We start from the raw sequence: 115,343 nt of genomic DNA, 5'->3' as shown, positions 1-115,343 counted from the left end.
CCGTACACGTCGAGGCACTTGCCGCTGTGCACGCTGACCACCGTCTGGTAGCCGCCGCCCGCGTCCTGGAACCGCCACCGCTGGTTGGGCTGGCCGTTCGCGGCCCACTGGACCACGTCGGCGCCGTCGGTGGTCGCGTTGTTCGACACGTCCAGCAGCTTTCCGCTGTGCCGAGCCGTGAGGGTGGACGTGGTCGGCACCGGCACCGTGGTCTCCGGCGCGAGCCGGTACAGCCCGGCGCCGTGGGCCGGGAGCGTACGGGTGAAGGTGCCGCTCGCCGTGCCGAGGGCCGCACCGGACCACAGGTCTGTCGCGCTGGCGGATCCGATGCCCAGGTCGGCCAGGTTGACCGACACGGGGGCCGCGCTGCTCTCCCGGTTGAAGAGGGCGACGTACCTGTGGTTGCTGCCTGGTACGTCGGCGGTCCACACCTGCCGGGTGCCGCCGGTGAGCTGACGGTTGTTCGTGCTGTTCTGGTCGACCGCCAGCACCGCCGCGTTGGTCATCAGCGCCAGTTCCGAGGCGCGGTTCTCGACCAGGTTGCCGCCCCACATCAACGGCGCCCGGTTGATCACCCACAGCGACATCAGGGTGCGCTGCTCGTCCGCCGTCAGGTTGGAGTAGCGCGGCGACCCGACCGGCCCGTACTTGGAGAGCCGACCGATCGGGATCATGTCCGGATCGGGCCAGGCGCCGGTGGCGCGGTACGGGGTCCAGTTGCGGAGTTGGTCGAAGAGGGCGTCCACGGACGACCAGTTGTCCCACAGGTCGTTGACGATGCGCCACATGTGCGCGTTGGTCTGCACGTGTCCGCCGCTGGCCAGCGGGGTCGCGCCGGGAGACAGGCTCAGCACCATCGGGCGGCCGCTGCGCTGGATGGCGGTGCGGTATCCCTCGACCTCCGCCTGCCGGTACGTCGGCGCGGCGATGTCGTCCACCTTGACGAAGTCGACGCCCCAGGACGCCAGCAGCTGGAACACCGAGTCCAGGTAGGTCTGCGCGCAGGGGTTGGACATGTTCAGGCCCCACATGAGGTTGAGCCAGGCCGCGGTGGTGGTGTTGTTGACCTGGTTGGCGCGGCAGGTGGTGCCGAGGATCGGGACGTTGTCGGCGACGGCCTGGCGGGGTATGCCGCGCATCAGGTGGACGCCGAACTTCAGCCCCTGCGCGTGGACGTAGTCGGCGAGGGGCTTGAACCCGTTGTCACCGGCGGCGGAGGGGAACCGGGTGGTGTCCGGTAGCAATCGCCCGTTGGCGTCCATCCGGAGCCGGGGTTGCAGGTTGGCGTCCTGGTTGGGGCTGTTGTTGTGTTGACCGGGGTAGTACCAGGCCCAGTCGATCACCACGTACTGCCAGCCGAACTGCCGCAGGTTGGTGGCCATGTAGTCGGCGTTGGCCCGTACGTCGGCTTCGGTGACCCTCCAGTTGAACGAGTCGTAGCTGTTCCATCCCATCGGTGGGGTGTCGGCCACGTCGTTGTCCCATGCGAGCGCCCGTTCGGGCGGGCTGACGAAGATGCCTCCCACGGCCACGAGAAGCATGATCAGCATGGCCGCGACGGGGCGGAACGACGGAGGTACCAGGACTGGTGACATCGAAGCCTCCGGCGAGAGCGCAGGGATGTTTCCATCGCAAGACGTCGATGTTAACGCTCACATGAAGTGGGCGTCAAGACGACGCGCGCACCCTCGCGGACGGTCAGCCGGCGCTTCCGAAGCGACGTTCCACGTCGGCGCGCGTGGGCATGGCGGTCGCGCCACCCGGTGACTCACAGACCAGGCCGGCGACCCGCAGCGCGAACCCGACCCGCTCGATCCACCCGTCCGAGGTGACCGGCTCCCCGGCGACGAGCAGATCGGCGATCAACGCGGCCATCACCGAGTCACCCGCGCCGGTGGCGTCGATCGCGTCGACCTTCGGGGCCGGCACCCGGACCGGGTCGGCGTCGGCGGCAGCCAGCACCGCACCGGCCGCGCCGAGCGTCACCACCACCGTTGAGGCACCCACCTCGCGCAGGTACGCCGCGACCCCCTCGACCGGTTCACCCGGATAGAGCAGCCTGGCGTCGGCGGCGCTCAGCTTGACCAGGTGCGCGCCGGCGGCGAACTCGGCCACCACCTCGCGCAGCCCCTCCAGCGCGGTCGGCCCGTCCAACAGCCGGGGACGCACATTCGGATCGAAGACCCGCAGACCGGTGGCGAGCGACCAGGCGCGTCGGGCGGCGGCGAGCACGTCGGGCTGCAAGAGCACGATCGAGCCGCAGTAGAGCACGTCCGCGCCCTCCATCAGCGCGAGATCCAGGTCGTCGGGGCCGAGCAACCCGTAGGAGGCCGGCTCGCCGTAGAAGCGGAAGTCCGGTTCCGGTCCGGCGTACGTCACCACGGCGAGCGTGGTCGGCGCCGGCACCGTGACCGCGCCGGCCACCCCGACGTCGACAGCGCTCAAGAAGGCGCGGATGCGACCACCCAGCACGTCGTCGCCGAGCGAGCCGACGAACTGTGCCGCGCCGCCGAGGCGGGCCACGCCGACGGCCACGTTGAGCGGTCCACCGCCGATCGCCTGCCGGTAGACCCGCTCACCGTCGCGCTCAGTGTCGAGCAGGTCGACCAGCGCCTCGCCGAGCACCACCGCGTATCCCATGCCGGTCCTCTCGTCCTCGCCACCCGCCGCCGACCCTCGTACGCCGAACCGATCGCCGTGGCACCAGGCTGGCACAACGGGCCGCTCAACGGGCACCGAAGCCGCCGCAACCGCTACCCCAGCTGGTGGATCGGCCCGTCGAGCGCCACCAGCGGGCGACCCGTGCCGCCCCAGCGGGCCGCGACGATCTGCGCGGCCACACTCACCGCGGTCTCTTCAGGGGTACGTCCACCGAGGTCCAGCCCGATCGGGGAGGCGAGCCGGGCGAGCTGCGCCGGGCTGACCCCCGCCTCGCGCAGCAGCTTGAGCCGTTCGTCATGGGTGCGTCGCGAGCCCATCGCGCCGACGTACGCCAGCGGGTGGCGCAGCGCCACCTCCAGCAACGGCACGTCGAACCTCGGGTCGTGGGTGAGGACGCACACCACCGTCCGCTCGTCGACCCGACCGGCGTCCACCTCCGTCCGCAGGTAGCGGTGCGGCCACTGCACCACCACCTCGTCCGCCTCGGGGAAGCGTCGCGTGGTGGTGAAGACCGGCCGGGCGTCGCAGACGGTGACCCGGTAGCCGAGGAACGCGCCGATCCGGGCCACGGCGGCGGCGAAGTCGATGGCCCCGAAGACGATCATCCGGGGCGGTGTGGCGTACGCGGTCACGAAGAGGCTCACGCCACAGCCGCGGCGCTGCCCGTGGTACCCGTACCGGAGCATTCCACTGTGTCCGGCGGCGAGCAGCCCGAGGGCGTCGGCGCTGGCGGCGGCGTCGAGGCGGTCGTCGCCGAGGGAGCCGGTCGGCTGCCGGCCGGTCAGCACGAGCCGTCGACCCAGCCGCCCGGCCGGGTCGGCCGGCACCGGCCCCGGCGGGTCACCGGCGTCCGCCGCCACGCAGGTGACCACCGCCGCCGGTCGGCCGTCCCGGCGGGCGGCGGCGATCGCGTCCAGCCCGGGCAGGGCGTGGGCGTCGACGCGCTCCACAAACACGTCGAGGACACCACCACAGGTCAGGCCCACGGCGTACGCGTCGTCGTCGCTGATCCCGTACCTGGTCAGCTCGGGTGCGCCGGTGTCCAGCACGCGGCGGGCCCGTTCGTAGAGGTCCGCCTCGACGCAGCCGCCGGAGACACTGCCGGTGACCGTGCCGTCGGCCGCGACGAGCATGGTCGCGCCGGGCGGCTGCGGCGCGGAGCGCCAGGTGGCCACGACGGTGGCGAGGGCGACCGGTTCGCCACCGCGGCAACGTCGGTGCGCCTCGTCGAACACGTCCGGCACCGACCGCCACCTCTCGGTTTCCTCACCTCTAGGCAGGATATGGCGTCCATCGGCGGTCGACGGGTCAATTGATGCATCGAGGAACGACTATTGCGTCGGGACCGTGCGGCATGGTGGGATGACGCGTACCGGGCGGTGCGAGGGCTGCCGTGCCGCCGGTTGCCGGGTTCGTTCGACGCGAGGGCACCGGTCCAGGGCTGGACCGACGATGGCGCGTGTCCACCGGCTGATTCTCCGCCGGGCACGTCGCCGTGATCGTCGCACCGCTCACCGAGGCGGGCGATCATGCCACATCCCACCCGATGTCAGCGGGGCGGCGCGGGCGGCGCGCCTCGCGAGTCAGGAGAACCTGTGAACCGTTCCCGTACGGCCGCGTTGCTCATCGCGTCCGTGACACTCGCACTGGGCGGCGTCGCCTTGGCGTCCAATCCGCAGCCTGCCGAGGCGCATGGCGCGGCGATGACGCCCGGCAGCCGCACCTACCTGTGCTGGCAGGACGGCCTCAGCCAGACCGGTGAGATCCGGCCGACCAACCCCGCGTGCTCCGCCGCCGTCGCGACGAGTGGCGCGAACTCGCTCTACAACTGGTTCAGCGTGCTCCGCTCCGACGCAGGGGGCCGGACCACCGGCTTCATCCCGGACGGCCAGCTGTGCAGCGGTGGTGCCACCGGCTTCCGCGGCTACGACCTGCCCCGCACGGACTGGCCGCTGACCCACCTGACCGCCGGCGCGCGGTTGGACTTCAAGTACAGCAACTGGGCACACCACCCGGGCACGTTCTACTTCTACATCACCAAGAACAGCTGGAGCCCGAACCGGGCGCTCGCCTGGAGTGACCTGGAGGAGCAGCCGTTCCTCCAGGTGACCAACCCGCCGCAGCGCGGCGGCGTCGGCACCAACGACGGTCACTACTACTTCAGCGGCAACCTGCCGTCGGGCAAGAGCGGCCAGCACATCATCTACTCGCGCTGGGTGCGGTCGGACTCGCAGGAGAACTTCTTCGGCTGCTCCGACGTGGTCTTCGACGGTGGCAACGGTCAGGTGACCGGCATCCGGGGCGGCACGACGTCGCCGACCCCCACGCCGACCACCCCGACGCCGGGTCCGACCGACCCGCCGCCGACCACCACCCCGCCGCCGGCCGGTGGCGCCTGCACGGCCAGCTACAAGGTGACCACCTCCTGGCAGGGTGGCTTCCAGGGCGAGGTCACGATCACGAACAACGGCAGTTCGGCGTTGTCCGGCTGGACCGCAAGCTGGACCTGGCCCAACGGGCAGTCGATCAGCCAGATCTGGGGTGCGACACAAACGTCGTCCGGATCGTCGGTGACAGCGACGAACGTCAACTACAACGGCACTCTCGCACCGTCGGCCAGCACCACGTTCGGCTTCCTGGGCAGCTCCACAGGAACCAACGGCGCCCCCACGGTGAGTTGCGCCGCCCGCTGAGCCCCTCGCCATGAATAGTTGATCAAGAGGTTTGCGTCATCCGGAGCCAATCCGGTGACGCAAACCTCTTGATCGACGGGCTAGGACCGGGTCAGCGGACCATGGAACCGACCACGGGCTTCGTCAGCAGGGCCGACTGGTTGCGCTGGATGCCCGGGTCGAGCGTCTTCGACACGAAGATGGCGTGCCAGATGCAGAAGATCAACACCGTCCACACCTTGCGGGAGTGGTCGGCCTCCTCCCGCTTGTGCTCGTCGAGCAGCCGCAGCGCGTACGACAGGTCGAGCAGGTCACCCGCACCCGAGGTGCTCAGCACGTGCCGGGCCCACTCGTACATCTCGCCGCGCAGCCAGACCCGGGTGGGGGTCGGGAAGCCCAGCTTCTTGCGGTTGACGATGGCCGGCGGCACGACACCCTGCAACGCCTGACGCATCGCGTACTTGGTGGCGTCGGACCGCGGCGGCAGCTTCAGGTCCACCGGGATCTTCGCCGCGACGTCGAACACCTCACGGTCGAGGAACGGCACCCGCACCTCCAGCGAGTGCGACATCGAGATCCGGTCGGCCTTGACCAGGATGTCGCCGCGCAGCCAGGTGTAGAGGTCGACGTACTGCATCTTGGTGACGTCGTCCAGCTCGGTGCACTCGGCGTAGATCGGGGCGGTGACGTCCGTGTAGCGCACCGAGGGGTCGTAGCGGCGCATCAGGTGCTGCTTCTCCTCCTCGGTGAACATCCGAGCGTTGCCGTAGTAACGCTCCTCGATCGGAGTCGTGCCGCGCTCCAGGAAGCTCTTGCCCTTGACCCCCTGCGGGATCGCCTTGGAGACCGCGCGCAGGCCCTTCTGCACCCCACCGGGCAGACCGTTGACGGTGCCCAACGACAGCGGCTCCCGGTAGATCGTGTAGCCGCCGAAGAACTCGTCCGCGCCCTCGCCGGACAGCACCACGGTGACGTGCTCGGCGGCCTTCTTCGCCACGAAGTACAGCGGCACCAGCGCCGGGTCGGCCACCGGGTCGTCCAGGTGCCAGACGATCTTCGGCAGCGCGTCGATCATGTCCTGTGGACCGATCTTGGTGGGGATCGTGGTGACGTCCAGGTGCCGCGCCGACTCCTGGGCGACGTCGATCTCCGAATAACCCGGCACGTCGTAGCCGACGGTGAAGGTGAGGATGTTCGGGTTGAACTCGCGGGCCAGCGCGACCACCGCCGTGGAGTCGATGCCGCTGGACAGGAACGAGCCGACCGGCACGTCGGAGCGCATGTGCATGCGCACGCTCTCCCGCAGCGTCTCCCGGATCTCGTGGTACAGCTTCTGCTCGTCGTCGACCGGCGCCGGCCGGAACACCGGCCGGTACCACCGGCGTACGTCGATCCGCCCGCCCGGGGTCCAGTTCAGGTACTCCCCCGACCCGATCCGGCTGATGCCCTTGTGCAGCGTGCCCGGCTCGGGGACGTACTGCAGGGTCAGGTAGTGGCTCAGGTTGGCCGTGTCGACGCCCGCGTCGCCCTGGTAGTTGCTGTGCGCGAACGGCAGCAACGCCTTCTTCTCCGACGCCAGGTAGAGACCGTCGGCGGTCTCCAGGTAGTGCATCGGCTTGATGCCGAAGTAGTCGCGGGCACCGAAGGCGCGCCGCTCCTGCCGGTCCCAGATGACGAAGGCGAACATGCCCCGCAGCCGGGTGAGCACCTGCTCGCCCCAGAAGTGGTAGCCCGCCACGATCACCTCGCCGTCGCCGGCGGTGGCGAACTGCGCGCCGAAGTTCCTGATCAACTCCTCGCGCAGCTCGATGTAGTTGTAGATCTCACCGTTGAAGGTGAGCAGGTAACGACCGTTCGCGTAGGGCAGCGGCTCGTGGCTCGACGCGACGTCGATGATGGCCAGCCGCTTGTGGGCGAACACGCCGTCCGCGTACCGGCCGGAAGCGTCGCCGACCACCTCGACCCCGGTCTCGTCGGGGCCGCGGTGGTGCAGGCATTCCAACGCTCCGGCGATGTGGTCGCGATGCGCTGCGGCGTTGCCGTTCGCGCTGAAGAAGGCCAGAAGTCCGCACATGGTGGCCATCTTTCCACGCGCGCTGTCGGCCCTTGCAGCCGTCCGTCGATCCACCCGACTCCCGGCGGGCGTCACCACGAACCGGACGCGCGGTACCGTCGGGACCAGCAACGAAGCGGAGGGAGCGGCGCAATGACCGAGGGACGCACCGACGGTACGCCGACGGACGGTACGGAATCGCACGATCCGGACTTCCCGGAGGCGTTCCTGTCCTTCATGCGGCAGGGCTGGCGCGACACCGCGCTGCCCGTGACGCCCCGCCCGGAGACACCGAACTACGCCAAGCGGCGGGCGGCCCTCTCGGCGGCCTTCCCCGGCGAGACGCTGGTGATCCCCACCGGCACCGAGAAGGTCCGGGCCAACGACACCGACTACCCGTTCCGGCCCGGCAGCGACTTCGCCTACCTGACCGGCGACCACGACGCGGACAGCGTGCTCGTGCTGCGCCCGAACGGCTCAGGGCACGACGCGACGCTGTACATGCGGCCCCGGTCCTCCCGGGAGACCGACGAGTTCTTCCGCAGCCGCAACGGTGAGCTGTGGGTGGGCCGGCGGCACACGCTCACCGAGAAGTCGACCGAGCTGGGCCTGCCCACCGCAGACCTGACCGGCCTGGAGGCGACGCTCGCCGACCTCGCGCCGGGGCGTACCCGGGTGTTGCGCGGTTTCGACGCCCAGGTGGACGCGGCCGTCCGCCCCTACGACGGCGTCCGCGCCGACGGGCAGCCCGCCCGCGACCGGGAGCTGGCGATCGCCATCTCGGAGATGAAGCTGGTCAAGGACGAGTGGGAGATCGGCCAGCTCCAGGACGCGATCGACGCCACCGTCCGCGGCTTCGAGGACGTGGCCCGGATCCTCCCGGCCGACCGCGCGGTCTCCGAGCGGCTCCTGGAAGGTGTCTTCGCGCTGCGGGCCCGTCACGACGGCAACGACGTCGGGTACAGCTCGATCGTCGGCGCCGGCGAACACGCCACGATCCTGCACTGGGTGCACAACCACGGCGCCACCCGGCCGGGTGACCTGCTGCTGATGGACATGGGCGTCGAGGGCCGCAACCTCTACACCGCCGACGTGACCCGGGTGCTCCCGGTGAACGGTCGGTTCACCGCCCTGCAACGCCAGGTCTACGACATCGTGTACGCCTCGCAGCAGGCCGGCATCGAGGCCATCCGCCCCGGCGTGAAGTTCAAGGACGTCCACCTGACCTGCATGCGGGTCCTCGCCGAGGGCCTGTCCGACCTCGGTCTGCTGCCGGTGAGCGTGGACGAGGCGATGGACGAGAAGTCGACGGTCTACCGGCGGTGGACGCTGCACGGCTTCGGCCACATGCTCGGCATCGACGTGCACGACTGCTCGAATGCCCGCAAGGAGACGTACCGCGACGGCGCGCTGGGCGAGGGCTACGTGCTCACCGTCGAGCCGGGGCTGTACTTCCAGCCCGAGGACGAGCTGGTCCCCGCCGAGCTGCGCGGCGTCGGCATCCGGATCGAGGACGACGTGCTGGTCACCGCGACCGGTGCGACGAACCTGTCGGCCGGGTTGCCGCGCACCTCCGACGAGGTGGAGACCTGGCTGGCCGAGCAGCGCGAGGCCGGCCCCCGCCTGCCCGGCTGACCGACACACACCAACACCTCACCCCGGGCCGCGACGACTGACCGTCGCGGCCCGACCCGTCTCCAGCCACCTCACTGCCTCCAGCCCGCCCCGCCGTCGTCGCCCCGCCAGCGCCCGGCGAGAGGCCCGGCGCGTGATCCACTCCATATCGCCGAAGTGGCGGTATCCGGCTGCGGGGACAGCGCGATATCGGCGATATGGAGTGGATCACTCCGCAGCCCGTGGGTCAGGCTGCGCTTTCCGTCGGCGTTGGCGCTGCTCACGCCCCCTTTCCACCACCCCGAACCGGTTGCCCGACCTCAACCGGCCTGAGCCGAATGCGGGGTTATCTCGGATACGTCCGCATCGCGAAGATGGTTCTCATACGGTGGGGATCAGAGGCTACAACCCATTTGTAGCTGGTCGTGGCGCCCCAGGCGGTGCGACCCCGTCTGGTAGCAGGAAAGGGCGGAAGGCTCTGATGTCCAACGACGTAACGAGTACCGACGGCGGGGCCTCGACAGCTCCGCCGACACGACGAAGGCGGGCGCTGTGGGTCGCCGGCGTGGCCGGGCTGACCGGTGTGGTCGGTCTGGCGGCCCTCGGCGGCGTGGCCGCCCGCGACGACAAGCCCAAATCCGACCAGGTCTCGGACGCGCAGCCGTCGACCAACCGGCAGAGCGTCAGTGACGCCGGCGGCGCGGACGAGGGCGGCTCGAAGAGCGACGGTCGGGACGACGAGTGGAGCGGCGACGACTGGAGCGGCTTCGACGACCGGGCCGGCAAGGACGACAAGCGCGACGAGAAGGACCGCACCAGGCAGGTGCCGTGCGACAGCGACAAGCTGATCCAGGCCATCACGTTCGCGAACAACGACGACGGCGGCGTGCTGGAGTTGGCGAAGGGCTGCACCTACACCCTGACCCGCAACCAGGACGGCAATGGCCTGCCGGTGATCACTCAGCCCATCACCCTCAAGGGCGAGCACACCACCATCGGCCGTGAGGCCACCGCTGACTACTTCCGCATTCTCAACGTCGGCGCCGGCGGGCACCTCACCCTCAAGGGCCTGAGCATCAGGGGTGGGCAGACCCTTCGGTCCGCGGTCACCGCCGACCCGGCGACGGTCTGGGCGCCGTACTCCGCCCTGGTCCGGTCGTCGACGGCAGCAGCCGCTGGGGCAGCCAAGCCGGCAGCAGCCGAGGCGGCCAAGCCGGCAGCAGCAGTCAAGGCAGCACCGGCAGCCAAGCCTGCGGCGGCGGCCAAGGCGGCGGCCAAGGCGGAGACGAAGGCGGAGGCCAAGGCGGCGGCCAAGGCGGCGGTCAAGCCGGTCAAGCCGGAAGCGAAGCCAGCGGCAGCAACCAAGGCGACAACGGCAGCGAAGCCGACGGCCAAGACCAAGGCCAAGCTGGCAGCCGAGGCCAAGCCGGCCACCGAGGCCAAGGCGGCAGCGGCCAAGGCAGTTCCGGTAGCCGCACCGGCGGTAACGCCGTTGGTCGAGGAGCCCGGGTTCACTGACGGCGCCGGGGTGCTGGTGCAGCCCGGTGGTCGCGCGGAGATCCTGGACAGCGAGTTGCTCTACAACCAGTCCGGTGGCAACGGCGGCGGGCTGGCCAACTTCGGCAGCACCAGGCTCAGCAAGACGACGGTGGCCCACAACACCGCGTTCTTCTTCGGCGGCGGCATCTTCAATGCCGGCGTGCTCCAGGTGGACGAGTCGAAGGTGAAGGACAACACCGGCATCATCGGCGGCGGTGGCATCTCCAACGGCGCTGCCCGGATCTTCACCGACGATGTCGACGGCGGCTCGGTCTGGGTCTACAAGAGCGAGGTCACCGACAACGAGACGCTCGGCTTCGGCGGCGGCGTCCTGGATGTCGAGGGCACCACGACCCTGCACGAGACGAAGGTCAGCGACAACACGGCGGTCCTCGCCGGTGGCGGCGTCGCGGTGGCCGACAGCCAGCTCACACTCAAGCACGCGACGGTGGCCAAGAACAGCACCGCCGGCGTGGGTGGCGGTGTGGCGGTTGCCTTCGACAGCGTCGCGACGATCGAGGACACCGCCATCAAGGACAACACCGCAGGGTTCTTCGGTGGCGGCCTCTTCAACGAGGACAGCGTCACAACGCTGCGCGACAGCGACGTGACGGGCAACCGGGCCATCGGCCCGGTGGCCAGCGGCGGCGGTATCTACAACACGGATGGCGGGGAGATCACGCTCCGTCGGACGAAGGTGACGCACAACTTCGCCACCCTTCCGCCCGGCGGGATCTCCAACGGCCTCGGCAGCTTTGTCCGGCTGGACGACGAGTCCGCGGTGTCCGCCAACCGCCCCACCAACTGCCTGAACGTTCCCGGCTGCTTCTGACCGGAACGGATGGCTGATCCACATAGAGGGTGCGCCCCTCCGAGCCGGTCCTCGGCGCGGAGGGGCGTACCCATTTGGGCAGCTCAGTGACCCTCCGGGGGGCGCGTGCCCAACCGGGGCCTCGCGGGCGGTCCGGGCCGGACATGAACCGAATGTGGGGTTCTCTCGGATAAGCCCGCGAGGCGAGGATCCTTCTCATACGGTGGTTTTGGGAGCTACAACCGATTTGTAGCAGGGGACGCCCGTCTGACGGCGGCGACCCTGTCTGGTACGAGGAGAGGGCAGAGAGCTCCGATGTCCAACTACCTAACGAACAACGAAGCCTCCGGGCGGGCGACGGCCAAGCGCCGCCGCAAGCTCTGGCTCGCCAGTGGCGTGGCCGGTTTGACGGGCGTGATCAGTCTCGCGGCGGTGGGCGTCGCGGGCAGCGCCGGAGCGGTCGGCCTGAACTGGAACACCGCACAGGTCAGCAAGGACGGTGACCAGCGGGGTGACGAGTCGCGCGACTGGGACAAGAACGAGGACCGGGACAAGGACAAGGACCGGGACAAGGACAAGGACAAGGACAAGGACCACGAGCGCGGGAAGGAGGTGCCCTGCGACACCGACAAGCTGATCCAGGCGATCGTCTTCGCCAACAGCAAGCACGGCGGTGTGCTGGAACTGGCCAAGGGCTGCACCTACAACCTGAGCCGCAACGACTACCAGGGCAACGGCCTGCCGGTGATCACCGAGCGGATCACGCTCAAGGGCGAGCACACCACGATCGCCCGGGAAGCCACGGCGGACTACTTCCGGATCCTCAACGTCGGCAGTGGTGGGCACCTCACCATCAAGGGGCTGACCATCAAGGGCGGTCAGACCCTCGAACTGTTCAACAGTGTCGAACCGGCGGCCGTCTGGGCGTCGTACTCGGACTCCGAGGCGATCGCGGCCCAGGTGAAGGCGGGCACGCCGCTGAACGAGGCGCTCTCCGCCCGGCAGGCCAACCCGAAGGCCGGCCTCAAGGCCGCGCCGAAGGTCACGGCCAAGGCCGCGCCGGCTGCCAAGGGGGGCGTCGTCACGCCGCTCGTCGAGTACCCGGAGGCGACCGACGGTGCCGGCATCCTGGTCCAGCCGGGTGGCACCGCCGAGATCCTGGAGTCCGAGGTCGTCCTGAACCAGTCGGGCGGCAACGGTGGTGGTGTGGCCAACTTCGGCACCACGAAGATCTGGCACAGCACCGTGACCCGTAACACCGCCTTCTTCTTCGGTGGTGGTGTCTTCAACGCCGGCCTGCTCAAGGTCGAGGAGTCGAAGATCAACGACAACACGGCCATCATCGGTGGTGGCGGTATCTCCAACGGTGCCGCTCGGATCTTCGCCGACGACGTCGACGGCGGAACGGTCGAGCTCAAGAAGGCCGAGATCAACGACAACGAGACGCTGGGCTTCGGCGGTGGCTACCTCGACATCGAGGGCAACACCACGGCGTACGAGACCAAGTTCGTCTCGAACACCGCGGTTCTCGCCGGTGGTGGTATCGCCGCGGCGGACAGCCAGCTGAACCTGCACCACGCCACCGTGGAGAAGAACAGCACCGCGGGCGTCGGTGGCGGTGTGGCCATCGCCTTCGACAGCGTGGCCACGTTCGAGAAGAGCAGCATCAAGGACAACACCGCCGGCTTCTTCGGCGGCGGGCTCTTCAACGCCTTCAGCGTCACCACGCTGCGTGACAGCGAGGTCGTCGGCAACCGGGCCATCGGCCCGATCGGGGTCGGCGGCGGCATCTTCAACATCTTCGGCGAGGTCAACCTGTCGAAGACGAAGGTCGCCCACAACTTCTCCACCTTCGCTCCGGGCGGTGTCTTCAGCTTCTTCGGGGAGGTGAACGTGGACGACAAGTCCGCGATCACCGCGAACCGCCCGACGAACTGCCTGGCCATCCCGGGCGGAACCATCGAGAACTGCTTCGCCTGATCACCCTCTGGTGACAACAGCACACAGACCGGCCCCCTTCCGCACCAGCGGGAGGGGGCCGGTTCGCGTCACCTCTGGACGAAGACCGCCACGCTGCGCGCCGGCACGGTGAACGTCCCGGCGGCCCGGTCGAACGAGGCGGTACGCAGCACCGGGTCGGCCGAGTCGACCAGCACCGGGTGCAACGCCACGTCCGCCCCGCGCAGGCCGGTCACCGTCTGCGTGGTCGTCTTCGGCGTGGCGTTGAAGACGACGGTCACCGACGTCCACTGTCCACCCAGCCCGCGGGCGTCCAGCGTCATGGTCAGTACTCCGGGCGTCTCCTGCGCCCCGGACAGCGGGAACGCCACCCGCCGCTGCACCTGCTCGGCGTTGGCCAGCCCGAACACCGGCGACGACGCCCGGATGCGCAGCAGTTCGGCGTACCGGGCGTCGGTGGTGTTGATCGCCGCGCAGTCGGGCACCAGTGCCGGGTCCGCCAGCAGCGGCTTCGCGTACGGCCACTTGTCCTCGTTGTCAGGCGCGGGCGGTAGGCCGGTGCCGAAACCGTTGCCCTGTTCGCAGCCCCACCGGATCTGGTTGAACCAGTCACCGGAGTTGTACGAGTTGCGGTCCAACGACTTCGACCGCAGCCGTTCGGTGCCGGCGGTGACGAACCCGGTGCCCTGGCCCAGTACCACGGTGCCGAGTGCCAGCACCTGCATCCGGGAACGGTCGGTCGCCGAGGTGGCCTGCGGCAGTTTGTACGCCAGGGCGTCGTACAGGATCTCGTTGTCGTGCGCGTCGACGTAGGTGACGGCCTCCCCCGGTGCGGCGGTGTAGCCGGCCGGGGAGCCGTTGTAGTCCACCTGCGCCCCGGTGACCTGCCGTCCGGTGGTGTCGGTGAAGCGGTAGTCGCGCAGGTTGCCGGTCAGCCCCACCTTGATCAGGTCGTGGGCGCGCAGCAGATCCGCCTTCTGCTCCGCCGGCGACCCGTTGACCTCGTCGCCGTTCGGGTCGGTGTGGAGCCCGGACGCGAAGCCCTGCGCGCGGGGGTTGGTGTCGAACGGTCCGCCGCCGCGCACCGCGTCACGGAGCCGGTCGTTGAAGGTGCCGATGCCGGTGCCGGCCATGTTGGCCTGGGTGGCCTGGACGAAACGGGCGTCGCCCGCGACCTCGCCGAAGTTCCAGCCCTCGCCGTACAGCAGGATCGATCTGCCGTCCACACCGTCGCGGGCGACAGTCAGCCGGTCCAGGGCCTGGCGGACGGCCAGGATGTTCGCCTTCGGGTGGTGACCCATCAGGTCGAACCGGAAACCGTCCACCTTGTACTGCCGGGCCCACGTGACGAGCGAGTCGACGACAAGTTTGCCCATCATGGCGTGCTCGGGGGCGGTGTTGGCGCAGCAGGTGGAGTTGGCCACCGTACCGTCGTCCAACAGCCGGTGGTAGTAGCCGGGCACCACCTGGTCGAGCACCGATTTCTCGTCCGTGCCGGCCGCCGCCGTGTGGTTGTAGACCACGTCCATGACCACCCGCAGACCGGCGCCGTTGACCCCGGCGACCATCCGCCGGAACTCGGTGGTCCGCGCCGCGCCGACCGGGTCGACGGCGTAGCCGCCCTCGGGCACCGTGTAGTGCAGCGGGTCGTACCCCCAGTTGTAGCCGTCGGTCTCGGCGACCGCTGCCACGCACTTCTGCTGTTCGGCGGAGTCCGGCGGGAGCGCCGCCAGGTCGCAGGCCGGCTGACGCTGGTCGGCCCGCTTCTCCGGGATCGTCGCGAAGTCGAAGGCCGGCAGCAGGTGCAGGTGGGTGACGCCGGCGTCGCCGAGCGCCTTCAGGTGGGTCATCCCGGCGGTTCTCGGGTCGGTGAAGGCGAGGAACGTCCCCCGCCGCTCGGCCGGTACGGTCTCGTCGGCGATGGAGAAGTCGCGCACCGACAGTTCGGAGACCTGCGCCTTCGCGGGTGGCACCGGCGAGGGTTTACGCAGCGTCCGCCAGCCCGCCGGGGCCAGCGCCGCGTCGTTCAGGTCGACCAGCAGGCTGTGCGTGGAGTCCGCGGCGAGGGCCACCGAGTACGGGTCGGTCACCGACGCGGTGACCATCTTCTGCGCCGCCGGCTGCCACGCCCGCACCTGGTAGCGGTAGTACCTACCGGTCCAGCTCTGGTCGCCGCGTGCCGACCAGACGCCGGTGCGGTCGTCGCGGCGCATCGGCACGGCCTTCGGCGTGGCGGTCGGTGAGTCGAACAACTGCAATGTCACCGTCCGCGCGGTCGGCGCCCACACCGCGAGGCTCGGCGTCCGTCCGGCGAAGGTCGGCCCGAGGGTGGCGTCGGTGGCACGGGAGTACACGTCGTCGAGCACGCCGGGGATCTGCACACCGGTCGCCGCGAGCAGGGCGCCCGACGCGTCGCGCTCGGTCACCAACACCTGCCCCCGCAGCGCCGCCGGGACCTTGGCCAGGTCGCGCCGATCCAGCGTGAAGCTGCGGTACGACCACAGGTGCGGAAACGCCGTGCGCTGGGCCTCGGTGAGCCCGTTGCGCTGCGCCCGCAACGGCAGGCTGGTGTACGCCCCGGTCAGCTCCCCGTCGGCAACTGCGACGCCGCCCTCCGGGGCGACGACCAGCGCGTACGTCCTGCCGTCGGTCGGCGGGGTCTGCCACGCCACTGTGGACCTGTCGATCCAGTGCGCCTTCTGCTTGGTGATGTCGGTGTCCCCGCTGGCGCTGGTCGCCGTCGACGGCAGCAACCGGCCAGGTGTGGCGGCGAGCAGCCACACCTCCCGGCCGACGCTGCCGAAGTCGAGCCGCTGGTCGTCGGGCAGGTCCTTGGTGTCGCCCTGGTGGATGATGTAGTTCAGCCCGGTCGCTCCGGCCGCCAGAGGCACCCGGAACACCGCTCCGAACGCGTCAGTCCTTATCGGCTTCAGCGGCGCGGACCACTCGGTCGGGTCGGCCGCACCGTCCCACACGTGCAGACCCCAACCGTCGTAGTTGCCGTCGGCCCTCCGGTAGTGGATCAGCGCGGTGTCCTCCTCGACCGGCGGGTCCGGTTCACCGGTGGCCGCCTGCCGAGTCGGGTAGACCACCGGGTCGCCCTGCTTGAGCCAGATCTCCCCCGTGGCGGTGACATCGATGCTGCGGTCCTGGGCGACATCCTTGTCACCGTCCTTGTCGACCACCACGAACCCGACCGACGTCGCACCCGGCTTGAGCTTCACCCAGGCGAACCGGCCGTAGGAGTCCTCCCCGGCGAACGGCTGCCCCTTGGGCCACTCGGTGACGTACCCCGGGTCGATGTCACCCCAGGCGTACAACCCCCAGTCGTCGTACCCACCGGCGGGACGCTGGTAGTGCACCACCGCCCACTCCCGGGACCCGCCCTGCGGCGGCGTGCCCACGGTGACGGCGGACCGGGCGGTCGCGGTGCGACCCCGGCCGTCGCGGACCACCGCCTTGTACTCGACCCGGGTGCCGCCGGCCAGGCCGGTCAGGTCGTGCTGCACCGTGTACGGCGCGCGGTCGGCGCTGCCCAGCAACGTCCACCGGCCGCCCGCGACCCGGGCGGCGACGGTGACCGTGGCGAGGGGATCACCGGTCACCTGGGCGGTCACCGCGGCCCGGGTGGCGACCGGAGCGTCCGGCATGGTGAGGGTGATGCGCGGCGCGGCGGCGGGACGCGCGACGGGGGTGCCGGCCCGGTGCACCACCGCCGACAGCGGCGGCACGGTGAGGGCCAGCTTGCCGTCGGCGTTCGCCGTGGCACGGCCGGTGTCGCCGTAGATGCCGGTGAAGGTGGCACCGGCCGACCAGGTGTCCACCGTGACAGTCTGCGCGGTGTCGGCGTTGTTCACCGCCACCACGTACTCGATCCGGTCCGCAGGGGCGACCCGGGAGGCGGCGAAGACGCCCGGGCCGTCGGCGGCGTACCGGGTGACCTGCACACCGTCGCGCAGCGCCGGGTGTGCCTGGCGAAGCCGACCCAGCTCGGCGATGGTCCGGTACAGCGGGTGGCCGGTGTCGAACTGGTCGCTGGCGTGGGTGCGGTCGGTGCCGAGCAGGTCGTCGTCGAGATAGTCGGGCACCTTCGACGCGAACATGTCCTGCCGGGCGTCCTTGTCCCCGCCGGGCCCGGTGAAGCCCTGCTCGTCACCGGAGTAGATCACCGGCTGGCCGCGCGTCAGGAACATCAACTGGTGCGCGAGCTGGTCACGGCGCAGGTGACTGGCCGGGTCGGTGCCACCACCGGCGACGAACGACCCGATCCGGCCCATGTCGTGGTTGCCGAGGAAGGTGGTCAGCCGGCCCGCGTCGGTGTTCCGGGCGGCGTAGAGGTCGTCGCGGGCGTACACGTCGGCGAGCGCCTTCGCCGACCCCGCGCCGGCGGTGTACCCGCGCGCGGCCTCCTGGAACGCGAAGTCGAGAGTCGCCGGTAGACCACCCTGCCGGACGTAGCGGGAACTGATCTCCGGGTCGGCGCTGTACACCTCACCGAACATGAAGAAGTCCTTCTTGCCGGCCTTCTCGGCGGCCCGTTCAATGCCCTGGCTGAACTGCGGCCAGAAGTCCATGTTGACGTGCTTCACGGTGTCCAGCCGGAACCCGTCGACGCCGGTGGCACCGATCCAGTCCCCGTACGCCTTCGTCATCCCCTGGACCACCTCGGGCCGCTCGGTCCACAGGTCGTCGAGACCGAAGAAGTCGCCGTACTCGCTGTTCTCACCCGCGAAGGTGGAGTCACCCCGGTTGTGGTACATGGTGACGTCGTTCAGCCAGGCCGGGACCTTGACAGTGGCGTCCTTCGGCTCGTCGAACTTCGGGGTGTACGGGAACGACTCCTTGTCGACCGGCGGAAACGCCCGGCTGCCGTCGGCGTAGTTCCGGTCCTCGAACGCCCGCCCCCGCGCGTCGGTGTACGGCGAGGCCGCCTTGTCCACGTACCCGTAGGAGCCCTCGGCGTACTTGATGACGTCGGCGGTGTGATTGACGATCACGTCGAGGTAGACCTTGATGCCGCGCTGGTGGGCGAGCTTCACCAGCCGCTTCATCTCCGCCATCGTGCCGAAGTGGGGGTCCACCTCGGTGAAGTCGGTGATCCAGTAACCGTGGTAACCGGCGGAGACGTCATTGCCGGACCTCTGTACCGGCCGGTTCTTGAAGATCGGGGCGAGCCAGATGGCGGTGGTGCCCATCCCTTGGATGTAGTCCAACTTGTCGATGACGCCCTTGAGGTCACCGCCGTGGTAGAAGCCCTTGTCGGTCGGGTCGAGCCCGGTCCGCAGCCGGTCACCGGCGAGGCCACCCCTGTCGTTGCGGGGGTCACCGTTGGCGAAGCGGTCCGGCAGGACGAAGTAGAACTGCTCGGCCCGCGCGGAGTTGCCGCCGGCCTTCGACAGCGCCTCGGCGGTCGGTTCGTTGCTCCATTGGGCGGCGGCGCCGGCGGTGACGACGGCAGCGCCGGACGGGCGCGGGGCTGCCGCTGCGGCCGGCACGGCGACCGAGGTGCCGACGAGCGTCACTGTGAGCAGGGAGACGAGGGCCAGGGCGGTGTGCGGTATCGGCGAGGGTTTCATCGACGCCTTCCTCTGGTCGCTGAATGGCCGCACGCTAACCCTTGCCGAAAGATTCTGCAATGACTTGCAAACATGGTCGCAACAGAGCAGCAACCTTGCGGAAGCGCGACTCAGAAGCCGCCGCAGCGCACCCCGTCGACAGTGCACAACCGCGGTGTGCTGGACGTCCGCTCCATGTGGAACCGCAACGACACCGACCCGCCGGGACGCACGTCCACCCCACTGACGTACGTGAAACCGTTGTCGAACTGCCGGACCGTCCCCTGTGGCACACCCTCCACCCAGGCGGTCACGAACCGCCCACCGGAGAACTCCAACCGCACCGTCCACCCACGGCTCTGCGCGGACACGTTGACCATCGCCACCTCGCCGATGAAGCCCCCGTCGAAGCTCTGCACCACCCGGTACCGCCCGCTGAACGTCGGCTGCCCCTGCGGAGCACGAGTCGGCGACCGCGTCACCACCGGCTGACCGGGCGGACTGACCGGCGGGGCGACCGACGGCGACGGTGAACCGGTCACGGCGCTCGGCGGCAACCCGCTCGCACGCCCGGACAACCCCGGCATCACCGGGACCGGCGACGCCACCGGCGTGGGTCGACTCGGCGTTGCCTCCGCCGACGGCAGCGGCAACGCCGGCGGCGCCGACGCCCCGTCCGGCGCCGGGCTACGCCCCCGGTACGCACCCAGGGTCATGACGAGCAGGACCACCATCACGACCACACCAGCGCCCACCACGACCCAGGGCGACGACACGATCGCGGCCGGACCGGGCGTCAGTCGCGGTGCGCGACGCATGCCGGACATGAACCTCCCTCAGCGGACCGTCCGGGCAGCGTAGCGATCAGCGGCCGGACCGGAAAGCGCCGGCACCGCTCAACGTCCACTCAGCCGAGCCGACAGGCGACCCCGTTGATGGTGCACCGCTGCGGCCGCTGCGCGGACTCACCCCACCCGACGCGTAGACGCACCGTCCGCGAAGCACCCGGCTCCAGCGACCGGGTCCCCCGCAACACGAACTCGCCGTTCCCACGTCCCCGCATCGAGATCCCCGAGTCGTCGCTGAGGCGCAACGCCCAGAGGTCCTCGTCGAACGTCAACTCCACCGACCAGTCCACCGACCGGCTCGTCTCGTTCGCGATCGACAACACCGCAGCGTCGCCGTCCCAGCCGTTCGAGCCGACCTGGTAGCGGGCGGTGACCGTGGCGCCCGCCGACGGCGTCGACACCAACGGAGCGGCCGTCCGCCCCGGCGTCGGAGAGCCGGTCACGGTAGCCCGTGGCGACGGCGTCCGACTGCTACGCGACGGCCGAGGCGACACCGAGCGCCGCTCCACGCCAGCCGGAGTCGGCCCACCCGTCGCCGACGCGGCAGCCGGCACTGTCGGCAGCAACACCGGAGGGGCCACCTGCGGTACGGACTCCCGCTCCCTGGTCCGGAACGACAGCAACGCGACAACCAGCAGCACCACCAGCGCACACACACCGAGCAGCACCACGATCCACGGCACCGACGCCAACATTCGAGCCGCCCGCGACCCTGTCGCACCATCCGGCCGCACCGCCATCAGGTCTCCCCTCGTCCCCACCGACGCGACAGCGTAGCCAGCACTGCCCCGCTCGGGAATCGGGCGGGTACGGATCGGGCCGACCAGCCGACGCGCTACGGAAAACGGCCCGACCTGGCGGACGGTCCCGCTCGATCAGCCCGTCCGGACGACGGTGCAGATGACCGGCCCCTCGTCCGAGATCCGCAGCAGGTAGCGGTACCGCTCCCCCGGCACCGCCTGCCCCTGGCTGTCCAGGAACTCCCACTCGACCGCGACCATCGTCAACAGCGCGGACACCGCCTGCACATCCTCGATTCGGGCATGCGCCGCGATCAACTCCCGGTCCTGGTAGTCCGGTGCGGCACCCACGAAGGACAACGCCACCGCCGCCGGTGACGTGAACGAGAAACTGTAGGTGTCGGCCACCACCAAACCCGGGAGGGCGTAGCAGCCCGCGATGGCCGGCAGGTCACCGGACGTCAGCGCCACGCCGTACCGGTCGAAGAAGTCGGCCAGCGTGTCAAGATCCGTGGAGGCGTTCACGGCCACAGCAATTGCCGGTCACCACCCAGGTCAAACCTCAACGAGGCGGCACCCGTACCTCGATCTCCGAACCCAGCCGGGCATCGGCGGCCAGACCCAGGTCGTCTCCACTCCAGAACCGCCCCGGGTCGTACCAGTTGGGACGCCGGCCCGCCGGCAGCAAACCCATCGCCTCATAGGTCACCGCAACCACCTCGGCGCAGTACGCCGTCTCCAGCGCCCGGTCCCGCTCCCCCGCCGAACCGGCCGGGCTGGCAGGCCTGGTGGAACCCGCAGAGCCGTTCGCGTCGGCGGAGTTGGTGGGGATCGGCCGGGGTGCCAGCGCCGGCCAGCCGGGGCGCGGCAGCGCGGGCAGCCTGATCGGGCGCGTCAGCGCGGACAGTCGGCCGGGGCGCGGCAGCGCCGGCACCCGACCCCGCACCCACCGCCACGCCAACTGGGCGGTAGACGGGAACGGGGTGCCGTCCAACCGGGCGATGGTTTGCAGCACCGCCCGCTCCATCTCCCCGTCGGCCGGCGGATCGAGCTGCCGCAGCCAGGCCCGCTGCCCGTACCTGTTGGCCCAGACGCAGACCGCGTCCCGCAGGTCGTGCAACTGGACGCCACGCTGGTGCGTACCCGACCACAGATCCGGCAACGACCTGCCCAACTCCGCATGCCACATCAACGGCGGCATGTCGTCCAGCACCACGGCCATGCCAACGTGGTTGACCGGGCTGTTGGTGGTGAACTGGATCGCCCGGTCCGGCACGCTGCGACCCCGGAACACCCACACGTCGCCGGTGCGGGTCAACTCGACGGCCTCATCCAGGCTGATGCTCATGAGGGTCTAGCCTAGGCCGATGGCGCAACGAATGCGGTGGTGGAAGGTTCTCGGGTTGGCCGGCCTCGCCGGCGTCGCAGCCTCCGGCGTGGTCATCGCACGGGCCGAACGACGCCGACGCGCGTACACCCCGGAGGAGATCCGGCAGCGACTCCTGGAACGGCACGCCCAGGCCAGCGACGCCGCGAAGCCCACCGACCCCGCCTGACCACTCGCCACGACGCTCCCGGGTGGACAGTGGCTACGGCGCCGCCCACCCCTGATCGTGCTCGAACGTTGTTGTAGTGGCCTCGCTCCCGGCCTGAAGCCCCTCTTTCCTGGTTCGAGCACGATCTTGGCTGCCAGCCCGCACGGCCGGGCCAGGTTGGGCCGGTCGGGTCGCGGGGCGGTGATCCCATAACGGACAGGTCGAACAGAACATCACACGCGGGGCGAGGGGTTCGCGACCGCCCGAGTCGCCCGGGGGCGTGCAGACCACACGTCGCCCGCGCGACGGGTTGATCCACTCGGCTTCGCCGAAGTCGGGGTATCCCCGGCACTCGGATACTGCGATATCGCCGAACCCGAGTGGATCAAGGCGGGTGCGCCGTCGCCGGCCGGGATGATCGCCCACTATGCGAGGTTTGTCCGGGTGGCTGGGGTCACCCGGGCGGCGGAATCCGGGCCGGCCCGGGGTCGTTATACCTGGCACGGCCGCGACGCTGGGCCGTGGTGAGCGGCAGCCGCCGGGAACACCCGGCAGCCCGCCCCGGTTACACCCCCGAAGCACAACAGGCCGGGAGCCCGGCGGAATGATCCGCCACCCCACCTGGCTACACCTCGTCCCGACGCCGGCCCCGCAGGGCCGCCGGGCACTGAACGTTCCCGCATGGCCGTCCCCCGTGAGTCGTGCGGTATCCCCCGATGAAGCAGAGGAGCACGCCATCATGCGTACCGATCTGATTCGTAAGACTGCTCTGACCGCTGCTGGTCTGGCGTTCACCGGTGGTGCGATCGCCGGTCCCGTGACGACCGCGTTCGCTGCCCCGAGCACCGCCAAGCCGACCACGCAAACCCAGACCGACCGTAAGAACCATGGTGAGCGGGAGTTGGGTGTGCGCTACGAGGCGCAGCCGAACTTCTACTACTGCGGTCCCGCCGCGACCCGTAACGCGTTGAGTGTGCAGGGTAAGGACATCAACGTGGACGCGATGGCCAAGGAGATGGGCACCACCGAGGCCGGTACGAACTCGATCAACGACATCACCCCGGTGCTGAACAAGGAGACCGGTAAGAACGACGCGTACCGGTCGGTGGAGATCCGTAACCCCGACGCTGATGCCAAGCAGACCGATCAGCTGCGCGCCGACATCGTCCGCACCGTCGACGACGGCCGGGCTGTGGTGGCGAACATCGCCGGCACCAGCACCGACACCGACGGCACCACGCACTCCTATGAGGGTGGGCACTACATCAGCGTGGTCGGCTACCGCGACAACGGCAACACCGTCACCATCGCCGACTCCGCCGACCCCAACCAGGCCTCCTACCAGATCACCGTCGAGCACCTCGCCGACTGGATCGCCACCCGCGGCTACGCCACCAGCTAAACCACACAGCACACGAACGACGAAGGGCCGGACCCCACCACGGGGCCCGGCCCTTCACCGTGTTCGGATCAGGTGTCCGCGCGAACTACCTCGGGGTCGGGCGTCGGCTCGACGGCCTCGATCCGGTGGGCTCGTCGGCGTAGCCACCAGGTGCTGGCGAGGCCGGCCAGGACCGCGAGGGCCAACCCGGCCCAGGAGATGTCCTTGAGCCAGTGCTCGGCCGCCCGACCCACGGTGAACAACAGGTACGTGGTGCCGAACGCCCAGACCAGCCCGCCGGCGGCGTTCGCCACCAGGAACCGTCGGTACGGCACGTGCAGCGCTCCGGCGAGCGGCCCGGCCAGGATCCGCAGGAGTGCCACGAACCTGCCGAAGAACACCGCCCAGACGCCGTACCGGGCGAAGCTCTGCTCGGCGCGGGCGAGTTGGGCGGGGCCGAGATGGCGGGGGAAGCGCCGGCCCAGTCGGGCGAGCAGTGGGCGCCCACCCCGGCGGCCGACCGCGTACCCGATGGAATCGCCCAGGATCGCGCCGGTGGCGGCGGCGGTGGCCACCCACTCGGGTTCCACCACTCCGGTGGCGGCGAGCAGGGCGGAGCTGACCAGGACGATCTCGCCAGGCAGTGGGACGCCCATGCTCTCCACGCCGATCACCCCGCCGACCAGCAGGTAGACGGCGATCGGCGGCAACGCCACGAGCCAGTGCTGGACATCGAACACGGTTGACCCCTTCTCCGGCCGGCCTCGAACCCTACCTGGGCGACTCGTCGGCCCGGTGCCACCGCAGCAGGGGCGTCGAGGACCGACGCACACCCCGTACCCGTCCTAGGAGGCTAGGGATGACGGTGGCGTCGCGGACGGGCGGCTGGGTTGCACAACTAGCAAGACGGACGTACGGTTTTGTTGAGCGCGGAATCGGCGGTAAGTGTCACCTAACCTCGGCGGCACCCCGACCGGTGCGACAGACTGCTCAGGACTACTCACGGTCGCTGGTGTGAAGGAGTACGACGTGGCGAGCCTCGACACCTTCGGTGCGAAGACCCAGCTACGCGTCGGAGACGCGAGCTACGAGATTTTCAAGATCGACAAGGTGGACGGCCACGCTCGGCTGCCGTACAGCCTGAAGATCCTGCTGGAGAACCTGCTGCGGACCGAGGACGGCGCGAACATCACCGCCGACCACATCCGTCAGCTCGGCGGGTGGGACTCCACCGCCGCCCCGAGTGTGGAGATCCAGTTCACCCCGGCGCGGGTGCTCATGCAGGACTTCACCGGCGTGCCCTGCGTGGTCGACCTGGCCACCATGCGCGAGGCCGTCCGCGACCTGGGCGGCGACGCCACCAAGGTCAACCCTCTCGCCCCGGCCGAGCTGGTCATCGACCACTCGGTGATCGCCGACCTGTTCGGCCGCGAGGACGCGTTCGCCCGCAACGTCGAGCTGGAGTACGAGCGCAACAAGGAGCGTTACCAGTTCCTGCGCTGGGGCCAGACCGCGTTCAACGAGTTCAAGGTCGTCCCGCCGGGCACCGGCATCGTGCACCAGGTCAACATCGAGTACCTGGCCCGCACGATCATGGAACGCAACGGGCAGGCGTACCCGGACACCGTGGTCGGCACCGACTCACACACCACGATGGTCAACGGCCTGGGCGTGCTGGGCTGGGGCGTCGGCGGCATCGAGGCCGAGGCCGCGATGCTCGGCCAGCCGGTCAGCATGCTGATCCCCCGCGTGGTGGGCTTCAAGCTCTCCGGTGAGATGCCGGCCGGCACCACCGCCACCGACCTGGTGCTGACCATCACCGAGATGCTGCGCAAGCACGGTGTGGTCGGCAAGTTCGTCGAGTTCTACGGCCCCGGCGTGAGCGCCGTGCCGCTGGCCAACCGGGCCACCATCGGCAACATGTCCCCCGAGTACGGCTCCACCGTGGCGATCTTCCCGATCGACGCGGAGACCATCCGCTACCTGGAGCTGACCGGCCGCGACGCCGCGCAGGTCGCGCTCGTCGAGGCGTACGCCAAGGAGCAGGGCCTCTGGCACGACCCAGAGGCCGAGCCGGAGTACTCGGAGCGCCTGGAGCTGGACCTCAGCACCATCGAGCCGTCGCTCGCCGGCCCGAAGCGCCCGCAGGACCGGGTGCCGCTGGGCAGCGCGAAGACGCTGTTCCGCTCCGCGTTGACCGACTACGTCGCCGACGACTCCACCGGTGAGCGTGACCTCAAGCCGAGCGTGGCCCGTGAGGAGCTGCCGCGCGGCGCGAACGGCCCGGCCGACGAGGCGAGCGCCGAGTCCTTCCCGGCCAGCGACCCGCCGGCCAACGAGTTCAGCGACCCGGCCGACGAGCCGCGCGACCTGGAGACGGCCGCCGCCGGAGCGGGCGGGCGGGCCACCAACCCGATCCGAGTCACCGGCAGCGACGGTGTCGAGTACGAGCTGGACCACGGCGCCGTGGTGATCGCCGCGATCACCTCCTGCACCAACACGTCCAACCCGCAGGTGATGATCGGTGCCGCGCTGCTGGCCCGCAACGCGGTGGAGAAGGGCCTGACCCGCAAGCCGTGGGTGAAGACCACCCTGGCGCCCGGCTCCAAGGTCGTCATGGACTACTACGAGCGGGCCGCCCTGACGCCGTACCTGAACAAGCTCGGCTTCAACCTGGTCGGCTACGGCTGCACCACCTGCATCGGCAACTCGGGCCCGCTGCCCGAGGAGGTGTCCGCCGCGGTCAACGAGCACGACCTGTCGGTCGTCTCGGTGCTCTCCGGCAACCGCAACTTCGAGGGCCGGATCAACCCGGACGTCAAGATGAACTACCTGGCGTCCCCGCCGCTGGTGGTCGCCTACGCCCTGGCCGGCACGATGGACATCGACCTGGCCAACGAGCCGATCGGTGAGGACACCGAGGGCAACCCGGTCTTCCTGCGCGAGATCTGGCCGAACAGCGCCGAGATCCAGGACGTCATCGCCCAGGCGATCGGCGCCACCGGGTTCAGCGCCGCGTACGCCGACGTCTTCGCGGGCGACGAGCGGTGGCAGTCGCTGCCGACCCCGACCGGCGACACCTTCGCCTGGGAGAACGACTCCACCTACGTGCGGAAGCCCCCGTACTTCGAGGGCATGCAGCAGGAGCCGAGCCCGGTCGTCGACATCGCCGGTGCCCGGGTGCTGGCCAAGCTGGGTGACTCGGTGACCACCGACCACATCTCGCCGGCCGGTGCGATCAAGGCGGACTCCCCGGCCGGCTCGTACCTGGCCGAGCACGGCGTGCCGCGCCACGAGTTCAACTCGTACGGCTCTCGCCGGGGCAACCACGAGGTGATGATCCGGGGCACCTTCGCCAACATCCGGCTGCGCAACCAGCTGGTGCCCGGGGTGGAGGGCGGCTTCACCGTCAACCACCTCACCGGCGAGCAGACCTCGATCTACGACGCGTCCGTGGCCTACCAGGAGGCCGGCATCCCGCTGGTCGTCCTGGCCGGCAAGGAGTACGGCTCGGGTTCGTCGCGGGACTGGGCGGCCAAGGGCACGATGCTGCTGGGCGTCCGCGCTGTCATCGCCGAGTCGTACGAGCGGATCCACCGCTCCAACCTGATCGGCATGGGCGTGCTGCCGCTGCAGTTCCCGGTGGACGTCACCGCCGAGTCGCTGGGGCTCACCGGCACCGAGACGTTCACCATCACCGGGGTGACCGCGCTCAACGACGGCGAGACCCCGCGCACCGTGCAGGTCAGCACCGACACCGGCGTCGAGTTCGACGCCGTGGTGCGGATCGACACCCCCGGTGAGGCGGACTACTACCGGCACGGCGGCATCCTGCAGTTCGTGCTGCGCCGCATGATCGCCAACTGATCGCGTACGGCTGGTCGAGGGCCGCTCCCGCTTCGGCGGGGGCGGCCTTCGCCGTCCGAGCCGAGGACGGCGTGCGGTCAGAGCGCCCGGAGTCGCGGCGCGCGTAACCCCGTGGCCCTCGCCGCAGGGTGGTCGGCCGAAGCGCGTGTCGCGCGGCAGCCTCAGCTGGTCACGCCGGTCCGCTCCGGGCGTCCGGGAGCGCGAGGGCAGCCAGCCGTTCGTCTATCGCCGCGTCCACCTGCCGCATCTCGTAACCACGTAGCCGCCGTCGCAGGCTGGCCGCTCGAAGCGCGTCCCGCGCGGCAGCCCGTGACACAGCGCTGTCGGTGGCCAGAGCTCCGTCGACTTCGGCAAAGAGACTCTCGACCTGACGCATGTCATAACCGCGCAGAGCAAGGTCGAACGGCAATGTCATGCGGCCACCGTATCGGTCGCCGGCTCGTGTCCAACGGGGATGCGCGACAGGGGTGGACGCGCAGTGCGACCGCGCGGGCCTCCTCGTCGGTGAGCGGCAGGAACCGGAGAAACGGCGAACGATGCGACCGGATCGGGTCCGCCCGGCTGGCCGCGCAGCTCCCGGATCGCCCGGCGGGTGATCCGGTTTCCGGCGCGGCCCAGGCCGCGCCGCCTTCAGAAGCTGAGATCTTGGACAGTTTCCGTTAGCTGAAGACGGAAAGTGTCCAAGATTCACCCCGTCAGCCCTCTCCGATGCCCCGACCGGCGTCTTCGGCACGGTCGGAACCATCAGACGCACAAGAGCAAACGCGCGTCTAGGGTGCGAGTTCGGCCGCCCGGTCCCGCAACGCCCGACGTTCGGAGGTCGAGCCCACCATCGCCGCCGCCTCCCGGAACAGTGCGGCGGCCCGACGTCGGTCACCCTGCCGGGCCACCAGGTCGGCCTCCACCGCCACGGCCAGCGGGTAGCCGTCCAGCCCTCCCCCGGCACGCGCCGTGTCGAGCAGCACCAACCCGACGGCCGGCCCGTGCGCGTACCCGTGCGCGACAGCGCGGTTGAGCGCGATCACCGGGGAGGGCCGGATGTCGGCCAGCGCGTCGTAGGCCCGCGCGATCGTCGGCCAGTCGGTGTCATCGGCGGAGGCCGAGGTGGCGTGGCAGGCGGCGATCCGAGCCTGCCACGCGTACGGCCCGTCGTGGCGTACCCGAAAAAGGGCGTCCAGTCCCTCGGCGATGGCCGCACGGTCCCACAGTGAGCGATCCTGTCGTTCCAGGGTGAGCAGGTTGCCGGCGGCGTCCCGGCGGGCGTCGCGGCGGGAGTGCTGGAACAGGACCAGCGCCAGCAGCGCGGCCACCTCGGACTGCTCCGGCATCAGCCGGTCGAGGAGCCGGGCCAGCCGCACCGCCTCGTCGGCGAAGGCCGGCTCGCCGTCGGCGACGTACCCTCGGGTGAACAGCAGGTACAGCACGGCGAGGACACCGGGCAGTCGCTCGGTCAACGCCGGCCCGTTCGGCACCCGGTACGGGATGCCGGCCTGCGCGATGCGGGTCCGGGCCCGGGTCAGCCGTCGGGTCATCGCCGACTCGGTGACCAGCAGGAGTCGAGCGATGTCAGCGGTGGGCACGCCGCAGACGGTGCGCAACGTCAGCGCCACCCGGGCCTCCATCGCGAGCGCCGGATGGCAGCAGGTGAAGATGAGCCGTAGTCGGTCGTCCACCACGTCCTCCCCCACCTCGGGCTCGGGCTGAGCGTCGGACGGCGTGAGCAACGCCAGGTCGTGCAGCTTGCGGCGTTCCACTGTGGCCCGACGCAGCACGTCGAGCGCCCGGTTGCGGGCCACCGTCATGAGCCAACCGCCCGGGTTGGCCGGCACACCGTCGGCGGGCCAACGCTCCAGCGCGACGGTCAGGGCCTCCTGGGCGCAGTCCTCGGCCAACGCCCAGTCCCCGGTCACCCTGATCAGGGTCGCGACGATCCGGGGGTACGCCTCGACGCCGGCCGCCGCGACGGCTTCCGCCGCCGCGCCGACCGGTGCGCCCGTGCGCATCGGCCGGCGCTGCGACATGGGCACCCGTCAGTCGGGCAGGTCCGCGAACGGACGCAGTTCCAGTCGCCCCTCACGGGCCATCGGGTGGGTGCGGGCCACCTCGATCGCCTCGTCCAGGTCAGCGCACTCGATCAGGTCGAAGCCCACGATCACCTCGGCGGTCTCCGCGAACGGCCCCTCGGAGACGAGCAGCTCACCGTCGCGTACTCGGACGGTGGTGGCCGCGCTGGTCGGCGCCAGCACGTCGCCGGTCAGGCGGCGGCCACGAGAGTCGTTCTCCGCCACCCACTTGTGAATGTCGGGTAGTTCGGTGGGGTCGGTGTCCGGCTCGCTGTCACTGCACACGAACATCATGTACTTCATCTGGTCGCTCCCTGGTCTCTCGGGGTGTCGCCAGCATGACGATCGGCCGACGGCGTTCCGGACACCCTCCCCCGAAAAACTTCGGTCAGTCTCCGCTGGCGGCGCGGCGACGGGCCTCGCGGGTCTTCATGGCGTGCTCCATCAGCGTGACGAGCACCTCCTTGCTGGACTCGCGCTCCCGGGCGTCGCAGAGCAGCACCGGCACCCCCGGGTCCAGGTTCAGCGCGGCCTGCACCTCGTCGAGCCGGTACTGCCGAGCGTCGGCGAAGCAGTTCACCGCCACCACGAACGGCGTGCCCCGGCCCTCGAAGTAGTCGATCGACGGGAAGCAGTCGGCGAGCCTGCGGGTGTCGGCCAACACCACGGCACCGATCGCGCCCAACGCCAGTTCGTCCCAGACGAACCAGAAGCGGTCCTGACCGGGCGTGCCGAACAGGTACAGCACCAGGTCGTCGCTGATGGTGATCCGGCCGAAGTCCATGGCCACTGTGGTCGTGGACTTGCCCTCCACCCCGGAGAGGTCGTCGATGCCGACGCCGGACTCGGTCAGCACCTCCTCGGTGCGCAGGGGCCGGGTCTCGCTGACCGCACCGACCATGGTCGTCTTGCCCACGCCGAAACCTCCGGCGACCAGGATCTTGATCGCGGTGGGCAGTGTCGTCGCTCCCGCCGGCCGGTCAGAGTGCCCGTAGTCCATTGATTACCGCCTCGAAGATGCTGTTGTCGGGAAGACCGGCCGTGGTCTGCGGCTCGCGGACCCGCACCAGGCTGCGGGCCGCCAGGTCACCGAGGAGCACCCGGATGGTGCCCACCGGCAGGTCGAGATGTGCGGCGATCTCGGCGACGGACTGAATGCGCTGGCACAGTCCGACGATCGCCACGTGCTCCGGACCGAGACCGATCTCCGGCGTGACCTCGGCTTGGGTCGCGGTGACCAGGGAGATCAGGTCGAAGGTGCCGGTCACCGGGCGGGCTCGCCCGCGCGTCACCGCGTACGGGCGTACGACCGGACCCGCGTGGTCATCCACCCATTGATGGTCTGCGGACTCCCCCTGCACCGTCATCGCCGCTACCTCTCGTCGACCGACTGCTCAGTTGCACGGGAAGGAGACGCGACGTACTTGCCGACGCGCGTGACCAGCATCGCCATCTCGTAGGCGATCAGGCCGACGTCGGCGTCCTCACTGGCCAGAACCGCCAGGCAGGCGTTGCGTCCGGCGGCCGTGACGAACAGGAACGACGACTGCATCTCGATGATGGTCTGCTGCACCTGCCCGCCGCCGAAGCGCTTTCCCGCTCCTCGGGCCAGGCTCTGGATGCCGGCGGCCATCGCCGCCAAGTGCTCGCCGTCGTCCCGGCTCATGCCTTGGGAGGAGGCCATCAACAGCCCGTCGCTGGAGAGCGCGACCGCATGTTCGGCCTGCTTCACCCGGCCCACCAGATCATCCAGCAACCACGTCAGGTCGGCACTCGAAGCCGTCTTCTGCGCCACTTCGTCGTCCTCTTCTCGCCCGGCTGTTGCGCCGTGTTCATCTAGGGCTGACCGTCACGCCATGCGGGGATTTCCGCACTTCGATGGTCGGTCAGGGGGCTTGGGGGTCCTCGTCGCTCGGTTCGGGCGTCGCCGCCGGCGGGGCGCCGGATGCGCCACCGAGCAGCCGCGCCGCGTCGGTGCGGCCGCGACGGGTGCCGGTCTGGTAGGAGCTCATCATCCGGCGTACCTGCTCCGGCGGACGCACCACATCCTCGTCGTCACTCTCCGACTCCGCAGGGTCGTCCCGTAGCTCGGGAACGATGTTCGCCTGTCGAACCCGGACCGGGAGACCGGAGTCGGTCCGCGCCGCCTCGGCGTGGTCGGGCGTCGGGGCGGTGCCACCAGTGGCGGCCGGAGGGCCGTCGTCGGCCGCGAGTGCTTTCACGCGCTCCGCCCCTCGGGTGCGGTCGACAGCGGGCAGGCCGGTGGGCACCGTGGGGGCCTCCAGCGCCGGCAGGCTCGGGCTACGCCGGGCCCGGGTGGGCAGTTCGGGCGTACCGGTGGCGGGGGTCGTCCGCTGCCGGGTGGGCAGGCCGGTGTCGGCCTCGTCGGCCGACGTCGCCGGGGTGGCACCGTCCGACGTGGTCACTGTCGGGACAACCGTTTCCGGTACGTCCGAAGCGGTGGTCGTCGTCGCGGCCAGCGCGACAGGTGCGACGGTGGTCGAACGGCCGGTGTCGCCGGAACCCACCGACGGCGCCGGGGTGGCCGAGCCGGTCCGCATGGCGCCGGAGTCCTCCGGGCCGGGGCCGTTCTCGGTGACCAGATCGAGCGGGATCAGCACGACCGCCGTGGTTCCGCCGTACGCCGATTCCTTCAACTGCACCCGCACGCCGTGCCGCTCGGTCAGCCGGCTGACCACGTAGAGGCCGAGGCGGGAGGCGTTGGCGAGGTTCAGCTCGGACTGGTCGACGATCCGGTGGTTCGCCGCGGCCAGGTCCTCCTCGCTCATGCCGAGGCCCCGGTCCTCGATCTCGATGGCGAACCCGTTGGCCACCGACTGCCCGCGTACCTCGACAGTGGTGTGCGGCGGGGAGAAGGACAGGCCGTTCTCGATCAGCTCGGCGAGCAGGTGGATCACGTCGCCGACCGCGCGGCCGGCGAGGGAGACCTCACCGAGCGGCAGCACGTTGACGCGGGTGTAGTCCTCCACCTCGGCCACGGCGCCGCGCACCACGTCGACCATCGGCACGTTTCGCCGCCAGGCCCGGCCGGGGGTGGAGCCGGAGAGGACGATCAGGTTTTCCGCGTTGCGCCGCATCCGGGTGGCCAGGTGGTCGACCCGGAACAGGTCCTCCAGTTCCTCCGCGTCGTGTTCACGGCGCTCCATCGCGTCCAGCAGGGTGAGCTGGCGGTGGACGAGTGCCTGGGTGCGGCGGGCCAAGCTGAGGAAGACCTCGCGGACGTTACGACGCAGGTCGGCCTGCTCGACAGCGGTCCGCAGGGCGGTTTCCTGGACGGCGTTGAACGCCTTACCGACCTGGCCGATCTCGTCGGTGCCGAATTCCAGCGGCGGCGCCTCGGTGGCCACGTCGACCTCCTCGCCGCGGCCGAGTCGATCCACCACGCGGGGCAGCCGCTCGTCGGCGAGCTGCCACGCGGCCTCCCGCAGTCGGCCCAACTGGCGCAGCAGGGCGCGAGCGGTGGTGATCGAGACGACGACGGAGGCGATGACGGCGAGTAGGCCCAGACCGGCGGCGAGCACCAGCCGGATGATCACCCAGACCGCCACCGGGGTGGCGCGCTGCACCAGGGCGTCACCACCGGCCAGGACGACGGCTTCCTGCTCCTTGAGGGCGGGATCGATCGCGGCCTGCCAGTCGTCGGCCTCGACCGGCAGCGGCGCGTTGGGGCGACCGGCGGTGACCATCCGGTCTTCGAGGGCGCGGAGGCGGGTGAAGGCCTGCCCCTCGGTCATCTGGACGTAGCGTTCCCGGTCGGCGTCCGGCAGCTCGGCCAACGCCTCGGTCACCAGGAACCGTTGCGCGCCGACCAGGTGGGCGAACTGGGTGTACTCCGGGGCGCTGACCCGGCCTGCGGCGGCCATCCCGGCGAAGAGGGCGTCCTCCTGCGACATCAGCTCCCGCACCCGGACGAGCCGCGTGAGGTTGACGGTGTCCTGGGCGATCTGCTCGTCGTCGAGTTGACCCAGGACCGCGTACACCCGGAACAGCGAGTCGAGGACACCGGTGTACGCCGCGGCCGCGCCGGCCCGGTCCACCGAGCCGGAGACGACGGCCTCACGCATCTCGCCGAGCCCGTCCAGTCGGGCGACCATCTCGTTGATCCGCCCGGTCAGTTCGTCGCTCGACGCCAACCGGGCCCGCCAGCTCCGGGCCGACTCGGCGAAGGTGGCGGCCTCCCTCGCACTGCGCTCCTGCTGCGCCTGCAACTGCTGTGCCAGGCCCGGGTCGCGGCGGCCCAGGTAGGCCACCGACATCCGACGCTCCCGTTGCAGCTCGGTGAGCAGCGACTCACTGGGTTGCACGACCTGCGCGTCGAGCCTCTGCACACCGAGCACGTTGAAACCGTCGCGCAGGGTCACCCAGGCCGCGAACGCCCAGAGCGCCGCGAGCGAGACCAGCAGGGCCACAATCTTGGTGCGCAAACTTGCACTGCGGGAAGCCATCCCACCCGTCCCTCAACCGTTTTGAATGGCTGAACGAGCCCAGCCCCCGGCCCGGCGCACGCTAGCAGTGTCCGGAATTTCCCTCAAGCAGTGCAGACCAACGGCTATCCGAGATATGGGCGGATCCACCCAGCGGCGCCGCAGCCGAGGCTGTACGGCCGCCACGGCCGCTCGCATCACCATCGCCGGATGGAGATCCTTGTCATACCACAGTGGAGCGTCGATGTGCTCGGTGACCAGGTACGGCCGGATGGTGCCGAGGTTCAGTCGGACGACCTGTCCCGGGCGACGCGTCCGCCAGCCGGACCGCGCCCAGGGGTCACCGAGGAACCCGGGTGACCTGCGGCGGAGGATGGCCACCTGTGTGGATCATGGCGCTTCGGAACGCTCGGCTCAGTGATTCTCACCCCACGATGGGCAGGGCGTGACACAATCCGAACCGAGCGTGAGACCGGCGCATCGACGCGTCGCCGTCGGTGTGGTCCAGCCGATGACCGAAGCGCGACAGGGGTACGAATCCAGGCGCTTCCGGTGCCGCTGTGCCAGGCTCAGGAGCATGGACGACAAGACCATCCTGAACCGGATCTCCGAGCTGGTAGACGAGGAACACAAGCTGCGTGCGGACGCCCAGGCCCACGAGTCGGGCACCGAGGGCGAGGCCAGCGAGCGACTGCGCGCCCTGGAGGAGTCCCTCGACCAGTGCTGGGACCTGCTGCGCCGCCGCCGGGCCGCCCGGGAGACCCACGGCGACCCGGACGCACAGGGCGAACGCCCCAAGCCTGAGGTGGAGCGCTACCTCCAGTGACGGCAGAGCGGGTCGGGCGGTCCGGCCGCCCGACCCGCCCCGATCAGCGGAGCCCCGCCTCGCGCAGCAACTCACCGGTCAACGTGTGGGGATCGGTCTGCTCGGCGGGCAGGCCCCGAGCCGCGAACCAGGTGCCGACCACCCGCACGTCGCGCGCCAGGAACTCCGGACCCTGCGGGTTGGCCACCACGTCGACCACCTGCGGCAGGTCGATCACGACCAGCCGCCCCTGGTGCACGAGCAGGTTGTACGGCGACAGGTCGCCGTGCGCGTAGCCCGCCCGCGCCAGCACCCGCAGCGCCTCCACGAGTTGTGCCCACAGGTCGCGCAGCTCGGCCGGGCCGGGTCGCAGCTGGGCCAGCCGGGGAGCGGCCTGCCCCGACTCGGCGTCGCCGACGAACTCCAGCATCAGTTCGGTGCCTCGGAGCTGCACCGGGTACGGCACGGCGATCCGATCGTGCCCGGCACCGATCTCCCAGAGGCGGGCCAGGGCGGCGAATTCCGCCGCCGCCCACTGCCCGGCGATCATCTGCCGACCGAAGGCCGTGCGGCCGGCCATCGCCCGGTTCTCCCGGGAACGGCGCACACGGCGCCCCTCCAGGTAGCCGGCGTCGCGGTGGAACAGCCGGTGCTCGGGATCGCGGTAGCGTTTGACCGCCAGCAGACAGGACCGGTCGGTGTCGGGCACCGCCCGGCGGACCAGGTGGACGTCCGCTTCCTTGCCGGTCTTCAGCACACCCAGCTCGGTGTCCCGGGCGGCCAACTCGGTGACCAGCCAGGCTGGGTGTGGCTCTGGCCCGTGCACGGCGTCGTCCCAGGACGACCAGCAGTCGCCGGTGTCGGGATCGGGTTCAGCGTCCGGGTTCGCGGGTGGCTCGGTGGGCCGCCCGCGCTTCAGGAACTGTGGTTCGTCGTCGTCGAAGCGGCTCTTGCCGCGGCTCCGGCGCTCCAGCGCCGGAAGGTCGTGATCGCGCACTGTGGTGAGGTTCCCTTGGTCGAGGCTGAGATAGGCGGCTGGAAGCGACCTGCGAAGACGGCCATGACCGACCTCCTCTCCTCGACCGGGCCCACGCCCGGGACGCACCATGCGCAGGAACATGCTCGCCGTCCCACCGGCACGCGGTCAACCGATTAACAGCCGACCGCACGCCAGCCCGGCGACAGTGCGCACGCGTGGGACGCGACTCCTCAGCGGGCGAGCACTGTGGCGACCGCGGCGATCAGCCCGTCCACGGTGTGGCTCGGCGCGAACCGGACGTCCGACCAGGTACGCCCCCGGTGCAGCCAGACGCTGGGCAGCCCGACGGCGGCGGCGCCACCGATGTCCGCCTCCGGGCTGTCACCGACCACCCAGGCGCCGCGCAGCGGCATCCGGACCCGTTGGGCGGCCAGCGCGAAGATCCTCGGGTTGGGCTTGCTGACCCCGGCCTCCTCGGAGATCACCCAGTCCGCGACGTACCGGTCCAGGCCGGTCTGGCGGATCTTGGCGTCCTCGACGCGTACCGTGCCGTTGCAGACCACCACCGGCACCCAGCCGGCGTCGTCGGCGATCCGCAGCGCGCAGGCGGTCAGCGGGTCGAGCCGGGTCTGCGCCACCACCCCGTCGTGCAGCTCCTCCACCAGGTCGATCGAGGGAATGCGCAGCTCGTAGCGGTCCCGGATGGCGTCGGCGAGATCCCAGCGGTCGGTCAGACCGTCGGCGTCGATCGAGACCAGCCAGTCGATGTCCGTGTGGGGCGCGCCGATGCCGTCCAGGAAGCGCTCACCCCAGCGGCGGAACGGCCCGGCCCGATCCAGCAGGGTGTTGTCCAGGTCCAGCAGGAGCAGTGGCACTCGGGCACCCTACGGGACCGACGTGTCCGCCAACAGAGCCGGCGGGTATCGACCTCACGACGTGCTCAGCCGGACATCGACACCCGGGCGCCGCCCTGGTCCGGCAGTCGATCGGCGAGCATCGAATGCGCCGTGCGGGTGGCCGCGAGCACGGCGGGATCCAGCGTCGCCACGAGCACCGCCGTGCCCTCGTCGGCGCCCCGCGCCAGCACCCGACCCTCGGGGTCGTAGATCGCGGCGCCGCCGTTGAAACGCCACGGGTCGTCGCCGCCGACCGCGTTGGCGAAGACCACGAACATCGTGTTGTCCAGGGCGCGCGCGGCGTAGTACAGGTCCCGGCGGTGCTCGGAGCTGGCCAGGTATCCGCTGGGGCACAGGTAACCGTGTGCGCCGTCGAGGGCGGCGGCCCGCCCGTGCTCGGGGAAGCAGCCGTCGTAGCAGATGCCGAGCCCGAGCCGCCAGCCGTCGACGAGCAGCGTGGCACCCCGACCGCCGGCGCTGAACAGCTCGCGTTCGTCACCCCACAGCTGCTGCTTGTCGTACCCCACCCGGACCTCGCCGGCCCGGTCGACCACGAGCGCGGCGATGGTCCGCCGACCGTCCGGGTGCCGGACGGCGGCACCGACCACGACGGTGACGCCGGCCTCGCGCGCCGCGGCGCGCAGCGGGTCGAGCCGGGGATCCGCGACCACTCCGGCCGGATCGGCCGCGACGTCCGTGCCGACCGGGTCGGCGGCCAGGGTCGGCGGGTGGTACGCGCAGAGGAACAGCTCCGGCAGTACTGCCACCCGGGTGCCCCGCTGACCGGCTTGGTGGACGAGGTCGGCGGCGAGGAGCGCGTTGCCGGCGACGTCTCCCGGCACGGGTGTGGCCTGGATGGTGGCCACGGTCAGCGGAGCGGCGGGGACGGTCTGCGGCGAGGTCACCGGGCGATGGTAGTTGGCAAGCTCCCAAGCCGTACGTACGGTTTGCGTGACCCGGGGTGACCTGCAACGATCGACGCGTGCCCAGAGTAAGTCAGGACCAGCTCGATGCGCGCCGGCAGGAGATCCTCGCCGCGGCCCGGGCGTGTTTCGCCCGGCTCGGCTACGAGGGGGCGACCGTCCGCCGCCTCGAGGAGGCCACCGGCCTGTCCCGTGGCGCCATCTTCCACCACTTCCGGGACAAGGACTCGCTCTTCCTGGCCGTCGCTGAGGACGACGCCGCGGCCATGGTCGAGACGGTCGCCCGCAACGGTCTGGTGCAGGTGATGCGTGACCTGCTCGCCCGCGCCGTCTCCCCGGACACCACCGGCTGGTTGGGCAGTCAACTGGAGGTCTCCCGCCGCCTGCGTACCGACCCGGCGTTCGCCAAGCGCTGGGCGGAGCGGTCCGCCGCGATCGCCGAGGCGACCCGCGACCGGCTGGCCCGCCAGCGCGACGCCGGGGTGCTACGCGAGGACGTCCCGATCGACGTGCTGGCCCAGTTCCTGGAGCTGGCCTACGACGGGCTGGTGCTGCACCTGGCCATGGGGCGACCGGCCGGCGACCTGGGCCCGGTGCTCGACCTCGTCGAGGAGGCGGTCCGCCGCCACTGAGCGCGCGGACAGCGGTCTGTCGGCCGTGGCGAGGCTGCTCCACAATGGGGCCGCGGATCCCTCCGGTGACAGGAGCAGTCGATGATCGTGCACGCCGCGTCCGGTGACACCTGGGGCATCTCCGGCCCGACCTTCCTCCGCTACTACCTCGTAGCGACCGCCGTGGTGGTGGTCGTCGCGGTGTACCACCGGATCCGTCTGGCGGCCAATTCGACCACCGCCATGACCGCCGATCCACTCGGGCCGCAGCAGGTCGCGTACCTCAACGGTGGACCTCGACTCGCCGTAAACGCTGCGATCGGCGGCCTGCGCGGCAGCGGTGCGATCGGCGTGCGCCCGGACCGCCGACTGACCACCATCGGCGCCGCGCCGACCGGGCTCACCCCACTGGACCAGGCCATCCACTGGGCCGCGCACCAACATGCCCGCGTCGGGGACCTGCCGCGGGACGAGCGCGTACGCGTCGCGCTGGACCAGATCCGCAACGGCCTGGAGCAGCGGGGTCTGCTGACGAACGACGCGCAGCGCGCGCGTGCCCGCTTCTGGACCAGGCTCCTGATCGGCCTGCTGGGCCTCGGCGTGCTCCGGTTGGCCTCCGGTCTGTTCAGCGGTCGCCCGGTCGGTTACCTGCTACTGACCCTGGTGGCGCTCCTGATCGTCACTCTGGTGCTGCGCCGCCCGCCCGCGGTCACCCGGGCCGGTCGGGCCGCGCTGCGCGGCGTGCGCCGCGAGCACACCCACCTCGCCCCGGCCTCCGCGCCGGCCTACGCCACCTACGGAGCGGCCGGCGCGGCGATGGGCGTGGCCCTGTACGGCACCGCCTCGCTCTGGGCACTCGACCCGGGCTTCGCCGAGCAGGCCGAGATCCAGCGCCAGGCCGCCTCCGGCAGTGGCTGGAGCGGAGGCGCCGACGGGTCGTCGGGCGGCGGCGACAGCTCCGGCTCGGACGGCGGCAGCTCCTGCGGTGGAGGCGGTGGATGCGGCGGCGGGGGGTGCGGCGGATGACCGGCCCGTCCGGGGTCGGCATCGGTTGGCGTCCGGAGATCGCCGGTTTCGTGGCCGAGCTGCCCGGGCTGCGGTTCGTCGAGGTCGTGGCCGAGGCGGTCCCCGCGTCCGGGCCGCTCCCACTCGGTCTGGCACAGCTGCGGGAGCGCGCGGTGACTGTCGTACCCCATGGGGTGCGGCTCTCCCTCGGTGGCGCCGAACCGGTCGACCCGACCCGGGTCGCGCACCTGGCCGCGGTGGCGCAACGCGTCGACGCCCCGCTGGTCAGCGAACACATCGCGTTCGTCCGGGCCGGCGGCCTGGAGGCCGGGCACCTGCTGCCGCTGCCCCGCAGCCGGGAGGCGGTCGACGCGGTCTGCGCCAACGTGGCGCGGGCCCAGGCCGAACTGCCGGTGCCGATCGCGCTGGAACCGATCGCCGCGCTTGTCGACTGGCCCGACGACGAGTTGGACGAGGCGGACTTCCTCACCGAGATCCTCGACCGGACCGGCGCGCTGTTGCTGCTGGACGTCGCCAACGTGCACGCCAACGCCCGCAACCGGGGCACCGATCCGCTCGCGTTGCTGGACCGACTGCCGCTGGACCGGGTCGCGTACGCCCACGTGGCCGGCGGCGCGGAGCACGGCGGCTTCTACCACGACACCCACACCGACCCGGTGCCGGCGGCGGTGCTGGAGCTGCTGGGCGCGCTCTGCGCCCGGCAGCGACCACCGGCGCTGCTGCTGGAACGGGACGGCCACTACCCGCCGGCCGCCGTGCTCCGCGCCGAACTGGACGCCCTGGCCGCCACCGCCGGCTTCCCGGCCGTGACATGACCGACGCGGGCGACGGCAGGCCGACACCCCGGGCGGGGCTGGCCGAACGGCAGGCCGAACTGGTCGCGGCGCTGGTCGCCGGGGGTCCACCGCCGGCGGGTTTCGCCCCGGGACCGCTGGCCGCCACCCGGGCCGCGCTGCTGCGCAAGCGGGCCGGCGACGTGGCCCGGCACTGGCCGCTCCTCGCCGCCGGCCTCGGCGTCGGATGGTCGACGACCTTCGCCGACTGGGCCGCCCGGCGACCCACCGCCGGGTCACTGCGCGACGGTTGGGACCTGGCCCGCGCGCTGCGTGACCAGCACGCGCTCCCCCCGCCGGCCGCCGAGGAGCTGGCCCTGCGGGAGGCACGCCTGCGCTACGACGGGCGGCGGACGCCACGTCCGCGCCGGGTGCCGGCGGTCGGCCGCGCCGGCGGGGCCGTGGCGGTGCAGATCGCCGGTCGGGTACGCCTGCTGCGCCCCGCCCCGCGCCCATGAGGACGGCCACCGTTGGTGGCGACGAGCTGCCGGATGCGGCAGGATCGGGCTTATGGATCTAGGGCTCACCGACCACGTGTACGTCCTCACCGGCGCCTCCCGCGGCCTGGGCTTCGCGACCGCGCGGTGCCTGGTCGCCGACGGGGCACGGGTGGTCCTCTCGGCTCGTGACCCGGACGCCGTGGCCGCCGCCGCGCAGCAGCTCGGCGGCCCGGAGCATGCCGTGGGGCTGACCGCCGACCTGGCCGACCCGGAGACCCCGGAGCAGCTCGTCGCGGCGGCCCGGGAGCACTTCGGTCGGCTGGACGGCGCGTTGATCTCGGTCGGCGGCCCGCCGGCGGGCAACGCCGCGGCGATCACCGACGAGCAGTGGCGGCTCTCCTTCGAGACGGTCTTCCTGGGCACCATCCGCGCGGTCCGCACGGTCGCCGCCGCGCTGCCCGAGGGCGGCGCGATCGGGTTGGTGCTCTCCACCTCGGCCCGTGGCCCGGTGCCCGGCCTCGGCATCTCCAACGGTCTGCGGCCCGGTCTGGTCGGTGCGGCCAAGGACATCGCCGACGACTACGGTCCGCGCGGAGTCCGCGTGGTCGGGTTGCTGCCCGGCCGGATCATGACCGACCGCAACCGGGAGCTGTTCGCCGCCACCGGCGACCCGGAGCGTGCCCGCTCCGAAGCTGAGGCCAGCATCCCGCTGCGCCGCCTCGGTGACCCGGCCGAGTTCGGTCGGGTGGCCGCGTTCGTGCTCTCCCCCGCCGCGAGCTACCTCACCGGGATCACCGTGCCGGTCGACGGCGGCGCGCTGCGCGGGCTGTGACGACAGACCCGGGCCTCCCGTCAACCGTCCGGCACTCACGGCCCACCCGGGCGGAGCTGGCCGCCGCCGCGGACCGGACCATCCCCGACGTCCTCGCGCCGGGCCTGGAGGTGCTCTTCGTCGGCATCAACCCCGGCCTCTGGTCGGCCGCCACCGGTTGGCACTTCGCCCGACCCGGGAACCGGTTCTGGCCGGCGCTGCACGCGGGCGGGCTCACCCCCCGACTGCTGCACCCGAGCGAACAGGGCGAGCTGCCCGCCCTCGGGCTCGGCATCACCAACATGGCGGCCCGGGCCAGCGCCCGCGCCGACGAGTTGAGCACCGAGGAACTGCTCAACGGCGCGGCGATCCTGACCGACAAGGTGGCCCGCCACCGGCCGCGCTGGGTGGCGGTGGTGGGGGTGACCGCGTACCGGATCGGTTTTCAGCGGCCGAAGGCCACCTTCGGGCCGCAGTCGGAGACGCTGGCCGACGCCCGGCTCTGGGTGTTGCCGAACCCGAGCGGCCTGAACGCGCACTTCACACCGGTCACGCTGGGGTTGGCGTTCGCCGAGCTGCGGATGGCGACGGAGCTACCGGACCGCCGCATGCCCGCGACGACCTGACGAACGCCGGCCGGTCAGGTGGTCAACGCGGTGTGCAGCCGGCGGGCCTCCTTCACCAACCGGCTCGTGCCGCCGCGCGCCGCCACCTCCACCAGCCCTGGCACCTCGATGCGGACGCCGGTGACGCCGGCCGTCTCGGCGGCCAGGGCGAGCAGGTCGGGCGTGCCACGCGGTGCGGTCGGCCCGGCCAGCAACGGCGACAGCGCCGCGGCGAGGAGCCGCCACACACTCAGCCGAGCACCGGCCGCGACCGCGTCCCGCAGGGGTGTCACCGCCCGCGTCAGCGTCACCTGGTTGTCCGCCGCCAACGTGCCCAGCTGACCTCCGACGCCCGGGGCGTCCAGCTCACCGCCTGAGGCCAGCATCAGGAGAGCGTCGAGGGCGGCGACCCGGTCCGCCTCGTGTCGGGCGCACAACCCGTACGCCAGCGCCAGGTCGACGGCCGGACCGCCGACGCCTGTGCACTCGGCGAGTTGCGGCAGGACCGCGCCGAGCCCCTCGGCGTCCTCCTGCGCCGCGCTGGCGACACCCGGAAGCAGGCGAGCGGCGACCAGACCCCGATGCCCCGGCAGCAACGCCGGCCACAGGTCACTCCAGTCGGCGGGCCCCTGCCCGACCGGGCGGACCGGCACGGTGAGCAGGCCGATCGGGTCCGCCACGCCCTCCGGCGGACTGGTCGCGACGAGGGTACGCCGCACGGGCAGGTGGTCGTAGCCGTAGTCGAACCCGTGGCGACGCTCGCGCCGGCCGACGGTGACCACCTCCTGCACGGGCGCCGGTAGGGCTTCCCCGCGAAGCCAACCGGCCAGTTCGTCCCCGGCTGGCGTGCCGAGCGCCGCGGCGCGGGTGGCTAGGGCGTCGTCCACGCCGACGGGCAGCCGCAGCAGGGCCTGGGTGAGATCCCACCGCCAGACCGGCCGGTCGCCGAGCGCGTCCAACCGCTCGTAGAGCGCCGCCGGGTCGACGGCACCGGTGGTGGACGTCGGGGCGGCCAGCAGCCCGGGGTCGTCAGCGCCGTCCAGACGCTGCCCGATCTCGGCGAGCCGGGCGCAGTAGAGCTGCGTGAGCGGAGGCTGCCTGGACGGCTCGACCGTCGACCGGCGTCGGAAGAGCCGGTCCCTCCAGGTCACCGACTGGCCGAGGATGCGGGCCCACTGGTCGCGCCGATGGTGAGCCTCCGTCGGCGCGGCGACGGCCAGCAGCACACCGTTGAACTGGGCTCTCAGGTTGAACGCCGCCCAGCTGCCGTTGTGCGCGCGGATCTCCGCGCGTCGCAGCACCGGTGGCAGGGCAACCGCCAGCCCGTCCCGTTCGCGGGTGGCCAGTCGGACCAGCCCGTCGAGGACCCGCTCCAGCGTCAGCGCGGGCCACTGCCGACCGAGCAGCCCGGTGATCTCCTCCACCAGCTCGTCCACGTCGGTGATCGGCGGCGGCACGAGCGCGGGCGACACCGGCGGCGGCAGTTCGTCGCCGGCCACCGCCACTGCGACGGTGGCGACCGGCCGGTGGCCGTGTCGCTGCGCCAGGGCCAGCGCGCGGTCCCGCAGATCGGCGGAGGGTTGGGCGACACCCGACGCCAGGGCCTCGGCGATGTCGGCCGCCCGGTCGGGGTTCTGCCGGGCCAGTCGGTCCAACCAGGACAACTGGGCGCGCACCAGCGCCTTCTCCGGCCGACCCAGCACGACCCGCGCGGTGTCCACCACCGACTCGAGGTCCAGGTCGCCGCCCGTGTCACGCAGCGCCCGCTGCGCCAGGCCGGCGACCGGCCCCGGCGCGTCGGCGAGCAGCCGCAGGTACGCGCTCGCCCGCGCCGTCACCTCGGCCGGCGTGGGTGCCAGCAGGTCGTGCAGGGTGAGGAACGGACGCAGGGCGGTCGGCCGATCGCCGCGCAACAGGCGGCCGAGAACCCCGTCGAGCAGCGTGGACCGGTCGAGTCGCCCCTCCGTCGCCAGCGCGACCAACGCCGGGGGCACTCCCTGCCCGGCGCCGTTGAACGTCAGGTCGGTGCCGATCCCGTCCACCTCGAACAGCCGGGGCAGCAGAGCGTCCAGGTACGGGTCGGCGCGGAGCCGGTCGACAAGGGTCTGCGGCCGGCTCTCGAATCGCGCCATCCACAGCGACTGTGCCCAGCCGGCGACGAACGCGTCAGCTGTGGGCGGCGGTGCCTTCTCGGCCAGCAGCAGCCCGGCGATGAAGTGCCAACCGTCCCACGAGCGGCTGCGGGGCAACCGCTCGGCCAGCCGGTACGCCACCTCCGCCAACCAGGGCACACCCCGCAGGCGTGCCGCCGCGATCACCGGCTGCGGGTCGGCGTTGCCCAGCTCGACCGACCGCCGGCCGAGCAGGGCCGCGGTCTTGGTGGCGGTGCTCAACGTGCCCACCGCGGCCACCGCCAGGGCGGTCGCCTCCTTGTCCACCCACCAGGTGTCCCGCCGACGTCGCACATGGGCTGTCAGCTCGTCGCCGAGCGCCCGGCGGGCCGGCTCGTCCAACGTGCTCAGCAGCGCGCCGACGGCGGACACGTCGCCGAGGCTCAGGCACCTGAGGAGGTGGGTCACCACCCCACCTCCGCGACGGCGGGCACGGGCAGGTTTCGGTACGTCTGCACGGCGCACACCGTAGAGCAAGCGACCGACACGACGTCGACGACGAGCGGCCGACCCGGGCTCAGTTCGCGGCGGCGGGCGGCAGCACCTCGTCGGCGCGGTAGGTGCCCAGCGGCATGACCACCGGCTCGGGGCCGGTCGCGTCGACGAACGGGGTGGGCGAGTCGGCGACAGCGAACTGGGTCCGGTACAGCTCGGCGTAGAGCCCGCCGACGGCCACCAGTTCGTCGTGCCGGCCCCGCTCGACGACCCGCCCACCGTCCAGGACCAGGATCTGGTCGGCGTCGCGCACTGTGGAGAGCCGGTGCGCGATCACCAGGGCGGTACGCCCGGTCAATGCCACCGCCAACGCCCGTTGCACCGCCGCCTCGCTCTCCGAATCCAGGTGGGCGGTCGCCTCGTCGAGGATCACGATCGACGGCGCCTTGAGCAGCAGCCGGGCGATCGCGATGCGCTGCTTCTCGCCGCCGGAGAAGCGGTAGCCGCGTTCCCCGACGGTGGTGTCCAGCCCGTCGGGCAGTGCCCGCACCAGGTCGGCCACCTGGGCGCCGGCCAGCGCGGCCCAGATCTCGTCGTCGGTGGCGTCCGGCTTGGCGTAGCGCAGGTTCTCGGCGATCGTCTCGTGGAACAGGTGCGAATCCTGGGTGACCACACCGATCTCGTCGCGCAGGGACGCCAGCGTCGCGTCGCGTACGTCCACACCGCCGACCAGCACCTGGCCGTCGCTGACGTCGTAGATCCGGGAGATGAGCATCGAGAGCGTCGACTTGCCGGCGCCGGAGGGGCCGACCAGCGCGACCATCTGCCCCGGCTCCACGCTGAACGAGACGCCCTTGAGCACCGGCTCGTTGACGGTGCGGTCGAGCGTGGCGACCTCCTCCAGCGAGGCGAGGGAAACCTCGGCGGCGCTCGGGTAGCGGAATCGCACGTCGCGGAAGTCGACCCGGCCGGCCCCTCGGGGCACCGGCACCGCGTCGGGCTTCTCCACGATGCCCGGCTTGAGGTCGAGCACCTCGAAGACCCGGTCGAACGAGACCAGGGCGCTCATCACGTCCACCCGGACGTTGGAGAGCGCGGTGAGCGGACCGTACAGGCGGGTGAGCAGCAGCGCGAGCGTCACGACGGTGCCCGCGCTGACGCCGCCGGTCACCGCCAGCCAACCGCCGAGGCCGTAGGTGAGGGCCTGCGCCAGCGAGGCCACCAGCAGCATCGCCACGAAGAACGTGCGGGAGTACATGGCGGACTGGATGCCGATGTCACGGACCCGTTCGGCCCGACCGGCGAACCGGCGTGCCTCGATCTCGGGCTGACCGAAGAGCTTGACCAGCAGCGCGCCGGCCACCCCGAACCGCTCGGTCATCGTCGCGTTCATCTTGGCGTCGAGGTTGTACGCCTCCCGGGTGATGTCGGCCAGTCGCCGACCGACGCGACGGGCCGGGATGATGAAGATCGGCAGCAGCACCAGCGAGAGCGCGGTGATCTGCCAGGAGAGGGTGAACATCACCGCCGCGGTGAGCACCAGTTGGATGACGTTGCTGACCACGCCGGACAGGGTGGAGGTGAACGCCCGCTGGGCGCCGAGCACGTCGTTGTTGAGCCTGCTGACCAGGGCGCCGGTCTGGGTACGGGTGAAGAACTGCAACGGCATCCGCTGCACGTGGTCGTAGACCCGGGTGCGCAGGTTGAAGATGATGCCCTCGCCGATCCGGGCCGAATACCACCGTTGGGCGAGGGAGAGCAGCGCGTCGGCGACCGCCAGCGCGGCGATGAACAGGGCCAGGCGCACCACGAGCCGGCCGGCCTCGGTGCCGCCCCGGTTGATCGCGTTGATCACGTCACCGGCGAGCACCGGGGTGGCCACACCGATGATGGCGGCCAACACCACGGTGGCCAGGAAGACGACGATGTCGCGCCGGTAGGGCCGGGCGAAGGCGACGATGCGGCGGGCCACGCCGCGCTTGAGCCGGTGGGTGGCGACCTCGTCCCGGTTGCGCATCGACCGGAGCATGCTCCACCCGGCCATGCCGCCTCCGGACATCGGGTTGGACATCGCTCACCTCCGGGTTGTCGGGCAGACCGCCTCGTCAGGTCAATTCTCCCGACGAGTGTGACAACCTCGGTCGTAACCCGGATCTTCCCGTGCGGTCCTTACCTATTCTCCGCGACCCGCCAGGTCGCGTAGCCGACGGGTCTGCGCCTCGCGCTCGGCGCGCTGCTGGTCGGCGTGCGACCGCCCGGTCGCGCCGGCGAGCAACGCCTTGATCTCCACCACCGCGTCCCGGGCCCCGGCGAGCAGACCAGCGGTCAGGTCCCGGACCGCGTCGTCCACCTCGGCCGGCGGCACGACAAGGGTGGCCAGCCCGATCCGGTCCGCCTCGGCGGCGTCCAACCGGCGGCCGGTCGCGCAGATCTCCAGCGCCCGGGCGTAGCCGACCAGCTCGACGAGGCGCTTCGTGCCGGCCAGGTCGGGCACCAGGCCAAGGGTCACCTCGGCCATCGACAGTTTCGCGTCGGCGGCGAGAACACGCAGGTCGCAGGCGAGCGCGAGTTGGAAGCCCGCACCGATCGCGTGGCCCTGCACGGCCGCGACCGAGATGACGTCCGGACGGTGCAGCCAGGTGAAGCCGGCCTGGAACTCCGCGATGCGCTCGGCACACTCCTGCTCGGGCAGCGTGGCCAGCTCGGCGAACGAGCCCGGGCCGGAAGCACCGGCCACCGCGAGGTCGAGGCCGGCGGAGAACGCACGCCCCTCGCCCCGGACCACCACCACCCGCACGTCGCCGGGCAGGTCACGGGAGAAAGCGCTCATCGCCCGCCACATGGCAGGCGTCTGGGCATTGAGCACGTCGGGCCGGCACAACGTCACCGTGGCAACCGGCCCGTCGCAATCCAGCCGAACCCCGGTCGCCTCGGCGGTCACCGGGCAACCCGGGGCGCGGCGCTGGTGGACGACGCTGAGGGGCGGGTCACGCCTTCTTGCGGCGTCGGGCACCACCGCGCTGACGCAGCTGCACCCCGGACTCGGTGAGCACTCGGTGGATGAACCCGTAGGAACGGCCGGTCGAGGCCGCCAACGCGCGGATACTCTCCCCCGAGGTGTACCGCTTTACCAGGTCCTTGGCGAGCGTCTGACGCTCGGCTCCGACGATCCGGCGACCCTTCTCAGTGCTGGTGGCTGTGCCAGTGGCTGCCATGCTGTGTCCTCACGTCCCAGACTGTGCGGTTCGGATACGGTCCCACCTATTAGACCGCCTCGGACGATCATGCGCCAGATATCAACTCTTCGCCAACCGACACGCTATGCAATGTCAGCTTCCCGATAGAGTGATCCTTGCAATCGGCCCCGTCCGGCCTCCGGGCGTACCCCCGAGGGCGATGGTTCCTGCCGACGAGCCGTAACCTGCCGTCGTGATCGACCTGTTCAGCACGGCGGCCGGAGCGGCTGTGGTGTTCGCCGCGACCGACATCGACGACATCGTCATCCTGACGCTGTTCTTCGTCGCGGCCCGCACCACCGGCCGACCCCGCCCGTGGCAGATTGTCGCCGGCCAATACGTCGGAATCGGCGCGCTCGCGCTGGCGAGCGCGGTGGTAGCGGCCGGGTTGCTCGTGGTGCCGGACCCGTGGACGGGGCTTCTCGGCCTCCTGCCGATCGTGCTGGGCGTCCGCGCGCTGCGGCGCTCCGACGAGGACGACACCCCCACCGTCGTCACGGGAACGCTCGGTGTGGCCGGGGTGACGATCGCGAACGGCGCGGACAACGTGGCCGTCTACGTACCCGTCTTCCGAGCCCTCGGCGTGGCCGACAGCGCGGTGTTCCTCCTGGTCTTCGCGCTGCTCATCGCGTTGTGGTGCGCCGTCGGCGCCTGGCTGGGCGGACACCCCCGGGTGGTCCGGCTGGTCGAACGCGCCGGCCACTGGCTGGTGCCGACGATCTTCATCGGCATCGGTGTGGTGATCCTGGTCAGCTCCGGCGTTCTCGGCCGACTGGTCGACCTGCTCGGCTGAGGACGCGGTCAGGCGTCCACCACCGGGTGGCGATCAGGCCAGCTCGACCAGTTCGAGCAGGTCGTCGCTCCAGGCGTCCTCGTCGCCGTCGGGCAGGAGGATCGCCCGGTCCGGCTTGAGCGCGAGCACCGCACCCGGGTCGTGGGTGACCAGGACGATCGCGCCCGGGTAGTTGGCGATCGCGTCGAGCACCTGCTCCCGGCTGACCGGGTCGAGGTTGTTCGTCGGCTCGTCGAGGAGCAGCACGTTGGCGCCGGAACAGACCAGGGTGGACAGCGCCAGCCGGGTCTTCTCGCCACCGGACAGGACCCCGGCCGGCTTGTTCACGTCGTCACCGGAGAAGAGGAACGCGCCGAGGATCTTGCGCAGGTCGGTGTCGGACTGTTCGACGGCGGCGGCGCGCATGTTCTCCAGCACGGTTCGCTCCACGTCCAGCGTCTCGTGCTCCTGGGCGTAGTAGCCCAGCCGCAGCCCGTGACCCGCGTGCACCTCGCCGGTGTCCGGAGTGAGCAATCCGCCGAGCATCCGCAGCAGCGTCGTCTTGCCGGCGCCGTTGAGCCCCAGGATGGCGACCCGGGAGCCCCGGTCGACAGCGACGTTGACGTCGGTGAAGATCTCCAGCGAGCCGTACGACTTGGACAGGCCGCTCGCGGTGAGCGGGGTCTTGCCGCACGGTGCGGGGCTGGGGAAACGCACCTTGGCCACCCGGTCGGCGACCCGCACCTCCTCCAGGCCGGAGATCAGCTTCTCGGCGCGGCGGGCCATGTTCTGCGCGGCGACGGTCTTCGTCGCCTTGGCCCGCATCTTGTCGGCCTGCGCCATCAGCGCGCCGGCCTTCTTCTCGGCGTTGGCCCGCTCCCGGCGGCGACGCCGCTCGTCGGTCTCACGCGCCTCCAGGTACGCCTTCCAACCCAGGTTGTAGACGTCGACGACCGAGCGGGTGGCGTCGAGGAACCAGACCTTGTTGACCACCGACTCCAGCAGGGCGCCGTCGTGGGAGATCACGATCAGGCCGCCCTTGTGGTTGGCGAGGAAGCCGCGCAGCCAGGTGATCGAGTCGGCGTCGAGGTGGTTGGTCGGCTCGTCGAGCAGCAGGATGCCGCCGCCGTTCTCACCGGCGTCACGGAACAGGATCCGGGCCAGCTCGATGCGCCGCCGCTGACCGCCGGAGAGGGTGCCGATGGTCTGCGCGAGCGCCCGGTCCGGTAGGCCGAGATTGGCGCAGATCCGGGCGGCCTCGGCCTCGGCGGCGTACCCGCCCAGGGCGGCGAACTGGTCCTCCAACGCGCCGTAGCGCCGGACCAGCTTGTCGTTGGCGTCCTCGGCGAGTTGGGCCTCGATCTCCTTCATCTGCGCCATCAGCACGTCCAGGCCGCGCGCCGACAGCACCCGGTCGCGGCCGGTCACCTCGAGGTCGCCGGTGCGGGGGTCCTGGGGGAGGTAACCGATGGCACTGCGCTGGTCGATCTGACCGGCGTACGGCTGCCCCTCGCCGGCGAGCACCTTCAACGTGGTGGTCTTGCCGGCGCCGTTGCGACCGACCAGGCCGATCCGGTCACCGGGCTGCACCCGCAGCGTGGTGTCGGACAGCAGGATGCGGGAACCGGCACGCAGTTCCAGGCCGGTGGCAGTGATCATCGTGTCGGGCTCGCTCTCGGGGTCTGGAAGGCTGACTCGGGGCACGCGAAACGGCCGGCGGGCTCAAGAGGCCCGACGGCGCGGGGCGGTTCAGCCTTCGCAGCGCAGCACCCGACAAGTGTACCGGGCGCTCACGAACGGCCCGCTGGGATTACCGATCAAGATCATCGGGTACCGGAACGCCTGTCCGGACCCCGTCCGGCACTCGATGGACGAAACGACACACAACAGACACTCTCACCGGCATACGGCGATCGGGGTCACCATGGAACTCAACGAGCAGGCCGAGCTCGACACCTCCCAGGCCAAAGACCTGGGTCGCGGCGGCGGGGGCGGCGGCGGCATCGGCATCCCCATCCCGGGAGGTGGCGGTCGGGGCGGCATCATCGGCATCGTGGTGGCTGTGCTCATCGCCCTGCTCGGCGGCGGCTTCGGCCTCAACGCGATGACCAACGGCGACGAGGGCGGTCAGGCCGGCGACGACCTGGACCAGGTGTGCTCCACCGCGAACCCGGACCGCCTCCAGGACGAGCGCTGCCGCAACCTGCTCTACGTCAACAGCATCCAGGGGTACTGGCAGAAGGCATACCCGGAGCTGGGCAATGGCAAGTACGAGCCCACCATCACCAACTTCTTCCAGGAGGCCGTGAACACCGGCTGCGGGCAGGCCGACTCGGGTGTCGGCCCGTTCTACTGTCCCGCCGACCAGAAGGTGTACATCGACCTGAGCTTCTACGACGAGCTGGCCACCCGATTCGGGGCCAAGGGCGAGTTCGCCCAGCCGTACGTGCTGGCCCACGAGTACGGCCACCACGTCCAGAACCTGCTCGGCACCAACGCGAAGGCCGGCCAGGGCGACCAGAGCGGCCCCAAGTCCGCCTCCGTGCGGCTGGAGTTGCAGGCCGACTGCTACGCGGGCGCCTGGGCCAAGCACGCCAGCGAGAGCAAGGACAGAACCGGCGAGAAGCCCCTGTTCAAGTCGATCACCGAGGCCGACGTCAGTCAGGCCATCGACGCCGCCGAGGCGATCGGTGACGACAGCATTCAGGAGCGCTCCGGCGGACGAGTCAACCCCGACCAGTTCACCCACGGCACGTCCGAGCAGCGCAAGCGCTGGTTCAGCCAGGGCTACGATCAGGGCGACCCGAAGACCTGCGACACCTTCGGCACCGACCAGCTCTGACATTCGACAAGCGACGTGGCAGGCCCCGCGGGGCCTGCCACGTCCATGTTTACCGTCAGTCGGGTCAAGGCCCGGCAGCGTTTCGGGTGCAGACGTCGGGACGGGGAGGCTTCGTCAACGGCACTGCACCTGACGACAGACACGCTGATCGAGAGCAATGGGCCATAGGACTGTCAATTACTCTCGACCATCAATTTCTGCGTCAGTTCTCCGAATTACGCCGCTGCGACACTGCCAGTGCACCCACTCGGCATACGAGTACCAGTGCGGTAGGTGAGCCAATTATGATGCCGGACGTTCTTCTTCTGGCTCTCGCACCAGTAATAGGTGTACGGGTGCACAACATCCCAGCAGTATGAATAGCACGTGCCGGAGGTGCAATCGTTGACCTGACTGAAGTCCAGGTCGGCGCAAGGGTTGATCTCGAACATGGGAACCATGTCAGACGAACCCTGAGCTGCGGTAACACATTCTGCTGCGGGCTTGGCGGTTCGCTCCTGGGCAACCGAGGCCGCCGCCGGCGAGGCAGCGGTCAAGGACAAACCCATCAGGAGAATTGCGACCGAGAAAAGCCTGTTCATTGCCTTTAACACGTGTCCTCCAGGTAAAATCCGAGGTCATCACACGCTGCGATGACCCATGACATCCTGGAACGACCGACGTCGCTCGCGCCACGGCCCCCCGTGCACAAATCGCCGTAGTCGACCAGCGCGGCACCCGGACCGAGAAATCCCGTTACCGGAATTCGCTCTCTTGGTGCCGCGCTGTTTATACAACGCTTGTCTCCAGGGCCTGTCAACCCCGCCCGCTGATACCTATGGCTCTGATGGCGGTGAATGCGCTGCCCGGCAAGCCTGAGGCGGAGCCGACGACTGAAGCCGATTCCGTGCCAAAACCCGAGGTCATGCTTGCCGCCCGGCAAGCATGACCTTGCTTCAGGCAACCAACGCCGTTGATTCCAGATATTTGGGGAACGGGGTGCCCTCAGTCGCGCCGCGACACCTGGTAGTGCCCGATCAACCAGACGTCCCCGACCCGCCGCGTCAGCACGCCGAGGTACACCGTTAGCGCCGGTCGGTCGGTGAAGCCGAACTCGACCTCCAGGTAGCCCAGGACCACGTCGTCGGCGAGCCGGCGGACCTCCCGGATGTCGTACGCGGCGGTCAGGCCGAGCGGCTGGGCGGCGTAGTACGCGGCGACCCCGGCCCGGCCGACGGTGTACGGACGCAGCCCCTGGAAGATCGCGTCCTCGGTGAAGGACGACGCGACGCGCTCCGGCTCGTGGGCGTCGACCGCCGACGCCCACCGGTCGAGGACGGTCCGCAGGATCTCCACCTCGCTGCTGGCCACGATCACCGCCCCGGCTGCCGGGGCGGCTGACCCGGGTCGTTCGGGTGCGGCGTCAACGGCGTGACGGTCTCCCGCCGCCAGGCCCGCAACGGCATCGACGCGAGAACCGCCTCCAACTCGTCCGCGTCGGCGGCCTCGAACAGCCCCCAGGTACGCCACTCCCCCGGCGCCAGCGGCGGTCGCCACAGCCGCAGGAGGCTGCCCTGCACCGTCAGCTCGGCCGAACGCGCCGCCTCCCGCCCACGCATCGCGGCGACCTCGTCCTCCGACGTGCCCTCCGGCACCGTCGTCACCATGTCCACCAGAAACTCCACGCGCCCATCCTCCGTCCGGTGGCACGGCGGCAGGCCGGGAACCCCGTTTTGCGTGGCGGTCGTCTCCCGCCCTCAGCCGGGTTCCGGGTCGCGCAGCCGGATGTGCACCGCCCGCGCCGCGGTCACCGCCGCGACGAGCACCGCGTGCCGTGGCTCCGGCACGTCGAGCAGCCGCTCCGCGCGCAGCGGCACGAGCGGGGCCAACCGCCGGTCGGCCAGCACAGTGTCCACCGCCCGCCGGTCCCCGCCGCCGACCACCGCGGTCAGCCTCGTCACCTCCGGCAACAGCAGCCGTACGGCCAGGTCGGCAGCGTCACCCATGGCGGCCTTGGCCTGGTTGTCGCGCCGCCGGGCGAACCGCTGCTGCGACCATCCCCCCGCGGCGGTGCGCCCCTGCACGTAGCGGGTGTCCACCTTGGAGGCAACCAGGTCGACGCCATCGGCCACGCCGACAGCCACCGCGCCCTTGCGGGCCAGCAGCAGGCCGATCCGGCGGGACGCGACAGCGGCGGCCACGAACCCGGCGACGTCGTCGCCGGCCGGAGCGCCGGGTGGGGCGTACAGCTCGGCGGTGGCCCCGTCGTCGGCGGTGAGCAGCAGCCCGTACTCCCGCACTGTGGTGGTGTGCGGGCCGTGCCGGTCGGCGAAGCCCTCGACCCAGCGGCCGACGCGGGCCGGGTCGACCTCCACCCAGCGGCCACCTCCGGCTGCGGGTCGACTGGTCATCGCCCGACCGTACGGCACGGCCGGGTGGGCGGGCCGCTCAGCCCGGCAGCAGCGCGACCACCGCCAGAGCCGCGATCAGCGCGCTGGAGACCAGACCGGTGACCAGCCGCCCACGCGGACTGCTCAACGCCCGACCGACCACGGTGCCGCCGCCGGCGATGAGCAGCTGCCAACTCGCCGACGCGAGGAACACGCCCGCCACGAAGAGCACCGCCGCGCCCGCGCCCGCGCTGGCGGTGTCCCGACGACCGAGCACCAGCGCGGTGAAGTACAGCACCGTCGCCGGGTTGAGCAGGGTCAGCCCGAGCAACGCCGCGTAGGCCCGTCCCGGAGTGCTCAGACCCCCGCCGACAGGTGCCGTCGGCGTCTGCCGTGACCGGTGCGCGGACCAGGTCCGCCACAGGCCGTGCGCGGCCAGGCCCAGCAGGACGACGGCCGCGACCACCCGAAGCGGCCCGGCCACCGGCGCGACGAACCCGGCCAGGCTTGCGCCACCGAGAGCGGCGACCGCCGCGTAGAGCCCGTCGGCCGTCGCCACCGCGAGCGCCGCCGCGGCACCGACCCGGAACGAGGTACGGGCGCTGAGCCCCAGGATGAGGATCGCGATCGCGCCGACCGGGATGGCGACGCCGTAGCCGGCCACCAGACCGGCGAGGAACGCCCCGCTCACGGCCGTCGGTGGCGGGTCGAGGCTCGCCCCCGGACCGGCCGCTGTCGACGCACGGCAGTCGCCGCACGGACAGGGACCTGCATCGGGTACGCCTCAATCACACGCGCATCCTGCGCGCCAAAGCCCCGCCCCCGCCACCGCTTTTCGCCGCGCCCCGCCCCCGCGGCCAAGATCGTCACAACATCGGGGATGTTGCTGCCTCCGAGGCGCAGGAGACACCAACATCCCCGATGTTGTGTGGATCTTGGGGACGACGACCTGGCGCGGACGGCCGCAAGCCCGCCCAGCCCGCTTGAACCAGGATGTAGTGGCCTCGGCGGCTCGCCGAGGCCACTACATCAATGATCGAGCACGATCATCCGCGTCGTCGGGCTCTGTCAGCGCTTGCCGGCCGACCACTGGGGGTCGCGGCCGAGGTAGGCGAGCAGGGCGCTGACCTCGTCGGCTTCCGGGCTGGTGGTGATCGCCGGGGCGTACGCGCCGTAGTTCCGGAGCGGCTCGACGATCTGCCGAGCGACCGCCAGCAGGGGGCGGGCCAAGTCGTCGCCGAGCGGGGACGGCTGGCCGGTGGCCGCCGCGATGTCCCAGGCGTGCACCGCCGCGTCGAGGGCGCACGCGACGGCACCGACGTGGGCCGGCAGCTTGCCCTGGGGCAGCGGCGTGGGCACCTGCGGGTTGTCGTCGGCGACATTCGCCCAGGCACGGGCGGAGGCGTCGAGGGCGGCGCGCAGGTCGACCAGCTTGTCACCCTCGATCCGGCCGGAGGGAGCGAACGGGTCCTCCGTCGGCCCGGGCCCGCCGACGATCGCCGACGCGAAGGCAAGCTGGTCACCTGTCGCATGCTGGAGCACCTGGGTGACCGTCCACCGCTCGCACGGGGTGGGCCGGTCCCAGGCATCGGCCGGGACCCCCTCGACGGCCGTCCGGAGCGCCGTGTGCGCCTCGTCGAGCACGATCCGCCACTGCGCCGCTGCCATCTCGCTCATCGTCCTGGCCCCTCCGCCGATCCGGCCAGACGGGCGGCAATCCCGCCCGTCTGTGGAGCGGAATGTTCCGCTCCGCTTGCTGAGTTCAGCCTATCAGACCGGAACGATCCGTTCCACACCTGGAGCGGGCGGGATTCGGAAAGCGTCGAGCGCGGCACCCCGGACGGGGTACCGCGCTCGACGAAGGTCGTACGGAGTCGGGTCAGACGTTGAAGCCGAGGGAACGGAGCTGGTCCCGACCCTCATCGGTGATCTTGTCCGGACCCCACGGCGGCAGCCACACCCAGTTGATCCGGATGTCGTTGACCAGACCGCCCCCAGGGCCGGTGGTCAGTGCCTGCCGAGCCTGGTCCTCGATCACGTCGGTCAACGGGCAGGCCGCCGAGGTGAGCGTCATGTCCAGGGTGGCGACGTTCTCGTCATCGACGTGCACGCCGTACACCAGACCCAGGTCGACCACGTTGATGCCCAACTCCGGGTCGACGACGTCCTTCATCGCCTCCTCGATGTCGGCGATCATGGCCTTGCTGACACCGCCCGCCGGGGTGCTGGCGTCGCCGGCCTCCGGCGTCGCGGTGCCGTCGGCCGTTCCGGCGTCGGTCTGCGGCGCCGCGATGGCGTCACCGGCCTCCGGCGTCGCTGCGGTTGCCGTGTTCTCGCTGCTCATGCCATCACTCCGCTTCGCTCTGTGCCGCCACGGGGCAGCACTGCGCTGCACCAATTATTCTCGCTCATGCCGTCACCTCCGGGTTGACGCCGACGCCGGCACGTGCCGCGGCGTCCTTGAACGCCATCCACGGCAGCAGCGCGCACTTGACCCGGGCGGGATAGCGGGCCACGCCCGCGAAGGCCACGCCGTCACCGAGCACGTCCTCGTCCGGCGTGATCTGGCCACGTCCGGACATCAACTCCACGAACGCCTCGTGCACCTCGAATGCTTCCCCGGCGCCCCGACCGCGCAGCAACTCGTGCAGCACGCTCGCGGAGGCCTGGCTGATCGAGCAGCCCATGCCGTCGTACGAGATGTCGTGCAGAACCGTGCCGTCGGTCGCCACCCGGACGGTGACCTCGTCACCGCAGGTGGGGTTGACGTGGTGCGCCTCCGCGACCCGGTCGCCGGAGTCCTCGGCGTCACGCAGTCCACGCCCGTGCGGGCGCTTGTAGTGATCCAGGATGATCTCCTGGTAGAGCTGGTCGAGCTGCATCAGTCGAACACCTTCTTCACCTGCTCCAGACCGGCCACCAGAGCGTCGATCTCCTCCGTGGTGGTGTAGAGGTAGAACGAGGCCCGGGTCATGGCCGGGACGCCGAACCGGCTGCACACCGGCTTGGCACAGTGGTGACCCACCCGCACCTGCACGCCGAGCGAGTCGAGCACCTGACCCACGTCGTGCGGGTGCACGTCGCCGAGCGCGAACGAGATGGTGCCGCCCCGGCCCACCGGCACGGTCGGGCCGAAGATCCGCAGGTCCGGCACCGAGGCGAAGGCGTCCAGCGCGTACGCCGTCAGCTCCTTCTCGTGCCACTGGATGGCCCGCATCCCGACGCCGGTCAGGTAGTCCACGGCCGCGCCGAGCGCGACCGCCTCGGCGATCGGCGGGGTGCCCGCCTCGAACCGGGCCGGCGGCGCGGCGAACGTCGAGCGGGCCATGGTGACCGTCTCGATCATCGAGCCGCCACCCATCACCGGCGGCATGGCCGCCAACAGCTCGGCCCGGCCCCAGAGCACGCCGATGCCGGTCGGGCCGCACATCTTGTGACCGGTGAACACGATGTAGTCGGCGTCCAGGTCGACCACGTCGATGGGCAGGTGCGGCACCGACTGCGAACAGTCCAGCAGCAGCAGCGCGCCCACCTCACGGACCCGGGCGGTGATCCGCGACGTGGCGTTGATCGTGCCGAGGATGTTGGACGTGTGCACCAGCGAGACGATCTTCGTCCGCTCGGTGACCAGGTCCTCCAGGCCCGACTCGTCCAGCCGGCCCTGGTCGGTGACGGGGAACCAGCGCAGGGTCGCGCCGGTCCGCTCGCAGAGCAGCTGCCACGGCACGATGTTCGAGTGGTGCTCCATCTCGGAGATCACCACCTCGTCGCCGGGGCCGAGCCGGAACCGGCTGTCGGCGTCCGGGCGCAGCGAGGCATTGGAGAAGGCGTACGCCACGATGTTGATCGCCTCGGTGGAGTTCTTGGTGAACACCACCTCGTCGACGCTCGGCGCGTTGATGAACGCGGCGACCTTCGCCCGCGCCCCCTCGTACGCCTCGGTGGCCTCGGTGCCCAACGTGTGCACCGAGCGCGAGACGTTGGCGTTGTGCCGCGCGTAGTGCTCGTCGAGCACGTCGAGCACCTGGCGCGGTTTGTGGGAGGTGTTGGCGCTGTCGAGGTAGACCAGCGGGTGCCCGTTGATCTCCCGATCGAGGATTGGGAAGTCGGCGCGCACCCGGGCCACGTCGAAACGCGGCACGTCGTCGTACTGCGGCATCCCCTCGGGGATCGCGATGCTGGTCATCTCGGCAGCGCCTCTCCCGCTCAGGCCTTGGCCGTGCCGGCCCCGGCGGCGTACCGCTCGTAGCCCTCGGCCTCGAGCTTGTCGGCCAGCTCCGGGCCGCCCTGCTCGACGATCCGGCCGGCAACGAAGACGTGCACGAAGTCCGGCTTGATGTAGCGCAGGATCCGCGTGTAGTGGGTGATCAGCAGCACGCCGGTGTCGCCGGTGTCGCGGACCCGGTTGACGCCCTCGCTGACCACGCGCAGCGCGTCCACGTCGAGGCCCGAGTCGGTCTCGTCGAGGATCGCGATCTTCGGCTTGAGCAGCTCCAGCTGGACGATCTCGTGCCGCTTCTTCTCACCACCGGAGAAGCCCTCGTTGACGTTGCGCTGGGCGAACGCCGGGTCCATCTGCAGGCGCTCCATCGCGCCGCGCAGCTCGCCGCCCCAGGTGCGCAGCTTCGGCGCCTCGCCGTCGATGGCGGTCTTCGCGGTCCGCAGGAAGTTCGCCACCGAGACGCCCGGCACCTCGACCGGGTACTGCATGGCCAGGAAGAGGCCGGCGCGGGCACGCTCGTCGACGGTCATCGCGAGAACGTCCTCGCCGTCGAGGGTCACCGTGCCGCCGGTGATCTCGTACTTGGGGTGACCGGCGATCGAGTACGCCAGGGTGGACTTGCCGGAGCCGTTCGGCCCCATGATCGCGTGGGTCTCGCCTGACTTCACGGTCAGGTCGACGCCGGCCAGGATCGGCTTGAGCTCACCCTCGGGCAGCTTGACCGACACCTTCAGGTCGCGGATCTCCAGGGTGCTCATTATCGGGTCACTCCATTACTCGGCGTCAGGCTGAGGTAGATGTCGCCGTCGCGGACTTCGACGGGGTAGACGGGGACGGGTTCGGTGGCGGGCAGCCCGCTCGGCTCGCCGGTGCGCAGGTCGAAGCGCGAGCCGTGCAGCCAGCACTCCAGCGTGCAACCGTCGACCTCTCCCTCGGAGAGGGCGACAGCGGCGTGCGAGCACTCGTCGTACGCCGCGTAGAAGTTGCCGTCCTCGCCGTGCACCAGGGCGATCGGAGTGCCGTCGACATCCGCGCTGATCGCGGTGCCCTTCGGCACGTCCTCGGTGGAGCAGATCCGGATCATCAGGCGCCGGCCTTGGTCAGCCGGGCCTCGATCGCGTCACCGAGACGCTCGCGCAGCGACTCCACCGGGATCTTGTTGATCAGCTCCGCGAAGAAGCCGCGGACCACCAGACGACGGGCCTCACCCTCCGGGATCCCCCGGGCCATCAGGTAGAACAACTGCTCGTCGTCGAAGCGGCCGGTCGCGCTGGCGTGGCCGGCGCCGGCGATCTCGCCGGTCTCAATCTCGAGATTGGGTACGGAGTCCGCCCGCGCGCCGTCGGTCAGCAGCAGGTTCCGGTTGATCTCGTACGTGTCGGTGCCGGTCGCCTCGGCCTGGATCAGCACGTCGCCCACCCAGACGGTGTGCGCGTCCGCGCCCTGCAGGGCGCCCCGGTAGCCGACGTAGCTGCGGCAGTCCGGAACGTTGTGGTCGACCAACTGCCGGTGCTCCAGGTGCTGGCCGGAGTCGGCGAAGTAGACGCCGTACAACTCGGCCTCGCCACCGCGCCCGGTGTATTCCACGCTGGTGAACTGCCGGATCAGGTCGCCACCCAGGGAGACCTGGATGTGGACGACCTTGGCGTCCCGACCCAGCTTGATCTTCAGGTGCTGGGCCTGGACCGCGTCGTCGGCCCAGTCGGCGACCGTGACCAACGTCAGCTTCGCGCCGTCGGCCACAGCGACCTCGACGTTGTCGGCCAGGGTGGCCGACCCGACGTGCTCCAGCACCAGTGTCGCCTCGGCGAACCGGCCCACCTCGACGAAGGTGTGCCCGAACGCCGGCTGCTCGATACCCTCGCCGACCACCCGCAGCCGCACCGCCTCGCCGAGCACCACGTCGGGGGCCACCCGCAGCAGCAGGGCGTCGGCGGCGGCACCGTAGGCCAGCGCGCTGACCCGGTCCACCGGGGTCAGCACGCTCCCGACCCGCGCGTCGTCGCGGCCGACCCGGGTGATGGCCACGCCCTCGGGCAGGTCGCCGTACTCGTGCCGGACTGCGCCGGTCGCGGCCGGCACCTCACCGGTCAGTCCACGGAGACGCTTGAGTGGGGTGAAACGCCATTCCTCCTCCAGGCCGGTGAGGGCCGGGAAGTCGGTGACGTCGTACGAGCGCAGCGCCTGCGACTTGGTGCTGGGCGGAGGCGCGGAAGCCTGGGTAGTCATCTCTTCCTTGGTCTGTCATGAATCGGAGGGTCGAAGCGGGCTGGACCGGACCCGGCCTACCGGGTCCGGGTCCGGCCATGGCCGGGCGGAGGCGGCGTCAGCCGACCGCGCCCTCCATCTGAAGCTCGATCAGGCGGTTGAGCTCCAGCGCGTACTCCATCGGGAGCTCCTTGGCGATCGGCTCGATGAAGCCACGCACGATCATGGCCATCGCCTCGTCCTCGCTCAGGCCCCGGCTCATCAGGTAGAAGAGCTGGTCGTCGCTGATCTTGGAGACGGTCGCCTCGTGCCCCATCGACACGTCGTCCTCGCGGATGTCGACGTACGGGTAGGTGTCCGAGCGGGAGATCGTGTCGACCAGCAGCGCGTCGCACTTGACAGTGCTCCGGCTGTGGTGCGAACCCTCCAACACCTGGACCAGGCCGCGGTACGAGGTGCGGCCGCCGCCCCGGGCGATCGACTTCGACACGATGGTGCTGCTCGTGTGGGGCGCCGCGTGCACCATCTTGGCGCCGGCGTCCTGGTGCTGACCCTCGCCGGCCATCGCCACCGAGAGCACCTCACCCTTGGCGTGCTCGCCGGTCATGTAGACCGCCGGGTACTTCATCGTCACCTTGGAGCCGATGTTGCCGTCGACCCACTCCATGGTCGCGCCCTCGTGGCAGACGGCGCGCTTGGTGACCAGGTTGTAGACGTTGTTCGACCAGTTCTGGATGGTCGTGTACCGGCAGCGCGCGTTCTTCTTGACGATGATCTCCACGACCGCGCTGTGCAGCGAGTCGGAGGAGTAGAGCGGGGCGGTGCAGCCCTCGACGTAGTGCACGTACGCACCCTCGTCGACGATGATCAGCGTCCGCTCGAACTGGCCCATGTTCTCGGTGTTGATCCGGAAGTAGGCCTGCAGCGGGATCTCCACGTGCACGCCCTTCGGCACGTAGATGAACGAGCCACCGGACCACACGGAGGTGTTCAGCGCGGCGAACTTGTTGTCGCCGACCGGGATCACCGTGCCGAAGTACTCCTTGAAGACGTCCTCGTGCTCGCGCAGCGCCGTGTCGGTGTCCAGGAAGAGCACGCCCTGCTCCTCAAGGTCCTCACGGATCTTGTGGTAGACGACCTCGGACTCGTACTGCGCCGCGACACCGGCGACCAACCGCTGCTTCTCCGCCTCCGGGATGCCCAGCCGGTCGTACGTGTTCTTGATGTCCTCCGGCAGGTCCTCCCAGCTGGTGGCCTGCTTCTCGGTGGACCGCACGAAGTACTTGATGTTGTCGAAGTCGATCCCGGTGAGGTCCGCGCCCCAGGCCGGCATCGGCTTGCGGCCGAACAGCCGCAGGCCCTTCAGGCGCAGGTCGAGCATCCACTCCGGCTCGTTCTTCTTGGCCGAGATGTCCCGCACCACCGCCTCGTTGATGCCGCGCTGGGCAGTTGCCCCGGCGGCGTCCGGGTCGGACCAGCCGTACTCGTACCGACCCAGGGCGGCGAGCTGCTCTTCCTGGGTCAGGGGCTGGACGATCTGCTCGGTCATTTATCTGTCCTCACAGTGGTGACGGGATTACCGGATTGAACACGGCCCGGCTGGGTGGGAATGTGCGTGGTGCACACCCCGTCGCCGTGCGCGATGGTGGCCAGGCGCTGCACGTGGGTGCCGACCAGACGGGAGATCACCGCGGTCTCGGCCTCGCACAGCTGGGGAAACTCGGCGGCCACGTGCGCCACCGGGCAGTGGTGCTGGCAGAGCTGACCGCCGGAGGCGATCGTGGTCGCGTTGGCAGCGTAACCCTCGGCGGTGAGCGCCGCGGCGAGTGCCTCGGCGCGGGCGAGAGGATCGTCGCCGGCGTCCTCCATGGCCGCTCGGCAGCGGGACTCAAGAGCGGAAACCTGCTCGGTGGCGAACGCCTCGACCGCGTCCGAACCCCCGCTGCGGGCGATCCAACGCAACGCCGCGGTGGCCATGTTGTCGTAGTGGTGTGTGCCACAGCGGACCCGGGCGGCCTCGGTCAACAGGAACACCTTGGCCGGACGCCCCCGGCCACGGCTGCCCTGCACGGTCTGCTCACGGGCGTACACGTCACCGTCGGCGAGCATCGCGTCCAGGTGTCGGCGGATCGCCGCCGGGCTGAGCCCGAGGGCCACACCGAGCTGCGCGGCAGTGGTTGCCCCCCGCTCCAGCAGCAACTGAGTGACCCGGTCGCGGGTGGAGATCTCGGCCGCTGCCGGACCGGCGAGGCCGGCCGACGTGGTCACGACGGGCGCGGACGCGGGCGCACCGACGGCCGGACCGGCCGTCGGCTGCTGCTCGGAGAGCGCCGCCGCGTTTTTCACAACGCCAACGTTACGTAATTACGCGGAGGGTCGCAAACCCGGGCCCCGGTGATCCGAACCACCGCGTCGCCGGAGTCGGACGAACCTCGATCACTACGGTGCGTAGGATTTGCGCCGTGAACCGAATCGCCCGTCCGGTCTCCGGCACCCTGCTGCGCCGCCTCGCGCTCACCTCGATCATCGCGAACGTGGGGATCGTCGTCACCGGCGGGGCCGTCCGGTTGACCGCCTCGGGCCTCGGCTGCCCCACCTGGCCCCGGTGCACCGACGATTCCTACGTCACCACGCCCGAGATGGGCGTGTACGGGGTGATCGAGTTCGGCAACCGCATGCTGACCTTCGCGGTGGGCCTCATCGCGCTGGCCACCCTGCTGGCCGTGCTGGCGCACCGACCCCGCCGCCGCGGGCTCCTCCCACTGGCCGTCGCGGTCTTCCTGGGCATTCCCGCCCAGGCCGTGATCGGTGGGATCACCGTGCTCACCAACCTCAACCCGTGGGTGGTCGGGCTGCACTTCCTGGCCTCGATGGCGGTGATCGCCGCCGCGTACGCCCTCTGGCGGCGCATCGGCGACCCCGACGGCCCGACCCTGCCCACCGTGCCCACGCCACTGCGCACGCTGGCCCGGGTCACCACCGGCGTCAGCGTCGCGGTGCTGGTCATCGGCACCTGGGTCACCGGCAGCGGCCCGCACGCCGGCGACCACGGCGCAGCCCGCAACGGGCTCGACCCGGAGTCGATCTCACAGGTGCACGCGGACGCCGTCTTCCTGCTGATCGGCCTCTCGGTGGCGCTGATCTTCGCCTTCCGCGCCGTCGGCGCGCAGCGCGCCACCCGTGCCGCGATCGTCCTGGTCGCCGTGGAGCTGGGTCAGGGAGTGATCGGCTTCGTGCAGTACTTCACCCACGTGCCAGCCCTCCTGGTCGGGGCGCACATGCTCGGCTCCTGCCTGGTGCTGCTGGCGACCCTGTCCGTGCAGTGGTCCACCCGGGAACGTCGGCCGGTCACCCCGGCGCCCCAGGCCGCCCCGACCGACGCCGCCACTCCGGTCCCCGTCACCGCCTGACAAAGCCCCGCGCCCCAGATCCTCACAACATCAGGGATGTTGCTGCCTCCGGCACGCGGGAGGCAGCAACATCACCGTTCTTGCGCGGATCTTGACGACGAACACCGCCGCCGGGTGCCAGGAAGCGGGTTCTGCACGCCCGCAGCCGTCAAGGTCACGCTCGATCCAGGATGTAGTGGCCTCGACGACGCCCCGACGCCACTACATCAATGATCGAGCACGATCTTGGAGTGGAGTCCAGCGTCCGGCAGCGTCCGGGAAGAGCTGCAGCAGGGTGGGTCAGCCGCGGCGGGCCAGGTGGGTGGTGATCGCGTCGGCGAGCCGTTCGGGGGCGCCGTCGGCGTACCCGATGAAGAGTGACGGCTCGGTCAGCTCCAACTCGACGAGGACCGGCTGACCGTCCGGGCCGGGGATGAGATCGACCCGGGCGTAGAGGAGCTGCCGGGTGCCGCCGGGGACCGTGGCGAGGGTCTTCTCGGCCACCGCGAGCTGTTCGGGTCGGGCGGTACGGGAGGTGATCTCCTCGGCCTTGTAGAGCCCGTCGGGGCCGAGGTCCGGGCCGGTCAGCATGGGGCCCTTGCGGATCGCGTGGCTGAACGCCAGGCCGTCCGGGCCGGCCAGGAAGAGCAGCGCTGTCTCGCCCTCGGTGTCGACGGCGCGCAGGTACGGCTGGACCATGGTCACCCGGCCGGCGTCGGAGAGCCGGCGGGCGTGCGCGGCGGCGAGGTCCCGGTGCTCCGGGTCGGCCAGGTCGTACCGGCCGGTGTCCTGGCTGCCGGCGCTGACCGAGGGCTTGAGCACGTACTCGCCGGTCTCGGCGGGCGGCTGCCAGCTCTCCCCCGGCTCGACCCACGTCGTCGGCACTGTCGGCACTCCGGCGGCGCTCAGCTCGGCGAGGTAGCGCTTGTCGGTGTTCCAGCGCACCATCTCGGCCGGGTTGACCAGCAGTGGGACCGTGGCCGCCCAGGCGACGAACTCGTCGCGGCGCAGCGCGTAGTCCCATGGTGAGCGGAGTACGACCAGGTCGTAGGAGGACCAGTCGACGTCGGGGTCGTCCCAGACCGCGGTCTCGACGGTGATGCCGCGGGCGGTGAGCGGGGCGAGGACCAGTCGGTCGTCCGGGTCGAGGTCGGCCAGGTCGGCACAGGTGACGAGAGCGACCCGGGGTTCCCCCCGGGTCGACTGGTGATGGATGGTCAATTCAGGTGTCTATCTCAGCGGGCCATCGTGCGCCGGGCCATCGACCGCCAGAGGTCGTTGCTCGGACGCATCTGGTCCATCAGTTCACGCTCCCAGGCGTTCTCGACGGCGACTCCCGCCTTGGCGCACGCCTCCCGTGCGGTGACGGTGTCGTCGGCGAACTGGTCGCCCCACTCACCGTCGGCACCGACCAGGACAATCCGCGCGCCACGCTTGCCGACGTACTCGATGACCGCCTTGGCGCCGCCGTGTCCAGCGGCGAACGCCTTGAGCCCTGCAACCAGGCCCTGGGGCGTCTGCTCGCCGGCGGTCTGCTCGGCCGTCAGCGTCGTATCGGAACCATCTGCCATGACGCGAAGCCTAAGCAGACTCGCACCCTCCCGTGCGAGAACCATGAACCTTTTGTGATGCCAATTACCTACAGGTTTACGGCTGGCCACAGACTTACTGTCCGTTTATATACCGACTTTTACGCCCAAAGAGCATCGACATTTGAGCATCCAACCACCGCAGGTTGAGCCCATCCGACTCATGCTGAAAGTTACTCTGATGTGACGTTAAACCCGGACAACTCATCTACGGCCATGATTAATCAGGTGATCACCGGCGTCGATCGCCGGTCGGCCATGTCGCCACGCGGCGATCGGGTCAGATCAGCGCGTCGAGCGCGACGGCCACGAAGACGATCGTCAGGTACGTCGTGGACCAGTGGAACAGCCGCATCGGCTTGACCGCCTCGCCGCGCGTCGCGCGCCGGCACAGCTTGTGCGCCTCGACCACGAAGATGGCACCCACCACCAGGGTCGGCACCCCGTAGATCGCGCTGAGCCCCAGCGGCCAGACAGCCAGGGACGTGAGCACGGTCAGCCACGCGAAGATCAGGATCTCGGCGTTCACCCGTCGGGTCGACGCCACCACCGGCAGCATCGGGATTCCGGCGCGCGCGTAGTCGTCCTTGTACTTCATGGCGAGGGGGTAGAAGTGCGGCATCTGCCAGAAGAAGACCACCGCGAAGAGCCCCCAGGCGGCAGGCGCCAGCGAGCCGGTCACGGCCGCCCACCCGATCAGGACCGGGGCGGCCCCGCACGCGCCACCCCAGAAGGTGTTCGTCGGGGTCGACCGCTTGAGCCACAGGGTGTAGACGAGGTCGTAGTAGGCGATCGCCGCGAGGGTCAACCCGGCAGCCAGCAGGTTGGTGAACGCCGCCATCAGGGCGACCGACACCGCCGCCAGCACCAGACCGAAGATCAGCGCGCTACGCGGCGACACCGTGTGCGCCGGGAGCGGCCGACGCTTGGTGCGCCGCATCAACTGGTCGATGTCCCGGTCGATGTAGCAGTTGAGCACGCTGGCCGCGCCGGCGGCGAGCGAGCCACCGATCAGCACGATGGCCATCAGCCACAGCGACGGGAGACCGCCCTCGGCGAGCATCATCGCCGGGATGGTGGTGACCAGCAGCAACTCGACGATCCGCGGCTTGGTCAGCGCCACGTACGCCGACAGCACCCCGCGCACGTCCCGCCGGGCCACCGTGCCCTCGGCCGCCCGTGCCGGGTGCTGCCCGGCCGGGTTGCTCGCGGGGCGCTCGGTGATCATGCTCACGGATTGCCACCTTCCGGCATCGGCACGGGGAGATTCGGAAATGTCGGGCCCGCTCGGGTCCGCACACCGACCCACACACTACGCGTCGTCGTTTTGGCTGCCCGGCCGACCCGACAACGGTGCGGGCCGTCACACCACCGGGTTCAACCGCGCATCTGGATCGTCACGTAGCGCACACCATGCGCAGATCCCCGGGCGCACGTTTAGGCACGCTCGATAAGGTCATCGGTGAGGGTTCCGCCCATCTGCCGAGGAGCACAACCATCGTGGCTGCCAAACGACCCGCGCACTCCGCACTGAACTGGTCCGACCTCGATCGCCGGGCCGTAGACACCGTCCGCGTACTGGCCATGGATGCCGTAGAGAAATCCGGCAACGGCCACCCGGGCACCGCGATGAGCCTCGCGCCCGCGGCGTACCTCCTCTTCAACCGCGTCATGCGGCACAACCCGGCCGACCCGAACTGGCCCGGCCGGGACCGGTTCGTCCTCTCCGCCGGGCACTCCAGCCTGACGCTCTACATCCAGCTGTTCCTGTCCGGTTACCCGCTGAGCCTGGACGACCTGAAGTCGCTGCGGCAGTGGGGCTCGCAGACGCCGGGTCACCCGGAGCACGGGCACACGCCGGGCGTGGAGACCACCACCGGCCCGCTCGGGCAGGGCCTGGGCAACGCGGTCGGCATGGCCATGGCGGCCCGCCGCGAGCGCGGCCTGTTCGACCCCGAGGCCGAGCCGGGCGCGTCGGTCTTCGACCACGACATCTGGTGCATCGTGTCCGACGGTGACATCGAGGAGGGCATCAGCCACGAGGCGAGCGCCCTCGCCGGGCACCAGCAGCTGGGCAACCTCACGGTGATCTACGACGACAACGAGATCTCCATCGAGGACGACACCCGCATCGCCAAGAGCGAGGACGTGGCCGCCCGCTACGAGGCGTACGGCTGGCACGTGCAGACCGTCGACTGGCGCAACGGCGACGCCGACCAGGGCGACTACCACGAGGACGCCGAGGCGCTGTACGCGGCGCTGGTGGCCGCCAAGGCGGAGACCGGCCGCCCCTCCTTCATCGCGCTGCGCACCATCATCGGCTTCCCCGCGCCCAACAAGCAGAACACCGGCAAGATCCACGGCTCGGCGCTCGGCGCCGACGAGGTGAAGGCCACCAAGCGGATCCTCGGTTTCGACCCGGAGCAGACCTTCCAGGTCGACGAGGAGGTGCTCACCCACGCCCGCACGGTGATGGGTCGCGGCTCCGACGCCGAGCAGGAATGGACCGGCGCGTTCGACGCCTGGAAGAAGGCCAACCCGGAGCGCACCGCACTCTACGAGCGGATGGCCGGCCGGGTGCTCCCCGACGGCTGGGCCGACGCGCTGCCGGTCTTCCCCGCCGACGCCAAGGGCGTGGCCACCCGGGCGGCCTCCGGCAAGGTCCTGGAGGCGCTCGCGCCGGTGCTCCCGGAGCTGTGGGGCGGCTCGGCCGACCTGGCCGAGAGCAACAACACCACAATGAAGGGCGAGCCGTCGTTCATCCCGGCCGCGCACGCCACCAAGGACTTCCCCGGCCACGAGTACGGCCGCACGCTGCACTTCGGCATCCGTGAGCACGCCATGGGCGCGATCCTCAACGGCATCGCCCTGCACGGCGGCACCCGCCCGTACGGCGGCACGTTCCTGGTGTTCAGCGACTACATGCGTCCGTCGGTGCGGCTGGCCGCGCTGATGAAGCTGCCGGTGACCTACGTGTGGACGCACGACTCGATCGGCCTCGGCGAGGACGGCCCGACCCACCAGCCGGTGGAGCACCTGACCGCGCTGCGCGCCATCCCGGGCCTGGACGTGGTCCGCCCGGCGGACGCCAACGAGACGGCCTGGGCCTGGCGGCAGGCGCTGGAGCACACCGACCGGCCCACCGCGCTGGCGTTGAGCCGTCAGCCGCTGCCGACCCTGGACCGCGACGTCCTCGGTGCCGTGGAGGGTGTGGCCAAGGGCGGCTACGTGCTGGCCGAGGCATCCAACGGCAAGCCTCAGGTGATCATCGTCGGCACCGGCTCCGAGGTGCAGCTCTGCCTGACCGCCCGGGAGCGGCTGGAGGCCGACGGCACCCCGACCCGGGTCGTCTCGATGCCCTGCCAGGAGTGGTTCTACGAGCAGGATGAGGCGTACCGGGAGTCGGTGCTCCCTCGCGGGGTAAAGGCACGGGTGAGCGTGGAGGCGGGCATCGCGATGTCCTGGCGCGGCGTCGTCGGTGACCTCGGCGAGAGCGTCAGCCTGGAGCACTACGGCGCGAGCGCCCCGCACACCGTGCTCTTCGAGCAGTTCGGGTTCACCCCCGACCGGATCGTGGCGGCAGCGCACGCCTCGCTGGCCCGGGTGGGCGACATCACCGGTTTCACGACCGGCAACTGAGGGAGCGTGGACGGCATGACCGACAAGCTGAATGAGCTGACCGCCGCGGGCGTGGCGGTCTGGCTCGACGACCTTTCCCGGGTACGACTGAACTCCGGCGGGCTGGACCAGCTCCGCCGCGAGAAGCACGTGGCCGGTGTCACCACCAACCCGACGATCTTCGCGAAGGCGCTCAGCGACGCCGACGAGTACAACTGGCAGCTGCGCGACCTCGCCACCCGTGGCGTGGACGTGGAAGAGGCCGTGCGCATGCTCACCACGTACGACGTGCGCTGGGCCTGCGACGTGATGCGCCCGTCGTACGACGGCAGCGACGGTGTCGACGGCCGGGTCTCGATCGAGGTGGACCCGCGCAGCGCGCACGACGCGGACAAGACGGTCGCCGAGGCCAAGGCGCTGTGGTGGCTGGTCGACCGGCCCAACCTCTTCATCAAGATCCCGGCCACCGAGGAAGGTTTGTCGGCGATCACCGACACCCTGGCCGAGGGCATCAGCGTCAACGTGACGCTGATCTTCGGTCTGGACCGCTACTCGGCGGTCATGGAGGCGTTCCTCGCCGGTCTGGAGCAGGCGAAGGCCAACGGCCACGACCTGTCGAAGATCGGCTCGGTCGCGTCGTTCTTCGTCTCCCGCGTCGACTCCGAGGTCGACAAGCGGCTGGAGAAGGTCGGGTCCGACCAGGCCAAGGCCCTGAAGGGCAAGGCCGCGGTCGCGAACGCGCAGCTGGCGTACGAGCGCTACACCGAGGTGTTTTCCTCGGACCGTTGGAAGGCGCTCGCCGCCGCCGGCGCGCATCCGCAGCGGCCGCTGTGGGCGTCCACCTCGACGAAGAACCCGGACTACCGGGACGTCATCTACGTCGAGGAGCTGATCGCCGCCGGCACTGTCAACACCATGCCGGAGTCGGTCATCCACGCGTACGCCGATCACGGCGAGACCCGCGGCGACACCGTCACCGGGTCCTACGACGCGGCCCGGAAGGTCTTCGCGGACCTGGAGTCGGTCGGGGTGGACATGGCCGACGTGATCGCCACCCTGGAGCGCGAGGGCGTGGAGAAGTTCGAGGTCAGCTGGCAGGAGCTGCTCGACGGGGTCCGCAAGTCGCTGGAGGCGGCGGCGAAGGGCAAGGGTGCCCCGAACAAGGCGGCCAAGGGCAACGCGAAGGCCGCCGAGCAGGCTGGTGGGGCATGAGCGACCTGTTGAGTGGGCCGGTGGAGGCAGCAGCCGGGCTCGCCGTGTACGGCGCGGACGCGGTCGACAAGGCCGCGCCCGCCTCGACCCGGGACGCGCTGGTGAAGGCCGGCGTCCCGGGCAAGCTGGCCGGCAAGGACGCCAGCCTGTGGGGTCCGGACGCCGAGGCCGAGGCGAAGATCCGGTTGGGCTGGGTGGACACCCACCGGCGCAGCCGGGAGCTGCTGGCGCAGTTGGCCGAGCTGAAGGCGGAGCTGGCCGACCTTGATCACGTGGTGCTCGCCGGCATGGGCGGCTCGTCGCTCGCGCCTGAGGTGATCACCCGGACGCTGGGCCGCCCGCTGACGGTGCTGGACACCACCGACCCGGGTCAGGTGCGGGCGGCGCTCGGTGACCGGCTGGAACGCACCGTCGTGGTGGTGGCGAGCAAGTCCGGGTCGACGGTGGAGACCGACAGCCACCGACGCGCCTACTGGCAGGCGTTCCTGGACGCCGGGATGACCGAGGCGGAGGCCGGCCGGCACTTCGTCATCGTCACCGACCCGGGTTCGCCGTTGGAGGCCACCGCCAACGAGATGGGCGCGTTCACGGTGCTCGCCGACCCGAACGTCGGGGGCCGGTACTCGGCGCTCACCGCGTTCGGTCTGGTGCCCTCGGCGCTGGCCGGGGTCGAGGTCGCGGAACTGCTCGACCAGGCCGACGCGCTGGCCGCGTCGCTCGGCGCCGACCAGAACAACCCGGCGCTCGCGCTGGGCGCCGCCCTGGGCGCGGCGGCGACGCTGGCCCGGGACAAGGTCGCTCTGCTCTCCGACGGCACCGGCATCGACGGGCTCGGCGACTGGGCCGAGCAGTTGATCGCCGAGTCGACCGGCAAGGCCGGGGTGGGCATCCTCCCGGTGGTCGTGGAGTCCCCGCAGAGCCCCGGTGCCACCGGCTCGGACGTGCTGACCGTCAGCTACGGCGGCGCGCTGGCCCCCGGTGACGTGCCGGGCGGCGGCGCCAACCCGGACGTGGCCGTCAACGGCCCGCTGGGCGCGCAGTTCCTGGCCTGGGAGTACGCGACCGCGGTGGCGGGTGTGGTGCTCGGCATCGACCCGTTCAACCAGCCGAACGTCACCGAGTCCAAGGAGAACACCAACAAGATCCTGGCCTCGGGGCTGCCGGCGGAGACGCCGTCGTTCACCGAGGGCGCGATCGAGGTGTACGCCCCGCAGGGCGCTCCCGGGGACCTGGCCGGCGTACTGCGCTGGCTGCTCGACGGGCTTGGCGACGACGGTTACCTCGCGGTGATGGCGTACCTCGACCGGTTCGCCGACGCCGACGCGGCCCGGCTGCGTTCGCTGCTGGCCCAGGCGGGTGGGCGCCCGGTCACCTTCGGGTGGGGGCCGCGGTTCCTGCACTCGACCGGCCAGTACCACAAGGGCGGTCCGCAGGTGGGCAGCTACCTCCAGGTGACCGGCGCGGTCGCCGAGGATCTGGAGGTGCCGGGCAAGCCGTACACCTTCGGTGAGTTGCAGGCGGCGCAGGCCGCCGGTGACCGGCAGGCCCTCGCCGGTCGGGAGCGGCCGGTGCTGCGGTTGCACCTGACCGACCGTGCCGCCGGTGTCGCCCAACTGCTCGACGCGGCCGGTCAGCTGCGGGCGTGACGATGAACGAGGTGACTGAAGCGGAAGCGAGGGGGCACCGTGAGCGCGAGGAGTGAGCCGGGTTTGCGAGCCCCGCAGTCGCGAACTGAGGATGGCTCGGTGAACCCGCTGCGCGACCCGCAGGACCGCCGGTTGCCCCGGATCCCGGAGCCCTGCGCTCTGGTGATCTTCGGGGTGACCGGCGACCTGGCCCGCAAGAAGCTGCTCCCTGCGGTCTACGACCTGGCCAACCGAGGGCTGCTGCCGCCCGGTTTCGTGGTGCTCGGCTTCGCGCGCCGCGACTGGGGAGACGGCGACTTCGAGACCCTCGCGTGTGAGGCGGCCCGCAAGCACGCGCGTACCCCGTGGCGGGACGAGGTGTGGGCACGCCTGGCCGGCAACATCAAGTTCGTTGGCGGGTCGTTCGACGACGACGCGGCCTTCGACACGCTGGCGTCGACGCTGGACGACCTGCGGCAGACCCACGGCATCACCGGCAACGCGGCCTTCTACTTCTCCATCCCGCCGGCCGCGTTCCCCGTCGTGCTCAAGCAGTTGGCCCGCACCGGGATGGCCGACAACGAGAAGTCCGGTGGTTGGCGTCGGGTCGTGGTGGAGAAGCCGTTCGGCAACGACCTGCCGTCGGCGAAGGCGCTCAACGACCTCGTCGACGACGTGTTCACCAGTCAGGACGTCTTCCGGATCGACCACTACCTGGGCAAGGAGACGGTCCAGAACATCCTCGCCCTGCGGTTCGCCAACAACCTGTTCGAGCCGCTGTGGAACTCCAAGTACGTCGACTCGGTGCAGATCACCATGGCCGAGGACGTCGGCATCGGCACCCGCGCCGGCTTTTACGACACCGTCGGCACCGCCCGCGACGTGCTCCAGAACCACCTGCTCCAACTGCTCGCCCTGGTGGCGATGGAGGAGCCGACCAGCTTCGACGCCGACGAGATCCGGGCCGAGAAGCTGAAGGTGCTCAAGGCGATCACCCTGCCCAAGGACGTCGCCCGGGACACCGTCCGGGGTCAGTACCTGCCCGGCTGGGTAGGTGGCGAACGCGCTGTCGGCTACCTGGAAGAGCAGGACGTCCCCACCGACTCCACAACAGAGACGTACGTGGCGGTGCGGCTGGGCATCCAGAACCGCCGCTGGGCCGAGGTGCCGTTCTACATCCGGGCCGGCAAGCGGCTGCCCCGGCGGGTCACCGAGGTCGCCATCATGTTCAAGAAGGCGCCGCACCTGCCGTTCAACGACGCCGACATGGAGTCGCTGGGCAACAACCAACTGGTCATCCGGGTGCAGCCGGACGAGGGCGTGGTGCTCAAGTTCGGCTCGAAGGTGCCGGGCACGACGATGGAGGTCCGCGACATCGCGATGGACTTCCAGTACGGCGAGGCGTTCACCGAGTCCAGCCCGGAGGCGTACGAACGTCTCGTCCTGGACGTGCTGATCGGCGACCGCACCCTGTTCCCGGACGCCGCCGAGGTCGAGCAGAGTTGGCAGGTGATCGACCCGTTGGAGCACGCCTGGGAGGGCACCACGCCCGAGCCGTACCGGGCCGGTGAGTGGGGGCCACGGGCCTCCGACGAGATGCTGGCCCGTGAGGGTCGCGCTTGGAGACGAGCATGATCGGGCTGTGGGACACCACCGGCAACGAGGTGGTCAAGGCACTCGCCGCCGAGCGGCGCAGCGCCGGCGGAGTGGCCAGCGGCATGGCGCTCACCCTCATCGTGGTCGTGGACGAGAAGCGGGTTCGGGAGGCGGAGGCGGCGGCAACGATCGCCGCCGCCGCCCACCCGTGCCGCCTGGTCGTCGTGGTCCGCTCCGACATCGAGCGGGAGCGCAACCGGCTCGACGCGGAGATCGTCGTCGGTGGGCGACTCGGCCCGTGCGAGGCGGTGGTCACCCGGATGTACGGTCGGCTGGCCCTGCACGCCGAGTCGGTCGTGATGCCGCTGCTCGTCCCCGACGTGCCGGTGGTCACCTGGTGGCACGGGGAGCCGCCGGCGGAGATCGCCACCGACTTCCTCGGGGTGGTCGCCGACCGGAGGATCACCGACTCGGCGCAGGCCGCCGATCCGGTGGAGGCGCTGCGGCAGCGGGCCCGGGACTACGCACCGGGCGACACCGACCTGGCCTGGACGCGAATCACCCCGTGGCGGACGCTTGTCGCCGGGGCGTTCGACACGACCAGCGAGCAGGTCACCGAGGCGACTGTCGTCGCGCCGGCCACCGACCCGACGGCCGCGCTGATGGTCGGTTGGCTGTCCAGCCGGCTGGGCATCACCCCGCGCCGGGTGGACACCAACGAGTTCCCCCGGATGCGTGAGGTGCAGTTGAGCTGCGCCAACGGCGACCAGCTCACGCTGACCCGCGAGGACAGCATGGCCGTGTTCCGGCGGACGGGCCAGGACGACAGGGCTCTGCCGCTGGTCCGCCGCCCGCTCGGTGACGAGTTGGCCGAGGAACTGCGCCGCCTGGACGCCGACCAGGTGTACGCGGAGGCGCTGGGTGCGACGGTGGGGCTGCGGGGGTTGGAGCAGCGTCCCGCGCAGCGGGTGCACGTCTGGAAGGATCCGGCTACCGCGCGGCGCGCCGAGGCCGGCGTCACCGCGCACTCCGGCACCAGCGGCGAGGGCTGATCCACCACCGGCACGACGTCGGGGCAGGGCCGGGTCACGACCGGGCCCTGCCCCGAAACCTCCGGGCGCATCCGCCCCGGCACGACGCGATTACGGCCGCTCAGCGGTCGAGAAACGAAGGCGCATCCCATGAGTGAGGCGAGTGTCGCCGTCCACGCCGACGCCGACCTGCTGGCGCAGGCCGTGGCCGCCCGGTTGCTGGTGAAGTTGCTCGACGCCCAGGCCGACCGGGGCGAGGCGTCGGTGGTGCTCACCGGCGGTCGGATCGCCGCAGCCGTCTACCGGGCGGTGGCGACGCTGCCGGCCCGCGACGCGGTGGACTGGTCCCGGGTCGACGTGTGGTGGGGCGACGAGCGGTTCCTGCCCGCCGGCGACCCGGACCGCAACGAGACCCAGGCCCGGGCCGCCCTGCTGGACGTGGTGCCGCTCGACCCGGCCCGGGTGCACCCGATGCCGGCGTCCGACGGCCCGGCCGGCAACGACCCCGAGGCGGCGGCAGCGGAGTACGCCGAGGAGTTGGCGCGCGCCGCCCGGCCCGGCCACGCCACGCTGCCGCACTTCGACGTGCTGATGCTGGGTGTCGGCGAGGACGGGCACGTGGCCTCGGTCTTCCCCGAACACCCGGTGCACTACGACACCCGGCCGTGCAGCGCGGTGCGGGGCAGCCCCAAGCCACCGTCGGTGCGGACCACGCTCACCCTGCCGACGATCAACACCGCGGACGAGGTCTGGCTGGTGGCCGGCGGCGCCGACAAGGCCCGTGCGGTGGGCATGGCGTTGGCCGGCGCCGGGCCGGTGCAGTTGCCGGCCGCCGGGGTGCACGGCGTGAGCCGTACCCGGTGGCTGCTGGACCGGGCCGCCGCAGCCGACGTACCCGCCCGCTTCCGCAGCCTCCGTTAGGCGCACAGCCGTACTCGCCGCGGCGGCGGAGCAGCCGTTACTCGCCGCGGCGTCGGCGGAGCGCGGCGAGCGCCTCGGCCAGCAGCGCCTCGCCCTCCTCGGCGGTGCGCCGCTCCTTCACGTACGCCAGGTGGCTCTTGTACGGTTCGGCGCGGACCCGGCCTGGAGGGTTCTGCGCGTCCTGGCCTGCGGGTAGGCCACAACGGGGGCAGTCCCACACCGCGGGCGGTTCGGCGTCCGCAGCGATCCGGATGTCGGTCTGGTGGTCGTTACGGCACCAGTAGGTGACGTCCTGTCGGGGGGCGGGTTGGTGCCGCTCGTCGGGGCGCATGGGTGCGGACCCGACGCGGGCGCCACGGATGACGTTGCCACTCGGCACGGCTGCTCGCTCCTGTCGTCGGAGGGGACCCGCCGCCGTCGAGGGGTGGGCGGCGGGCGACGCGGTGCAGCGGAGAAAAGCCTGCGCGCGGCCCGTCGAGTGACGGACCGCGCGCAGATTGTACGACTTGAAGCGCTCGCTCAGGAGATGCTGTTCATCTGCAGGCGGAGCCAGAGCCCGAGACCGACGATGGCGGCGAACCAGACAACGCTCACCAGAACGGTGTAGCGGTCGAGGTTCTTCTCCGCCACCGACGAGCCGGCGAGGCTGGAGCTGACGCCACCGCCGAACATGCTCGACAGACCGCCGCCCTTGCCGCGGTGCAGCAGGATCAGCAGGGTGAGCAGAATGCTCGTGATGACCAGCAACACGATCAACGTGTATGCGAACCAGATCGGCATGGCTGGGGTCAGTTCCTCTCGTAGCGATCCTCGCCCGGTCTGATCGGGCACGGCGGCACCGACCGGCGGACGGGCGGTGTCCAGGATACCGAGCGATCAGCGAGCGAGGTGCTCCGGGAAGCGGCAGATTTGCGCGAACTCCTCCGCGTCCAGGCTGGCGCCCCCGACCAGGCCCCCGTCCACGTCCGGCTGGGCCATGATCGAGGCGACGTTGGACGCCTTGACCGAGCCGCCGTAGAGGACCCGGACCTGGTCAGCGGTGTCCTGGTCGAAGCGCTCCGCCAGTCGCTGCCGGACCGCCCCGCACACCTCCTGGGCGTCCTCCGGGGTCGCGGTCTTGCCCGTGCCGATCGCCCAGACCGGCTCGTACGCGATCACGACCTGCCGCACCTGCTCGGGCGTGAGCCCGGCGAGGCCCCCGTCGAGCTGGTCGGCGCAGTGCGCCACGTGGGTGCCCTGCTCGCGGACGTCCAGCCCCTCCCCCACGCAGAGGATCGGGGTCAGGCCGTGCGTCAGCGCCGCCTTCACCTTGGCATTGACGACAGTGTCGTCCTCGTGGTGGTAGGCCCGCCGCTCGGAGTGCCCGACCACCACGTACGTGCAACCGAGCTTGGCCAGCAGCGGGCCGGAGATGTCCCCGGTGTACGCGCCGGACGCGTGCGGGGAAAGGTCCTGCCCGCCGTAGCCGATCAGCAGCTTGTCGCCGTCCACCGCGGTCTGCACGGTACGCAGGTCGGTGAAGGGCGGCAGCACGACCGTCTCGACCTCGGTGAGCTGCTTCTCGGTGAGGCTCGCCGCCAGCTTCTGCACCAGCAGGTTGGCCTCGAGGTGGTTGAGGTTCATCTTCCAGTTGCCGGCCATCAGCGGCCGACGGGTGGTGCTCGCCATGTTTAGTTCTCCAGGGCCGCGATGCCGGGGAGGGTCTTGCCCTCGAGGTATTCCAGGGAGGCGCCGCCACCCGTGGAGATGTGCCCGAACGACGACTCGTCCAGCCCCAGGGCACGGACCGCCGCCGCCGAGTCACCGCCGCCGACGACGCTGAACGCGTCGGCCTTGGTGATCGCCTCGGCGATCCCCCGGGTGCCCGCCGCGAACGCCGGCATCTCGAACACGCCCATCGGGCCGTTCCAGAAGATCGTCTTCGCCTGGGACAGGGCGGCGCTGAAGCCGGCCACCGTCTCCGGGCCGACGTCCAGACCGAGCCGGTGGCTCGGGATGCCGTCCACGCGAACCGTGTCGTGCGCGGCGTCCGGGGCGAACGCGTCCGCGACCACCACGTCGACCGGGAGCAGGATCTTGCCGTTGGCCCGCTCCAGCAGGTTGCGGCAGGTGTCGACCATGTCCTTCTCCAGCAGCGACGTGCCCACCTCCAGGCCCTGGGCCTTGAGGAAGGTGAAGCACATTCCGCCGCCGATGAGCAGCCGGTCGACAGTGGGCAGCAGCGCCTCGATCACGGCGAGCTTGTCGGACACCTTCGACCCACCGAGCACCACCACGTACGGCCGCTCGGGGGCACCGGTGAGCTTGGAGAGCACCTCGACCTCGCGCAGCACCAGTCGACCCGCGACGTGCGGCAGCCGGGCCGGCACGTCGAAGACACTGGCGTGCTTGCGGTGCACCGCTCCGAACGCGTCGTCCACGTAGGCGTCACCGAACGCGGCGAGCTGGTCGGCGAACGCGCCCCGCTCGGCCTCGTCCTTGCTGGTCTCGCCCGCGTTGAAGCGCAGGTTCTCCAGCAGGGCGACCTGGCCGTCGGCCAGGTCCGCGACTGTGGAACGGGCCGACTCACCGACGGTGTCGGTGGCGAAGTGCACCGGAGCGCCGAGCAGCTCACCGAGCCGCCCGGCGACCGGGCTCAGGCTGAACTGCGGGTCCGGAGCGCCCTTCGGGCGGCCCAGGTGCGAGCAGACGACCACCTTCGCGCCGGCCTCGACCAGCGCGCCGAGAGTCGGCAGGACCGCGCGGATCCGCCCGTCGTCGGTGATGTCACCGGTCTGCTTGTCGAGCGGGACGTTCAGGTCGGCGCGCACCAGCACGCGCCGACCCGACACCCCCTCGGCGAGCAGGTCGTCGAGGGTCCGGATGCTCACAGCGACGAACCGACCAGCTTGACGAGGTCGACCAGGCGGTTGGAGTAGCCCCACTCGTTGTCGTACCAGCCGACGACCTTGACCTGGTTGCCGACGACCTTGGTCAGCGGCGCGTCGAAGATGCACGACGCCGGGTCGGTCACGATGTCGGTGGAGACGATCGGGTCCTCGTTGTAGACCAGGATGCCCTTGAGCGGGCCGTCCGCGGCGGCCTTCAGCGCGGCGTTGACCTCGTCCACGGTGGTCTCGCGACCCACGTTGACGGTGAGGTCGGTAACCGAGCCGGTCGGGATCGGCACCCGCAGGGCGTACCCGTCGAGCTTGCCCTTGAGGTCCGGCAGGACCAGGCCGATCGCCTTGGCGGCGCCGGTGGAGGTCGGCACGATGTTCAGGGCGGCGGCCCGGGCCCGACGCAGATCCGAGTGCGGCGCGTCCTGCAGGTTCTGGTCCTGGGTGTACGCGTGGATCGTCGTCATCAGACCGTGCTGGATGCCGAACGTGTCGTGCAGGACCTTCGCCATCGGGGCGAGGCAGTTGGTGGTGCACGAAGCGTTGGAGATGATGGTGTGCTTCGCCGGGTCGTAGGTGTCGTGGTTGACACCCATGACGACAGTCACGTCCTCGTTCTTCGCCGGGGCGGAGATGATGACCTTCTTGGCCCCGCCGTCGACGTGCGCCTTGGCCTTGGTGGCGTCGGTGAAGAAACCGGTCGACTCGATGACGACGTCGGCGCCCACCTCGCCCCACGGCAGCTTCGACGGGTCCTTCTCGGCGTACGCCTTGATGGTCTTGCCACCGACGGTGATCTCGTCGGCGGTGGCCTTGACCTCGTAGGGCAGGCGACCCAGGATGCTGTCGTACTTGAGCAGGTGGGCAAGCGTGCCGTTGTCGGTCAGGTCGTTCACCGCCACGACCTCGATGTCGGCGTCGGACGCCAGCACTGCCCGGAAGAAGTTACGGCCGATTCGGCCGAAGCCGTTGATGCCAACCCGGATGGTCACAGGTCCCATCTCCTCGCGTTCTGGTCTGCCGGCCTCAGACAACGGGCCGGCGGAGTGGTGTGCGCCGACCGTTGGAGCCGGCCGTTGACGGTTCGTCTCGGCCACCCCGCCGCGGTCTGAGGACCTTGACCGCCCGAGGCGGTGTGCACGACGAGGAGTGCCTGTGTCGGCCCCCTTGCCGTACGCAGCGACCTTATCCGAGCGTGCGAGACCACGCTGCGCCGGGTCGTGCTCCCGGACGCACCGTGCGGCCTTACCGTCCTATCAGACCACGAGCATGTCGGGCGTGACTGCCGCTTCGGTATCCGGGATGCCGAGGTCCCGGGCCCGCTTGTCGGCCAGCGCCAGGAGTCGGCGGATCCGCCCGGCGATGGCGTCCTTGGTCAGCGGCGGGTCCGCCAACGCGCCCAGTTCCTCCAGCGACGCCTGCCGGTGCTCCAGGCGCAGCCGCCCCGCGTCGGTCAGGTGGTTGGGCGCCTCGTCGGCGAGGATCTCCAGGGCACGGGTGACCCGGGCGGCGGCGGCGACGGCCGCGCGCGCCGACCGGCGCAGGTTGGCGTCGTCGAAGTTGGCCAGCCGGTTGGCGGTGGCGCGCACCTCGCGGCGTACCCGGCGCTCCTCCCAGGCCAGCACGCTGGAGTGCGCGCCGATGCGGGTGAGCAGCGCGGCGATCGCGTCGCCGTCCTTGACGACCACCCGGTCCACACCGCGTACCTCACGGTTCTTCGCGGTGATGCCGATGCGGCGGGCCGCGCCGACCAGCGCCAGCGCCGACTCCGGCCCCGGGCAGGTGATCTCCAGCGCACTGGAGCGGCCGGGCTCGGTGAGCGAGCCGTGGGCCATGAACGCGCCCCGCCAGGCGGAGACGGCGCAGCAGACGTTCGCCGCCACCACGTGCGGGGGCAGGCCGCGCACCGGGCGACCCCGCACGTCGAGCAGGCCGGTCTGCCGGGCGAGGGCCTCGCCGTCCTTGACCACGCGCACGATGAAGTGGCTGCCCTTGCGCAGCCCGCCGGAGGCCAGCACGTGGATCTCGCTGGGATAGCCGTAGACCTCGGCGATCTCCCGGCGCAGCCGCCGGGCCACCGCCCCGGTGTCCAGTTCCGCCTCCACCACCACACGGCCGGAGACGATGTGCAGCCCGCCGGCGAAGCGCAGCAGCGCGGCCATCTCCGCCCGCCGGCAGCAGGGCTTGGGCACATCGACCCGACTCAGCTCGTCCTTGACCGCGGCCGTCATCGCCATTGTGCGTCCCCTCACGGACCGGTTCCGGCGTGTCGCCGGAGATTACGTACGTGTCTAACGATCGGCACCCAGGACAGGCACCAGTGCGGCGCCCAGGGCAGCCGGATCATGGCGGGGAGTGCCACCGGTGACGGCGACGGGGGCGAGGACCAGGCGGGCACCCAGCGATTCTGCCGCACGTTCGACCGGTTCGGGGTCACCCACCGCCTTGGCGTCGGCGAGCACGAGATCCACCTTGAGCTCGGGCAGGTACCAGTGCAGTGCCGCGAGATGATCGGCGACGGAGAGCCCGAGGGTCTCCTTCTCCGCGGCGAGGTTCAACGTGACCAACCGCCGGGCCGAGGTCGACACGATCGCGTCGGCCACCTGCGGCACCAGCAGGTGCGGGAGCACGCTGGTGTACCAACTGCCCGGTCCGAAGATCAACCAGTCCGCTGCCATGATCGCCTCGATCACCTCGGCGCAGGCGGGTGGGGCGGCGGGCGTGAGGCGCAGCGACTCGACCCGACCGGTCGTGACCGCCACCTGGTGTTGGCCGCGCACGGTGCGCACCTCGTCCGGGGCGGCCGGGTCGATCCCGCGTACCTGCGCCTCGATGCCGACCGGCTGCCGGGACATCGGCAGCACTCGGCCGACCGCGCCGAGCATCGCGCCGGCATGGTCCAGCGCGGCCACCGGATCGCCGAGCAGCTCCATGAGACCGCAGAGCACGAGGTTGCCCACCGCGTGCCCGGCCAACCCGTCGACGCGGGCCGCCTGGTGCTCTTGGCCGTGCGCGCCGGTCGCCGCCGCCCGATCCGCGCCGGGGTCGCGGCCGTCGGCCCCCTGGCCGGGGTCGCGGGCGTCCCTGGCCGCCGGGCCCGGGTCGGCTTCGCCGAGCTGGGGTACGCCGGCCGGCACGGCAGCGAAGCGGTGCTGGAACAACCCGGCGCTACGCCGGGTCGCCGGGTGGTCTCCGGCCAACGCCACCAGCGCCTGGCGCAGATCACCCGGGGGCAGACCGCCCCGCTCGGCACGCAGCCGGCCGCTGGAGCCGCCGTCGTCCCCGACGGTGACCACCGCGGTGATGTCGAGATCGAGTTCGGGGGCGCAGTGACGCAGCGCGCGCAACGAGGCGGACAGCCCGTGCCCGCCGCCGAACGCCACCACCCGCCGGGCCGTCATTCCCGCCCCAGGTCGCGGTGCTGGGCGTTCGCCGCCAACCCGGAGTGGCGCAGCCGCCCGGCCAACTCCTCGGCGATGGCCACGCTGCGGTGCTTGCCACCGGTACAGCCCACTGCGACAGTGAGGTACCGCTTGCCCTCACGCTCGAAGCCGGTCGTGGTCGCGTTGACCAGGTCGGCGTACGAGGCGACGAAGGCGTCCGCGCCCTCCTGGCCCAGCACGTACGCGCTGACCGCCTCCTCCCGCCCGGTGTGCTCACGCAGCTCCGGCACCCAGTACGGGTTGGGCAGGAAGCGGGCGTCCAGCACGAAGTCGGCGTCCGGCGGCAGGCCGTACTTGAAGCCGAACGACAGCACAGTGACCCGCAGCCGGCGCGCGTCCTCGCCGCCGAACAGCTCCTCGATGCGCCGGCGGAGCTGGTTGACGTTCAGGTGGCTGGTGTCGATGATCACGTCGGCCTGGTCGCGTGCCTCCTCCAGCAGGCCGCGCTCCACGGCGATGCCGTCGGCGAGCCGCCCGTCACCCTGCAACGGGTGCGACCGGCGAACGCTCTCGAACCGTCGGATCAACACCTCGTCGTCGGCGTCGACGAAGACCACCCGAGGCGAGAACCCGCGCTCCTTGAGCTCCCGGATCGCCCCGGCCAGGTCGGTGGAGAAGGCCCGCGACCGCACGTCCAGCACCATCGCGGTACGCCGAGCCGCGCCGCCCGCCTTGAACGCCAGCTCGGCCATGTCCAACATCAGCGCCTGTGGCAGGTTGTCGACCACGTAGTAGCCGACGTTCTCCAACGCCCTGGCGACCGTGCTGCGGCCGCCGCCGGAGAGCCCGGTGACCACCACGAGGGTGGTCTCCGACTCTGCCGTCGACTGTCCGTCGACCGCATCCGGGTCGTCGATCCGATCACCGACTGTGCGCGCCTCGCTCACCCGTACCCCCAAGCCGTGGCGCCGCGGCCGCCGTTGGCCGCGATTGGTCAATCAGCGACTCTATCCCGCTTCCGGGTCGAGTCCGCGCACCCGCCACGGCCTGCCACCCCTCACCCTCGATGACGATCAGTAACCATGAGCGCGCTCTTCGCGATCTTCGCAGGCCAGGCCGGACAGCCCGGCGGTGACAGCCACCGCCCGGGTGCGCCGGGCGGGCGCTGTCGGTGTCGGCTCGTAGACTCCCCGGATGGCCTCCCCCACCGACCTGCGGACCGAGGGCGCGTTGCCGGTGCTGCGCCGGGTGTTCGGCTACGACGCCTTCCGCGGCTTCCAGCAGGACGTGATCGACCACGTGGTCGACGGCGGCGACGCGCTGGTGTTGATGCCCACCGGTGGCGGCAAGTCACTGTGCTACCAGATCCCGGCCCTGGTCCGCGACGGCGTCGCGGTCGTCGTGTCCCCGCTGATCGCCCTCATGCAGGACCAGGTCGACGCGCTCACCGCCGTCGGCGTCCGCGCCGGGTTCCTCAACTCGACCCAGAGCCTGGACGCCCGACGCCGGGTCGAGGCCGCCTTCGTCGCCGGCGAGTTGGACCTGCTCTACCTCGCCCCGGAGGCGCTCGGCGTCCGCTCCACGCTCGCCCTGCTGGACCGGGGGCGCATCTCCCTGTTCGCGATCGACGAGGCGCACTGCGTGTCCCAGTGGGGGCACGACTTCCGCCCCGACTACCTGGCACTGTCGATGCTGCACGAACGCTGGCCGCAGGTGCCACGGATCGCGCTGACCGCCACCGCGACCAGCGCCACCCGCACCGAGATCGCCAGCCGGCTCAAGCTCGACGACGCCCGCCACTTCGTGGCCAGCTTCGACCGGCCCAACATCCAGTACCGGATCGTGCCCAAGCGGGAGCCCCGCAAGCAACTGCTGGCACTGCTGCGCGACGAGCACCCGGGCGACGCCGGGATCGTCTACTGCCTGTCCCGCGCCTCCGTCGACAAGACGGCGGAGTTCCTGGTCGCCAACGGGATCGCCGCACTGCCGTACCACGCGGGCCTGGACGCCACCACGCGCGCCGCCAACCAGCAACGCTTCCTCCGGGAGGACGGCCTGGTGATGGTGGCCACGATCGCCTTCGGCATGGGCATCGACAAGCCAGACGTACGCTTCGTCGCCCACCTCGACCTGCCCAAGTCGGTCGAGGGCTACTACCAGGAGACCGGCCGCGCCGGACGGGACGGCCTGCCGTCCACCGCGTGGCTCGCGTACGGGCTGCAGGACGTGGTTCAGCAACGCAAGATGATCGAGACGTCCGACGGCGACCTCGCCCACCGCCGCAATCTCGCCGCCCACCTGGACGCGATGCTCGCCCTCTGCGAGACGGTGCGCTGCCGGCGCGTCCAACTGCTCGAATACTTCGGCGAGACCTCCACGCCCGCCTGCGGCAACTGCGACACCTGCCTCAACCCGCCGGAGTCCTGGGACGGCACCGTCGCCGCCCAGAAGCTGCTCTCCACGGTCTTCCGCCTCGACCGGGAGCGCAACCAACGCTTCGGCGCGGGGCACTGCATCGACATCCTGCTCGGCAAACACAACGACAAGATCAGCCAGCACGGCCACGACTCGCTGACCGTCTTCGGCATCGGCTCCGAGCTGAGCGAGGCGGAGTGGCGGGGTGTGGTCCGGCAACTGCTCGCCGAGGGGCTGCTCGCCGTGGAGGGCGACTACGGCACGCTCGCCCTGACCGACACCAGCGCCGACGTGCTCGGCCGCCGCCGTACTGTCACGATGCGCCGCGAGCCGGAGAGGCCGACGTCGAGCCGCTCGTCGAAGCCGCGCGGCTCGGCCACCGTCGTCGCCGAGCTGACCCCGACCGCCGCGCCGGTCTTCGAGCGCCTGCGCGGCTGGCGGGCGACCACCGCCAAGGAGCAGGGCGTTCCGGCGTACGTGATCTTCCACGACGCCACTCTTCGCCAGATCGCCAACGACGCACCGAGCACGCTCGCCGAGCTGTCCCGCGTCAGCGGGGTCGGCGAGAACAAGCTCGCCAAGTACGGCGAGCAGATCCTGGCCGTGCTGGCCAGCGCCTGAGACATGGTGAAGGGCCGGGCCCCGTGGTGGGGTCCGGCCCTTCGTCGTTCGTGTGCTGGTGTGGTTTAGCTGGTGGCGTAGCCGCGGGTGGCGATCCAGTCGGCGAGGTGCTCGACGGTGATCTGGTAGGAGGCCTGGTTGGGGTCGGCGGAGTCGGCGATGGTGACGGTGTTGCCGTTGTCGCGGTAGCCGACCACGCTGATGTAGTGCCCACCCTCGTAGGAGTGGCTCACTCCGTCGGTGTCGGTGCTGGTGCCGGCGATGTTCGCCACCACAGCCCGGCCGTCGTCGACAGTCTTGACGATGTCGGCGCGCAGCTGATCGGTCTGCTTGGCATCAGCGTCGGGGTTACGGATCTCCACCGACCGGTAGGCGTCGTTCTTACCGGTCTCCTTGTTCAGCACCGGGGTGATGTCGTTGATCGAGTTCGTACCGGCCTCGGTGGTGCCCATCTCCTTGGCCATCGCGTCCACGTTGATGTCCTTACCCTGCACACTCAGGGCGTTACGGGTCGCGGCGGGACCGCAGTAGTAGAAGTTCGGCTGCGCCTCGTAGCGCACACCCAACTCCCGCTCACCATGACCCTTACGGTCGGTCTGGGTTTGCGTGGTGGGCTTGGCGGTGCTCGGGGCAGCGAACGCGGTCGTGACGGGGCCGGCGATGGCACCACCGGTGAACGCCAGACCAGCAGCGGTCAGAGCGGTCTTACGAATCAGATCGGTACGCATGATGGCGTGCTCCTCTGCGTCGGGGGTGCACGGCACGCCCGGGGGGTGGACGTGCCGCACGTGCAAGGGGGGAAGCTCAGTTGCCCGGCGGCCCTACGAGGCCGGCATCGGGACAAGGTGTAACCGTGCAGGGCGGCGACTCATTCCGCCGCCAGGTTGACCGGGTGATGCCCGGCCTGCGCCAGGGGATGTAACCGGGTGCGGCGGCCAGTCATTCCGCCGGGCTCCCGGCCTGTTGTGCTCCGGGGGGATGTAACCGGGGCGGGCTGGCCGGTGTTCCCGGCGGCCGCTCACCACGACGACCCAGCGTCGCGGCCGTGCCAGGTATAACGACCCCGGGCCGGCCCCGATTCCGCCACCCGAGTGACCCCACCCACCGGACAAACCACCCACAGCAGGCGATCCTGCCGGTCGCCGGCGCTGCACCCGCCTTGATCCCCTCCGGTTCGGCGAAATCGCGGTATCCGAGTGCCGGGGATACCCCGACTTCGGCGAAGCCGAGTGGATCAACCCGTCGCGCGGGCGACGTGTGGTCTGCGCGCCCCCGGGCGACTCGGGCGTCCGCGAACCCCTGCCCCGCGTGCGAGGTTTCGTTCCACGTGTCCGTTATGGGATTGCCGCCCCACGCCCAGCCCCGACCCGACCGGCCACACGGCCGTGGCCTGGCCACGCGGCCCCGGCCGCACGGCCCGATCCGCCCCGGCCAGGCGGGCCGGCCACGCGACCCCGCCAGGCGGGCCGGCCAACCAAAGATCCTGCTCGAACCAGGAAACAGGCCCTTGGCGCGCCGGCGAAGCCACGACAACCTGGATCGAGCACGATCATCCAGGAAGCGACCTGACGCCGCGACCCGCGCACCGTGCGCACGACACCCTGTTCGTGATCGCGCGGCCTCGGGACGAGTGCCGCCTCACGCCACGCCGAACCAGCGCTTACCTCGATGTTGCCCGGATCGTGACCCGCCGAAAGGCGGTGTCAGGTTGTCGGGTTCGACTCCATGGCCTCGTCGGCTTTCGTGTCCTTGTCGAGGGCGGCCAGGATCGCCTCGGCGGTACGCCGGCCCACGCCGGGCACTTCGGTGATTTCCTCGACTGTCGCGGCGGAGAGCCGCTTGAGTGAGCCGAAGTGCCGCAGCAGCGCCTTGCGGCGTACCTCGCCGAGGCCGGGCACGTGGTCGAGCGCCGACTCGGTCATCCGCTTCGATCGGCGTTGCCGGTGGAAGGTGATGGCGAACCGGTGGGCCTCGTCGCGGACCCGTTGCAGCAGGTAGAGACCTTCCGACGTGCGCGGCAGGATGACCGGGAACTCGTCGTCGGGCAGCCAGACCTCCTCCAGCCGCTTGGCGAGCCCGCACAGCGCCACGTCGTCGATGCCCAGGTCGGCGAGGGCCTGCGCGGCGGCCGCGACCTGCGGGGCGCCGCCGTCGACGACCACCAGCTGCGGCGGGTACGCGAACTTTCGCGGTCGGCCGGTGGTCGGGTCGATCAGGACACCGACCTGCGGCTCGACAGCGTCTTCCGGAGTGGTCGGGTCGTCGGCGGACTCGACTCCCACCTCGCCCGTCTCGGCCCGTGCGTCCAGGTAGCGGGCGAAGCGGCGGCGCAGCACCTCGGACATCGCGGAGAGGTCGTCGGTAGCGCCACGGACGATGAACCGCCGGTATTCGCTCTTGCGGGGCAGCCCGTCCTCGAAGACCACCATGCTGGCCACCACGTCGGTGCCCTGGATCTGGGAGATGTCGAAACACTCGATGCGCAGCGGCGAGGTGCGCATGCCCAGCGCCTCGCTGATCTCGTCCAACGCCTTGCCCCGGGTGGTGAGGTCACCGGAGCGCTTGAGTTTGTGCCGGGCCAGCGCGTCCTTGGCGTTGCGCTCGACGGTCTCCATCAGCGCCCGCTTGTCACCGCGCTGCGGCACACGCAGCGACACCCGGCTGCCCCGGTGGTTGGAGAGCCATTCCGCCAGCGCGTCGGCGTCGGCGGGCAACTCGGGCACCAGCAGCTCCCGGGGCACGTCGGCTTCGCCGTGCTCGCCCCCGTACACCTGGGTGCAGAAGTGGTGGACCAGGTCGCCGGTGGTCAGGTCCTCGGTCTTCTCCACCACCCAGCCGCGCTGGCCGCGAACCCGGCCGTCGCGGACGTGGAAGACCTGTACGGCCGCTTCGAGGGGGTCGTCGGCGAACGCGACCACGTCGGCGTCGGTGCCGTCGCCCAGCACCACTGTCTGCTTCTCCATGGCGCGGCGCAGCGCGGCGACGTCGTCGCGTAGCCGGGCGGCCCGTTCGAACTCGAGCTGCTCGCTCGCCTCGGTCATCTCACGTTCGATCTTGCGGACCATGGTGTCGGTGCGTCCGGCCATGAAGTCGCAGAACCCGTCGACGATGGCGCGGTGTTCGTCGGCGGAGACGGTGCCGACGCACGGCGCCGAGCACTTGCCGATGTAGCCGAGCAGGCAGGGGCGACCGACCTGGCCGGCCCTCTTGAAGACACCCGCGGAGCAGGTGCGCGCGGGGAACACCCGCAGCAGCAGGTCGAGGGTCTCCCGGATGGCCCAGGCGTGCGAGTACGGACCGAAGTAGCGCACCCCTTTGCGCTTGGCGCCGCGCATCACCTGTAGCCGTGGGTATTCCTCGTTGAGGGTGACAGCCAGATAGGGGTACGACTTGTCGTCGCGGTAGCGGACGTTGAACCGAGGGTCGTACTGCTTGATCCAGGTGAACTCCTGCTGGAGCGCCTCGACCTCGGTGGCGACGGTGATCCAGTCCACCGACTCGGCGGTGGTGACCATCTGGCGCGTGCGCTCGTGCAGGTTCCACACGTCGCCGAAGTAGGAGTTGAGCCGGCTGCGCAGGTTCCTCGCCTTGCCGACGTAGATCACCCGGCCGGTGCCGTCACGGAAGCGGTAGACCCCCGGAAGCTCCGGGATGGTGCCGGGTGCGGGGCGGTAGGTCGAGGGGTCAGCCACGTCAGCAAGCCTAGTCCGCGGCACCGACAGCCCGGCGCAAGCTCTAGATCCACTCCATGTGCGGCACGTCGGGGTGTCGAACCGTCACGAACACCCCGACGTCCCGAAACACGAGTCGATCGCGCAGCAGGACCGACCGGCCCGGCCGAGCACGCGTCAGGCCCGTGAAGGCCCCACCGCTCCGGTCAGGCCAGCGAGATCTGGTCCCCGGTGACCTTGATGTCCTTGGGCGGCAGCGGCTTCGTGGCCGGGCCGGCCTTCACCGAGCCGTCCTCGATCGAGAACTTGCTGCCGTGGCAGGTGCAGTTGATGGTGCCGCCGTCGACGTTCGTGACCGGGCAGTTCTGGTGGGTGCAGATCGGGCTGAAGCCCTTGAACTGGCCGGCGGTGGGCTGGGTGATGACCACGCCCTCGGTGGCGAGGACCTTGCCGCCACCGAGCGGGATGTCGGCGGTGGTGGCCAGCGACTGGGCGCCCTGACGGTCGCCGCCGCCCGCGTCACCGGTGCTGGGGACGGCCGGGCCGCCACTGGTGGGGGTGCCGCTGCCGCTGCCGTCGTCGCTGCCGCAGGCAGCCAGGACGACGGCCGCGCCGACTGCCCCGACTCCGGTGAGCAGGGTGCGACGTGTCTGCGTACCCGGACCGGTCAGCGCCTGATCGTCACTCATGCCTCGCCTCTCTCTAGCCCGCTGCGCCGGTCAGAAGCCGGCCACACTTCTCCACACGGGCAACTGTGCCGGATGGTTCATCCGGGCATCTAACCGACCCGGGAAATGGGACGGGGCGGGCCCGGACCAGCCCGCCCGTGCCGTGATGACACGCGCGGAACCGACCCGACCCGCCTCGCCCAACGACCACGCACCGAACTGTCAGCGCGCGCCGGCCGGCACCTTTCGGCTGGCCCGCGCCTTGGTCGCGCCGTTGGCCTTGGCGGCACGGTTGGTGGCGGCGGCTGCGCCCTTGGCCTTTCCGTCGAGCTTGAGCACCTGGCGCAGGAACTCGCCGGTGTGGCTCTCGGCCACCTCGGCGACCTCCTCGGGAGTGCCGGTGGCGAGCACGGTGCCGCCCCGGTGGCCGCCCTCCGGACCCATGTCGATCAGCCAGTCGGCCGACTTGATCACGTCGAGGTTGTGCTCGATGGTGATCACGGTGTTGCCCTTGTCGACCAGACCTTCCAGCACCATCAGCAGCTTGCGGATGTCTTCGAAGTGCAGACCGGTGGTCGGCTCGTCGAGCACGTAGACAGTCCGTCCGGTGGAGCGCTTCTGCAGCTCGGACGCGAGCTTGACCCGCTGCGCCTCACCGCCGGAGAGGGTGGGCGCGGGCTGACCGAGGCGTACGTAGCCGAGACCGACGTCGACCAGGGTCTTGAGGTGCCGGTGGATGGCCGGGATGGCGGAGAAGAACTCGGCGGCCTCCTCGATCGGCATCTCCAGCACGTCCGAGACGGTCTTGCCCTTGTAGTGCACCTCGAGGGTCTCCCTGTTGTACCGGGCGCCCTTGCAGACCTCGCAGGGGACGTACACGTCGGGCAGGAAGTTCATCTCGATCTTGATGGTGCCGTCGCCGGAGCACGCCTCGCAGCGCCCGCCCTTGACGTTGAACGAGAACCGACCCGGGCCGTACCCGCGGACCTTCGCCTCGGTGGTCTCGGCGAAGAGCTTGCGGACGTGGTCCCAGACCCCGGTGTAGGTGGCCGGATTGGAGCGCGGCGTACGGCCGATGGGCGACTGGTCCACGCCGACGACCTTGTCGACGTGCTCCAGGCCGGAGACCCGGGTGTGCCGGCCGGGCACCAGCCGAGCGCCGTTGATCTGGTTGGCGAGAACCGCGTACAGGATGTCGTTGACCAGCGTCGACTTGCCCGAGCCGCTGACCCCGGTGACCGCGATCAGTTGGCCCAGGGGGAAGGACACGGTCAGGTTGCGCAGGTTGTGCTCACGCGCGCCGTGCACCACCAGCTCCCGCGCCGGGTCCTGCGGGCGGCGGGTCGACGGTGTCGGGATCGACCGACGCCCGGACAGGTACGCCCCGGTGATCGACTCCTTGTTCTTCAGCAGCGCGGGCACCGAGCCGCTGTGCACGATCTTGCCGCCGTGCTCACCGGCGCCGGGCCCGATGTCGACGATCCAGTCGGCGACGCGGATGGTGTCCTCGTCGTGCTCGACCACGATCAGCGTGTTGCCCAGCCCACGGAGCCGGACCAAAGTCTCGATCAGCCGGTGGTTGTCACGCTGGTGCAGCCCGATCGACGGCTCGTCCAGCACGTAGAGCACGCCCACCAGGCCGGAGCCGATCTGGGTCGCGAGTCGGATGCGCTGCGCTTCGCCGCCGGACAGGGTGCCGGCCGGCCGGTCCAGGGAGAGGTAGTCCAGACCGACGTCGAGCAGGAACCGCAGCCGGGCGTTGATCTCCTTCAGGACCCGCTCCGCGATCAGCTTCTGCCGGTCGCTCAGCTCGATGCCGGCGAGCAGGTCGGCGCACTCCCCCACGGAGAGGTTGCAGACCTCGGCGATGCTCTTGCCCGCGAGGGTGACCGCGAGCACCTCAGGCTTGAGCCGGGCGCCCCCGCACGCCGCGCACGGCACGTCGCGCATGTAGCCCTCGTACTTGTCGCGGGACCACTCGGACTCGGTGTCGGAGTGCCGGCGCTCGATCCACTGCACCACGCCCTCGAAGCCGGTGTAGTAGGAGCGCTCGCGGCCGTACTTGTTGCGGTAGCGCACGTGCACCTGGTCGTCGGACCCGTGCAGGATCGTCTTCTGTGCCCGCGCCGGCAACGCCCGCCACGGGGTGTCGATGTCGAAGTGCTGGGCCTCGCCGAGCGCCTCCAGCAGACGCAGGAAGTATTCCAGGTTGTGCCCGGTGGACCAGGGCTGGATGGCGCCCTCACGGAGGCTGCGCTCCGGGTCGGGGATCAACAGCTCCGGGTCGACCTCCTTCTTGGTGCCCAGGCCGGTGCACTCCGGGCAGGCGCCGTACGGCGCGTTGAAGGAGAAGACCCGGGGTTCGAGGTCCTCGATGGCGAGCGGGTGGTCGTTGGGGCAGGCCAGGTGCTCGGAGTAGCGGCGCTCCCGGTCCGGGTCGTCCTCCGGGAGGTCGACGAAGTCGAGCAGCACCAGGCCGCTGGAGAGACCCAGGGCGGCCTCGACCGAGTCGGTCAGCCGCTGCTTGGCGCTGGGCTTGACGGTGAGCCGGTCGATCACCACCTCGATGGTGTGCTTCTCCTGCTTTTTGAGCTTCGGCGGCTCGGTCAGCGGGTGCACCACGCCGTCGACCCGGGCCCGGGCGTAGCCCTTGGCCTGCAACTCGGCGAAGAGGTCGACGTACTCGCCCTTGCGGCCGCGGATGACCGGCGCGAGCACCATGAACTTGGTGCCCTCGGCCATCGCGAGGACCCGGTCGACGATCTGCTGGGGGCTCTGCCGGGAGATCCGCTCGCCGCAGACCGGGCAATGTGGCTCGCCGATGCGGGCGAAGAGCAGACGCAGATAGTCGTAGACCTCGGTGATGGTGCCGACGGTCGAACGCGGGTTGCGCGAGGTGGACTTCTGGTCGATGGAGACGGCGGGGCTCAGGCCCTCGATGAAGTCGACGTCTGGCTTGTCCATCTGGCCGAGGAACTGCCGGGCGTACGACGAGAGCGACTCGACGTAGCGGCGCTGGCCCTCGGCGAAGATCGTGTCGAAGGCCAGGCTCGACTTGCCCGACCCGGACAGCCCGGTGAACACGATGAGTGCGTCCCGGGGCAGGTCGAGACTGACGTCACGCAGATTGTGCTCGCGCGCGCCACGGATGATCAGTCGGTCGGCCACGGTGCGTGTACTCCCGGGAGAAGACGAAGCGAAGAATGTGTCCCGCTCTGGGTGATTTGAGCGGTCGTACGGGCGCGGAAAACACGCCTCGGCAACTCTAGCCCCGAGGTACGACACTTTCCCTCGCCCGCACATTCCCCCAGCTCAGCGCGGTCGGCCGCAGCGGGCCGAGGCCCACATCGCCCGGTGCCCCGGGCGCCGGGCCGAGGGTCGGGCCCGAGCCGGGCGACAGCCCGGCGGCCGCGCGGAGCGCGAGGCTCAGCGCGACCGGCGAGCCGGCCCCGGGCCGTGCGAGATGACGACGACCGGGGAGCCCGGTCAGTAGCCGCCGGGCGTCGGCGGGCGGGCCGCACGGCGTCGGGCCGACCGCCAGCCGCCGCGCCGCTCCGCCGCCACCCGTGCCTCCCGCCGTCGACTCTCGTGGGCCACCTCCCCCTGCAGCCGCCGCCAACTCTCCCACCGCCGGGTGGAGAGCTCCCCGGTGTGCAGCGCCTCCCGGACCGCGCAGGCGGGCTCGCCGTCGTGCCCGCAGTCGGCGTACCGGCAGCCCTCGGCCAGCCCGGCGATGTCGGCGAACGCCCGGTCGAGCCCGGCCACGCCGTCGAGCAGGCCGACCGCCCGGACACCGGGCGTGTCGATCAGGGCACCCCCGCCGGGGATCGGTACGAGGGCCCGCCACGTGGTGGTGTGCCGGCCCTTGCCGTCGACTCGGCGGATCGCCTGCGTCGGCATCATCACGGTGCCGGCGAGGGCGTTGACCAGGCTCGACTTGCCCGCGCCGGAGGGCCCGAGCAGGCCGAGCGTGCGGCCCGCGGTGACCTCGGCACGCAGCGGGTCCAGCCCGACGCCCCGCTCGGCGCTGACCGGCAGCACCGGCACTCCGGGCGCGACAGCGGCGAGTTGCCGGGCCAACGCGGCCGGGTCGGCCGCGAGGTCGGCCTTGGTGAGCACGACCAGCGGCCGGGCGCCGGACTCGTGGGCCAGGGAGAGCAGCCGTTCGATACGGCCGACGTCCGGTTCGGGGTGCACCGGCTCCACCACGGCGGCGGCGTCGAGGTTGGCGGCCAGGACCTGCCCGCTGGCGTCCTTGCCGGCGGTACGCCGGACCAGCGCGCCCCGGCGCGGCAGCACACCCTCGACGGTGACGCGACGGTCCGGCCAGGTGGTGAGCAGAACCCAGTCCCCGGCGCAGGGCAGGGCGGACGGATCCCGGCCGGCGGCGGCCAACACCACCCCGCCCAGGCTGGCCCGGACCGGGCCGGTCGCGGTGAGTACGGTGCAGACCCCCCGGTCCACCCGGGCCACCCGACCCGGGTGCTGCTCGGGGCGTCGCTCGGCGTACGCCGCTCGCTCGGCGTCCCAGCCGAGGGCGGTCAGATCGATGGTCATGGCATCCTCATCGGTATTGAAGTTGGTGATGGCGGAACACGCGTGCCACGTCCGGCATGATCACCACCTCCGTCCGATGTCCCGGTGCCGCGTCTGCCGCTGACGGTAGGTCCCGGGCCGACGCGCCGAAAGCGATTTCCCCGGCGACGCCGCGACGGCGGACCGCTAGGGTCGACGGGTGACCACGGATCCGCTGTTGCTGATGGGCGAGGTGGACGCGGCCACCAGCCGACTTCTGCGTACCGCCGCTTCTTTCGACGCCGCGGACCTGGCCGCGGCGTCGCTGCTGCCGGGCTGGACGCGCGGCCACGTGCTGGCGCACCTGGCGCGCAACGCGGACGGCTTCGTGAACCTGCTCACCGCGGCCCGCACCGGACGGGACCTGCCGATGTACGCCTCGCTGGAGGTCCGCGCGACGGACATCGAGACCGGTTCGGGCCGACCGCCCGCCGCGCACCTGGACGACCTGCGGCGCAGCGCGGACCTGTTCGCCGAGGCGGTGGCGGCGATGCCGGCCGAGGCGTGGGCGGCGACGGTGCAGGCGCGCAGGGGCCCCTGGCCGGCCGCGCTGCTCGTCTGGGGCCGCCTCCGCGAGATCGAGGTGCACCATCTCGACCTGGCCGCCGACTACCGGGCCGCGGACTGGTCGGACACGTTCACCCACCGGCTGCTGCGTGAGGCGGCCAGCCACCACGCCATGGGGCCGACGCCGCCGTCGGTGGTGCTGCGTCTCGACGGCAGCGCGCACGAGGTGGTCATCGGTGACCGTGACGGCGCCCCGATCGTCGCCGGTCCCGCCCCCGACCTCGCCGCCTGGCTGATCGGCCGCGCCGACGGCGCCCCGCTCTCCGTCACCCCTGACGGTCCCCTGCCTACTCCACCGGAATGGATCTGAAAACGTCATGACATACAGCGGAGACGTCACCCACGGCGGAGCGCCGGCGGTACGCGAGCTGGACGGGCTCACCATCAGCAAGCTGTCGGTGGGTCCGATGGACAACAACGCCTACCTGCTGCGCTGCACGAGCACCGGGGAGCAGGTGCTGATCGACGCCGCCAACGAGGCGCCCCGGCTGCTGGAGCTGGTCGGCGACGCCGGGCTCGCCGCTGTGGTGACGACCCACCAGCACATGGACCACTGGGTGGCGCTGGAGGAGGTGGTCGCCAAGACCGGCGCCCGGGCGCTGGTGCACACCGACGACGCTGCCGGGCTGCCGATCGAGGCGGAGCGTCTGTCCGATGGCGACACCGTGCCGGTGGGCGACTGCGCACTTGAGGTCATCCACATCAAGGGGCACACCCCGGGCTCGATCGCGCTGCTCTACCGCGACCCCGCCGGCACCCCGCACCTCTTCACCGGCGACAGTCTCTTCCCGGGTGGCGTTGGTAACACCGACAAGGACCCGGAGCGCTTCGCCGCGCTGATCGACGACGTCGAGCACAAGCTGTTCGACCAGCTGCCGGACGACACCTGGTTCTACCCGGGCCACGGCAAGGACAGCACCCTGGGCGCGGAACGCCCCGCCCTCCCCCAGTGGAAGGCAAGAGGCTGGTAGCCCCAAAGATCAAAACCCCCGTCGGGGCCGGCACGACCAGACGTAGGTCAAGCACAACGGGGGCGGGGGCCCGCCGTGCCCGGCGCAGGGATCAAGCCTGACCGCCCGGAGCCGGGCACGGCGGGCCCCCGCCCCACCACCGCAACCACTAACCACCAAGGGCAAAGAGCCGCCGCCGCGCCCCCAGCAACACGACGGAAGCCAACACCACCCCGACCCCCATCGTGATCACCAGTGGGCTGGGCTCACCGGGCAGCAGCCCGGCGATGGACCGCGCCGCGGTGCCCAGCGCGAGGTAGAGACCGGCCCAGGCAGCCGCGCCGAGCGTGGCGCAGCCGAGGAACCGGCGGTACGACATTCGCAGCCCACCGGCGGCCAGCGGAAGCAGCGCGTTGAACACGGGCAGGAACGGCGCGACGACCATCATCCGGCCGCCACCGCGACGCAGGATTCCCTCCGCCGCGACCCAGCGTGCCTCGCCGATCCAATCGCCGATCCGGCTGTGTCGTAGCTGCTCGGCGTAGCGGCGGCCGACCAGGAAACTCAGCGACCAACCGGCCAGGCAGCCGACCATGACAGCGGCGAAGGTGGCCAGCCCGGTGCTCGGGCGGCCCACCCCGACGGCGGCGAGGATCGCCACGTCGCCGGGGACCAGGACACCCAGCAGGGGTACGGCATCGAAGAGCATGACGAGCCCGAGCGCGCCCATCAGCAGCAGAACAGGCAGTTCTCCGATCTGGGCCAGCCATTGCGTCATGCCTCGTACGCTATGGCCGCCGCACCACTTCGGACATCCGGTTGTTGCCCCCAGCGACCCCTGGCTTCCGTCTCGGGGTCGCCCCTGAGACACCGCCGGCGCTCAGACGGGCCGCAGCACCTGTACTCGGCGTAGTGGCGAGTCGACCGACGGTTCGGTGGTGGGCACCGGATAGTCGGCGAGCACCGTCAGACGGTCGACCGGCAGGTGCTCCCGGCCGGGGTCACCGACCAGCACGTCGGCGCCCGCGGCGGCGATCCGTTCCAGGAACGGCAGCATCCGGTCGGCCATCGCGCGGTCGTAGAAGACGTCCCCGGCGACCACCAGGTCGGCTTCCGCGTCGAAGCTGTCGAGCAGGTCGTCCCCGACCGCGTCGACGGCGACCTGGTTGGCTCGCGCGTTGATGGTGACGGCGGCGACGGCGTACGGGTCGATGTCGTTGGCGATCACCTGCGTGGCGCCGGCCAGTGCGGCCGCGATGGCGACCAGTCCCGACCCGGCGGCGAGGTCGAGCACTCGGCGACCGGCGGCCAGCTCCGGGTGGTCCAGGAGGTGACGGGCCAGCGCCTGGCCCCCGGCCCAGGCGGACGCCCAGTAGGGCGCCGGCAGGGCGTGGCCGGCGTTGGCTTCCATCCGGGCCCACCAGACGATGGCGTCCTCGGCCAGGTGCAGCCGCACCTCGGGGACGAACGGAGTGGGGACCAGCCGGAGCCGGTCCAGGCCGGCTCCGGGAGCGTCGATCTCGCGCTCCAGCTCGGTCAGCGCGTCGGCTGCGGCACCCGTCATCGGCGCAAGCATGCCCCAGCGGGGCGTGGTCGGGGCGGCTTTCACGTGCCGGCGCGCAGAGTTCACTCGAAGACCTACGGCACTTCGGCCAGCAGATTGGGGTTTCGCCCGTTACTGTCGAACAGGTACGGGCGATCATCGGCCAGAGGTCGATGGTCAGCCGCTTTGAACAGGGAGAGATGCATGGCAACCGGCACGGTTAAGTGGTTCAACTCGGAAAAGGGCTTCGGCTTCATCGAGCAGGATGGTGGAGGGCCGGACGTGTTCGTCCACTACTCCGCCATCGCGACGAGCGGCTACCGGGAGCTCAACGAGGGCCAGAAGGTCGAGTTCGAGGTGACCCAGGGGCAGAAGGGTCCGCAGGCGGACAACGTCCGCCCGATGTAGCTCCGTGCCGGTGACGGCGGCCGGGTCCCGGCCGCCGTCGCAGCGCACTCAAGACGCCACCGGGGCGGCGGGCAGGTCCCGCCGCCTCCGGATTGGCCCGATCAACAGGATCAACGGGGTGAACGCCTGCCAGGCGGTCATCACGAACACTGCTGTCCCGACGTCGTAGTGCGCGCCGATCACACCGGCCAGCACGGCCGCCACCGGGATCGTGCCGTAGTTGAGCAGCTGCATGCTCACCGTCACCCGGCCCAGCATGTGGTGCGGCGTGTAGGTCTGCCGGAAGGCGCCCTTGACCACGTTGCCGACGGCCACGCCGAGGCCGACCAGCAGGCCACCGAGCGCTGGCCAGGCCAACCCGACGCCCGGCGCGGCCAGGGGGATGACCAATGCCGGCGGGCCGGCGAGCACCCCACCGATCAGCAGGGCCCGGGCGGTCCCCCAACGCCGGCCGACTCTGGCGGCCACCAGCGCCCCGATGATGCCTCCGACGCTCATCACCCCGACCAGCGCGCCGACCAGGCCGGGTTCGAGGCGCAGCTCGCGGACCAGGAAGACCACCAGGACGGCCTGGTAGCCGCTCAGCCCGAAGTTGCTGGCCGCGCCGAAGGCCGTCAGCACCCGCAGGTACGGGTCCCGGACGACGAAGCGCAGCCCCTCGGCGATGTCCTGACGCAGTGACCGGGATCGGTCCGGCCGACGTACGCGTGGTTCACGGGTGCGGATCCGCAGCAGCAGCGCCGCCGAGGCGAGGAACGTGAGCGCGTCCAGCAGCAGGGCGGCCACGGCGCCGGTGAGCTGGGCGATCAGGCCGGCGAGGCCGGGCCCGACAACGTGGCTCACGGTCTGCGTCGCCTGGAGCTTCGCGTTGCCCTCGGGTAGCTGCTCGGGTCGCAGCAGCACCGGCAGGTAGACCTGGTCGGCGGTCTCGAAGAAGACCCGCGCGGTGCCGGCGCTGAGAGCGACCACCAGCAGGTGCGCAACGGTGAGCCAGCCCAGCACGGCGGCGAGCGGCACACTGAGGAAGGCCGACGCGCAGAACAGGTCGCACACCACCATCACCGATCGGCGGGGCAGCCGGTCCACCCACGCTCCGGCCGGCAGGCCGATCAACAGCCAGGGCAGCCAGGCCGCGGCGGTGAGCACCGCGACCTGGAAGGTGCTGGCGTCGAGGACGGCGACCGCGACCAGGGGCAGCGCGACGGTGGTGACGTTGCTGCCGACGCTGCTGACCGTCTGACCGGCCCAGAGCAGGCGGAAGTCGCGGTGCCGCAGCAACCCGCCGGTCGGCTGGACGTCGAACGACTGGTTGCGGGTGGCGGTGGTCACGGTCGGGCCGGTACGCCGTGGATGAACAGGAAGACCGGTCGACGTTCGGCGTCGTCGTCGGGCAGGTCCCGGTCGGCCCAGCGCGCGAGGACGTCGTTCAGCTCGTGGCTCAGCTCGGCCAGTTCGCCCGGCGTGAGGTGCAGCCAGCGGTCGGTGGAGAACGGCGCGTCCTCCCAGGTTGCCTGGCTGGCTTCGTCGGTGGCGTGCCACGCGCGAGCCAGGGCGACGTGCCGGTCGAGGTTGAGCGAGGTGGCCGCGTCGGCGACCACTCGGGCGGCCGGGTCGGCGTCGAAGTCGGCGTTGGACCAGCGCAGGCCCCTGCTGACCAGCCGCCACCACCGCTCACGCCGGTCCCGGGCCAGCTCGGGTGCCTCGGTGACCAGGTCCGCCGCGGCGAGGACCTTGAGGTGGTGGCTGACGTTCGCCGGCGCCTGGTCGGTGCGCTCGGCAAGCAGGCCGACGGTCGAGGGACCGTGCACCTTGAGCACGTCCATCAGGCGGCGGCGAAGCGGGTGGGCCATCGCGGCCAGTGCCCGCGAGTCGGTGATCTGGCGTACGTCAGGGCTTTCCATGCCCCCACCATGACATCCGCAAGAACTGTTGCGCAATATATATTGCCCAACGATCATTGCGGAAGCGTGGAGAGGGGCGGCCCGGCGGCTACGGGCCGCCCCTCCGCTCAGGCGACGAGCCGGCGGGCCAGTTCGTCGGCGACCTGCTTGGCGATGGTGGGCGGGATCGCCGCGGCGATCTCCTCCGGCGTCAGCCCGGCCAGCACGCCCTGCACGATCGCCGCCTCGTCGGTGAAGTCCTTCGCGGCCAGTGCGTTCAGCTTGTTCTGCAGGTCGGTGAGCTGCGCCGTCATCGCCCGCAGGTTCCAGTTGCCGGTCACCGCGATACCGGTCTCGTCCCGACCCTCCGCGATCCGGGTGTAGATCTGTCCGATCGGGTTGCGGCCGTCCAGCACGGTGAGGTTCTTGTGGACGGTGGCCAGCCAGTTGTGCTCTTGAGGGGTCATGTCGTCGTCCTCCAGTAGTCCGATGGAGCTGAGGTAGCGGCGGAACAATGGCCGCTGGTCGCGACCCGCCTTGATCGCGTCACGAAAGAAACTGAAGTGGGTGTGCCAGCGGTGCGAGCTGTCGCCGGTGGTGCGCTTGCCGAGGCGGTCCCACCGCTTCACGGTGGAGCCGTCGGGGCTGTAGATGATTTCGCGGATGTCCCGGGTGTCGGCCGCGTTCGCGGCGCACTGCGCCACGCACCAGACCGAGAAGCTGGGCAGGGTGTTCGAACGGCCCCCGGAGCGGACGTCGAACTGGCCGACGTCGAGCGCCGACGCGTCGAGAGTCAGGCCGGCCCGGTCCCGGGGTGACTCGACCACCGAGTAGTCGTTGGGGACGACCCGGTCCGAGCCGCAGTGGTAGCCACCCCGGTGGGACGGGTCGCCGACGATGCCGACCTCCGCCGGATCCAGGTCGTCCGGGCCGGGGGCATTGTCGAGGTGCGTGAGGAGCAGACTTCGAACGGCCAACAGATTAGCCGGGGCCCGGGTCATGGGGTCCCCCTCTCAACTGGGGCGGGGACCGGGCACGACATCACACCGCGTACGCGGTGCTGGGCTTCGGGCGAGCCCGGTCTGCTGGTGCACGGCGCCGGGCGTTGACTCAACCATAGCCCGCATTTGCCGTGAATGCCCAGCTCAGACGGGCTCTGTTCAGATTGGAGGTTGCGCCGGGGCAGAGTGGACGATCGGCAACAGCAGTGCCGAGGGGTGCTCTGGGTCGTGCAGAACCTGCCGCCAGCCGGCACGCAGCGTAACCGCCGTACCGAGAGGTTCACCGGTGCCGGGGTTACGCGCCCAGCGCGGGTGGGCGCCGCCGGAGACCTGCACCCGCAGTCGGTGTCCGGCGGCGAACCGGTACGCGGTCGGCCAGAGCGACACCGGCACCCGCAGCACACCGTCGGGGTCGGCCGGAGAACGCTCCGGCGTGACCCGCACCAGACCGTCGCACACGTTCCACGAACGACCTCGACGGTCCACGTCGCACAGTCGAACGAAGACGTCCAGGTGCGGCAGCTCGGCGCGCACGTGGATCTCGGCGCGTACCGGGCCGATCACCTCGACCGGCCCGGTCAGCGGGGCGCTGGTGTAGGTCAGCACGTCCGGGCGGGCCTCGACCTGCCGGTTGTCCACCGGGCCTGCCCGCTGAGCGACGAGCAGCGGGCCACCCACCGACGGTGTCGGATCGGCCGGGTCGTACCGGAACTCGTCCGGCGTCGACGCGACCGGCGGGCGCACCGCCAGCTCACCACCCGGATGCAGGTGCCACGCGGTCTCCACCGCCGGGGGCGGCCAGTCCGGTAGGTCCCGCCAGCCGCCGCCGGGACCGGCCACGTACAGCCGTACCGGAGCGGACGCGTGGCGGTCCGGGCGTCGCTCTGCCGGCGGGGCGGCCGTGAGGTGCTCGTCGAGCCAGGCCAGCCCCTCGCGCAGGGCGGCCACGAACAGGCCGGGACTGCCGTGCGTCCACGGGCCGATCACCAGGCGCGGCTGCGCTCCGGTGGCGCGCAGCGTGGCGAAGTCGTCGAGCTGGGCGGGCAGGAAGATGTCGTGCCAGCCGCTGACCATGGCCACCGGCGCCCGCACCCGGGCCACCCGGTCGGCGAAGACCCGGGTCCGCCAGTAGACGGCGTCCGGATCGTGGTGGCGCAGCCACTCCTGAAAGAAGGGGATGGTCACACCGGTGGCCACCTGGTCGGCGTCGGCCAACGGCAGGTGTCGCAACGCGGCGACGAGCCGGGGTTGCCCACGCTTGAGCTCCCACTGCCGGGCCAGCCAGGGCACGGTCTGCGCGTGCAGCAACTCCGCCCAGGTCAGCACCGTGTCCAGGGCGAAGGACTCTCCTGCGTACGTCGAGTCCCGGGTGGCCGACGCGGTCACCACCGCGACCATCGCGCGCAGGTCCTCGTCGGCGTCGGCGGCGAGCGCCCACTGCGCGAAGCCCTGGTAGCTGACCCCGAACATGCCGAGCTGGCCGGCCCACCAGGGTTGGCGGCGCAGCCAGTCCAGGGTGTCCACTCCGTCGTCGCGCTCGTGGACGAGCGGGGCGAACGTGCCGCCGGAGCCGTCGGTGCCCCGGCAGGCCTGGATGACCGCGTGCCGGCCCCGGGCGGCGAGCAGCCGGCCGAGCAGCCGCAGTGGTCCGCCCCGCCCGTACGGGGTGCGGATCAGCACTGTCGGCGCGTCCCGGGCCGCCGGGGCGTAGTGGTCGGTGCGCAGCACCACACCGTCGCGGGCCCGAATCGCGATGTCGCGGGTGACCCGCACCGGGTTGGGTCGGGTGGGTGGTAGCCGCAGCGCGGCGGCGGCGAGGCGGGCGACGAGCCGGTCCGGCACCGGTCAGCCCGTCGGGCGGCGGGGCGGCTCGGGGCGGGCGGCGCGTATCGCGTCCCGGTGGTCTCGCAACGACTCGCCCATCTCCGCCATGAACCGGTGCACGATCTCCAGCTCGTCGTCGTCGAAGCGCTGCATCACCGTGTCGGTACGCGCGCCGAGTGGCTGGAAGAACTCCATGGCGAGGGCGGCGCCCTGGTCGGCGTAGTGCAGCAGCACCTTGCGCCGGTCGACGGTGTCCCGGTCCCGGCGGATGTGACCGGCCCGCTCGAGCCGGTCGATCAGGGCGGTGACGGAGCCGGAGGAGAGGTTGAGGTGTTCACCGAGGCGGCCGGGGGTGATCGGCTCACCGAGCAGTTCGGCGTCCATCACGGCGATCAACGCCTGCAGGTCGGTCGGGTTGAGCCCGTGCAGGTTGGCGAAGGCGTGACCGACCTGCTGGGCGTCGGCCGCGTACCGCCGGAGGTTGTTGGTGATCTCCGCGACCAGCCGCTCGCGGTGTGTGTCGCGCCGCCGGTACATGCCGTGAGTCGCCACCTCGCGCCGCTTTCCCCCGTCGTCGGTCTCTCGGGTTGCAGCATAGAACAGCCGTCGATAATCTCGTTTATCAAGATACTCGACGCCCGAAGGACTCCGAGGTCACCCTGATGTCTGTGTTCACCAGAGTCGCCCGCGGCAGGTTGGCCGCCTGGCTCACCGTGGCCGCGGCGATCGTCGTCGCCGCGATCGTCTTCGGGACGCCCCAGCCGGACAACCCGGCACCGGTCTCGGCCACCGGCCTGTCCACGGAGTGGCAGTCGACCCAGGTGCAGCGCCTCCAGGACCAGCTGCCCTCCAACGACGTTCAGCCGGCCATCGTGGTGGTGAGCCGCGACGACGGCGGCGCGTTGAGCGAGGCCGACCGGGCCGGCGTCGACGCCCGCGCCGGTGACCTTCGCCGCTTCGCGGCGGGCGGGCAGGTCAGCCCCGCCCAGGTCTCCCCGGACGGCACCGTCGCCCTGGTCGCCGTGCCGGTCGACACCGCCGGCGGTCAGGAGGCCGTCACCGCGACGGTGACCGACCTGCGCACCGCCCTGGCCGACCTGCCCGACGGGCTGACCGCTGACGTGACCGGCGCCCCCGCCTTCACGGCCGACCTCTCCTCGGTGTTCGACGGCGCCGACATCACCCTGCTCGCGGTGACCGCCGCCGTCGTGGCGGTGCTGCTGCTGATCACCTACCGCAGCCCGTTCCTGTGGATCGTGCCGCTGGTCGTGGTCGCCGCGACCGAGCAGCTCACCCTGCGCGCGGTGGACACCATCGTCCCGGCCGTCGGCATCAACCTCCAGCAGGGCCAGGTCACCGGCATCGCCAGCGTGCTGGTCTTCGGCGCCGCCACCGACTACGCCCTGCTGCTCATCGCCCGCTACCGGGAGGAACTGCGGCGCACGGAGGACCGCTTCGCGGCGATGCGCTCCGCGCTGCGCCGCACCGCCGAGCCCATCCTGGCCAGCGGCGGCACCGTGGTGCTCGGCGTCCTCACCCTGCTGCTCAGCGAGCAGGAGACCAACCGCGCACTCGCGGTGGCCTGCGCGACCGGCGTGGTCTTCGCCATGCTCTCGGCCCTGTTCGTGCTCCCCGCCGTCCTGGTGCTGTTCGGCAGGGGTCTGTTCTGGCCGTTCGTGCCCCGCGTCGGGGGCCCGGCCCGGGAGGGGCGGCTCTGGGGCCGGCTCGGCGCCGCCGTGGAACGCCGCCCGGTGGTGGTCGCGGTGCTGGCCACAGTGCTGCTCGGTGGCCTCGCCCTGGGTGGGCTCGGGATCCGCACCGGCCTGTCCGAGACCGAGCAGTTCCGGGCCGAGCCCGAGGCGGTGACCGGCGCGCAGACGCTGGCCCGGTCGTTCCCCGCCGGCAGCACCCAACCGGTGGCCGTGATCACCACGCCCGCGGCGGTGCGGGCGGTCACCGACGCCGCCACCGCCGTACCCGGTGTCGCCTCGGCGCGCCCCGGCGACGCCGGTGAGGCCGTGGCCCAGGTCGACGTGGTCCTGGAAGCCGAGCCCGGCACCACCGCCTCGGACCGCGCGATCGAGGCGTTGCGTACGGCGGTCGCCGCCGTTCCCGACTCCGCTCCCCCGGCCGCCGCCGGCGCGGACGCGCCGTCCGGGGCGATCGTCGGTGGTTCCGTGGCCGCCACGTACGACTCCGACGAGGCCAACGACCGTGACCTGCGACTGATCCTGCCGATCATCCTGCTGCTGGTCGGCGCGGTGCTCGTGCTCCTGCTGCGCGGGCTCCTCGCACCGGTGCTGCTGGTGCTCACCGTGATCGCGTCGTTCTTCGCCAGCCTCGGTGCGGCGTGGCTGCTCTTCGACCACGTGCTGGGCTTCCCGGCGCTCGACAGCGGTGTCCTGCTGCTCGCCTTCGTGTTCCTGGTGGCGCTCGGCGTGGACTACAACATCTTCCTGGTCACCCGGGCTCGGGAGGACGCCCGCAGCGTGGGCACCCGGGAGGGCATGCTCTCCGCCCTACGGGTCACCGGCGGAGTGATCACCAGCGCCGGGGTGCTGCTCGCCGCGGTGTTCGCCGTGCTCGGCGTGCTGCCACTGATCACACTGACCCAGATCGGCATCATCGTCTGCATCGGCGTCCTACTGGACACCCTGCTGGTCCGCACGGTCGTGGTGCCGGCGCTGGCGTTCCTGCTCGGTGAGCGCTTCTGGTGGCCCGGCCGGATCAACCGGGACTCCTCGGAGGACGCCCCGGCGTCACCGGAGCCGGTCGCCGCCCGCGACTGACCGACTGACGCGACGGGGGCCGTGACGGCGTCGTCACGGCCCCCGTCGCGGTCAGTAGTCCAGGCAGACGCACTCGGACATCAGCGCGCGTACGTTGCGCACGTACGACGGGTTGGGGATGGCCAGCGGCTTGCCCTCCTGCGCCACCGCCCCGTGCCCGAAGTTGTACGCGGCGATCACCGCGTTGAGCAGGCAGGAATTCAACTCGCTGGTGCACAGGGCCGGGTCGAGTCGGAAATCGGACTCGAAGTACATGTCGCCGATGTACTTCGTCGCCCAGGCCAGGTAGGTGGCACCCAGGTAGGCGTTGTCCCGGTAGGCGTCGATCTCGTAGCTCTGCTCGAACCGCTGGTTCATCCAGGTCGCGGTGCCGGGCATCACCTGCATCAGCCCGACGCCGCCGTCGCAGGCGTAGATGTTGGACTGCCAGCCGCTCTCCTGCCAGGCGGTGGCCTTGAGCAGGTTGAGCGGGATCTTGATGTCCGGAGCGGAGGACGGCCAGTAGGTGCGGCCGGCCGCGTCGGTCAGCGCCGCCTTCACCTCGGCCCGGGTCGCCTGGGTGCCCTTGTAGCTCGGCTTGCAGGAACTCGGGGCCGGCTTCGGCGGCGCCGGCGGGACCTGCGTCTCAGTGGGCGGCTTCGCGACCGCCAGGGGCTTCGTCGCGGTGCGGGTCGGCTTCTTGGTCGGCTTCTTCGTCGGCGTCGGGGTCGCGCTGCGACTCGGCGCGGCGCCCATCGACTCCACCGCGCTCGCCGACGGGCTCGGCTCCTCGGTGACCTCGTCGGAGGGGGTGTCGGTCGGCGCGTCGGTGACCGCCACCGGCGCGGCCAGGTCCTGTGGCGTCTCCCCCTTGGCGGCGCAGCCGACCAGCGCGCTCGCCAACAGGAACCCGGCGAGCGCCGCGGCGCCCCACCGACCGGTCCGTCGAATCATGACGATGCCTCCCCGTGTGACAGTCGCCGCACCCTAGCAAGGTTCGACCGGGCTGCGGTGCCCCTCGGACGACGGCCGGACCTGGTCCACCGGCTGCTCCAACTCCCGCACCGCCCGGTCCCGGGTGGCCCACGCCACCATGAACACCACCGTCCAGAGCACCCCGAGCAGCACCGCCGCGGCGGTCCCGCTCGCCGTGTCCAGACCCAGGTAGAGCCGCGCGCCACCGACCCCGAGCACCCCCGCCGCGGCGGTCGTCCAGGCGGCCACCGCCACCGGCCACCGGGCACCACGCGACACCAGCCACGCCAGGGTGCAGAAGCTCGCCGCCACCACGGCGTTCTGGGTCGGCAACGGGGCCGACCCACCGCCGCCGTGCGGCCCGGTCAGTTCGGCCACCACGGCCAGCACCACCAGCGGCACGAACGCGCCCGCCGTGCCGACCACGCTGAGCAGGTCCGTGCGCCAGGGCCGGCTGCGCCACGCCAGCACCGCCGCCACCAGCGCCACCAACAGGATCAACACCGACCCCCGTACCACCGACACCAGGACCGTCGTTGCGTCGGCGGCATCCGGGGTACGCCGGGCGGTGAACCACCCCGCGATGGCGCCGTCCAGCGCGGCCAGGCCACTGTTGCGCACCGCCACGGCGAGCAGGCCCGCGATGGCGAGCCCGGCAGCGAAGAGCAGCAGGAGCCCGGCGGCCAGGTTGAGCAGCAACGTCCACGCCGGCCCGACCCGCATGGCCACCAGGAAGAACAGCACCCCGTAGCGCGCCGTGAGCCAGCGCACCGGGGGCAACGCCCCGGCCCGGGACAGCAACGCGCGAACCGGGTCGGGGTTGCGACCCAGCCACCGGCCGGCGAGCACCACAGCCAACAGGCCCGCCAGCAGCAACAGCGCCGCGCCGGTAGCCCGACCGAGCAGCCGGGAGACCGTGTCGTACGACTCACCGGCGAGGTGACCGAGCAGGACCGAGCCGCCCACCCAGGTCACCACACCGGCCAGGTTCCACAGCACGAACCGGCGGTACGGCATGCCGGCCGCACCGGCCAGCCGGGGCACCAGCGTGCGGGCGAAGGCCACCCAGCGGGCCGCGAACACTCCCCGCCCGCCGAGCCGGGCTAGCATGGCGTCGGCCCGGCCCCACCGCTCGGGCCCGACCCGGTGACCCAGCCCGGCGCGCAGCCGGGGGCCGTACCGACGTCCGGCGCGGAAGGCCAGCCCATCCCCGGCGACCGCCGCGACGATCATCGCGAGCAACGCCGGCCCGAGCCGCAAGGTACCGTTGTAGGTGAGGAAGCCGACGAGCAGCAGGGTAGCCTCACCCGGCACGAGCAGGCCGAAGATCACCGCGGTCTCGCCCGCCACGATCAGCGCGGCGACCAGGTAGATCCACAGGGTGGGCAGACTCTGCACCCAGGTCAGCAGGTCGTGCACTCAGGCCCCCGGGACACGGGAGCCAGCATGCCAGCCGGAAGAACCACCGGCACAGCAGTTTCACCATAGATCAGGGGCACCTGGGGGTGACCCCGACGCGGCCTGCGCGAGCGCAGGCGGAAGGATAGAGGGTATGCAGCTTCGCACCGACCTCCGCAACGTCGCCATCATCGCTCACGTCGACCACGGCAAGACCACCCTGGTCGACGCCATGTTGCGGCAGGCCGGGGCGTACGGCGCCCGGGGCGAGAACACCGAGCGGGTAATGGACTCGGGTGACCTGGAGCGGGAAAAGGGCATCACGATCCTGGCCAAGAACACCGGCGTGCGGTACCTGCCGGCGGACGGCTCCGACCCGGTCACCATCAACATCATCGACACCCCCGGTCACGCCGACTTCGGTGGCGAGGTGGAGCGCGGCCTCACCATGGTCGACGGCGTCGTGCTGCTCGTCGACGCGAGCGAGGGCCCGCTGCCGCAGACCCGCTTCGTGCTCCGCAAGGCGCTGCGGGCCCGGATGCCGATCATCCTGGTGATCAACAAGGTGGACCGGCCGGACGCCCGGATCAAAGAGGTCGTGGACGACACCTACGAGCTCTTCCTCGACCTGGACGCCGACGAGGAGCAGATCGACTTCCCGATCGTCTACGCCTGCGCGCGCGACGGCATCGCCTCGCTGACCCAGCCCGCCGACGGCTCGGTGCCCGACGACAGCACCTCCCTGGAGCCGCTGTTCCGCACCCTGCTGGACACCATCCCGGCACCCGCGTACGAGGACGGCGCCCCGCTGCAGGCCCACGTCACCAACCTCGACGCCTCGCCGTTCCTCGGCCGGCTGGCGCTGTGCCGCGTCCGCCAGGGCACCATCAGCAAGGGCCAGACGGTGGCCTGGTGCCGCACCGACGGCAGCACCCAGCGGGTCCGCATCTCCGAGATGCTGATGACCGAGGGCCTGGAGCGTAAGCCGGCCGAGACCGCCGGTCCGGGCGACATCATCGCGGTCGCCGGCATTCCGGAGATCATGATCGGTGAGACTCTGGCCGACGTCGACAACCCGACGGCGCTGCCGCTGATCACCGTCGACGAGCCGGCCATCTCGATGACCATCGGCACCAACACCTCGCCGCTGGTCGGCCGGGTCAAGGGCTCCAAGGTCACCGCCCGGATGGTCAAGGACCGCCTCGACAAGGAGCTCATCGGCAACGTGTCGCTGCGGGTGCTGCCCACCGAGCGGCCGGACGCCTGGGAGGTGCAGGGCCGTGGCGAGCTGGCGCTGGCCATCCTGGTCGAGCAGATGCGCCGGGAGAGCTACGAGCTGACCGTCGGCAAGCCGCAGGTCGTCACCAAGGAGATCGACGGCAAGACCTGCGAGCCGGTCGAGCGCCTGACCATCGACGCTCCGGAGGAGTACCTGGGCGCGATCACCCAGCTCCTCGCCACCCGCAAGGGCCGGATGGAGCAGCTGGTCAACCACGGCACCGGCTGGATCCGGATGGAGTGGCTGGTCCCGGCGCGCGGCCTGATCGGCTTCCGCACCGAGTTCCTCACCGACACCCGGGGCACCGGCATCCTGCACCACGTCTTCGAGTCGTACGAGCCGTGGTTCGGTGAGCTGCGTACCCGCAACAACGGTTCGCTGGTCGCCGACCGGGCGGGCGCGGTCACCGCCTTCGCGATGATCAACCTTCAGGAGCGCGGTCAGCTCTTCGTCGAGCCGACCACCGAGGTGTACGAGGGCATGATCGTCGGGGAGAACTCCCGCTCCGACGACATGGACGTCAACATCACCAAGGAGAAGAAGCTCACCAACATGCGGGCGTCGACCTCCGACGAGACCGAGAAGCTGATCCCGCCGCGCAAGCTCTCGCTGGAGCAGGCGCTGGAGTTCTGCCGCGAGGACGAGTGCGTCGAGGTCACCCCGACCGCGGTGCGCATCCGCAAGGTGGTGCTCGACCAGCAGCAGCGGGGCCGCGCCGCCGCCCGGCGCAAGCACGCCGGCTGAGCCCACCAGCACCCGACACCGGGCGCGTCGGCCGCTTGCGGCCGGCGCGCCCGTCCGTCTCCCACCCGGGTACGCGGGCCCGCCCACCCTTGATCCGCTACGGTCACCGGCATGACCTGGGATGATCTCGACGCCCACCTGGACCGGGTGCCCGGCACCGTCTCGGCGTACGTGGGCCGACTCGACGCGCCGCCGACCTGGACCCGCCACCCGGACGCCGCCCACTACGCGGCGAGCACCATGAAGGTGGCGGTGCTCGCCGCGCTGCACCGCGCCGCCGAGGCCGGCGAACTGGACCTGGACGCCCCGGTTCCGGTGGTCAACGAGTTCGACTCCGCCCAACCCGGCGCGCCCCGGTTCTCCTGCGCGCAGCCCTACGACAACGACGACGCAGTCTGGGACCGGCTGGGCGACACGGCCACGCTGCGCTGGTTGGCCGACCGGATGATCGTGCGGTCCAGCAACCTGGCCACCAACGTGGTCATCGGTCACGTCGGGCTACCCGCGGTGGCCGACGTCTGGGCGTCGACAGGTGCCCGCAACAGCGTCACCGGCCGGGGCATCGAGGACTTCGCGGCCCGCGAGGCCGGCATCACCAACACTGTCACCGCCGCCGACCTGGCCGCCCTGCTCGGCGCGCTCGCCGCCGGCGCCAGCGCCCCCGGCCCGATCGCCTCACCCGCCGCGTGCACCGCCATGCTGGACGTCCTGTTCGCCCAGGAGCACCGCGAGGACCTGGCCGCCGGTCTGCCCGAGGGCACCCGCATCGCGCACAAGAACGGGTGGGTACGCGGAGTCCGGCACGGCGCCGGCGTGGTGCTGCCCGACGACGCCCCGCCGTACCTGATCGCCGTCTGCACCACCACCGACCCGGACGACGGGGTCGCCGACGACGCCTGCCTGCTGATCGCGGACGTCTCCGCGCGGGTCTGGGCCGCCCGCCACCGGCTCTGACCCGCATTCCACAGGGCACGGCTAGGCTCTGCGCACCCCCACTCCCGGAGTCGCCGATGCCTCGCAGTCGCCTCGTCCTGATCGCCTTCCTCGTCGTGACGGCGGCGAACCTGCTGGCCGTCGGCACCGGCGGCGGTCTGGCCTTCCTGCTCACCAAACCGCTGCTCATGCCGCTGCTCGCCGGGTACCTCTGGTGGGCGGCCACCGAACGCGCGGCCCGGCCGGACCGGCTGATGCTCACGGCACTGGCCTTCGCCACCGGCGGCGACGTGGCCCTGATGATCGACGGCACCGGCTGGTTCCTCGCCGGAATGGCCTGCTTCCTCGGCACGCACCTCTGCTACCTCGCGGCGTTCACCCGGCACGGCGCCGCGACCGCGCTGCGCCGTGCACCGCTGGTCGCGGTCCCGCTGGGGTACGCGGTGCTGACAGTCGTCGCGCTGACCTGGATGTGGGCGGGGCTCACCGACGTCGGACTGGCCGTGCCGGTGGCCGTCTACGCCCTCGCCCTGGCGGCGATGGCCAGCACCGCCGCCACCCGGGGCTGGCGGGTCGGGCTCGGGGCCGCGCTGTTCCTCGGCTCCGACCTGCTGATCGCCGCCGGGGTGGCCGGGGTGGCCCAGCTACCCGGCGAACCGGTGCTGGTGATGGCCTCCTACAGCGTCGGTCAGGCGCTGATCGTCCTCGGCTGGGCCACCCGCACCAGCACACCGCCGGGCACGCCGGTCACTCCAGCAGTTGCGCCCGCAGCGCCCTGACGTCGCCGTCGGTCAACCCCAACCCGTCGCGCAGGTACGCGTCGAACGAGCCGTGCACCCGGCGTACCTCGTCGTAGCCGGCGTCGAGGTACTCGGCGCGGACCTCCAGCACTGGAAGCACCGCGTCGACGTCCAGTTCGGGCTGCCGCCGTCGCATCGCCTCGACGATCACCGCGCGCAGACTGTCGGTCATCTCGTTGTTGCGCAGGTAGTCGGCGCGGATCGCCGCCTCGTCCACCCCGAGCGCCGTCAACAGGATGACGGTGAGCCAGCCGGTGCGGTCCTTGCCGGCGGAGCAGTGGTAGACCAACGGCAGGTTCTCCGGTCGGCCGGCCAGCCGCACCGCCTCGGCGAAGCCGATCCGGGCCGACTCCCCGGTGACGAACCACCGGTAGATGGCCGCCATCGCCCCCGCCGTGCCCTGCCGGGCCAGCTCCGCGTACGCGTTCAGGTCGTGGCCGAGCAGCACCGCCGAGACGTACGTGAAGACCGGGTGCTCCGGGTCGTGCACCGGCAGGCACACCACCCGCGGCTCACCGGTGAGCCGGTCGGCCGGGGCGACAGCGATCTCCGAGTCGTCCCGGAGGTCGACCACGCACGCCGGCCCCAGCTTCGCCAGCACCGGCAGGTCGTCGTCGATCAGCCGACCCAACGCGGGAGTACGGATCAGCTGCCCCACCCGGACCCGCCGCCCGTCCGCGCCGACCAGCCCGCCCAGCTCACGCGCGTTCGGTGCGCCCACCAACTCCCAGCCCTGCCCGGTCATCCGGTCTCCCCTCCCACCGTGCGTCTCCGTATAGGGTGCCCGACATGACGATCTCGGAGGTACGCACCCACCGGGTTTCCGCCCCCTTACACACCCCGTTCGTCACCGCGCTGCGTCGCACCACCACAGTGGACACCCTGGTCGTCGAACTGGTCGACTCCGACGGCCGGTCCGGCTTCGGTGAGGCGCCCCAGGTGTGGCAGGTCACCGGCGCGTCGGTCGCCGGCGCGGGGGCCTGCGTCCGCGAGCTGCTCGGCCCACAGTTGATCGGTCGTGATCCGGACGACCTGGTGACGCGCTGCGCCGAGGTGCAGCGCGCCGTGGCCGGCAACGAGGCGGCGAAGGCGGCGGTGGACGTCGCGCTGCACGACCTCGCCGCCCGGCGGCTGGGCGTACCCCTGGTGCGGTTGCTCGGGGGCACCACGCTGCGGGTGCCGACGGACGTGACGCTGGCGGCGGGCGACGCGGTGGACCTGGCGGCGGCGGCCCGGCAGCGGCAGGCCGACGGCTTCGGCGTGCTCAAGGTGAAGGTCGGCACCGACGCGAGCGGCGATCTGGACCGGGTACGGGCCGTCCGCGCGGCCGTCGGGCCGGGGGTCCGGATCCGGCTGGACGCCAACCAGGGGTGGACGCCCCGGGAGGCGGTCCGGGTGATCCGGGGCATCGAGGACTCCGGGCTCGACGTGGAGCTGATCGAGCAGCCGGTGGCCCGCTGGGACCTGGACGGGCTGGCCTGGGTCAGCGACCGGGTCTCCGTGCCGATCCTGGCCGACGAGGCGGTCTTCGGGGTCCGTGACCTGGTGGAGGTGATCCGCCGTCGGGCCGCCGACCTGGTCAACGTCAAGTTGGCCAAGTGTGGCGGGCTGCATCCGGCGCGTACCCTCCTCGACCTGGCCACCGCCCACGGGCTCGGCACCGTGGTCGGCTCGATGATGGAGAGTCAGGTCGGCATCGGGGCGGCGGCGAGCCTGGTCGCCGCGTACGGCACCACGGCGGTCCCGGACCTGGACGCCGCCTGGTGGCTGGCGTGGTCGCCGGTGCAGGGTGGCATCCGGTACGACGGGGCGACAGTGGTGTTGCCGGACACCCCTGGCCTGGGCATCTCCGGCCTTACTGAAGCAAAGATGCAGACGCATGGTTGATGATCGTTGGTTTCTTTCATAGGGTTTCCCCTGGACAGCCGACACGATCTGGGGGTTGACGTGGAGCTGCAACCGGGCCGTGAGGCCGTCGTCCGGGTCGCGGTGGCAACGCTGTGGACCTCCCCCGAGGCGGTCCGCCCCGTCGACCGCCCAGCACTGACCGCCCGCGCCGACATCCTGGCCTGGGTCTCCGGGATGAACACCGACCAGCAGGTCGGCGACTGCGTGCTGAGCCAACTCCTGCTCGGCGAGCGGGTCCTCGTCAGCGAACTCCGACCGGACGGCTGGGCCCGGGTCGTCGCCGTCGAGCAGCCCGCCGCCAAGCTCGATCCGCGCGGCTACCCGGGATGGCTCCCCGCCGAGCAACTGACAGCCGTCGACCCGACCGCCACCGGCACCGCACCACCGCTGGTGGTGGACACCACTGTCACCGGGCTGCACGCCGCGCCGGGTGGTCCGGTGGTGGTGCCCGGCGTCGTCGTCGGCACCCGCCTCGTCCCCGCCGGCCCTGCATGCGACGACTGGCGGCCGGTACACGTCCCCGGCCAGGCCACGCCGCTCTGGCTGCTCGACGACCACCTCGCCGCGACGCCCCCCGCCACGCCGAGCGCCGAGGAGGCGCTCGCGGTGGCGCAGCGCCTGCTGGACGTGATCTACATCTGGGGTGGCCTCTCGGCGCACGGCATCGACTGCTCCGGGCTGGTGCACCTGGCCTGGCGGCGGCTCGGGGTGCTGCTACCCCGCGACGCCGACGACCAGGCCGCCGCCACCACCCCGCTGACGTTGGGCGCGGAACGCCCCGGTGACCTCTACTTCTTCGCCCGACCCGGCCGCAAGATCCACCACATCGGCATCGTCACCGCCCCACCCGGCGACGGCGGCGAGCGGCGGATGCTGCACGCCTGCTACCGCCGCCGGCGGGTGATCGAGGAACCGCTGCCGGCCGACCGCACAGCCACGCTGGTGGGCGCGCACCGGGTCTAGGGCGCGTTCCCGCGCCCTGGACCCGGTGCTCTGTCAGCGACGAGCGTCGACCAGCTCGCGGCGCCGGTCCCGGGAGGACTTGATCAGGCTGGCAGCCGTGGCGATGCCCAGGGTGCCGATGATGACCAGCAGCGACAGCCAGATCGGGATGTGCGGAGCCCAACCGACGTGCTCGCCACCGTTGATGAACGGCAGGTTGTTGTCGGCCAACGCCTCCAGCACCAGCTTGACCCCGATGAAGCCGAGCACCACGGCCAGGCCGTAGCTCAGGTAGATCAACCGGTCGAGCAGGCCGCCGAGCAGGAAGTAGAGCTGCCGGAGGCCCATCAACGCGAAGACGTTCGCGGTGAAGACCAGGTACGGCTCCTGGGTGATGCCGAAGATCGCCGGGATCGAGTCCAGGGCGAAGATCAGGTCGGTGGTGCCGATCGCGATCATCACGATCAGCATCGGGGTGAACAGCCGCTTGCCGGCGACGTGGGTGGTGAGCTTCGCGCCGTCGTAGTCCTTCGAGATCGGCAGCGCCTTGCGGCTCCACCGGATCAGCACGTTCTCGGAGAACTCGTCCTCGTCCGGCTCACCCTGCCGGGCCAGGTTCACCGCGGTGTAGATCAGGAACGCGCCAAAGATGTAGAAGACCCAGGAGAACTGCGTGATCAACGCGGCACCGGCGGCGATGAACCCACCGCGCATCACCAGCGCCAGCACGATGCCGACGAGCAGCACCTTCTGCTGGTACTGCCGGGGCACCCCGAAGCGGGCCATGATGATCACGAAGACGAAGAGGTTGTCCACCGAGAGGCTGTACTCGGTGAGCCAACCTGTGTAGAACTGCCCGGCGGAACTGGCGCCGGAGGTCAACCAGACACCGGCTCCGAAGAGCAGGGCGAGACCGACGTAGAAGGCGACCCAGAGGCTCGACTCCCGCACACTCGGCTCGTGCGGGCGCCGACCAATGATCAACAGGTCGACGAGCAGGACCGCAGTCAGTGCGACAAGCGTCCCCGCCCACACCAATCCGGACACGTCCAACGTTCATTCCTCCGGCAGACACGCGGCGTCGGGCACACCGTACGCCCCCGGAGGGGCCGGTGTGCCGCTGTCGCTCACTCTGGTGACTGTCGGAGGTCTCTTCCGCCGCCACCCGTCACCGGGAGGCGACCAACGGAGCCGGGTCGGGACGCCGAGGTTCCGACGATCGACCGTGCTGACGACTCCGTTGCGGGGGAATACTCCCCTCCTCGGTGACCATTGTTGCCCACCACCGCCCGTGATCACACCCCGGGCGGTGGGTGGTGCCGCACACGCCTCACACCCCCTGGGCGTCCTAGGAGGCTAGTGCAGGTTGGGTGCGGCAATCGGCTCGGCGAGCGACCAGCCGGCGGCGAGCAGGTCGTCGCAGGCCCGCACCGCCCGCGCCAGCCGCTCGGCATGCGACCCGGCCAGCTCCACCACCGGCACCCCGCACCCGGCCAGCTCGGTACGGAACCGCTCGGTCATCCAGGCCCGCAGATGCTCGCCGTCGCGGAGCCCGTCGTCGGTGAAGGGCACCCCCTGGTGATCCGTGAGCAGATAGAGCGCCGGTCGGCGGGCCGCAGCCCGGATCTCCGGCGACGCGCTGCCCAGGTAACGCTCCTCCCACACCGCCGTGGCCCGCGCGTCGGTGTCACAGATCAGCAGCGGCCCACTCGTCCGCGCCGCCGCGTCCTCGGCGGCCTGCTGCTCGCGGACCACGGTGCGGAAGTCGTCCCGGTCCCAGGTGACGTCGAAGACGCTCGCCTGCGGGACACGCTCCCGCAGCCGGGCCAGCTTGCGGGCGGTCAACTCCCGGCCGTACTCCGGCACCCAGGGCGTGCCGTAGTGCGCCGCGAGCGCCTCGGCCATCGTGGTGGTGCCTGTCGACTCGGCGCCGACCACCACCACCCGCCGGACGAACCAGGCGCGCACCGGCGGGCTCAACCACCGCCAGTGACCCGCCGGGTCCGCGCGGACGGCCGTGCCGGACACCGGCACGGTCCGCCGATCCTGATCCACCGACACGGGTACGGCGTCGAAGCGCCGAGCCAACTCGACGCCGTACGCCTCGGAGGAGAACACCGCGTCCACCCGCCGCGAACCGACCGCCGCCCGGAACACCGCACAGTGCGCGTCCCAGACAGCCGGGTCGTCATAGTCGACGGGATGGTCGTCGTACCGGCCGACGAAGCGGACCCAAGGCCTGTCCGCGTGCATGTCCCGCAACCAGTCGAGCCGCAGGGTGAGTGGAATCGACTCCCGGCGCG

At 71.1% G+C, this 115,343-nt stretch carries 99 protein-coding genes (2 of these 99 cut by a window edge); 33 read left to right on the top strand and 66 right to left on the bottom strand.

The features are described from left to right. The 3 genes from FHU34_RS11300 to FHU34_RS11290 all read right to left on the bottom strand — a co-directional run. Positions 1 to 1,595, bottom strand: the 5' portion of a protein-coding gene (locus FHU34_RS11300; protein ID WP_145779909.1) for an alpha-galactosidase. The gene continues 232 nt to the left of window position 1, outside the view; only the first 1,595 of its 1,827 coding nucleotides appear in the window; it begins with the start codon at positions 1,593 to 1,595; its stop codon lies beyond the left edge, outside the window. Between the two features lie 103 nt (positions 1,596 to 1,698). Beyond that, positions 1,699 to 2,640, bottom strand: a complete 942-nt coding sequence (locus FHU34_RS11295) for a PfkB family carbohydrate kinase (RefSeq protein ID WP_145779908.1) — start codon at positions 2,638 to 2,640, stop codon at positions 1,699 to 1,701. 113 nt (positions 2,641 to 2,753) lie between these two features. Beyond that, positions 2,754 to 3,905: an XdhC family protein gene (locus FHU34_RS11290; protein WP_145779907.1), complete on the bottom strand. Its 1,152-nt coding sequence runs from the start codon at positions 3,903 to 3,905 to the stop codon at positions 2,754 to 2,756. Positions 3,906 to 4,256: 351 nt separating this feature from the next. On the opposite strand from FHU34_RS11290, the gene FHU34_RS11285 reads away from it, so the two are divergent. After that, positions 4,257 to 5,354: a lytic polysaccharide monooxygenase auxiliary activity family 9 protein gene (locus FHU34_RS11285; RefSeq protein WP_244311613.1), complete on the top strand. Its 1,098-nt coding sequence runs from the start codon at positions 4,257 to 4,259 to the stop codon at positions 5,352 to 5,354. Between the two features lie 91 nt (positions 5,355 to 5,445). Here FHU34_RS11285 and asnB read toward each other — a convergent pair whose 3' ends face one another. Next, complete coding sequence (asnB, locus tag FHU34_RS11280; protein ID WP_145779905.1) at positions 5,446 to 7,407, bottom strand: asparagine synthase (glutamine-hydrolyzing); 1,962 nt, start codon at positions 7,405 to 7,407, stop codon at positions 5,446 to 5,448. Positions 7,408 to 7,539: 132 nt separating this feature from the next. Between asnB and FHU34_RS11275 the strand changes: the two genes are divergently transcribed. The 3 genes from FHU34_RS11275 (at position 7,540) to FHU34_RS11265 (ending at position 13,330) form a co-directional block, all read left to right on the top strand. Then, on the top strand, positions 7,540 to 9,021 hold the full coding sequence (locus FHU34_RS11275; RefSeq protein WP_145779904.1) for an aminopeptidase P family protein: 1,482 nt from the start codon (positions 7,540 to 7,542) through the stop codon (positions 9,019 to 9,021). Between the two features lie 460 nt (positions 9,022 to 9,481). Then, positions 9,482 to 11,371: a hypothetical protein gene (locus tag FHU34_RS32935; RefSeq protein WP_167524798.1), complete on the top strand. Its 1,890-nt coding sequence runs from the start codon at positions 9,482 to 9,484 to the stop codon at positions 11,369 to 11,371. Positions 11,372 to 11,665: 294 nt separating this feature from the next. Next, positions 11,666 to 13,330 (top strand): hypothetical protein, encoded by a 1,665-nt coding sequence (locus FHU34_RS11265; protein WP_145779903.1) that lies wholly within the window; start codon positions 11,666 to 11,668, stop codon positions 13,328 to 13,330. Positions 13,331 to 13,398: 68 nt separating this feature from the next. Here FHU34_RS11265 and pulA read toward each other — a convergent pair whose 3' ends face one another. The 5 genes from pulA to FHU34_RS11240 all read right to left on the bottom strand — a co-directional run bounded on the left by pulA (position 13,399) and on the right by FHU34_RS11240 (position 21,800). Further along, entirely contained in the window at positions 13,399 to 18,885 is a 5,487-nt protein-coding gene (gene pulA / locus FHU34_RS11260; protein WP_145779902.1) for a pullulanase-type alpha-1,6-glucosidase, read from the bottom strand. A gap of 110 nt (positions 18,886 to 18,995) precedes the next feature. Then, positions 18,996 to 19,691 (bottom strand): cellulose binding domain-containing protein, encoded by a 696-nt coding sequence (locus FHU34_RS11255; protein ID WP_244311612.1) that lies wholly within the window; start codon positions 19,689 to 19,691, stop codon positions 18,996 to 18,998. An 80-nt stretch (positions 19,692 to 19,771) separates the two neighbouring features. Then, entirely contained in the window at positions 19,772 to 20,395 is a 624-nt protein-coding gene (locus tag FHU34_RS11250) for a cellulose binding domain-containing protein (protein ID WP_167524797.1), read from the bottom strand. A 192-nt stretch (positions 20,396 to 20,587) separates the two neighbouring features. Beyond that, entirely contained in the window at positions 20,588 to 20,977 is a 390-nt protein-coding gene (locus FHU34_RS11245) for a hypothetical protein (RefSeq protein WP_145779900.1), read from the bottom strand. A 37-nt stretch (positions 20,978 to 21,014) separates the two neighbouring features. Beyond that, entirely contained in the window at positions 21,015 to 21,800 is a 786-nt protein-coding gene (locus FHU34_RS11240) for a hypothetical protein (protein WP_145779899.1), read from the bottom strand. A gap of 19 nt (positions 21,801 to 21,819) precedes the next feature. Here FHU34_RS11240 and FHU34_RS11235 point away from each other — a divergent pair, with 19 nt between their 5' ends. Together FHU34_RS11235 and FHU34_RS11230 are read left to right on the top strand one after the other, a co-directional pair. After that, positions 21,820 to 22,008: a hypothetical protein gene (locus FHU34_RS11235; protein WP_145779898.1), complete on the top strand. Its 189-nt coding sequence runs from the start codon at positions 21,820 to 21,822 to the stop codon at positions 22,006 to 22,008. Between the two features lie 718 nt (positions 22,009 to 22,726). Next, positions 22,727 to 23,389: a C39 family peptidase gene (locus tag FHU34_RS11230; RefSeq protein WP_145779897.1), complete on the top strand. Its 663-nt coding sequence runs from the start codon at positions 22,727 to 22,729 to the stop codon at positions 23,387 to 23,389. 68 nt (positions 23,390 to 23,457) lie between these two features. On the opposite strand, the gene FHU34_RS11225 is transcribed toward FHU34_RS11230, so the two are convergent. Then, positions 23,458 to 24,108, bottom strand: coding sequence for a DedA family protein (locus tag FHU34_RS11225; protein ID WP_145779896.1), 651 nt, complete (start codon positions 24,106 to 24,108; stop codon positions 23,458 to 23,460). Positions 24,109 to 24,382: 274 nt separating this feature from the next. Here FHU34_RS11225 and FHU34_RS11220 point away from each other — a divergent pair, with 274 nt between their 5' ends. Further along, positions 24,383 to 27,235 (top strand): aconitate hydratase, encoded by a 2,853-nt coding sequence (locus FHU34_RS11220; RefSeq protein ID WP_145779895.1) that lies wholly within the window; start codon positions 24,383 to 24,385, stop codon positions 27,233 to 27,235. A gap of 169 nt (positions 27,236 to 27,404) precedes the next feature. Here the strand turns inward: FHU34_RS11220 and FHU34_RS11215 are convergent, their stop codons facing one another. The 7 genes from FHU34_RS11215 to FHU34_RS11185 form a co-directional block, all read right to left on the bottom strand. Next, on the bottom strand, positions 27,405 to 27,650 hold the full coding sequence (locus FHU34_RS11215; protein ID WP_145779894.1) for a hypothetical protein: 246 nt from the start codon (positions 27,648 to 27,650) through the stop codon (positions 27,405 to 27,407). 355 nt (positions 27,651 to 28,005) lie between these two features. Further along, entirely contained in the window at positions 28,006 to 29,238 is a 1,233-nt protein-coding gene (locus FHU34_RS11210) for an RNA polymerase sigma factor (RefSeq protein ID WP_145779893.1), read from the bottom strand. A 27-nt stretch (positions 29,239 to 29,265) separates the two neighbouring features. Next, positions 29,266 to 29,601 (bottom strand): YciI family protein, encoded by a 336-nt coding sequence (locus FHU34_RS11205; protein ID WP_145779892.1) that lies wholly within the window; start codon positions 29,599 to 29,601, stop codon positions 29,266 to 29,268. Between the two features lie 85 nt (positions 29,602 to 29,686). Continuing rightward, complete coding sequence (locus FHU34_RS11200; protein ID WP_145779891.1) at positions 29,687 to 30,298, bottom strand: GTP-binding protein; 612 nt, start codon at positions 30,296 to 30,298, stop codon at positions 29,687 to 29,689. After that, positions 30,279 to 30,665 (bottom strand): DUF742 domain-containing protein, encoded by a 387-nt coding sequence (locus FHU34_RS11195; RefSeq protein ID WP_145779890.1) that lies wholly within the window; start codon positions 30,663 to 30,665, stop codon positions 30,279 to 30,281. Before FHU34_RS11195 ends, FHU34_RS11200 begins: the two co-directional genes overlap by 20 nt. A gap of 5 nt (positions 30,666 to 30,670) precedes the next feature. Then, entirely contained in the window at positions 30,671 to 31,093 is a 423-nt protein-coding gene (locus FHU34_RS11190; RefSeq protein ID WP_145779889.1) for a roadblock/LC7 domain-containing protein, read from the bottom strand. A gap of 91 nt (positions 31,094 to 31,184) precedes the next feature. Beyond that, positions 31,185 to 33,743 (bottom strand): sensor histidine kinase, encoded by a 2,559-nt coding sequence (locus FHU34_RS11185; protein ID WP_423438673.1) that lies wholly within the window; start codon positions 33,741 to 33,743, stop codon positions 31,185 to 31,187. Positions 33,744 to 34,320: 577 nt separating this feature from the next. Here FHU34_RS11185 and FHU34_RS11180 point away from each other — a divergent pair. Further along, a complete protein-coding gene (locus FHU34_RS11180) occupies positions 34,321 to 34,569 on the top strand; it encodes a DUF2630 family protein (RefSeq protein ID WP_091403743.1) in 249 nt (82 codons plus the stop codon). Between the two features lie 43 nt (positions 34,570 to 34,612). Here the strand turns inward: FHU34_RS11180 and FHU34_RS11175 are convergent, their stop codons facing one another. From FHU34_RS11175 to FHU34_RS11165, 3 genes are all read right to left on the bottom strand, one after another. Then, a complete protein-coding gene (locus FHU34_RS11175) occupies positions 34,613 to 35,545 on the bottom strand; it encodes a serine protein kinase RIO (protein WP_145779887.1) in 933 nt (310 codons plus the stop codon). A gap of 212 nt (positions 35,546 to 35,757) precedes the next feature. Beyond that, positions 35,758 to 36,402, bottom strand: coding sequence for an HAD family hydrolase (locus tag FHU34_RS11170; RefSeq protein ID WP_145779886.1), 645 nt, complete (start codon positions 36,400 to 36,402; stop codon positions 35,758 to 35,760). Positions 36,403 to 36,467: 65 nt separating this feature from the next. Further along, the gene (locus FHU34_RS11165; RefSeq protein WP_145779885.1) at positions 36,468 to 37,328 is read right to left on the bottom strand and encodes a carbon-nitrogen hydrolase family protein; all 861 of its coding nucleotides are present in this window, start codon (positions 37,326 to 37,328) and stop codon (positions 36,468 to 36,470) included. 77 nt (positions 37,329 to 37,405) lie between these two features. Here FHU34_RS11165 and FHU34_RS11160 point away from each other — a divergent pair, with 77 nt between their 5' ends. The 6 genes from FHU34_RS11160 to mug all read left to right on the top strand — a co-directional run bounded on the left by FHU34_RS11160 (position 37,406) and on the right by mug (position 41,693). Continuing rightward, entirely contained in the window at positions 37,406 to 37,978 is a 573-nt protein-coding gene (locus FHU34_RS11160; protein ID WP_030337284.1) for a TetR/AcrR family transcriptional regulator, read from the top strand. 81 nt (positions 37,979 to 38,059) lie between these two features. Then, a complete protein-coding gene (locus FHU34_RS11155; RefSeq protein WP_145779884.1) occupies positions 38,060 to 38,983 on the top strand; it encodes a TIGR04222 domain-containing membrane protein in 924 nt (307 codons plus the stop codon). Next, positions 38,980 to 39,798 (top strand): MbnB/TglH/ChrH family RiPP precursor modification enzyme, encoded by an 819-nt coding sequence (locus tag FHU34_RS11150; protein WP_145779883.1) that lies wholly within the window; start codon positions 38,980 to 38,982, stop codon positions 39,796 to 39,798. The genes FHU34_RS11155 and FHU34_RS11150 overlap by 4 nt, the downstream gene beginning before the upstream one ends. After that, on the top strand, positions 39,795 to 40,274 hold the full coding sequence (locus tag FHU34_RS11145) for an SCO6045 C-terminal-like domain-containing protein (protein WP_145779882.1): 480 nt from the start codon (positions 39,795 to 39,797) through the stop codon (positions 40,272 to 40,274). Before FHU34_RS11150 ends, FHU34_RS11145 begins: the two co-directional genes overlap by 4 nt. A gap of 52 nt (positions 40,275 to 40,326) precedes the next feature. Further along, a complete protein-coding gene (locus FHU34_RS11140; protein WP_145779881.1) occupies positions 40,327 to 41,088 on the top strand; it encodes an SDR family oxidoreductase in 762 nt (253 codons plus the stop codon). Continuing rightward, a complete protein-coding gene (gene mug, locus FHU34_RS11135; protein WP_145779880.1) occupies positions 41,085 to 41,693 on the top strand; it encodes a G/U mismatch-specific DNA glycosylase in 609 nt (202 codons plus the stop codon). Before FHU34_RS11140 ends, mug begins: the two co-directional genes overlap by 4 nt. A gap of 14 nt (positions 41,694 to 41,707) precedes the next feature. Here mug and FHU34_RS11130 read toward each other — a convergent pair whose 3' ends face one another. The 4 genes from FHU34_RS11130 to FHU34_RS11115 all read right to left on the bottom strand — a co-directional run bounded on the left by FHU34_RS11130 (position 41,708) and on the right by FHU34_RS11115 (position 47,493). Next, positions 41,708 to 44,251 carry a DUF6493 family protein gene (locus FHU34_RS11130; RefSeq protein ID WP_145779879.1) on the bottom strand — a complete coding sequence of 848 codons (2,544 nt, stop codon included), beginning with the start codon at positions 44,249 to 44,251 and terminating at the stop codon, positions 41,708 to 41,710. A 109-nt stretch (positions 44,252 to 44,360) separates the two neighbouring features. Beyond that, a complete protein-coding gene (locus FHU34_RS11125; protein ID WP_208745139.1) occupies positions 44,361 to 46,337 on the bottom strand; it encodes an ABC transporter ATP-binding protein in 1,977 nt (658 codons plus the stop codon). A 114-nt stretch (positions 46,338 to 46,451) separates the two neighbouring features. Beyond that, the gene (locus FHU34_RS11120; protein ID WP_145779877.1) at positions 46,452 to 47,219 is read right to left on the bottom strand and encodes an enoyl-CoA hydratase/isomerase family protein; all 768 of its coding nucleotides are present in this window, start codon (positions 47,217 to 47,219) and stop codon (positions 46,452 to 46,454) included. A gap of 46 nt (positions 47,220 to 47,265) precedes the next feature. Further along, complete coding sequence (locus tag FHU34_RS11115) at positions 47,266 to 47,493, bottom strand: helix-turn-helix domain-containing protein (RefSeq protein ID WP_007462679.1); 228 nt, start codon at positions 47,491 to 47,493, stop codon at positions 47,266 to 47,268. A gap of 214 nt (positions 47,494 to 47,707) precedes the next feature. Between FHU34_RS11115 and FHU34_RS11110 the strand changes: the two genes are divergently transcribed. Further along, a complete protein-coding gene (locus tag FHU34_RS11110) occupies positions 47,708 to 48,307 on the top strand; it encodes a cadmium resistance transporter (protein WP_145779876.1) in 600 nt (199 codons plus the stop codon). Between the two features lie 33 nt (positions 48,308 to 48,340). On the opposite strand, the gene FHU34_RS11105 is transcribed toward FHU34_RS11110, so the two are convergent. Continuing rightward, complete coding sequence (locus FHU34_RS11105; protein ID WP_145779875.1) at positions 48,341 to 49,945, bottom strand: ABC-F family ATP-binding cassette domain-containing protein; 1,605 nt, start codon at positions 49,943 to 49,945, stop codon at positions 48,341 to 48,343. A 265-nt stretch (positions 49,946 to 50,210) separates the two neighbouring features. On the opposite strand from FHU34_RS11105, the gene ypfJ reads away from it, so the two are divergent. Next, entirely contained in the window at positions 50,211 to 51,128 is a 918-nt protein-coding gene (gene ypfJ, locus FHU34_RS11100; protein WP_145779874.1) for a KPN_02809 family neutral zinc metallopeptidase, read from the top strand. A gap of 984 nt (positions 51,129 to 52,112) precedes the next feature. On the opposite strand, the gene FHU34_RS11095 is transcribed toward ypfJ, so the two are convergent. From FHU34_RS11095 to FHU34_RS11035, 13 genes are all read right to left on the bottom strand, one after another. Further along, positions 52,113 to 52,478 carry a YybH family protein gene (locus tag FHU34_RS11095; protein WP_167524796.1) on the bottom strand — a complete coding sequence of 122 codons (366 nt, stop codon included), beginning with the start codon at positions 52,476 to 52,478 and terminating at the stop codon, positions 52,113 to 52,115. Between the two features lie 2 nt (positions 52,479 to 52,480). After that, positions 52,481 to 52,792 (bottom strand): muconolactone Delta-isomerase family protein, encoded by a 312-nt coding sequence (locus FHU34_RS11090; protein ID WP_145779872.1) that lies wholly within the window; start codon positions 52,790 to 52,792, stop codon positions 52,481 to 52,483. Between the two features lie 72 nt (positions 52,793 to 52,864). Then, a complete protein-coding gene (locus FHU34_RS11085) occupies positions 52,865 to 53,518 on the bottom strand; it encodes an acVLRF1 family peptidyl-tRNA hydrolase (RefSeq protein WP_145779871.1) in 654 nt (217 codons plus the stop codon). Positions 53,519 to 53,555: 37 nt separating this feature from the next. Next, positions 53,556 to 54,188, bottom strand: coding sequence for a LysE family transporter (locus FHU34_RS11080; protein WP_145779870.1), 633 nt, complete (start codon positions 54,186 to 54,188; stop codon positions 53,556 to 53,558). A 377-nt stretch (positions 54,189 to 54,565) separates the two neighbouring features. After that, on the bottom strand, positions 54,566 to 55,174 hold the full coding sequence (locus FHU34_RS11075) for a TIGR03086 family metal-binding protein (protein ID WP_208744963.1): 609 nt from the start codon (positions 55,172 to 55,174) through the stop codon (positions 54,566 to 54,568). Between the two features lie 202 nt (positions 55,175 to 55,376). Beyond that, on the bottom strand, positions 55,377 to 55,841 hold the full coding sequence (locus FHU34_RS11070; protein ID WP_145779869.1) for a metal-sulfur cluster assembly factor: 465 nt from the start codon (positions 55,839 to 55,841) through the stop codon (positions 55,377 to 55,379). Between the two features lie 64 nt (positions 55,842 to 55,905). Further along, positions 55,906 to 56,379, bottom strand: a complete 474-nt coding sequence (gene sufU / locus FHU34_RS11065) for a Fe-S cluster assembly sulfur transfer protein SufU (RefSeq protein ID WP_145779868.1) — start codon at positions 56,377 to 56,379, stop codon at positions 55,906 to 55,908. Continuing rightward, positions 56,379 to 57,683: a cysteine desulfurase gene (locus FHU34_RS11060; protein WP_145779867.1), complete on the bottom strand. Its 1,305-nt coding sequence runs from the start codon at positions 57,681 to 57,683 to the stop codon at positions 56,379 to 56,381. The genes sufU and FHU34_RS11060 overlap by 1 nt, the downstream gene beginning before the upstream one ends. Positions 57,684 to 57,703: 20 nt before the next feature. Further along, positions 57,704 to 58,477 (bottom strand): Fe-S cluster assembly ATPase SufC, encoded by a 774-nt coding sequence (gene sufC / locus FHU34_RS11055; protein ID WP_007462702.1) that lies wholly within the window; start codon positions 58,475 to 58,477, stop codon positions 57,704 to 57,706. Next, positions 58,477 to 58,803 (bottom strand): non-heme iron oxygenase ferredoxin subunit, encoded by a 327-nt coding sequence (locus tag FHU34_RS11050; protein WP_145779866.1) that lies wholly within the window; start codon positions 58,801 to 58,803, stop codon positions 58,477 to 58,479. The genes sufC and FHU34_RS11050 overlap by 1 nt, the downstream gene beginning before the upstream one ends. After that, positions 58,803 to 59,948: a Fe-S cluster assembly protein SufD gene (gene sufD / locus FHU34_RS11045; RefSeq protein WP_145779865.1), complete on the bottom strand. Its 1,146-nt coding sequence runs from the start codon at positions 59,946 to 59,948 to the stop codon at positions 58,803 to 58,805. Before sufD ends, FHU34_RS11050 begins: the two co-directional genes overlap by 1 nt. Before the next feature lie 97 nt (positions 59,949 to 60,045). Further along, the gene (gene sufB / locus FHU34_RS11040) at positions 60,046 to 61,476 is read right to left on the bottom strand and encodes a Fe-S cluster assembly protein SufB (protein WP_145779864.1); all 1,431 of its coding nucleotides are present in this window, start codon (positions 61,474 to 61,476) and stop codon (positions 60,046 to 60,048) included. Continuing rightward, positions 61,473 to 62,273, bottom strand: coding sequence for a helix-turn-helix transcriptional regulator (locus tag FHU34_RS11035; protein WP_425280523.1), 801 nt, complete (start codon positions 62,271 to 62,273; stop codon positions 61,473 to 61,475). Before FHU34_RS11035 ends, sufB begins: the two co-directional genes overlap by 4 nt. Before the next feature lie 98 nt (positions 62,274 to 62,371). On the opposite strand from FHU34_RS11035, the gene FHU34_RS11030 reads away from it, so the two are divergent. Beyond that, entirely contained in the window at positions 62,372 to 63,337 is a 966-nt protein-coding gene (locus tag FHU34_RS11030) for a COX15/CtaA family protein (protein WP_145779863.1), read from the top strand. A 279-nt stretch (positions 63,338 to 63,616) separates the two neighbouring features. Here the strand turns inward: FHU34_RS11030 and FHU34_RS11025 are convergent, their stop codons facing one another. The 3 genes from FHU34_RS11025 to FHU34_RS11015 form a co-directional block, all read right to left on the bottom strand. Further along, a complete protein-coding gene (locus FHU34_RS11025; RefSeq protein WP_145779862.1) occupies positions 63,617 to 64,537 on the bottom strand; it encodes an ATP-grasp domain-containing protein in 921 nt (306 codons plus the stop codon). A gap of 14 nt (positions 64,538 to 64,551) precedes the next feature. After that, complete coding sequence (locus FHU34_RS11020) at positions 64,552 to 64,887, bottom strand: hypothetical protein (protein WP_088988554.1); 336 nt, start codon at positions 64,885 to 64,887, stop codon at positions 64,552 to 64,554. A gap of 298 nt (positions 64,888 to 65,185) precedes the next feature. Next, positions 65,186 to 66,139, bottom strand: a complete 954-nt coding sequence (locus FHU34_RS11015; protein ID WP_145779861.1) for a heme o synthase — start codon at positions 66,137 to 66,139, stop codon at positions 65,186 to 65,188. Between the two features lie 266 nt (positions 66,140 to 66,405). Here FHU34_RS11015 and tkt point away from each other — a divergent pair, with 266 nt between their 5' ends. From tkt to pgl, 6 genes are all read left to right on the top strand, one after another. Continuing rightward, complete coding sequence (gene tkt / locus FHU34_RS11010) at positions 66,406 to 68,544, top strand: transketolase (RefSeq protein WP_145779860.1); 2,139 nt, start codon at positions 66,406 to 66,408, stop codon at positions 68,542 to 68,544. A gap of 15 nt (positions 68,545 to 68,559) precedes the next feature. Then, positions 68,560 to 69,735 carry a transaldolase gene (gene tal / locus FHU34_RS11005; RefSeq protein ID WP_145779859.1) on the top strand — a complete coding sequence of 392 codons (1,176 nt, stop codon included), beginning with the start codon at positions 68,560 to 68,562 and terminating at the stop codon, positions 69,733 to 69,735. Beyond that, positions 69,732 to 71,381: a glucose-6-phosphate isomerase gene (locus FHU34_RS11000; protein ID WP_145779858.1), complete on the top strand. Its 1,650-nt coding sequence runs from the start codon at positions 69,732 to 69,734 to the stop codon at positions 71,379 to 71,381. Before tal ends, FHU34_RS11000 begins: the two co-directional genes overlap by 4 nt. A 99-nt stretch (positions 71,382 to 71,480) precedes the next feature. After that, positions 71,481 to 72,995 carry a glucose-6-phosphate dehydrogenase gene (zwf, locus tag FHU34_RS10995; protein ID WP_145779857.1) on the top strand — a complete coding sequence of 505 codons (1,515 nt, stop codon included), beginning with the start codon at positions 71,481 to 71,483 and terminating at the stop codon, positions 72,993 to 72,995. Then, the gene (locus tag FHU34_RS10990) at positions 72,992 to 74,008 is read left to right on the top strand and encodes a glucose-6-phosphate dehydrogenase assembly protein OpcA (RefSeq protein ID WP_145779856.1); all 1,017 of its coding nucleotides are present in this window, start codon (positions 72,992 to 72,994) and stop codon (positions 74,006 to 74,008) included. Before zwf ends, FHU34_RS10990 begins: the two co-directional genes overlap by 4 nt. Positions 74,009 to 74,137: 129 nt before the next feature. After that, positions 74,138 to 74,908 carry a 6-phosphogluconolactonase gene (gene pgl / locus FHU34_RS10985; RefSeq protein WP_145779855.1) on the top strand — a complete coding sequence of 257 codons (771 nt, stop codon included), beginning with the start codon at positions 74,138 to 74,140 and terminating at the stop codon, positions 74,906 to 74,908. A 37-nt stretch (positions 74,909 to 74,945) separates the two neighbouring features. Here pgl and FHU34_RS10980 read toward each other — a convergent pair whose 3' ends face one another. The 8 genes from FHU34_RS10980 to rapZ form a co-directional block, all read right to left on the bottom strand. Next, on the bottom strand, positions 74,946 to 75,287 hold the full coding sequence (locus FHU34_RS10980; protein WP_145779854.1) for an RNA polymerase-binding protein RbpA: 342 nt from the start codon (positions 75,285 to 75,287) through the stop codon (positions 74,946 to 74,948). 140 nt (positions 75,288 to 75,427) lie between these two features. Then, positions 75,428 to 75,688, bottom strand: coding sequence for a preprotein translocase subunit SecG (gene secG / locus FHU34_RS10975; protein WP_145779853.1), 261 nt, complete (start codon positions 75,686 to 75,688; stop codon positions 75,428 to 75,430). A gap of 96 nt (positions 75,689 to 75,784) precedes the next feature. Beyond that, positions 75,785 to 76,576, bottom strand: coding sequence for a triose-phosphate isomerase (tpiA, locus tag FHU34_RS10970; protein ID WP_145779852.1), 792 nt, complete (start codon positions 76,574 to 76,576; stop codon positions 75,785 to 75,787). Between the two features lie 2 nt (positions 76,577 to 76,578). After that, on the bottom strand, positions 76,579 to 77,778 hold the full coding sequence (locus FHU34_RS10965; protein ID WP_145779851.1) for a phosphoglycerate kinase: 1,200 nt from the start codon (positions 77,776 to 77,778) through the stop codon (positions 76,579 to 76,581). After that, positions 77,775 to 78,779, bottom strand: a complete 1,005-nt coding sequence (gap, locus tag FHU34_RS10960) for a type I glyceraldehyde-3-phosphate dehydrogenase (RefSeq protein ID WP_088988543.1) — start codon at positions 78,777 to 78,779, stop codon at positions 77,775 to 77,777. Before gap ends, FHU34_RS10965 begins: the two co-directional genes overlap by 4 nt. A 264-nt stretch (positions 78,780 to 79,043) precedes the next feature. Beyond that, entirely contained in the window at positions 79,044 to 80,024 is a 981-nt protein-coding gene (whiA, locus tag FHU34_RS10955; protein ID WP_030337350.1) for a DNA-binding protein WhiA, read from the bottom strand. A 54-nt stretch (positions 80,025 to 80,078) separates the two neighbouring features. Beyond that, positions 80,079 to 81,188, bottom strand: a complete 1,110-nt coding sequence (locus FHU34_RS10950) for a gluconeogenesis factor YvcK family protein (protein WP_145779850.1) — start codon at positions 81,186 to 81,188, stop codon at positions 80,079 to 80,081. Beyond that, positions 81,185 to 82,087 carry an RNase adapter RapZ gene (gene rapZ / locus FHU34_RS10945; RefSeq protein WP_145785539.1) on the bottom strand — a complete coding sequence of 301 codons (903 nt, stop codon included), beginning with the start codon at positions 82,085 to 82,087 and terminating at the stop codon, positions 81,185 to 81,187. Before rapZ ends, FHU34_RS10950 begins: the two co-directional genes overlap by 4 nt. A 277-nt stretch (positions 82,088 to 82,364) precedes the next feature. Here rapZ and recQ point away from each other — a divergent pair, with 277 nt between their 5' ends. Then, positions 82,365 to 84,206, top strand: coding sequence for a DNA helicase RecQ (gene recQ, locus FHU34_RS10940; protein WP_145779849.1), 1,842 nt, complete (start codon positions 82,365 to 82,367; stop codon positions 84,204 to 84,206). Between the two features lie 65 nt (positions 84,207 to 84,271). On the opposite strand, the gene FHU34_RS10935 is transcribed toward recQ, so the two are convergent. From FHU34_RS10935 to rsgA, 5 genes are all read right to left on the bottom strand, one after another. After that, positions 84,272 to 84,934 (bottom strand): C39 family peptidase, encoded by a 663-nt coding sequence (locus tag FHU34_RS10935; RefSeq protein WP_145779848.1) that lies wholly within the window; start codon positions 84,932 to 84,934, stop codon positions 84,272 to 84,274. A 975-nt stretch (positions 84,935 to 85,909) separates the two neighbouring features. Next, on the bottom strand, positions 85,910 to 87,898 hold the full coding sequence (uvrC, locus tag FHU34_RS10930; protein WP_145779847.1) for an excinuclease ABC subunit UvrC: 1,989 nt from the start codon (positions 87,896 to 87,898) through the stop codon (positions 85,910 to 85,912). 185 nt (positions 87,899 to 88,083) lie between these two features. Next, positions 88,084 to 88,566, bottom strand: coding sequence for a Rieske (2Fe-2S) protein (locus FHU34_RS10925; RefSeq protein ID WP_145779846.1), 483 nt, complete (start codon positions 88,564 to 88,566; stop codon positions 88,084 to 88,086). Positions 88,567 to 88,767: 201 nt separating this feature from the next. Then, on the bottom strand, positions 88,768 to 91,713 hold the full coding sequence (gene uvrA / locus FHU34_RS10920; RefSeq protein WP_145779845.1) for an excinuclease ABC subunit UvrA: 2,946 nt from the start codon (positions 91,711 to 91,713) through the stop codon (positions 88,768 to 88,770). 318 nt (positions 91,714 to 92,031) lie between these two features. Beyond that, on the bottom strand, positions 92,032 to 93,102 hold the full coding sequence (gene rsgA, locus FHU34_RS10915) for a ribosome small subunit-dependent GTPase A (protein WP_145779844.1): 1,071 nt from the start codon (positions 93,100 to 93,102) through the stop codon (positions 92,032 to 92,034). Positions 93,103 to 93,280: 178 nt separating this feature from the next. Here rsgA and FHU34_RS10910 point away from each other — a divergent pair, with 178 nt between their 5' ends. Further along, on the top strand, positions 93,281 to 93,997 hold the full coding sequence (locus tag FHU34_RS10910; RefSeq protein ID WP_145779843.1) for a maleylpyruvate isomerase family mycothiol-dependent enzyme: 717 nt from the start codon (positions 93,281 to 93,283) through the stop codon (positions 93,995 to 93,997). 7 nt (positions 93,998 to 94,004) lie between these two features. Next, positions 94,005 to 94,658 carry an MBL fold metallo-hydrolase gene (locus FHU34_RS10905; RefSeq protein ID WP_145779842.1) on the top strand — a complete coding sequence of 218 codons (654 nt, stop codon included), beginning with the start codon at positions 94,005 to 94,007 and terminating at the stop codon, positions 94,656 to 94,658. A 148-nt stretch (positions 94,659 to 94,806) separates the two neighbouring features. Here the strand turns inward: FHU34_RS10905 and FHU34_RS10900 are convergent, their stop codons facing one another. After that, the gene (locus tag FHU34_RS10900) at positions 94,807 to 95,415 is read right to left on the bottom strand and encodes a DedA family protein (protein WP_145779841.1); all 609 of its coding nucleotides are present in this window, start codon (positions 95,413 to 95,415) and stop codon (positions 94,807 to 94,809) included. Between the two features lie 102 nt (positions 95,416 to 95,517). Beyond that, positions 95,518 to 96,201, bottom strand: coding sequence for a class I SAM-dependent methyltransferase (locus FHU34_RS10895; RefSeq protein ID WP_341874430.1), 684 nt, complete (start codon positions 96,199 to 96,201; stop codon positions 95,518 to 95,520). 183 nt (positions 96,202 to 96,384) lie between these two features. Here FHU34_RS10895 and FHU34_RS10890 point away from each other — a divergent pair, with 183 nt between their 5' ends. Continuing rightward, positions 96,385 to 96,588: a cold-shock protein gene (locus tag FHU34_RS10890; RefSeq protein WP_007072071.1), complete on the top strand. Its 204-nt coding sequence runs from the start codon at positions 96,385 to 96,387 to the stop codon at positions 96,586 to 96,588. 48 nt (positions 96,589 to 96,636) lie between these two features. Here the strand turns inward: FHU34_RS10890 and FHU34_RS10885 are convergent, their stop codons facing one another. From FHU34_RS10885 to FHU34_RS10865, 5 genes are all read right to left on the bottom strand, one after another. Further along, positions 96,637 to 97,917, bottom strand: a complete 1,281-nt coding sequence (locus FHU34_RS10885; protein WP_145779840.1) for an MFS transporter — start codon at positions 97,915 to 97,917, stop codon at positions 96,637 to 96,639. Beyond that, entirely contained in the window at positions 97,914 to 98,489 is a 576-nt protein-coding gene (locus FHU34_RS10880; protein WP_145779839.1) for an ArsR/SmtB family transcription factor, read from the bottom strand. The genes FHU34_RS10885 and FHU34_RS10880 overlap by 4 nt, the downstream gene beginning before the upstream one ends. Before the next feature lie 107 nt (positions 98,490 to 98,596). Further along, positions 98,597 to 99,469 (bottom strand): hypothetical protein, encoded by an 873-nt coding sequence (locus FHU34_RS10875; RefSeq protein ID WP_145779838.1) that lies wholly within the window; start codon positions 99,467 to 99,469, stop codon positions 98,597 to 98,599. Between the two features lie 159 nt (positions 99,470 to 99,628). After that, on the bottom strand, positions 99,629 to 101,311 hold the full coding sequence (locus FHU34_RS10870; RefSeq protein WP_145779837.1) for a CocE/NonD family hydrolase: 1,683 nt from the start codon (positions 101,309 to 101,311) through the stop codon (positions 99,629 to 99,631). Between the two features lie 3 nt (positions 101,312 to 101,314). Further along, complete coding sequence (locus FHU34_RS10865; protein WP_145785537.1) at positions 101,315 to 101,830, bottom strand: MarR family winged helix-turn-helix transcriptional regulator; 516 nt, start codon at positions 101,828 to 101,830, stop codon at positions 101,315 to 101,317. Between the two features lie 125 nt (positions 101,831 to 101,955). Between FHU34_RS10865 and FHU34_RS10860 the strand changes: the two genes are divergently transcribed. Continuing rightward, positions 101,956 to 104,082 carry an MMPL family transporter gene (locus tag FHU34_RS10860; protein WP_145779836.1) on the top strand — a complete coding sequence of 709 codons (2,127 nt, stop codon included), beginning with the start codon at positions 101,956 to 101,958 and terminating at the stop codon, positions 104,080 to 104,082. A 51-nt stretch (positions 104,083 to 104,133) separates the two neighbouring features. Here the strand turns inward: FHU34_RS10860 and FHU34_RS10855 are convergent, their stop codons facing one another. Then, positions 104,134 to 105,015: a lytic transglycosylase domain-containing protein gene (locus tag FHU34_RS10855; protein ID WP_145779835.1), complete on the bottom strand. Its 882-nt coding sequence runs from the start codon at positions 105,013 to 105,015 to the stop codon at positions 104,134 to 104,136. Between the two features lie 33 nt (positions 105,016 to 105,048). Beyond that, on the bottom strand, positions 105,049 to 106,455 hold the full coding sequence (locus tag FHU34_RS10850; RefSeq protein WP_145779834.1) for a DedA family protein: 1,407 nt from the start codon (positions 106,453 to 106,455) through the stop codon (positions 105,049 to 105,051). 133 nt (positions 106,456 to 106,588) lie between these two features. Here FHU34_RS10850 and typA point away from each other — a divergent pair, with 133 nt between their 5' ends. From typA to FHU34_RS10835, 3 genes are all read left to right on the top strand, one after another. Next, positions 106,589 to 108,457 carry a translational GTPase TypA gene (gene typA / locus FHU34_RS10845; protein WP_145779833.1) on the top strand — a complete coding sequence of 623 codons (1,869 nt, stop codon included), beginning with the start codon at positions 106,589 to 106,591 and terminating at the stop codon, positions 108,455 to 108,457. A 111-nt stretch (positions 108,458 to 108,568) separates the two neighbouring features. Next, a complete protein-coding gene (locus tag FHU34_RS10840; protein ID WP_145779832.1) occupies positions 108,569 to 109,411 on the top strand; it encodes a serine hydrolase in 843 nt (280 codons plus the stop codon). Positions 109,412 to 109,467: 56 nt separating this feature from the next. Next, positions 109,468 to 110,169, top strand: coding sequence for a lysoplasmalogenase (locus FHU34_RS10835; RefSeq protein WP_145779831.1), 702 nt, complete (start codon positions 109,468 to 109,470; stop codon positions 110,167 to 110,169). Here the strand turns inward: FHU34_RS10835 and FHU34_RS10830 are convergent. Further along, positions 110,138 to 110,935 carry a tyrosine-protein phosphatase gene (locus tag FHU34_RS10830; RefSeq protein ID WP_145779830.1) on the bottom strand — a complete coding sequence of 266 codons (798 nt, stop codon included), beginning with the start codon at positions 110,933 to 110,935 and terminating at the stop codon, positions 110,138 to 110,140. The genes FHU34_RS10835 and FHU34_RS10830 overlap by 32 nt on opposite strands. A 44-nt stretch (positions 110,936 to 110,979) precedes the next feature. On the opposite strand from FHU34_RS10830, the gene FHU34_RS10825 reads away from it, so the two are divergent. Both FHU34_RS10825 and FHU34_RS10820 read left to right on the top strand, forming a co-directional pair. Beyond that, a complete protein-coding gene (locus tag FHU34_RS10825; protein WP_145779829.1) occupies positions 110,980 to 112,077 on the top strand; it encodes a mandelate racemase/muconate lactonizing enzyme family protein in 1,098 nt (365 codons plus the stop codon). A gap of 60 nt (positions 112,078 to 112,137) precedes the next feature. Next, positions 112,138 to 113,061, top strand: a complete 924-nt coding sequence (locus FHU34_RS10820) for a C40 family peptidase (RefSeq protein WP_145779828.1) — start codon at positions 112,138 to 112,140, stop codon at positions 113,059 to 113,061. Positions 113,062 to 113,094: 33 nt separating this feature from the next. Here FHU34_RS10820 and FHU34_RS10815 read toward each other — a convergent pair whose 3' ends face one another. Next, complete coding sequence (locus FHU34_RS10815) at positions 113,095 to 114,093, bottom strand: TerC family protein (protein WP_145779827.1); 999 nt, start codon at positions 114,091 to 114,093, stop codon at positions 113,095 to 113,097. A 303-nt stretch (positions 114,094 to 114,396) separates the two neighbouring features. After that, on the bottom strand, positions 114,397 to 115,343 hold the 3' portion of the coding sequence (locus FHU34_RS10810; RefSeq protein WP_167524795.1) for an AAA family ATPase. The gene runs 142 nt beyond the window's last position; the window shows 947 of its 1,089 coding nt (coding positions 143-1,089); its start codon lies beyond the right edge, outside the window — the gene reads right to left on this strand; its stop codon occupies positions 114,397 to 114,399.

The sequence above is a fragment of the Micromonospora taraxaci genome (genome assembly GCF_007830095.1).
Classification (GTDB): domain Bacteria; phylum Actinomycetota; class Actinomycetes; order Mycobacteriales; family Micromonosporaceae; genus Micromonospora; species Micromonospora taraxaci.
This window is presented reverse-complemented; position numbering and strand designations above follow the sequence as displayed.

Bases quoted from the DNA above. Each gene is read 5' to 3' on its own strand.
- FHU34_RS11295 (WP_145779908.1), bottom strand. From the start codon at position 2,640: ATGGGATACGCGGTGGTGCTCGGCGAGGCGCTGGTCGACCTGCTCGAC.
- asnB (WP_145779905.1), bottom strand. From the start codon at position 7,407: ATGTGCGGACTTCTGGCCTTCTTCAGCGCGAACGGCAACGCCGCAGCG.
- FHU34_RS11275 (WP_145779904.1), top strand. From the start codon at position 7,540: ATGACCGAGGGACGCACCGACGGTACGCCGACGGACGGTACGGAATCG.
- FHU34_RS32935 (WP_167524798.1), top strand. From the start codon at position 9,482: ATGTCCAACGACGTAACGAGTACCGACGGCGGGGCCTCGACAGCTCCG.
- FHU34_RS11265 (WP_145779903.1), top strand. From the start codon at position 11,666: ATGTCCAACTACCTAACGAACAACGAAGCCTCCGGGCGGGCGACGGCC.
- pulA (WP_145779902.1), bottom strand. From the start codon at position 18,885: ATGAAACCCTCGCCGATACCGCACACCGCCCTGGCCCTCGTCTCCCTG.
- FHU34_RS11255 (WP_244311612.1), bottom strand. From the start codon at position 19,691: ATGTCCGGCATGCGTCGCGCACCGCGACTGACGCCCGGTCCGGCCGCG.
- FHU34_RS11240 (WP_145779899.1), bottom strand. From the start codon at position 21,800: ATGAGCATCAGCCTGGATGAGGCCGTCGAGTTGACCCGCACCGGCGAC.
- FHU34_RS11235 (WP_145779898.1), top strand. From the start codon at position 21,820: ATGGCGCAACGAATGCGGTGGTGGAAGGTTCTCGGGTTGGCCGGCCTC.
- FHU34_RS11230 (WP_145779897.1), top strand. From the start codon at position 22,727: ATGCGTACCGATCTGATTCGTAAGACTGCTCTGACCGCTGCTGGTCTG.
- FHU34_RS11215 (WP_145779894.1), bottom strand. From the start codon at position 27,650: ATGACATTGCCGTTCGACCTTGCTCTGCGCGGTTATGACATGCGTCAG.
- FHU34_RS11210 (WP_145779893.1), bottom strand. From the start codon at position 29,238: ATGCGCACGGGCGCACCGGTCGGCGCGGCGGCGGAAGCCGTCGCGGCG.
- FHU34_RS11205 (WP_145779892.1), bottom strand. From the start codon at position 29,601: ATGAAGTACATGATGTTCGTGTGCAGTGACAGCGAGCCGGACACCGAC.
- FHU34_RS11200 (WP_145779891.1), bottom strand. From the start codon at position 30,298: ATGGACTACGGGCACTCTGACCGGCCGGCGGGAGCGACGACACTGCCC.
- FHU34_RS11195 (WP_145779890.1), bottom strand. From the start codon at position 30,665: ATGACGGTGCAGGGGGAGTCCGCAGACCATCAATGGGTGGATGACCAC.
- FHU34_RS11180 (WP_091403743.1), top strand. From the start codon at position 34,321: ATGGACGACAAGACCATCCTGAACCGGATCTCCGAGCTGGTAGACGAG.
- FHU34_RS11155 (WP_145779884.1), top strand. From the start codon at position 38,060: ATGATCGTGCACGCCGCGTCCGGTGACACCTGGGGCATCTCCGGCCCG.
- FHU34_RS11150 (WP_145779883.1), top strand. From the start codon at position 38,980: ATGACCGGCCCGTCCGGGGTCGGCATCGGTTGGCGTCCGGAGATCGCC.
- FHU34_RS11145 (WP_145779882.1), top strand. From the start codon at position 39,795: ATGACCGACGCGGGCGACGGCAGGCCGACACCCCGGGCGGGGCTGGCC.
- FHU34_RS11140 (WP_145779881.1), top strand. From the start codon at position 40,327: ATGGATCTAGGGCTCACCGACCACGTGTACGTCCTCACCGGCGCCTCC.
- FHU34_RS11125 (WP_208745139.1), bottom strand. From the start codon at position 46,337: ATGTCCGGAGGCGGCATGGCCGGGTGGAGCATGCTCCGGTCGATGCGC.
- FHU34_RS11115 (WP_007462679.1), bottom strand. From the start codon at position 47,493: ATGGCAGCCACTGGCACAGCCACCAGCACTGAGAAGGGTCGCCGGATC.
- FHU34_RS11105 (WP_145779875.1), bottom strand. From the start codon at position 49,945: ATGATCACTGCCACCGGCCTGGAACTGCGTGCCGGTTCCCGCATCCTG.
- ypfJ (WP_145779874.1), top strand. From the start codon at position 50,211: ATGGAACTCAACGAGCAGGCCGAGCTCGACACCTCCCAGGCCAAAGAC.
- FHU34_RS11085 (WP_145779871.1), bottom strand. From the start codon at position 53,518: ATGACCAGTCGACCCGCAGCCGGAGGTGGCCGCTGGGTGGAGGTCGAC.
- FHU34_RS11075 (WP_208744963.1), bottom strand. From the start codon at position 55,174: ATGAGCGAGATGGCAGCGGCGCAGTGGCGGATCGTGCTCGACGAGGCG.
- FHU34_RS11070 (WP_145779869.1), bottom strand. From the start codon at position 55,841: ATGAGCAGCGAGAACACGGCAACCGCAGCGACGCCGGAGGCCGGTGAC.
- sufU (WP_145779868.1), bottom strand. From the start codon at position 56,379: ATGCAGCTCGACCAGCTCTACCAGGAGATCATCCTGGATCACTACAAG.
- FHU34_RS11060 (WP_145779867.1), bottom strand. From the start codon at position 57,683: ATGACCAGCATCGCGATCCCCGAGGGGATGCCGCAGTACGACGACGTG.
- sufC (WP_007462702.1), bottom strand. From the start codon at position 58,477: ATGAGCACCCTGGAGATCCGCGACCTGAAGGTGTCGGTCAAGCTGCCC.
- FHU34_RS11050 (WP_145779866.1), bottom strand. From the start codon at position 58,803: ATGATCCGGATCTGCTCCACCGAGGACGTGCCGAAGGGCACCGCGATC.
- sufD (WP_145779865.1), bottom strand. From the start codon at position 59,948: ATGACTACCCAGGCTTCCGCGCCTCCGCCCAGCACCAAGTCGCAGGCG.
- sufB (WP_145779864.1), bottom strand. From the start codon at position 61,476: ATGACCGAGCAGATCGTCCAGCCCCTGACCCAGGAAGAGCAGCTCGCC.
- FHU34_RS11020 (WP_088988554.1), bottom strand. From the start codon at position 64,887: ATGGCAGATGGTTCCGATACGACGCTGACGGCCGAGCAGACCGCCGGC.
- tal (WP_145779859.1), top strand. From the start codon at position 68,560: ATGACCGACAAGCTGAATGAGCTGACCGCCGCGGGCGTGGCGGTCTGG.
- FHU34_RS11000 (WP_145779858.1), top strand. From the start codon at position 69,732: ATGAGCGACCTGTTGAGTGGGCCGGTGGAGGCAGCAGCCGGGCTCGCC.
- FHU34_RS10990 (WP_145779856.1), top strand. From the start codon at position 72,992: ATGATCGGGCTGTGGGACACCACCGGCAACGAGGTGGTCAAGGCACTC.
- pgl (WP_145779855.1), top strand. From the start codon at position 74,138: ATGAGTGAGGCGAGTGTCGCCGTCCACGCCGACGCCGACCTGCTGGCG.
- secG (WP_145779853.1), bottom strand. From the start codon at position 75,688: ATGCCGATCTGGTTCGCATACACGTTGATCGTGTTGCTGGTCATCACG.
- tpiA (WP_145779852.1), bottom strand. From the start codon at position 76,576: ATGGCGAGCACCACCCGTCGGCCGCTGATGGCCGGCAACTGGAAGATG.
- whiA (WP_030337350.1), bottom strand. From the start codon at position 80,024: ATGGCGATGACGGCCGCGGTCAAGGACGAGCTGAGTCGGGTCGATGTG.
- FHU34_RS10950 (WP_145779850.1), bottom strand. From the start codon at position 81,188: ATGACGGCCCGGCGGGTGGTGGCGTTCGGCGGCGGGCACGGGCTGTCC.
- recQ (WP_145779849.1), top strand. From the start codon at position 82,365: ATGGCCTCCCCCACCGACCTGCGGACCGAGGGCGCGTTGCCGGTGCTG.
- FHU34_RS10935 (WP_145779848.1), bottom strand. From the start codon at position 84,934: ATGCGTACCGATCTGATTCGTAAGACCGCTCTGACCGCTGCTGGTCTG.
- FHU34_RS10925 (WP_145779846.1), bottom strand. From the start codon at position 88,566: ATGAGTGACGATCAGGCGCTGACCGGTCCGGGTACGCAGACACGTCGC.
- rsgA (WP_145779844.1), bottom strand. From the start codon at position 93,102: ATGACCATCGATCTGACCGCCCTCGGCTGGGACGCCGAGCGAGCGGCG.
- FHU34_RS10905 (WP_145779842.1), top strand. From the start codon at position 94,005: ATGACATACAGCGGAGACGTCACCCACGGCGGAGCGCCGGCGGTACGC.
- FHU34_RS10900 (WP_145779841.1), bottom strand. From the start codon at position 95,415: ATGACGCAATGGCTGGCCCAGATCGGAGAACTGCCTGTTCTGCTGCTG.
- FHU34_RS10895 (WP_341874430.1), bottom strand. From the start codon at position 96,201: ATGACGGGTGCCGCAGCCGACGCGCTGACCGAGCTGGAGCGCGAGATC.
- FHU34_RS10890 (WP_007072071.1), top strand. From the start codon at position 96,385: ATGGCAACCGGCACGGTTAAGTGGTTCAACTCGGAAAAGGGCTTCGGC.
- FHU34_RS10880 (WP_145779839.1), bottom strand. From the start codon at position 98,489: ATGGAAAGCCCTGACGTACGCCAGATCACCGACTCGCGGGCACTGGCC.
- FHU34_RS10875 (WP_145779838.1), bottom strand. From the start codon at position 99,469: ATGACCCGGGCCCCGGCTAATCTGTTGGCCGTTCGAAGTCTGCTCCTC.
- FHU34_RS10865 (WP_145785537.1), bottom strand. From the start codon at position 101,830: ATGTACCGGCGGCGCGACACACACCGCGAGCGGCTGGTCGCGGAGATC.
- FHU34_RS10860 (WP_145779836.1), top strand. From the start codon at position 101,956: ATGTCTGTGTTCACCAGAGTCGCCCGCGGCAGGTTGGCCGCCTGGCTC.
- FHU34_RS10855 (WP_145779835.1), bottom strand. From the start codon at position 105,015: ATGATTCGACGGACCGGTCGGTGGGGCGCCGCGGCGCTCGCCGGGTTC.
- typA (WP_145779833.1), top strand. From the start codon at position 106,589: ATGCAGCTTCGCACCGACCTCCGCAACGTCGCCATCATCGCTCACGTC.
- FHU34_RS10840 (WP_145779832.1), top strand. From the start codon at position 108,569: ATGACCTGGGATGATCTCGACGCCCACCTGGACCGGGTGCCCGGCACC.
- FHU34_RS10835 (WP_145779831.1), top strand. From the start codon at position 109,468: ATGCCTCGCAGTCGCCTCGTCCTGATCGCCTTCCTCGTCGTGACGGCG.
- FHU34_RS10830 (WP_145779830.1), bottom strand. From the start codon at position 110,935: ATGACCGGGCAGGGCTGGGAGTTGGTGGGCGCACCGAACGCGCGTGAG.
- FHU34_RS10825 (WP_145779829.1), top strand. From the start codon at position 110,980: ATGACGATCTCGGAGGTACGCACCCACCGGGTTTCCGCCCCCTTACAC.